Source organism: Pseudomonas graminis (assembly GCF_900111735.1).
Taxonomy (GTDB): domain Bacteria; phylum Pseudomonadota; class Gammaproteobacteria; order Pseudomonadales; family Pseudomonadaceae; genus Aquipseudomonas; species Aquipseudomonas graminis.
Genome location: NZ_FOHW01000003.1, coordinates 1 through 115,343 on the forward strand (window position 1 = coordinate 1; position 115,343 = coordinate 115,343).

At 62.1% G+C, this 115,343-nt stretch carries 93 protein-coding genes and 4 pseudogenes; 33 read left to right on the top strand and 64 right to left on the bottom strand.

All coding sequences use genetic code 11. The features are described from left to right. Nucleotides 1-101 precede the first annotated feature (101 nt). The 3 genes from BMY98_RS03530 to BMY98_RS03540 form a co-directional block, all read right to left on the bottom strand. Complete coding sequence (locus BMY98_RS03530; protein WP_074884794.1) at nucleotides 102-533, bottom strand: RidA family protein; 432 nt, start codon at nucleotides 531-533, stop codon at nucleotides 102-104. Nucleotides 534-629: 96 nt separating this feature from the next. After that, nucleotides 630-1,814, bottom strand: coding sequence for a DUF2252 domain-containing protein (locus tag BMY98_RS03535; RefSeq protein ID WP_074884797.1), 1,185 nt, complete (start codon nucleotides 1,812-1,814; stop codon nucleotides 630-632). 122 nt (nucleotides 1,815-1,936) lie between these two features. Continuing rightward, nucleotides 1,937-2,854, bottom strand: coding sequence for a LysR substrate-binding domain-containing protein (locus BMY98_RS03540; protein WP_074884800.1), 918 nt, complete (start codon nucleotides 2,852-2,854; stop codon nucleotides 1,937-1,939). Nucleotides 2,855-3,075: 221 nt separating this feature from the next. Here BMY98_RS03540 and BMY98_RS03545 point away from each other — a divergent pair, with 221 nt between their 5' ends. The 5 genes from BMY98_RS03545 (at nucleotide 3,076) to BMY98_RS03565 (ending at nucleotide 8,082) form a co-directional block, all read left to right on the top strand. Beyond that, a complete protein-coding gene (locus BMY98_RS03545) occupies nucleotides 3,076-3,825 on the top strand; it encodes an SDR family NAD(P)-dependent oxidoreductase (RefSeq protein ID WP_074884802.1) in 750 nt (249 codons plus the stop codon). Between the two features lie 88 nt (nucleotides 3,826-3,913). Beyond that, nucleotides 3,914-5,212, top strand: coding sequence for an MFS transporter (locus BMY98_RS03550; RefSeq protein WP_175514138.1), 1,299 nt, complete (start codon nucleotides 3,914-3,916; stop codon nucleotides 5,210-5,212). Between the two features lie 17 nt (nucleotides 5,213-5,229). Beyond that, nucleotides 5,230-6,078 carry a transketolase gene (locus tag BMY98_RS03555; protein ID WP_074884808.1) on the top strand — a complete coding sequence of 283 codons (849 nt, stop codon included), beginning with the start codon at nucleotides 5,230-5,232 and terminating at the stop codon, nucleotides 6,076-6,078. Further along, entirely contained in the window at nucleotides 6,075-7,082 is a 1,008-nt protein-coding gene (locus BMY98_RS03560) for a transketolase family protein (RefSeq protein WP_074884811.1), read from the top strand. Before BMY98_RS03555 ends, BMY98_RS03560 begins: the two co-directional genes overlap by 4 nt. A gap of 55 nt (nucleotides 7,083-7,137) precedes the next feature. Beyond that, complete coding sequence (locus BMY98_RS03565) at nucleotides 7,138-8,082, top strand: alpha/beta hydrolase (RefSeq protein ID WP_074884813.1); 945 nt, start codon at nucleotides 7,138-7,140, stop codon at nucleotides 8,080-8,082. Nucleotides 8,083-8,103: 21 nt separating this feature from the next. Here BMY98_RS03565 and BMY98_RS03570 read toward each other — a convergent pair whose 3' ends face one another. Beyond that, entirely contained in the window at nucleotides 8,104-10,935 is a 2,832-nt protein-coding gene (locus BMY98_RS03570; RefSeq protein WP_074885322.1) for a sensor domain-containing phosphodiesterase, read from the bottom strand. Between the two features lie 376 nt (nucleotides 10,936-11,311). On the opposite strand from BMY98_RS03570, the gene BMY98_RS03575 reads away from it, so the two are divergent. The 4 genes from BMY98_RS03575 to BMY98_RS03590 all read left to right on the top strand — a co-directional run bounded on the left by BMY98_RS03575 (nucleotide 11,312) and on the right by BMY98_RS03590 (nucleotide 16,654). Further along, nucleotides 11,312-12,376, top strand: a complete 1,065-nt coding sequence (locus tag BMY98_RS03575) for an NAD(P)-dependent alcohol dehydrogenase (protein WP_074884816.1) — start codon at nucleotides 11,312-11,314, stop codon at nucleotides 12,374-12,376. Between the two features lie 377 nt (nucleotides 12,377-12,753). After that, nucleotides 12,754-13,425, top strand: a complete 672-nt coding sequence (locus tag BMY98_RS03580; protein WP_083398707.1) for a (2Fe-2S)-binding protein — start codon at nucleotides 12,754-12,756, stop codon at nucleotides 13,423-13,425. Next, nucleotides 13,425-14,408 carry an FAD binding domain-containing protein gene (locus BMY98_RS03585; RefSeq protein ID WP_074884819.1) on the top strand — a complete coding sequence of 328 codons (984 nt, stop codon included), beginning with the start codon at nucleotides 13,425-13,427 and terminating at the stop codon, nucleotides 14,406-14,408. The genes BMY98_RS03580 and BMY98_RS03585 overlap by 1 nt, the downstream gene beginning before the upstream one ends. 14 nt (nucleotides 14,409-14,422) lie before the next feature. Then, complete coding sequence (locus BMY98_RS03590) at nucleotides 14,423-16,654, top strand: xanthine dehydrogenase family protein molybdopterin-binding subunit (RefSeq protein ID WP_074884822.1); 2,232 nt, start codon at nucleotides 14,423-14,425, stop codon at nucleotides 16,652-16,654. A gap of 290 nt (nucleotides 16,655-16,944) precedes the next feature. On the opposite strand, the gene xylB is transcribed toward BMY98_RS03590, so the two are convergent. The 7 genes from xylB to BMY98_RS27245 all read right to left on the bottom strand — a co-directional run bounded on the left by xylB (nucleotide 16,945) and on the right by BMY98_RS27245 (nucleotide 24,176). Continuing rightward, complete coding sequence (xylB, locus tag BMY98_RS03595; protein WP_074884825.1) at nucleotides 16,945-18,429, bottom strand: xylulokinase; 1,485 nt, start codon at nucleotides 18,427-18,429, stop codon at nucleotides 16,945-16,947. Between the two features lie 72 nt (nucleotides 18,430-18,501). Next, the gene (locus BMY98_RS03600; protein WP_074884827.1) at nucleotides 18,502-19,500 is read right to left on the bottom strand and encodes a LacI family DNA-binding transcriptional regulator; all 999 of its coding nucleotides are present in this window, start codon (nucleotides 19,498-19,500) and stop codon (nucleotides 18,502-18,504) included. Between the two features lie 26 nt (nucleotides 19,501-19,526). Further along, nucleotides 19,527-20,468 carry an ABC transporter substrate-binding protein gene (locus BMY98_RS03605; protein ID WP_074884830.1) on the bottom strand — a complete coding sequence of 314 codons (942 nt, stop codon included), beginning with the start codon at nucleotides 20,466-20,468 and terminating at the stop codon, nucleotides 19,527-19,529. Between the two features lie 64 nt (nucleotides 20,469-20,532). Beyond that, on the bottom strand, nucleotides 20,533-21,525 hold the full coding sequence (locus tag BMY98_RS03610) for an ABC transporter permease subunit (RefSeq protein WP_074884833.1): 993 nt from the start codon (nucleotides 21,523-21,525) through the stop codon (nucleotides 20,533-20,535). 159 nt (nucleotides 21,526-21,684) lie between these two features. Then, the gene (locus BMY98_RS03615) at nucleotides 21,685-23,214 is read right to left on the bottom strand and encodes a sugar ABC transporter ATP-binding protein (protein WP_074885328.1); all 1,530 of its coding nucleotides are present in this window, start codon (nucleotides 23,212-23,214) and stop codon (nucleotides 21,685-21,687) included. Between the two features lie 370 nt (nucleotides 23,215-23,584). After that, nucleotides 23,585-23,905, bottom strand: a complete 321-nt coding sequence (locus BMY98_RS03620) for a helix-turn-helix domain-containing protein (protein ID WP_074884836.1) — start codon at nucleotides 23,903-23,905, stop codon at nucleotides 23,585-23,587. Beyond that, nucleotides 23,889-24,176, bottom strand: coding sequence for a hypothetical protein (locus tag BMY98_RS27245; RefSeq protein WP_175514139.1), 288 nt, complete (start codon nucleotides 24,174-24,176; stop codon nucleotides 23,889-23,891). Before BMY98_RS27245 ends, BMY98_RS03620 begins: the two co-directional genes overlap by 17 nt. 38 nt (nucleotides 24,177-24,214) lie before the next feature. On the opposite strand from BMY98_RS27245, the gene BMY98_RS03625 reads away from it, so the two are divergent. Continuing rightward, nucleotides 24,215-25,084 carry an isocitrate lyase/PEP mutase family protein gene (locus BMY98_RS03625; RefSeq protein ID WP_074884839.1) on the top strand — a complete coding sequence of 290 codons (870 nt, stop codon included), beginning with the start codon at nucleotides 24,215-24,217 and terminating at the stop codon, nucleotides 25,082-25,084. 165 nt (nucleotides 25,085-25,249) lie between these two features. On the opposite strand, the gene BMY98_RS03630 is transcribed toward BMY98_RS03625, so the two are convergent. After that, the gene (locus BMY98_RS03630; RefSeq protein ID WP_139214430.1) at nucleotides 25,250-25,705 is read right to left on the bottom strand and encodes a (R)-mandelonitrile lyase; all 456 of its coding nucleotides are present in this window, start codon (nucleotides 25,703-25,705) and stop codon (nucleotides 25,250-25,252) included. 94 nt (nucleotides 25,706-25,799) lie between these two features. Between BMY98_RS03630 and BMY98_RS03635 the strand changes: the two genes are divergently transcribed. Continuing rightward, the gene (locus tag BMY98_RS03635; RefSeq protein WP_074884844.1) at nucleotides 25,800-26,699 is read left to right on the top strand and encodes a LysR family transcriptional regulator; all 900 of its coding nucleotides are present in this window, start codon (nucleotides 25,800-25,802) and stop codon (nucleotides 26,697-26,699) included. Between the two features lie 24 nt (nucleotides 26,700-26,723). Here BMY98_RS03635 and BMY98_RS03640 read toward each other — a convergent pair whose 3' ends face one another. Continuing rightward, nucleotides 26,724-29,093, bottom strand: coding sequence for a DNA polymerase II (locus BMY98_RS03640; RefSeq protein WP_074884847.1), 2,370 nt, complete (start codon nucleotides 29,091-29,093; stop codon nucleotides 26,724-26,726). A gap of 233 nt (nucleotides 29,094-29,326) precedes the next feature. On the opposite strand from BMY98_RS03640, the gene BMY98_RS03645 reads away from it, so the two are divergent. The 3 genes from BMY98_RS03645 (at nucleotide 29,327) to BMY98_RS03655 (ending at nucleotide 32,412) form a co-directional block, all read left to right on the top strand. Then, nucleotides 29,327-30,022, top strand: coding sequence for a hypothetical protein (locus tag BMY98_RS03645; RefSeq protein WP_074884849.1), 696 nt, complete (start codon nucleotides 29,327-29,329; stop codon nucleotides 30,020-30,022). Continuing rightward, the gene (locus BMY98_RS03650; protein WP_074884852.1) at nucleotides 30,019-30,939 is read left to right on the top strand and encodes a hypothetical protein; all 921 of its coding nucleotides are present in this window, start codon (nucleotides 30,019-30,021) and stop codon (nucleotides 30,937-30,939) included. Before BMY98_RS03645 ends, BMY98_RS03650 begins: the two co-directional genes overlap by 4 nt. Before the next feature lie 222 nt (nucleotides 30,940-31,161). Continuing rightward, entirely contained in the window at nucleotides 31,162-32,412 is a 1,251-nt protein-coding gene (locus BMY98_RS03655; RefSeq protein ID WP_074884854.1) for a M20/M25/M40 family metallo-hydrolase, read from the top strand. Nucleotides 32,413-32,979: 567 nt separating this feature from the next. Here the strand turns inward: BMY98_RS03655 and BMY98_RS03660 are convergent. Further along, nucleotides 32,980-34,152, bottom strand: coding sequence for an aspartate aminotransferase family protein (locus tag BMY98_RS03660; RefSeq protein ID WP_074884857.1), 1,173 nt, complete (start codon nucleotides 34,150-34,152; stop codon nucleotides 32,980-32,982). Nucleotides 34,153-34,251: 99 nt separating this feature from the next. Here BMY98_RS03660 and BMY98_RS03665 point away from each other — a divergent pair, with 99 nt between their 5' ends. Both BMY98_RS03665 and BMY98_RS03670 read left to right on the top strand, forming a co-directional pair. After that, nucleotides 34,252-35,154, top strand: coding sequence for a LysR family transcriptional regulator (locus BMY98_RS03665; RefSeq protein ID WP_074884859.1), 903 nt, complete (start codon nucleotides 34,252-34,254; stop codon nucleotides 35,152-35,154). Nucleotides 35,155-35,368: 214 nt separating this feature from the next. Continuing rightward, a complete protein-coding gene (locus tag BMY98_RS03670) occupies nucleotides 35,369-36,307 on the top strand; it encodes a PI-PLC domain-containing protein (RefSeq protein ID WP_074884862.1) in 939 nt (312 codons plus the stop codon). Here BMY98_RS03670 and BMY98_RS03675 read toward each other — a convergent pair whose 3' ends face one another. From BMY98_RS03675 to BMY98_RS03685, 3 genes are all read right to left on the bottom strand, one after another. Then, the gene (locus BMY98_RS03675; RefSeq protein WP_074884864.1) at nucleotides 36,308-36,625 is read right to left on the bottom strand and encodes a hypothetical protein; all 318 of its coding nucleotides are present in this window, start codon (nucleotides 36,623-36,625) and stop codon (nucleotides 36,308-36,310) included. It abuts the gene before it with no gap. A gap of 255 nt (nucleotides 36,626-36,880) precedes the next feature. Continuing rightward, a complete protein-coding gene (locus tag BMY98_RS03680; RefSeq protein WP_074884866.1) occupies nucleotides 36,881-37,318 on the bottom strand; it encodes a DoxX family protein in 438 nt (145 codons plus the stop codon). 101 nt (nucleotides 37,319-37,419) lie between these two features. Further along, nucleotides 37,420-38,823: an MltF family protein gene (locus BMY98_RS03685; RefSeq protein WP_074884869.1), complete on the bottom strand. Its 1,404-nt coding sequence runs from the start codon at nucleotides 38,821-38,823 to the stop codon at nucleotides 37,420-37,422. Nucleotides 38,824-39,020: 197 nt separating this feature from the next. Between BMY98_RS03685 and BMY98_RS03690 the strand changes: the two genes are divergently transcribed. Next, complete coding sequence (locus tag BMY98_RS03690) at nucleotides 39,021-39,845, top strand: TatD family hydrolase (RefSeq protein WP_074884871.1); 825 nt, start codon at nucleotides 39,021-39,023, stop codon at nucleotides 39,843-39,845. A gap of 258 nt (nucleotides 39,846-40,103) precedes the next feature. Then, nucleotides 40,104-40,325, top strand: a complete 222-nt coding sequence (locus BMY98_RS03695; protein WP_074884874.1) for a hypothetical protein — start codon at nucleotides 40,104-40,106, stop codon at nucleotides 40,323-40,325. 75 nt (nucleotides 40,326-40,400) lie between these two features. Here BMY98_RS03695 and BMY98_RS03700 read toward each other — a convergent pair whose 3' ends face one another. From BMY98_RS03700 to BMY98_RS03725, 6 genes are all read right to left on the bottom strand, one after another. After that, nucleotides 40,401-41,195 carry an acyl-CoA thioesterase gene (locus BMY98_RS03700; protein WP_074884877.1) on the bottom strand — a complete coding sequence of 265 codons (795 nt, stop codon included), beginning with the start codon at nucleotides 41,193-41,195 and terminating at the stop codon, nucleotides 40,401-40,403. Between the two features lie 137 nt (nucleotides 41,196-41,332). Beyond that, nucleotides 41,333-42,112 carry a CHAD domain-containing protein gene (locus BMY98_RS03705; protein WP_074884879.1) on the bottom strand — a complete coding sequence of 260 codons (780 nt, stop codon included), beginning with the start codon at nucleotides 42,110-42,112 and terminating at the stop codon, nucleotides 41,333-41,335. 36 nt (nucleotides 42,113-42,148) lie between these two features. Beyond that, complete coding sequence (locus tag BMY98_RS03710) at nucleotides 42,149-44,149, bottom strand: transglutaminase TgpA family protein (RefSeq protein WP_074884882.1); 2,001 nt, start codon at nucleotides 44,147-44,149, stop codon at nucleotides 42,149-42,151. Between the two features lie 13 nt (nucleotides 44,150-44,162). Then, nucleotides 44,163-45,146, bottom strand: coding sequence for a DUF58 domain-containing protein (locus BMY98_RS03715; protein ID WP_175514140.1), 984 nt, complete (start codon nucleotides 45,144-45,146; stop codon nucleotides 44,163-44,165). Next, nucleotides 45,116-46,033 (bottom strand): AAA family ATPase, encoded by a 918-nt coding sequence (locus BMY98_RS03720; protein ID WP_074884888.1) that lies wholly within the window; start codon nucleotides 46,031-46,033, stop codon nucleotides 45,116-45,118. Before BMY98_RS03720 ends, BMY98_RS03715 begins: the two co-directional genes overlap by 31 nt. Nucleotides 46,034-46,296: 263 nt before the next feature. Beyond that, entirely contained in the window at nucleotides 46,297-46,575 is a 279-nt protein-coding gene (locus BMY98_RS03725; RefSeq protein WP_037009450.1) for a hypothetical protein, read from the bottom strand. Nucleotides 46,576-46,747: 172 nt separating this feature from the next. Between BMY98_RS03725 and BMY98_RS03730 the strand changes: the two genes are divergently transcribed. After that, a complete protein-coding gene (locus BMY98_RS03730) occupies nucleotides 46,748-47,809 on the top strand; it encodes a patatin-like phospholipase family protein (protein ID WP_074884891.1) in 1,062 nt (353 codons plus the stop codon). A gap of 458 nt (nucleotides 47,810-48,267) precedes the next feature. Here the strand turns inward: BMY98_RS03730 and BMY98_RS03735 are convergent, their stop codons facing one another. The 7 genes from BMY98_RS03735 to BMY98_RS27250 form a co-directional block, all read right to left on the bottom strand. Next, on the bottom strand, nucleotides 48,268-48,957 hold the full coding sequence (locus tag BMY98_RS03735) for a response regulator (protein WP_074884893.1): 690 nt from the start codon (nucleotides 48,955-48,957) through the stop codon (nucleotides 48,268-48,270). 63 nt (nucleotides 48,958-49,020) lie between these two features. Further along, a complete protein-coding gene (locus BMY98_RS03740; protein ID WP_074884896.1) occupies nucleotides 49,021-51,678 on the bottom strand; it encodes a sensor histidine kinase in 2,658 nt (885 codons plus the stop codon). A gap of 356 nt (nucleotides 51,679-52,034) precedes the next feature. Continuing rightward, nucleotides 52,035-52,601: a potassium-transporting ATPase subunit KdpC gene (kdpC, locus tag BMY98_RS03745; protein WP_074885334.1), complete on the bottom strand. Its 567-nt coding sequence runs from the start codon at nucleotides 52,599-52,601 to the stop codon at nucleotides 52,035-52,037. A 65-nt stretch (nucleotides 52,602-52,666) separates the two neighbouring features. After that, a complete protein-coding gene (kdpB, locus tag BMY98_RS03750; protein WP_074884899.1) occupies nucleotides 52,667-54,763 on the bottom strand; it encodes a potassium-transporting ATPase subunit KdpB in 2,097 nt (698 codons plus the stop codon). A 10-nt stretch (nucleotides 54,764-54,773) separates the two neighbouring features. Next, nucleotides 54,774-56,468 carry a potassium-transporting ATPase subunit KdpA gene (gene kdpA, locus BMY98_RS03755; protein WP_074884902.1) on the bottom strand — a complete coding sequence of 565 codons (1,695 nt, stop codon included), beginning with the start codon at nucleotides 56,466-56,468 and terminating at the stop codon, nucleotides 54,774-54,776. Nucleotides 56,469-56,473: 5 nt separating this feature from the next. After that, nucleotides 56,474-56,569 (bottom strand): K(+)-transporting ATPase subunit F, encoded by a 96-nt coding sequence (kdpF, locus tag BMY98_RS03760; protein ID WP_037009437.1) that lies wholly within the window; start codon nucleotides 56,567-56,569, stop codon nucleotides 56,474-56,476. 816 nt (nucleotides 56,570-57,385) lie between these two features. Further along, nucleotides 57,386-57,541, bottom strand: a complete 156-nt coding sequence (locus BMY98_RS27250) for a hypothetical protein (protein WP_158273357.1) — start codon at nucleotides 57,539-57,541, stop codon at nucleotides 57,386-57,388. A 120-nt stretch (nucleotides 57,542-57,661) separates the two neighbouring features. Between BMY98_RS27250 and BMY98_RS03765 the strand changes: the two genes are divergently transcribed. From BMY98_RS03765 to xopAW, 3 genes are all read left to right on the top strand, one after another. Beyond that, entirely contained in the window at nucleotides 57,662-58,414 is a 753-nt protein-coding gene (locus BMY98_RS03765) for a response regulator (RefSeq protein WP_074884905.1), read from the top strand. Further along, nucleotides 58,411-59,490 (top strand): sensor histidine kinase, encoded by a 1,080-nt coding sequence (locus BMY98_RS03770; RefSeq protein WP_074884908.1) that lies wholly within the window; start codon nucleotides 58,411-58,413, stop codon nucleotides 59,488-59,490. Before BMY98_RS03765 ends, BMY98_RS03770 begins: the two co-directional genes overlap by 4 nt. 289 nt (nucleotides 59,491-59,779) lie before the next feature. Continuing rightward, nucleotides 59,780-60,574 (top strand): XopAW family type III secretion system calcium-binding effector, encoded by a 795-nt coding sequence (gene xopAW / locus BMY98_RS03775; RefSeq protein WP_074884910.1) that lies wholly within the window; start codon nucleotides 59,780-59,782, stop codon nucleotides 60,572-60,574. Between the two features lie 69 nt (nucleotides 60,575-60,643). Here xopAW and BMY98_RS03780 read toward each other — a convergent pair whose 3' ends face one another. From BMY98_RS03780 to BMY98_RS03825, 9 genes and pseudogenes are all read right to left on the bottom strand, one after another. Then, a complete protein-coding gene (locus BMY98_RS03780) occupies nucleotides 60,644-61,696 on the bottom strand; it encodes an AI-2E family transporter (protein WP_074884913.1) in 1,053 nt (350 codons plus the stop codon). A 3-nt stretch (nucleotides 61,697-61,699) separates the two neighbouring features. After that, nucleotides 61,700-62,620, bottom strand: coding sequence for a cation diffusion facilitator family transporter (locus BMY98_RS03785; RefSeq protein ID WP_074884916.1), 921 nt, complete (start codon nucleotides 62,618-62,620; stop codon nucleotides 61,700-61,702). A 75-nt stretch (nucleotides 62,621-62,695) separates the two neighbouring features. Continuing rightward, complete coding sequence (locus BMY98_RS03790; RefSeq protein ID WP_175514141.1) at nucleotides 62,696-63,526, bottom strand: DUF4892 domain-containing protein; 831 nt, start codon at nucleotides 63,524-63,526, stop codon at nucleotides 62,696-62,698. A gap of 186 nt (nucleotides 63,527-63,712) precedes the next feature. Then, nucleotides 63,713-64,567: an alpha/beta hydrolase gene (locus BMY98_RS03795; protein WP_074884924.1), complete on the bottom strand. Its 855-nt coding sequence runs from the start codon at nucleotides 64,565-64,567 to the stop codon at nucleotides 63,713-63,715. Between the two features lie 89 nt (nucleotides 64,568-64,656). Beyond that, a pseudogene (locus tag BMY98_RS03800) lies at nucleotides 64,657-65,433 on the bottom strand (alpha/beta fold hydrolase); the annotation flags it as partial. A 495-nt stretch (nucleotides 65,434-65,928) separates the two neighbouring features. Continuing rightward, nucleotides 65,929-66,372 (bottom strand): hotdog fold thioesterase, encoded by a 444-nt coding sequence (locus BMY98_RS03810; protein ID WP_074884934.1) that lies wholly within the window; start codon nucleotides 66,370-66,372, stop codon nucleotides 65,929-65,931. 89 nt (nucleotides 66,373-66,461) lie between these two features. After that, a complete protein-coding gene (gene sixA, locus BMY98_RS03815; RefSeq protein WP_074884936.1) occupies nucleotides 66,462-66,920 on the bottom strand; it encodes a phosphohistidine phosphatase SixA in 459 nt (152 codons plus the stop codon). A 215-nt stretch (nucleotides 66,921-67,135) separates the two neighbouring features. After that, nucleotides 67,136-67,456 (bottom strand): annotated as a pseudogene (locus tag BMY98_RS27550) (DUF4389 domain-containing protein); the annotation flags it as partial. A gap of 19 nt (nucleotides 67,457-67,475) precedes the next feature. Continuing rightward, nucleotides 67,476-68,501 carry an NAD(P)H-dependent glycerol-3-phosphate dehydrogenase gene (locus tag BMY98_RS03825; RefSeq protein WP_074884939.1) on the bottom strand — a complete coding sequence of 342 codons (1,026 nt, stop codon included), beginning with the start codon at nucleotides 68,499-68,501 and terminating at the stop codon, nucleotides 67,476-67,478. A gap of 312 nt (nucleotides 68,502-68,813) precedes the next feature. Between BMY98_RS03825 and BMY98_RS03830 the strand changes: the two are divergent. From BMY98_RS03830 to fabB, 4 genes and pseudogenes are all read left to right on the top strand, one after another. After that, nucleotides 68,814-70,284: pseudogene (locus BMY98_RS03830) on the top strand (ATP-binding protein); the annotation flags it as partial. 86 nt (nucleotides 70,285-70,370) lie between these two features. After that, nucleotides 70,371-70,751 (top strand): annotated as a pseudogene (locus BMY98_RS27995) (response regulator); the annotation flags it as partial. Between the two features lie 210 nt (nucleotides 70,752-70,961). Continuing rightward, nucleotides 70,962-71,477, top strand: coding sequence for a 3-hydroxyacyl-[acyl-carrier-protein] dehydratase FabA (gene fabA / locus BMY98_RS03835; RefSeq protein ID WP_074884946.1), 516 nt, complete (start codon nucleotides 70,962-70,964; stop codon nucleotides 71,475-71,477). Between the two features lie 10 nt (nucleotides 71,478-71,487). After that, on the top strand, nucleotides 71,488-72,708 hold the full coding sequence (fabB, locus tag BMY98_RS03840) for a beta-ketoacyl-ACP synthase I (protein WP_074884949.1): 1,221 nt from the start codon (nucleotides 71,488-71,490) through the stop codon (nucleotides 72,706-72,708). A 163-nt stretch (nucleotides 72,709-72,871) separates the two neighbouring features. Here fabB and BMY98_RS03845 read toward each other — a convergent pair whose 3' ends face one another. Next, nucleotides 72,872-74,497, bottom strand: coding sequence for a methyl-accepting chemotaxis protein (locus tag BMY98_RS03845; RefSeq protein ID WP_074884952.1), 1,626 nt, complete (start codon nucleotides 74,495-74,497; stop codon nucleotides 72,872-72,874). A gap of 190 nt (nucleotides 74,498-74,687) precedes the next feature. Here BMY98_RS03845 and BMY98_RS03850 point away from each other — a divergent pair, with 190 nt between their 5' ends. After that, nucleotides 74,688-75,551, top strand: a complete 864-nt coding sequence (locus BMY98_RS03850; protein ID WP_074884955.1) for a pirin family protein — start codon at nucleotides 74,688-74,690, stop codon at nucleotides 75,549-75,551. Nucleotides 75,552-75,661: 110 nt separating this feature from the next. On the opposite strand, the gene BMY98_RS03855 is transcribed toward BMY98_RS03850, so the two are convergent. After that, entirely contained in the window at nucleotides 75,662-76,387 is a 726-nt protein-coding gene (locus BMY98_RS03855) for a dienelactone hydrolase family protein (RefSeq protein ID WP_074884960.1), read from the bottom strand. Between the two features lie 78 nt (nucleotides 76,388-76,465). Continuing rightward, the gene (htpG, locus tag BMY98_RS03860) at nucleotides 76,466-78,370 is read right to left on the bottom strand and encodes a molecular chaperone HtpG (protein WP_074885340.1); all 1,905 of its coding nucleotides are present in this window, start codon (nucleotides 78,368-78,370) and stop codon (nucleotides 76,466-76,468) included. Between the two features lie 329 nt (nucleotides 78,371-78,699). Between htpG and BMY98_RS03865 the strand changes: the two genes are divergently transcribed. Beyond that, nucleotides 78,700-78,951: a hypothetical protein gene (locus tag BMY98_RS03865; protein ID WP_065986299.1), complete on the top strand. Its 252-nt coding sequence runs from the start codon at nucleotides 78,700-78,702 to the stop codon at nucleotides 78,949-78,951. A gap of 101 nt (nucleotides 78,952-79,052) precedes the next feature. Here the strand turns inward: BMY98_RS03865 and brnQ are convergent, their stop codons facing one another. The 10 genes from brnQ to sdhC all read right to left on the bottom strand — a co-directional run bounded on the left by brnQ (nucleotide 79,053) and on the right by sdhC (nucleotide 92,164). Then, entirely contained in the window at nucleotides 79,053-80,366 is a 1,314-nt protein-coding gene (gene brnQ / locus BMY98_RS03870; RefSeq protein ID WP_074884963.1) for a branched-chain amino acid transport system II carrier protein, read from the bottom strand. A 314-nt stretch (nucleotides 80,367-80,680) separates the two neighbouring features. After that, on the bottom strand, nucleotides 80,681-81,568 hold the full coding sequence (gene sucD / locus BMY98_RS03875; RefSeq protein ID WP_037009399.1) for a succinate--CoA ligase subunit alpha: 888 nt from the start codon (nucleotides 81,566-81,568) through the stop codon (nucleotides 80,681-80,683). Further along, complete coding sequence (gene sucC, locus BMY98_RS03880; RefSeq protein WP_004882574.1) at nucleotides 81,568-82,734, bottom strand: ADP-forming succinate--CoA ligase subunit beta; 1,167 nt, start codon at nucleotides 82,732-82,734, stop codon at nucleotides 81,568-81,570. Before sucC ends, sucD begins: the two co-directional genes overlap by 1 nt. A gap of 198 nt (nucleotides 82,735-82,932) precedes the next feature. Next, nucleotides 82,933-84,369 carry a dihydrolipoyl dehydrogenase gene (gene lpdA / locus BMY98_RS03885; RefSeq protein ID WP_065986297.1) on the bottom strand — a complete coding sequence of 479 codons (1,437 nt, stop codon included), beginning with the start codon at nucleotides 84,367-84,369 and terminating at the stop codon, nucleotides 82,933-82,935. Between the two features lie 172 nt (nucleotides 84,370-84,541). Next, a complete protein-coding gene (gene odhB / locus BMY98_RS03890) occupies nucleotides 84,542-85,792 on the bottom strand; it encodes a 2-oxoglutarate dehydrogenase complex dihydrolipoyllysine-residue succinyltransferase (protein WP_074884966.1) in 1,251 nt (416 codons plus the stop codon). A gap of 42 nt (nucleotides 85,793-85,834) precedes the next feature. Further along, nucleotides 85,835-88,666: a 2-oxoglutarate dehydrogenase E1 component gene (locus BMY98_RS03895; RefSeq protein WP_074884969.1), complete on the bottom strand. Its 2,832-nt coding sequence runs from the start codon at nucleotides 88,664-88,666 to the stop codon at nucleotides 85,835-85,837. A gap of 269 nt (nucleotides 88,667-88,935) precedes the next feature. Next, a complete protein-coding gene (locus tag BMY98_RS03900; protein WP_074884973.1) occupies nucleotides 88,936-89,640 on the bottom strand; it encodes a succinate dehydrogenase iron-sulfur subunit in 705 nt (234 codons plus the stop codon). An 11-nt stretch (nucleotides 89,641-89,651) separates the two neighbouring features. Further along, nucleotides 89,652-91,424, bottom strand: a complete 1,773-nt coding sequence (gene sdhA, locus BMY98_RS03905; protein ID WP_074884975.1) for a succinate dehydrogenase flavoprotein subunit — start codon at nucleotides 91,422-91,424, stop codon at nucleotides 89,652-89,654. A gap of 3 nt (nucleotides 91,425-91,427) precedes the next feature. Then, nucleotides 91,428-91,796: a succinate dehydrogenase, hydrophobic membrane anchor protein gene (gene sdhD / locus BMY98_RS03910; protein ID WP_074884978.1), complete on the bottom strand. Its 369-nt coding sequence runs from the start codon at nucleotides 91,794-91,796 to the stop codon at nucleotides 91,428-91,430. Further along, the gene (gene sdhC, locus BMY98_RS03915; protein WP_074884980.1) at nucleotides 91,790-92,164 is read right to left on the bottom strand and encodes a succinate dehydrogenase, cytochrome b556 subunit; all 375 of its coding nucleotides are present in this window, start codon (nucleotides 92,162-92,164) and stop codon (nucleotides 91,790-91,792) included. The genes sdhD and sdhC overlap by 7 nt, the downstream gene beginning before the upstream one ends. 362 nt (nucleotides 92,165-92,526) lie before the next feature. On the opposite strand from sdhC, the gene gltA reads away from it, so the two are divergent. Beyond that, nucleotides 92,527-93,816, top strand: coding sequence for a citrate synthase (gltA, locus tag BMY98_RS03920; protein ID WP_037009384.1), 1,290 nt, complete (start codon nucleotides 92,527-92,529; stop codon nucleotides 93,814-93,816). Between the two features lie 83 nt (nucleotides 93,817-93,899). Here the strand turns inward: gltA and BMY98_RS03925 are convergent, their stop codons facing one another. The 9 genes from BMY98_RS03925 to BMY98_RS03965 form a co-directional block, all read right to left on the bottom strand. Then, nucleotides 93,900-94,508: an START domain-containing protein gene (locus tag BMY98_RS03925; RefSeq protein WP_074884983.1), complete on the bottom strand. Its 609-nt coding sequence runs from the start codon at nucleotides 94,506-94,508 to the stop codon at nucleotides 93,900-93,902. A gap of 45 nt (nucleotides 94,509-94,553) precedes the next feature. Then, entirely contained in the window at nucleotides 94,554-94,811 is a 258-nt protein-coding gene (locus BMY98_RS03930; RefSeq protein WP_074884986.1) for a YkgJ family cysteine cluster protein, read from the bottom strand. A 95-nt stretch (nucleotides 94,812-94,906) separates the two neighbouring features. Then, entirely contained in the window at nucleotides 94,907-95,620 is a 714-nt protein-coding gene (locus tag BMY98_RS03935; RefSeq protein ID WP_074884989.1) for a hypothetical protein, read from the bottom strand. A gap of 114 nt (nucleotides 95,621-95,734) precedes the next feature. After that, the gene (locus BMY98_RS03940) at nucleotides 95,735-97,174 is read right to left on the bottom strand and encodes an aminotransferase-like domain-containing protein (protein WP_074884992.1); all 1,440 of its coding nucleotides are present in this window, start codon (nucleotides 97,172-97,174) and stop codon (nucleotides 95,735-95,737) included. A 315-nt stretch (nucleotides 97,175-97,489) separates the two neighbouring features. Next, nucleotides 97,490-98,305 (bottom strand): OmpA family protein, encoded by an 816-nt coding sequence (locus BMY98_RS03945; RefSeq protein WP_074884996.1) that lies wholly within the window; start codon nucleotides 98,303-98,305, stop codon nucleotides 97,490-97,492. Then, nucleotides 98,302-98,655 (bottom strand): DUF4398 domain-containing protein, encoded by a 354-nt coding sequence (locus BMY98_RS03950; protein WP_074885343.1) that lies wholly within the window; start codon nucleotides 98,653-98,655, stop codon nucleotides 98,302-98,304. The genes BMY98_RS03945 and BMY98_RS03950 overlap by 4 nt, the downstream gene beginning before the upstream one ends. 21 nt (nucleotides 98,656-98,676) lie before the next feature. Then, the gene (locus BMY98_RS03955; protein ID WP_425438843.1) at nucleotides 98,677-99,498 is read right to left on the bottom strand and encodes a substrate-binding periplasmic protein; all 822 of its coding nucleotides are present in this window, start codon (nucleotides 99,496-99,498) and stop codon (nucleotides 98,677-98,679) included. 136 nt (nucleotides 99,499-99,634) lie between these two features. Next, entirely contained in the window at nucleotides 99,635-100,564 is a 930-nt protein-coding gene (locus BMY98_RS03960) for an electron transfer flavoprotein subunit alpha/FixB family protein (RefSeq protein ID WP_074885002.1), read from the bottom strand. Next, the gene (locus BMY98_RS03965; RefSeq protein WP_074885005.1) at nucleotides 100,564-101,313 is read right to left on the bottom strand and encodes an electron transfer flavoprotein subunit beta/FixA family protein; all 750 of its coding nucleotides are present in this window, start codon (nucleotides 101,311-101,313) and stop codon (nucleotides 100,564-100,566) included. Before BMY98_RS03965 ends, BMY98_RS03960 begins: the two co-directional genes overlap by 1 nt. Nucleotides 101,314-101,896: 583 nt before the next feature. Between BMY98_RS03965 and BMY98_RS03970 the strand changes: the two genes are divergently transcribed. Beyond that, a complete protein-coding gene (locus tag BMY98_RS03970; protein WP_074885007.1) occupies nucleotides 101,897-103,561 on the top strand; it encodes an electron transfer flavoprotein-ubiquinone oxidoreductase in 1,665 nt (554 codons plus the stop codon). A 243-nt stretch (nucleotides 103,562-103,804) separates the two neighbouring features. Here BMY98_RS03970 and BMY98_RS03975 read toward each other — a convergent pair whose 3' ends face one another. Continuing rightward, complete coding sequence (locus BMY98_RS03975; RefSeq protein ID WP_074885010.1) at nucleotides 103,805-104,710, bottom strand: AraC family transcriptional regulator; 906 nt, start codon at nucleotides 104,708-104,710, stop codon at nucleotides 103,805-103,807. Nucleotides 104,711-104,888: 178 nt separating this feature from the next. Between BMY98_RS03975 and BMY98_RS03980 the strand changes: the two genes are divergently transcribed. Further along, on the top strand, nucleotides 104,889-105,941 hold the full coding sequence (locus tag BMY98_RS03980) for an NAD(P)-dependent alcohol dehydrogenase (RefSeq protein ID WP_074885013.1): 1,053 nt from the start codon (nucleotides 104,889-104,891) through the stop codon (nucleotides 105,939-105,941). A gap of 36 nt (nucleotides 105,942-105,977) precedes the next feature. On the opposite strand, the gene BMY98_RS03985 is transcribed toward BMY98_RS03980, so the two are convergent. Beyond that, the gene (locus BMY98_RS03985) at nucleotides 105,978-106,781 is read right to left on the bottom strand and encodes an IclR family transcriptional regulator (protein ID WP_074885014.1); all 804 of its coding nucleotides are present in this window, start codon (nucleotides 106,779-106,781) and stop codon (nucleotides 105,978-105,980) included. A 728-nt stretch (nucleotides 106,782-107,509) separates the two neighbouring features. Here BMY98_RS03985 and eprS point away from each other — a divergent pair. Continuing rightward, the gene (gene eprS, locus BMY98_RS03990; protein WP_074885017.1) at nucleotides 107,510-110,512 is read left to right on the top strand and encodes an autotransporter serine peptidase EprS; all 3,003 of its coding nucleotides are present in this window, start codon (nucleotides 107,510-107,512) and stop codon (nucleotides 110,510-110,512) included. A 151-nt stretch (nucleotides 110,513-110,663) separates the two neighbouring features. Continuing rightward, nucleotides 110,664-113,774, top strand: a complete 3,111-nt coding sequence (locus tag BMY98_RS03995) for an autotransporter domain-containing protein (protein ID WP_074885019.1) — start codon at nucleotides 110,664-110,666, stop codon at nucleotides 113,772-113,774. A gap of 266 nt (nucleotides 113,775-114,040) precedes the next feature. Here BMY98_RS03995 and BMY98_RS04000 read toward each other — a convergent pair whose 3' ends face one another. Next, nucleotides 114,041-115,285, bottom strand: coding sequence for an MFS transporter (locus BMY98_RS04000; RefSeq protein WP_425438844.1), 1,245 nt, complete (start codon nucleotides 115,283-115,285; stop codon nucleotides 114,041-114,043). Nucleotides 115,286-115,343: the final 58 nt, after the last annotated feature.

Genomic DNA, 115,343 nt, shown 5'->3' on the forward strand with positions numbered 1-115,343 from the left:
GGGACCGGCTTTAGCCGGGAAGGCGTCGGCAGTCACACTGCAGAGTTTATGGTGTTCACACTGGCCTCTTCCCGGCTGAAGCCGGTCCCACTGAAAACCAATCAGTCTCTGGGCATGAGTGCTGCCACCGCTTCGATCTCGATCAGCATCCCGTCCAGCGCCAGGCGTGGGACGGGGATGAGTGTGCATACCGGCTTCATAGTGCATCCCCATGCGAGATCCGCCTGCTCGACCCATAGACGCAACCGTTCTTCCGAGTGATCAACCATCAGCAGCGTCAGTTTGAAGATATGGTGAAGGTCGGCCCCGCGGGATTGCAGCGCGGTGCGCAGGTTGGCGATCGCCTGGGATGCCTGGTCGGCAAAGACCGGGGAAAGCTGGCCTTGGGCATCCTCCCCGCCCTGCCCGGCGACAAACAGCCACTCGGCGCCCGGGGCAACGGCGGCGAGGTGGGAATAGGCGTTGGTGGCGGGATCGTACAAGCCCTCGGGGTTGTACAAGGTGAACGGAGCAGCAGCGGGGGTTTGCGTCATGACGGCGATCCTGAACGTGAGAGCGCCCAGCCTCGAACCTCCACCTAAGTAGAGGTCAAGCAGGCGCCGACGTTTGAATCAATTCTGGAGCGCGTATCAATTCTCCAGCGCATACCGGCGGCAATGCTCCAGATAGCCCTGCTCGTGGCTGCCGACCAAATGCACGACGTTGCTCCACAGCCACGACGGCGCATCCAGGGTCTGCGAGCGGTTGAGTTGCAGTTCGCGCATCCACGACGAGCGCGTGGCCAGGTCCATCTGCCGGGCGTGGGCCAGGCCGACGACGCGAGCCAGGTAGCCGGCGGCTTTCATGGCTTCGCGCTCGCTCAACTGATCGAGCTCAAGCTTCATGTCCTGGGGCAGCAGCTCGCGGACGAAGAAGCCGTGATCCAGCATCCGCGTCGCGATCATCCGGTTGCCCAGGCCTGGCGACAGATGCCGGGCCCCTTCCACCACGCGCTTGCCGTTGTCCCGGGGCATGCCCGCCCGCGGGGTGCGCGGCGCGGCGGCAGCGACGGCTTCCTTGATGTCGAGCAGGCAATATTCCTGATCTTCATCGTCGCCCACGCTTAACAGAACCGCATAGCGCAGCAGGCCCAGGGAACTGCACCCTTTCACCCAGTAGGCGCAATCGAGCATCTCGACGCGGTCATCCCTGGATCGGCCTTTCAGCGACGTCACCAGCGCATGAATCTCTGGCGTCGAGCACAGCTCTTTCAGGCCGTGACGCTCATCGCGGGACAACGACCAGAAATGCTTGCCCAGCGGAATGGTCGGCCGCGTGTCCTCGATACGCTCATGGGCCAGGTGCTTCCAGGTCCTTTGAACGGCACTGCGCATCCCCGCTTTCACCTGCGCCGGGCGCGCAGGCTCTTGATCGTCGCCGTCTTCGAACGCCAGCTCGTAGCCCTGCATCATCTCTTCGAGCATTCTCGCGGTGGCGACGCCGGGCAGATCAGAGCCCCGGGCAGCGGTGGCCAGGGACAGCGCCAGACGCACCAGGTCGTGGGCCGGGTTACCGATCACGGTCTGATCCAGATCGCGGATGTGAATGTCGATGCGCCCTTTCGAATCGCCGGTGGGACCGAGATTACCGGCGTGACAGTCGCCACAGATCCATACCGGCGGACCGCTGGGCAGACGCCGGCCCGATTGACTGTGCAGCCATTCGTAAAACTGCACCGTGCTGCCGCGCACATAGGCGTGGGCAGAACGGGCCATTTTCAGGTTGCGTAATTCATTGAGCGGCTTGAGGCGTGCGGAGGGTCGAGGCGTCTTCATGAACAATTCTTTGCAGGGAGATGTAGCGTTGACTCGCCCCGAAGAGAAATGTTGCGGAATGTTTCACGATTTGGGATGACGAGTTGTGATGTCAGAAATGATCCACCTCCGCCGACTTCCCCTTAGAACACAAACCCATGCCCCAACTCGCCCTCCATCCATTCGAGAAAGCGCCGCACCCGGGGAAATCCGGAGTGCGCTTTCGGGAATACCAGATGATGAGCCGCGACCGGGGCTGACAGCGCTTCGGGCGCGACCTCGACCAGCGCTCCGCTTGCCAGGTATTTCTGCGCCAGCAACGTGCTTTCGAGTGCAAAACCCAGGCCGTGGCTGGCGGCCTCGAGCGTCATGTACGAGCGGTCAAAACTCAACGCGTAAGGCTTTTCCGGGCGCGCCAGACCATGCTGGGCAAACCAGGCAGGCCAGCGCAGCAGCGTGGCTTCCGAGAGAATCAAATCCCGGTCCAGCAAGTCGGAGGCCTGAGCGACCGCACGCTGGGCGACGAGCTTGGGTGAAGCCAGTACGGCGAAGGTTTCGTTGCGCACCGTCCGCACTTCGAAGCTCGGCCAGTTGGGCTCGCCGTGGCGAATGTCGACGTCGATTTTGTCGCGACTGAAATGCAGCGACTCATAGGAACACGAAAGATTGATCTGAATGTCGGGGTGGCTCAGGCGGAAGGCCTCCAGTCGCGGCATCAACCAGAGCAGCCCGAAGCTGGGCGAGGAATGCAGCCGCAGGCAGTCGAGGCTGACGTCGCTGCCCGCCCGCTCCGTGGCGATGGCCAGGCTGTGCAGCAACCCGGAAATATCCTTCAGGTACTGCTCGCCCACCGGCGTCAGCGTGACCCCGCGCGCCGCACGCACAAACAGCTGGCGGCCAATCATCGCTTCCAGCCTGGCGAGTTGATGGCTGACTGCCGAGGGCGTCAGGTCCAGCACTTCCGCCGCCCGGGCGACGTTGCCAAAGCGCGCGGTCTGCTCGAAGGCCTGAATGGCTTTCAGCGGTGGCACGCTGGCAGGTGCTTCGTCGATACGCCTCATGGGCCGGCTCCGGGTGAGTTCTTGTTATGTCGGTAACCGCCATTCAATCACCCCGAACGAGGCGTGACGAGTGCTGAATTTTTTTCAGCATCCAATGACTTTTGCGTCATTGCTCGACCCTTGCACGGAGCACAAGCTGATCCGGCCAGAGACTTCGGACAGCGAAAAGGTTCGCTTCCCGCTGATCCAGCCCATAACAATAATCACACGAGATCACGCCCATGCTCCTTCAAGGCAAAATCGCAATCATCACCGGCGCCGCCTCCGCTCGCGGTATCGGTCGCGCCACCGCTGCCACCTTCGCTCAACAGGGCGCCCGCGTGGTCATCTTCGACCTCGACGAATCCGCCGCCCGCGACGCCGCCGCTTCCCTGGGCGAAGGTCACCTGGGCCTCGCCGCCAACGTCGCCGACGAAGCGCAGGTCAAACAAGCCGTCGCGCGGGTCATCGAACACTTCGGCCGCATCGACGTGTTGATCAACAACGCCGGCATCACCCAGCCCCTCAAGACCCTCGACATTCGCCCCGGCGACTACGACAAAGTGCTCGACGTCAGCCTGCGCGGCACCTTGCAGATGTCCCAGGCGGTGATTCCGCTGATGCGCGAGCAAAAGGCCGGGAGCATCGTCTGCATGTCGTCAGTGTCGGCGCAACGTGGCGGCGGCATTTTCGGCGGGCCACACTACAGCGCAGCAAAAGCCGGCGTACTGGGCCTGGCCAAAGCGATGGCGCGGGAGCTGGGGCCGGACAACGTGCGCGTGAACTCCATCGCGCCGGGCCTGATTCACACCGACATCACCGGCGGCCTGATGCAGGACGAGCGCCGCCACGCGATCATCGACGGCATTCCTCTGGGTCGCCTGGGCGCGGCACAGGATGTCGCCAACGCCGCGTTGTTTCTGGCCAGCGACCTGTCGTCCTACCTGACCGGCATCACCCTGGACGTGAACGGCGGCATGCTCATTCATTGATGCCTTCTGCGCCGGCCGAGGCCGCCGGCGCTGTTCTGAATCGACGTTTCAGCCGCAGCTGACCATAAAAACAAGAGATCAGACCATCATGACTACCCTCTCTATGGATGCGGTCGTTTCCGTCCGCACCAATGCCTACCGCAAAACCGCGTGGCGGCTGATGCCGTTTCTGATGCTGTGCTACCTGTGCGCCTACCTGGACCGGGTGAATGTCGGCTTCGCCAAGCTGCAGATGATGAACGACCTGGCCCTGAGCGAAGCGGTGTACGGGCTCGGCGCCGGCATGTTCTTCCTCGGCTATTTCCTCTGCGAAGTGCCGAGCAACCTGATCCTGCACCGGGTCGGCGCTCGCCGCTGGATCGCCCGCATCATGATTTCCTGGGGCATCATCTCCGCCCTCTTCGCTTTCGTTGAAACCGCCTGGCAGTTCTATGGCCTGCGCTTTCTGCTGGGCATCGCCGAAGCCGGTCTCGCACCGGGCCTGCTGCTCTATCTGACCTACTGGTTTCCGTCTTACCGCCGGGCGCGAATGACTGTGCTGTGGTTCATCGCCATTCCGCTGTCGGGAATGATCGGCGGGCCGCTGTCCGGGCTGATCATGACCCAGTTCGCCGGCGTGCACGGCTGGGCCGGCTGGCAGTGGATGTTTGTCATCGAAGCCATTCCCACCCTGATCGTCGGGCTGCTGGTGCTGAGTTACCTCAAGGACGGCGTGCACCAGGCCACCTGGCTCAACGACGAGGAAAAGGATCTGGTCAACAAGGAGCTTGCCGAGGACAACAGCCAGAAAGTCACCCACGCGTCAGTCGGGGAGTTCATTCGTGATCGGCGCCTGTGGCTGCTGGCGTGCATCTATTTCTGCGTGGTCATGGGTCAGTACGCAATCACCTTCTGGCTGCCGACGCTGATCCGCAACGCCGGCGTCGCCGACCCACTGCACATCGGCCTGTTGACCAGCCTGCCGTACATGTGCGCCATCGCGGCCATGCTGTTGATGGGCCGCAGTGGCGACAAGCACCGCGAGCGGCGCTGGCACCTGGTGGCCCCGATGATCGCCGGCGCCATTGGCCTTTCGCTGGCGGCGTTGCTGGGGGGCAATCTGCTGCTGTCGGTGCTCAGCCTGTGCCTCGCCGCCTCCGGTGTGCTCTCGGCATCGTCACTGTTCTGGATGCTCCCGACCACGCTGCTGGGCGGGGTTTCCGCCGCCGCAGGGATCGCCGGCATCAACAGCTTCGCCAACCTCGCCGGCTTCTGCTCGCCGTACCTGATCGGCTGGATCACCACCGCAACTGGCTCAAGCGCCATCGGCATGTACCTGATCACCGGCGTGTTGTGCATCGGCGCCCTGCTGGTGCTGCGCATCCCCGCCGCGTCCGTCAATCGCTAATAAAAGGAGCCACTCACATGAACATCAGTCCATCGGGTCACGCCGCTTTGTCGCTGGCCCAGCGCGCCTTCAATATTCGTCGCCACGCCCTGCGCATGGGGCAGGTTCAGGGCCAGGGGTATGTCGGTCAGGCGCTGGGCGCGGCCGATCTGCTCGCGGTGTCCTATTTCCATGCCTTGCGCTATCAGCCGCAAGACCCCGAATGGGAAGATCGCGACCGTTTTTACCTGTCCATCGGTCACTACGCCATCGCGCTTTACGCTGCGTTGATCGAAGCCGAGGTCATTCCGCTCGATGAGCTGGAAACCTACGGCTCCGATGACAGCCGCCTGCCCATGTCGGGTATGGCCGCTTACACACCGGGCATGGAAATCACCGGCGGCTCGCTGGGACACGGACTGGGCATTGCCGTCGGCGCGTGCCTGGGCCTCAAGCGCAAGCACTCCGCCTCGTTCGTTTACAACCTGCTCTCGGACGGCGAGTTGAACGAAGGCTCGACCTGGGAAGCGGCGATGTCGGCCTCCCACTGGAAGCTGGACAACCTCATCGCGATCATCGACGTGAACAACCAGCAGGCCGACGGCCATTCCAGCGAAGTGCTGGCGTTCGAACCCATCGTTGACCGCTGGCAGGCTTTCGGCTGGTTCACCCAGCGTGTCGACGGCAATGACATCGACGCGCTGGTCAGCGCCTTTGACGCCGCGCGCAACCACACCGGGGCGCAACCTAGGGTGATCATCTGCGACACCAAAATGGGTAAAGGCGTGGACTTTCTGGAGACCCGCGAGAAAACCCACTTCATTCGCGTCGATGAGAACGAGTGGGATCTGGCACTGGAAAATTTGCAAATCGGGAGAACGGCATGAGCGCACTGACCCACAACGAGCCCGGCAAGAAACGTCTAACGACGTCGGCGATGATTGCTTCGATTGCGTCCGAAGGCCAGGCCACACGCCCGGCGCCATTCGGCCACGCGCTGGCGGCCCTCGCCGAGCAACGCGCGGACATCGTCGGGCTCTCCGCCGACCTGTCGAAATACACCGATCTGCACATTTTCGCCAAGGCCCACCCGGAGCGCTTCTACCAGATGGGCATGGCCGAGCAGTTGCTGATGAGCGCAGCGGCCGGCATGGCCCGAGAAGGCTTCGTCCCCTTCGCCACCACCTACGCGGTGTTCGCGTCCCGTCGGGCCTATGACTTTATCTGCATGGCCATCGCCGAAGAAAACCTCAACGTCAAGATCGTCTGCGGATTGCCCGGCCTGACCACTGGATATGGCCCGAGCCATCAGGCGACCGACGATCTGGCGATCTTCCGCGCCATGCCCAACCTGATGATCGTCGACCCTTGCGACGCGCTGGAAATCGAACAGGCAGTGCCAGCCATCGCCGCCCATCAAGGTCCGGTGTACATGCGCCTGTTGCGCGGTAATGTCCCGCTGGTGCTCGACGAATACGGCTACACCTTCGAGATCGGCAAGGCCAAGACCCTGCGCACCGGCAACGATGTGCTGATCATCTCCACGGGGCTGATGACCATGCGCGCGCTGGAAGCGGCGAAGGCACTGCAAGCCGACGGCGTCGATGTGGCAGTGCTGCACGTGCCGACCATCAAGCCGCTGGACGAGCAGACCCTTCTCGCCGAAGCGCGCAAACCCGGACGGTTGGTGGTGACGGCGGAAAACCATTCCATCATCGGCGGGCTGGGTGAAGCGGTGGCGACGGTGCTCTTGCGCAACGGCGTGACGCCGACGTTCCGGCAGATCGCCCTGCCCGACGCCTTCCTCGACGCCGGCGCCCTGCCGACACTGCATGATCGCTACGGGATTTCCACCCCGGCGGTGTGCGCGCGTATCAAGGCGTGGTTGTAAGCGCAGAACATCGGGGGGCTCTTCGAGTCCCCCCTCTTCGCCCAGGAGATTATTCGTGGACCCCGACCAACTGCTGGATCCCGAGTACCCCTTCTTTCGCGACGAAGTGTCCAGCGAATGGACGCTGAGCCATCTCGCCGACATTCGCACACGTATCCACGCCACCTTCAAACCCGCCGGACTTGCGCGCGGTGAACAGCACTGGGTCAGTCAGCCCGCAGCCGCCCACACACTACGGCTGTGCCTCTACCGACCTGGGAAAAGCGCTGATGCCCACGACCTCCCCGCGATTCTCTACGTGCATGGCGGCGGGTACGTGCTGGGTTGCCCGGAAATGGCCGACGACTACCTGGCGGATCTGGCGATTGAGTTGGGCGCCGTGATCGTCGCCGTCGATTATCGGCTCGCGCCGGAGCATCCGTTTCCCGCGCCGCTGGAGGACTGCTATCGCGGACTTGAATGGCTTCACCGAGAGCATGCTGCGCTGAGCGTCGATCCTGGCCGCATCGCAATCATGGGGCACAGCGCGGGCGGCGGACTTGCTGCGGCGTTGACACTGCTTGCCCCGGACCGTGGCGAGATTTCCGTCGCCGGCTCGGTGCTCATTTATCCCATGCTCGACCCTCGCACCGGCACCGCCGATGCACCCGTGCAAAACCCCGGCACCGGTACGTTCAGCTGGTCACGGGAGGCCAACCAATTCTGCTGGCAGTGCTACCGCGGCGAGTACCTCTGCAACGATGAGCAGGCGGCGCTGTTTTCTCCCGCGCTGGCCACTGACCTCAGCCACCTGCCGCCGAGCTTCATCGCTGTCGGTGCGTTGGATCTGTTCGTGGATGAAGACATGGCCTACGCGGGCCATCTCTCTCGCAGCGGCGTGCCCGTCGAGCTGCACGTTTATCCCGGCGTGCCGCACATGTTCGATCTGCACCCGGGCGGCGTGACAGAGCAGTGCAAGACGGATGTCGTCCGCGCGCTGAGGAAAATGCTGGGGCTATGATCCGTCCTGCGGGGCAGCTTTCTAAAGCAACGCGCTCAAATCCAGCCTGTCCTGGGGCACCGGCATCGAGAAGTAATAACCCTGGGCCTGACCCGCGCCCATTTCCCGCAGCAGATCCAGGGTCGCGGCGTCTTCAACGCCCTCCGCCACCACCGTCAGCCCCAGGGATTCGGCCATGCGCACAATGGCGCGAACGATGGCCCGGCTGCGGGTGCTGGTGGTCAGTTCCAGGGTGAACGACTTGTCGATTTTCAAGCCGCTGAAGTGGTACTGATGCACGTAACTGAGGGACGAGAACCCGGCACCGAAATCATCGAGGACCACCGACACGCCGTTGTCCGCCAGATGCTTCATGGCCTGACGCGCCAGCTCCGGCTCGGCCACCAGCGCGCCTTCGGTGAGTTCCAGACAGATACGAGACGGCGCCACGCCATGCTGACTGAGCAAACCGAGGACTTCGCTGGAAAACTCCGGGCGGGTGATGCTGTAGCTGGAGCAGTTGACGTGCACCGTCGGCCAGTGCGCGTGATCGGGATGGGCGAGGATCACCACCACCTGCTGAAGCATGTAGAGGTCCAGCCGGCCGATCAGGCGCAAGCCCTCCAGCGCCGGCAGAAACTGCCCCGGCGCGATGATCCGGCCATCGGCCTGACGCCAGCGAATCAGGGCTTCGAGGGCCAGAATCCGGCCGCTGGCGACATCGATGATCGGCTGAAAATACGGCACCAGTTCGTCGGTGCACTTGAGGGCATTGCGCAGCGCGGTCTCCTGCTCCATCTGGTCGGACACCTCGCGGCGCACCTCCTGGTTGAACACCGCGTAGCTGTCGCGCCCGGCGTTCTTGACCCGGTACATGGCCGTGTCGGCGTCGCGGAGCAAATCCGCCGGCTCGCTGTGAAACTGCAGATCGGCACCGACCACGCCGATGCTGCACGACGAAAACACTGCGTGGCCGTCGATGTAGAACGGCACGTCGAAGGCCAGCAGAATGCGCTCGGCGATCGCCACGGTGACGTCCGGCGGCGCGGCATAGGCCAGCACGGCGAATTCATCGCCGCCCAATCGCGCCAGCAAGTCGCCGTCGCGCATGCAGTGGCGCAGCCGATCGGCCGCCTGGATCAGCAACAGATCACCCGAATGATGGCCGAGGCTGTCGTTGACCATTTTGAAGCGGTCGAGGTCGATGAACATCACCGCCAGCTCCTCGCCCTTCTCGCAGAATTTCTCCCACGCGTTTCTCAGGCGCTGCTGCAACTGGCTGCGGTTAGGCAGGCCGGTCAGCGCGTCGTGGGCGTTTTCGTGTTGCAGCTTGGCATTGGCATAGTCCAGCTCCCGGGTGCGGTCCTGAACCCGGGCTTCCAGACGCAGATTGGCGGTATGGATGGCCTCGGCGGCGCTGCGCCGGGACAGTGCCGTGTCAATGTGGCGTGACACGAAGGTCAGCAGCTCCTGATCGCGCAACGAGTAGCTGACATGGGAGGTGTAGCTCTGCACCGCCAGCACGCCACGCACCACGTCGCCGTCGAACAGCGGAATGCCCAGCCACGAACTGGACCGGTTGACCTCGTTCTGCAGGGTGATCTCGCCGATGCTTTCCAGCCAGCGCGCCTCGGCGCCGTCGATCAGGCACGGCCGGCGCTGGCGGATGACGTATTCGGTAAAGCCGCGCTCGCCACGGCGCGGATCGGGTCGCCGGGTCAGGCGTTCATCCACATAGTAGGGAAACGTCACCTCGCCGGTGGCGTCGTCGAACAGCGCGATATAGAAGTTAAGGGCAAACAGCAGTTCGCCAACGATGCCGTGCAGGCTTTTGAACAGATCGGTCATGTCGCCGGGCTGGCTCGACAACTCGGTGATCTGGAACAGGGCGCTCTGCAAGTGCTCGGCGCGTTCGCGGTCAGCGACCTCGTTGCGCAGGGCGTCGTTGAGGCGGGACAGCTCAAGGGTGCGGCGGGCGACGGTTTCTTCCAGTTGGGCGCGATGCAGGATGCGGTCCAGGGCCATCGCCACGTGGCGAGCCACTACCAGAAACAGCTCTTGATCCTCGACGCTGTAGACCCGGGCGACGTCATACACCTGCATCGCCAGCATGCCGAACACGTCGTCGGAGGCGTTTTTCAGCGGCGCACCCATCCAGAATTCCGGGCGATGGCCCACGCAGTGGAAGCGATCCAGCGCCCTCGCCCGCTCGATGGCGGCAGCATCGACGAACAACGCCTGCTCGGTGGTCAGCACATAACCGGTCATGGACAGCCGCTCGGGATCGAGAAACTCGTAGGTTTCCGCTTCGAGGGCGTCGACGTCAGTGATGTCGATGTAATAGGGGTAAGTGATCTTGCCGCTGTGGCTTTCGTACAGCGCCAGGTAGAAGTTTTCCGCGTCGATCAGGGTCGAGAGCTGCTTGTGCACGCCCTGTAAAAACGCCGAGCGGTCACGGGTGGAGCTGGCCAGGTAGGTGATTTCATAGAGCACCCGCTGGGTCGCCTGTGCCCGTGCCAGCGCATCGGTCTGCAGGCGCAGGCCGAGGCGTCCGGCCAGCTCGGCGAAAAACGGATCGTCGCACTGCACGTCCGGCATCAGCAGCCAGCCCAGGGCGGACTCGCCATGACCGGTCACCCAGCGCTGCAAATGGTGTTTGCGGCAATAGCCGTCGAACTCCTCACGGGGTATCAAGGTCGGCCAGTCCGTGGCGGAACAGCCCTGGCCCAGCAGATACATTTGCTGGCCGGCGCGGTAAGCGGCCCAACTCAATGCCGGCGCGGCCTGACGGGCAGCGCGCAGCAAGGCGTCCAGCGAACTCTCCCCGCTGAATCCACCCACGGCCAGAGCGCCCTCTTCGACGGGTACAGGCATCCGCTCGTCGGCAATCGGCGTGTACCCGGCCAGGGTCGATAGTGGGGAATTCATGGGCGCTCCATTGCCAGCGTCGGACTGCGCTATCTTCATTGGGTGTGACAGAAGGTTGCAAGCGCCATATTCGCATTTGCGGTCTATTCACGACGAAAAAACCGTATTCCACGACATTTGTTGGAATTACCCGCCGCACGGCCCTATAGCGGCCTGCAAATTGAAAGATTGAACCCGGCACTCTGTCTACACAGTCCGCTTCGCACAGCTCGTCAAACAGCCGGCGGGAACGGTTTCATGTTTCGGCATTGACCTTTGAACGTCCTCGCCTGTCACTGATTGCTGTTACCCGTCTTTTTGCCCCACTGGAGATGATCACCCAATGATCAAGACTTACAGCTACGCCGCGCAAAAACCCACTGACAAACTGGCCCCGTTGCAGATCGAGCGCCGTGAGCCGGGCGCCGATGACGTGCAGATCGACATCCTGTTCTGCGGCGTCTGCCACTCGGACCTGCACACCGCGCGCAACGAATGGAACAACACCCTGTATCCGTCGGTGCCGGGCCACGAAATCGTCGGCAAGGTCACCGCAGTCGGCGCCAACGTCACCCACTTCAAGGTCGGCGACCTCGCTGGCGTCGGCTGCATGGTCGACAGCTGCCAGCACTGCGCGTCCTGCGCAGAAGGTGAAGAACAGTATTGCGAGAACGGCTTCACCGGCACTTACAACGGTCCGGTGTTTGGCGGCGAGAACACCTTTGGTGGCTACTCCGACAAGATCGTGGTGAAAGAAAAGTTCGTCTTGAAGATTTCCCACAGCGACAACCTCGCCGCCGTCGCGCCGTTGCTGTGCGCCGGGATCACCACCTACTCGCCGCTGCACCACTGGAAGGTCGGCCCGGGCAAGAAGGTCGGCGTTGTCGGGCTGGGCGGTCTCGGCCACATGGCGGTGAAGATCGCCCACGCCATGGGCGCCCACGTGGTGCTGTTCACCACCTCGCCGAACAAGCGTGAAGACGGCCTGCGCCTGGGCGCCGATGAAGTCATCGTGTCGAAAAACGCCGATGAAATGGCGACCCAGACCAATCAGCTCGACTTCATCCTCAACACCGTGGCGGCGCCGCACAACCTTGATCCGTTCCTGAACCTGCTCAAGCGCGACGGTACCATGACCCTGGTGGGCGCGCCGGATCAGCCGCACCCTTCGCCAGGCGTGTTCAACCTGATCTTCAAACGCCGCAGCATCGCCGGCTCGCTCATCGGCGGCATTCAGGAAACCCAGGAAATGCTGGATTTCTGCGCCAGGCACGGCATCGTCTCAGACATCGAGATGATCCACATGAAGGACATCAACGAAGCCTACGAGCGCATGATCAAGGGTGACGTGAAGTACCGCTTTGTCATCGACATGGCGACCCTCAAAGAAGAAGCATCAGCCGCCTGATGGCTGGGTTCCCGGGTGCGGTTTCCCCGCCCCGGGCACTCGTAACATTCTGTGTGTTTTCCGCCTGAGAAATATTGGCAACCATCCCCCGGTGCCTCGGTCACAACCCTTGAGCCATGGCCAGCACTGCCTGCTTTTACTGATCCCGACAAGACGCCAGCCCTCGCCGCTGACACAAGCGCCATGGATTAGAGAAAACGACTCACAAGTGCATGCCCGGATTCAACGCAATGCAGTGCCTGTCCATTGGTTATCGTTGAAGACTGCCGTCGCTTTGAGAATCGCCATCGCTCCAGCCGCTCCACCTGCCGTCCCTGCCCGTGCGTCCGCCCACCGTCGGCCGCCAGGTTGACCCAACGCTGACGAGGAACCCGTTCATGACCGATCAGCCTGATCGCCCCAACAAACAAGAAGTGTCTTGTGACCTCAAGGCCTTCACCGTCCCCTCCCGCCGTAACTTTCTGAAATCCATCGGCGTGTCCAGCCTCGCTGCCGCGACGGCGCCGATCTGGACACAGGCGCTGGAAGCCCAGGCCGCTGTCGCCGATGACCTCGACCCACCGGCGGCCGACGAACGACGCATGACCCTGAAGGTCAACGGCCAGGCCCACACCCTGAACCTGCCGGCCAACGCCGCACTGCTGGATGTGCTGCGCGATCGCCTGCAGCTGACCGGCACCAAGAAAGGCTGCGACCACGGCCAGTGCGGCGCCTGCACGGTTCACGTGAATGGCGTGGCGATCAATTCGTGCCTGTCCCTCGCAGCCATGCACGAAGGCGACGACATCACCACCATCGAAGGCCTGGCGCAGAACGGCAAGTTGCACCCGGTGCAGGAAGCCTTCTGGGAACACGACGCCTACCAGTGCGGCTATTGCACCTCCGGGCAGATCATGAGCGCGGCGGCGTTGTTGAAAGACAAGAACATCGGCACCGACGATCACAGCGTGCGCGAAGCCATGAGCGGCAACATCTGCCGCTGCGGCGCGTACAAGAACATCCTCGCGGCGATCCAGTCGGCGCGCATCAAAGTCCAGGAGGTGAGCTGATGAGAGCCTTTGATTACGTGCGCGCCAACAGCGTCGAACAGGCCGTGACGACCCACGCAAAAAGCCCGACCACATTCTTCCTCGCCGGCGGCACGACGTTGCTCGACCTGGTCAAGCTCGACATCATGCCGGCCGATCAGGTGATCGACGTCAATCACCTCTCCCTCAAGCAGATCGAAGTGCAGAACGACGGCAGCGTGCGCATCGGTGCGCTGGTCAGCAATACCGAACTGGCCCATCACCCGCACATCGTCGAGCACTATGCCGTGCTGTCCCAGGCGTTGCTGTCCGGCGCCACCACTCAGTTGCGCAACAAGGCCACGACAGCCGGCAATGTGATGCAGCGGGTACGCTGCAACTATTTCCGCGACGGCTATTCGCCCTGCAACAAGCGCGAACCGGGCTCGGGTTGCGCCGCTATCGACGGGCATAATCGCAGCGTGCACGCGGTGCTCGGCACCAGCGACCAGTGCATCGCCAGCCACCCTTCGGACATGTGCGTGGCGATGGTCGCCATTGGTGCGACCGTCGAGGTGCAGGGCCCGAAGGGCAAGCGCAGCGTTGATTTCGCCGACTTCCACCTGCTGCCCGGTGCGACCCCGTGGAAAGAACACGCGCTGCTGGACGATGAGTTGATCACCCACGTGGTGCTGGCCGCGCCGCTGGCCGGCAATAAGTCCGCTTACCTGAAACTGCGCGATCGCGCCTCTTACCAGTTCGCCCTGGCGTCCAGCGCGGTGATCGTCGTCATGGACGGCAACACCGTGCGCGAAGCCCGAGTGGCCTTGGGCGGCGTCGGCACCAAACCCTGGCGTTCAGTCGATGCCGAACAGGCGTTGAAGGGCCAGACCCTGAACCCGCAGACCCTCGAAAAAGTCGCCGCCATCGCCCTCAAGGGCGCCAAAGCCTATCGCCACAACGCCTACAAGATCGCCTTGGGGCAGCAGGCCATCGTGCGCAATCTCGGCACCTTGAACGCCTGACCGGAGGATTCACCATGACTGATGCAATGATTGGCTCGGCACCCCGCCGCATCGATGGCCAGCGTAAGGTCACCGGCAGCGCGATGTACGCGTCCGACCATCACCTGAAAAAAATGGCCTACGGCTACGGCGTGTTCAGCACCGTCGCCAGCGGCAAGATCACCGGCCTGGAACTGGACGCCGCGCGCAAATCGCCGGGCGTGCTGGAGATTCTGCACCACGGCAACTTCCCGGCGCTCTATCACAACTCGACGCTGCCGATGTCCTTCGCGCAGATCCTCAAGGCAGCCAAGTCCGATGAAAGCCGCCTGCCGTTCGAAGACGACACCGTGTATTACGCCGGTCAGTTCGTCGCCCTGGTGGTGGCCGATACCTTCGAGCACGCCCGGGCTGCGGCTTACAAGATCAAAGTGAGCTACAGCAAGACCGACGCCGTCGCCAACCTCGAACAAGGCCTGAAAGCCGGCGCCTTGCAGGACGGTAGCCCGAACCATACCCGGGGTGATGCCGCCGCTGCATTCGACGCTGCTGCCCACAGCATCGACGCCACCTACTCGACCCCCGTCGAAACCCACAACCCGATGGAAATGCACGCCACCGTCGCCAGTTGGGAGGACGGGCGCCTGATCGTGTACGAGGCGACCCAGGGCGTGGTTGCCCACCGCAATTCCCTGGCGAAAATCTTTGGCATGATCCCGGAGAAGGTCGAGGTCCGTGCGCCGTTCATTGGCTCCGGCTTCGGCAGTAAGCTATGGATCTGGCCCCACTCAGTGGCCGCCTGCGCCGCAGCCAAGGTGCTCAAGCGCCCGGTTCAATTGGTGGTGCCACGCCAGCAGATGTTCACCACCACCGGCCACCGCCCGGAAACCCGTCAGCGCATGCGCCTGGCAACTGACGACAAGGGCAAGTTGCTGTCGGTGCGCCACGAGTCGATCAACACCACTTCGTTTACCGACCCGTACAAGGAAAACTGCGGCACCTCAACCAAGAGCCTCTACAGCTGCGCGAACGTGCTGGTCACCCACAAGATCATTGAGGTTAACCGCGGGACGCCGACGTCCATGCGCGCGCCGGGTGCAGCGCCGGGGTTGTTCGCTTTGGAATCGGCCATGGACGAGATGGCCGATAAAGTGGGCATGGACCCGCTTGAGTTCCGCAAGCTCAACGTCTCCGAACGCGACGAGAGCCAGAACCTGCCGTGGTCGAGCAATCATCTGCAGGAATGCATCGACAAGGCCGCCGAGCGCTTTGGCTGGAGCAAACGCAATCCGACGCCGGGTTCGATGAAGGACGGCACCGAGATCATCGGCTACGGCATGGCTGCCTGTAACTGGGACGCCTATCGCACTCCCGCCGAGGCGCAAGTCGCACTGCGCGCCGATGGCACGGCGTGGGCCATTTGCGGGGTGCAGGACATCGGCACCGGCACGTACACCATCGTGGCTCAAGTGGTCAGCAGCATCACCGGCATCCCGCTGGACAAGATCGACGTCGAGCTGGGCAATTCATCGTTCCCGCCGGCGCCGGTGTCGGGCGGCTCATGGGCGACCGCGAGCGTGCTGCCGGCCATCGCCGAAGCCACTCGCCAGGCCGTGGAACAGTTGAAAGCGTTCTCGACCGCGCCCAAGGGCGTGTTTGCCGGGATCAAGGCCGATCAGGTGAGCTTCGAGCAGGGTCAGTTGAAAAGCGGCGACAAGACCTTTGCCATCGCCGACGTGCTCAAGGCGCAGAAGCAGGCCAGCGCTTTCGGTGAAGCCAAGACCGGCATGAACGACACCAGCAAGCATTCGTTCCGCTCGTTCGGCGTGCATTTCGTCGAAGTGCGTTGGGACCCGGGCATCTCGCGGCTGCGGGTTTCGCGGGTGGTCAGTGCGATTGACGTGGGCAAGGTGATCAACCAGAAAACCGCCCTCAATCAGGTCGAAGGCGCGATCGTCATGGGCGTCGGCATGGCGCTGTTTGAAGCGACGGACTTCGACGAGCGCAACGGCATGCCGGTGAACAACAACTACGCCGAATACGTGGTGCCGGTGCACGCCGACCAGCCGGAGATCGACGTGATCCTGCTGGACTACCCGGACCTGGAGCTAAACGAGTTCGGCGCTCGGGGGATTGGCGAAATCGGGATTACCGGGCTGGCGGCAGCGGTGGCTAACGCGGTTTCCCACGCCACCGGCAAACGCATTCGGGATTTGCCGATTACGCTGGATAAGCTGATGGAGTTGCCGCCGACGATGAAGGTCTGAGCCGGACACTCCAGCGCCCTGACCGTCCTCTTCCCGGCTCAAGCCGGTCCCACTGAAGCACCGCATGCCGTCAGTGGGACCGGCTGTAGACCGGCTTATTTTGATTGATCGTTCCCACGCTCCGCGTGGGAATGCCGCACTGGACGCTCCGCGTCCCAAAGCTGACGCGGAGCGTCATGGTATGAATTCCCACGCGGAGCGTGGGAACGATCATTACTCACTGCATGCAGTCAGTGGGACCGGCTTTAGCCGGGAGGCCTTTGATTTGATGATCATCGATCATCATGTTGTCAGGCACGCAATCCCTGCGCGGCGCTCAGCAGGCCTTTGAATTTCCCATAACGCGCGCTCAAAGCTTCCTGCACCACCGGCATCGGCTGATACCGGGCCTTCACCGCCATCCCCCGCTTCAGCCACTCAGCTCCCTCCCCGATCGACACAAACCCCAGCTTCGCCGCACCAATGCACGCGCTGAGTTCGCTGCCCTGCAAGGTGTACACCTCGCGATCAAGGATGTTGGCCAGCAACTGCGCCCAGTATTCGCTTCGTGCCCCGCCGCCCACCAGGGCGCAGGCGTTGACCGTGGCCCCGGCGGACAACGTGGCGTTCATCGCGTCCAGCAGCCCGAACCCGACGCCTTCAAGCACCGCATAACCCAGCATCGCGGGCGTGCTGTCATGGGCCAGGTTCATGAATCCGCCGCGCAACAGCGGGTCGTTGTGAGGCGTGCGCTCGCCCGCGAGGTACGGCAGAAACAGCGGACTGGAAACAGCCACAGGCTTATCCACCGGCAATTGCGCGTGAACCAGATCCAGCAACGCCTGCTCATCAGGCTGACCCAACAAGCGGGTGACCCAGCGCAGGCAGCTCGCCCCGGCCAGCATCGCGCCCATGGTGTACCAGCGCTGAGGCAACGCGTGGCAAAAGCTGTGCACGGCGCTGGCCGGGTTGCCCGCAGGATGATCCGTGATCGCAACAATCGCCGCGCTGGTGCCAAGGGTGACGAACGCATCACCGGCGTTGATCGCGCCGATGCCCACCGCGGAAACCGGGTTGTCGCCACCGCCTGCGGCCACGGGCAGACCCAGCGGCAAGCCCAACGCATGCGCTGCCTCGGCACTCAGCCCGGCCGACGGTTGATCGGCCTCCAGCAACCGGGGCATCTGCTCGGTGGTCAGCCCTGTGGCGTGGAGCATCGGCGCGTACCATTCGCGCTTCGCCACATTCAGCCACAACGTGCCGGCGGCGTCGGACATGTCACTCACCTGCTCGCCGGTCAGCAGCAAACGCAGGTAATCCTTCGGCGACAACACGCTGGTGATGCGCGCGAACACCTGCGGTTCGTGCTGCTGCATCCACAGAAGCTTCGGCGCGGTGAGCCCGGCCATCGCCAGGCTGCCAGTGATGTCGGCGTAATCCGGGAAGTCTTCGTTCAACTGCGACGCCTGAAGCACAGCGCGGGAGTCGTCCCAGAGAATCGCCGGATACAGCACCTGCTCCGCCGCATCCAACATGACTGCACCGTGCATCTGCCCCGACAAACCGATGCAGCCGACCCGCGCCCATGCCTGAGGATCGTTCGTCCGCAACTGCCCGAGCGCAGACAGGCAGGCCTGCCACCAATCGGCCGGGTTCTGCTCCGACCAGCCCGACTGCCGGCGGCTGACTTCCACGCGCGCACCGGCCTGGGCCAGCACCACGCCTTCGCCATCCAGGAGAATGGCCTTGAGCTCGGATGTGCCGAGGTCAATGCCCAGGGAAACAAGGTGATTCATGAAAATTCGGTTCCTGAAAGTTCGGTGCTTGAGCGTTCGGTGGCTGAAAATCCGGTGACTGGCAGCGGACGCTCAAGGGCACCCGCACGAGTTGCGAATCCGTAAGGTCGGCGCCAGTCGCTCCGACAGTCGTTTGCCCTCGGGATCATCGATGCGCTGTAACAGCAACTGCACCGCCCGCGCGCCCAGGGCCTGCACCGGCTGAGCAATCACGCTCAAGCGCGGCAGGAAAAAATCCGCCCAGTCGAAATCATCAAACCCCACCAGCGCCAGTTGCTCAGGCACGTCGATGTTGGCCTCACGCAAGGCGTGCATGGCGCCGATGGTCATCAGGTTATTCGCCGCCAGAATCGCCGTGGGCGGCGTATTCAGGCGCAACAGCGCGGACGTGGCGACCCGTGCGGATTCGCTGTTCGACTCGCCGTCGATCAGCAACTGCGGATCCCACGGCAGATCAGCCTCGACGAGCGCCTGTCGGTAGCCCTCGATCCTCTCTTCCGTCGTGCTCAGGCCGCGATGCCCGGCGATCATGCCGATGCGCCGATGACCGTGACCGATCAGATGAGCGACCAGCTCGCAAGTGGCCTGGCGATTCTCGACGCCGACCTGATCGAAACCCTCGACCGCCATTCTGTCCACCAGCACGCTGGGAATCGCGTTGCTGCGCAGGTAGGCCAACGCGGCCTGCTCCGGGTCGCTGGACGGCGCGAGCAGAATGCCGTCCACACGTCGGTGGTGCAGCGCCTGAACCACGCGCAGTTCCTGGGCGGGATCGTCGTGGGTGTCGACGAACAACATCATGATGCCGTGGCGCGCGCATTCGGTTTCAATGGAGTGTACGGTCTCGCTGAAATAGTGATTGGACAGCGCCGAGATCGCCACGCCAATGGTATTGGTGCGCGAACGGGCCAGCGAGCGCGCCAGGGTGTTGGGGATGTAGCCCAAGTCCTGAACCGCCCGCTGCACCGCTTCCACCGTCTTGTCGCTGACCTTGCGCGTGCCGTTGAGCACGTGGGAAACGGTTGACGTCGACACCCGCGCCCGCTTCGCCACGTCTTCCATCTTGATCACTGCGCCGACTCCTTCAGGCCTGCGTCTCAGTGCTTGCTGGACCAGCCGCTGTAGGAACCGATGTTGTCGCGGGTGATCAGTTTCGGCGTCAGCTGGGTGACCGCTTCAGCCGGCTTCTTGTCGTTGAGCAGGTCATTGCCGATGACCACCGCCTGCTGCGCCATGGCCCACGGGTCCTGGCTGGCCGAGGCCTGAATCAAGGTGTCGGCCTTGAGGGCCTGCTCGATGTCCGGCGCTCCGTCCACCGACGTGATGACGATGCCGCTGCGTTTCAGCTGCTTGGCCGCCAGGTCACTGCCGATGGCCTGAGGGTCGTTGATCGCGAACAGGCCGTCGATTTTCGGGAAGCGGGTCAGGTAACCCTGCATTGCATTCAGGCCACCTTCGCGGGAGCCTTTGGCGTCCTGATCCTCAGAGAGAATCTTGATGTCCGGCGCCGCGGCGAACGCCGACTTGCAGCCCGCCACACGGTCGGTCACGGCCGTCACCTGCGGGCCGTTCTGGATGATCACATTGCCCTTGCCCGACAGCTTGTCGACGATGAACTGACAGGCCAGCTTGCCCGCTTCGACGTTGTCGGTCTGCACGGTGGCATCGACGCCGGCTGCGCTGACGTCCACGGCCACGACCTTGATGCCGGCGGCCTGAGCCTTCTTGACCGCCGAGGCAATGGCCTTCGGGTCCACCGCGTTGATCAGGATCAGGTCGACGCCGGAGGCAATGAAGTTGTCGATCTGCGAGAACTGCTTGCTCAGGTCGTAATCGGCGGAGACAGAGGTCACTTTGACATTGGGGTTGAGCTCCAGGGCCTTGGCCTTGGCGCCGTCGGCCAGGGTGACGAAATACGGGTTGCCCAGGGAACCCAGGGTGATGCCGACGGATTTCAGCTCGCGGGCCTCAACGCCCTGGGACAGCAACGCGGCCAGGCACAGGGACACGACAGCGGGGAATTTGCGTTTGAAGTTCATGGGTTCTCTCTTGTGATTATTGTTGGATTCTTCGTTGAAACGCATGCAGCCATACAGCGTTGGATCAGGTCCGCGCACCGGATTGGCGATAACGATCCAGCGCCACCGCACCGATGATCACGATGCCTTTGATGATGTATTGCCAGATATCGGAAACGCCCAGCAGCACCAGGCCGTTGGTCAACACCGCGATGATCAGCGCGCCGATCAGGGTGCCGCCGATGGTGCCGACGCCGCCGGTGAAACTGGTGCCGCCGAGGATCACCGCCGCGATGGCGTCCAGCTCGTAGGACTGGCCCAGTTGCAGGCCGTTGGCGGCGAACAGGCGCGAGGCGCTCATGACGGCGCCGAGCCCGGCCAGTGCGCCGGAGACCGCGTAGACGAACAGCAACACCTTCCACACCTTGATCCCGGACAGGCGCGCCGCTTCGGGATTGCCGCCCACCGAGTAGATCTGCACGCCCATCACCGTGCGGCGCAGGATGAACCAGGACACCGCGATGACCGCCACGGCGATGATCACCAGCCACGGCACGCCGAGCACCGAATCGTTGCCGATAAAGGCGAACGGCAGGTCAGGGTTGAACACGGTTTTGTCATCGGCGAGCAGACGCGCCAGGCCGCGCATCGCCGTCAGCGCACCGAGGGTGACGATGAACGGCGGCAGGCGCATGAAGGCAATCAGGCCGCCGTTGACCAGCCCCAGCAACAGGCCGAATCCGACGCCGGCGGCGATGCCGAGCATGCCGAACTGCGGTGACATCGAGGCTTGCAGGGCGACCACCGCAGAAGCCGCGAGAATCGCGCCCACGGACAGGTCGATGCCCGCCGTCAGAATCACGAAGGTCATGCCGGCCGCCAACACCACGTTGACCGAGGCCTGCTGGGTGATGATCGACAGGTTCTGCCAGCTCATGAAGGTGTCGGTCATCAGCGAAAAGCCGATCAGCAACAGAATCAGCACCGGCAGCATGCCAACGGTGCGCATCAGTTCCCGCACGCGTTCACGTTTGCTGATGGCGGCAACGGATGGCGAGTTTTCCAGGGGCAGACTCATGGCCTGGTTTCCTTTTTATTGTTATCGGAAGATTGCGATTCCTGCAGGAGCGCGGTTGCCCGCGATTGCGGCCTGTCATCCACGTATTCATCGCCTGACACACCGCGATCGCGAGCAAGCTCACTCCTACACTGTTCGTGTCGTTCTTGAGAGGTGGGTCTAGACATGGGCCACCTGTGCACTCCCCGTTGCCAGATCGATGATCCGTTCCTGGGAAATCTCGTGCCCGGAGTGACCACCCACTTCGGCCACCAACTCACCTTCGCGCATGATCAGCACGCGATCGCAGGTGCCGATGATTTCCGGCAGCTCGCTGGAGATCACCACAATGCCGACGCCGGCCTTGGCCAGTTCATTGATGATCCGGTAGATCTCGGACTTGGAGCCGATGTCGACGCCGCGAGTGGGCTCGTCGAGAATCAACACATGGGGCTTGACCTCCAGCAGCCGCGCCAGCAGCACCTTTTGCTGATTGCCGCCGGACAGCGCGCCGACGTTGACCTTGCCCGACGCCACGCGAATCGACAGCGAACGAATCGCCTCGATCGCCCGTTTCGCGCCACGGCCGCGATCCAGCACTCCGCCGGTGTGGGCGTCGGGCACGCAGGCGCAGACGTTGATGTTGTCGCGCACGCTCATGTCCAGAAACAGGCCCTGGGCCTTGCGATCTTCGGTCAGGTAAACCACCCCCGCTCGGATGGCGTCGGTGGGATTGCGCAGATCAGTGATCGCCTTCCCGGCCACTTCGAGGGTGCCGGAGGTGCGTGGGTCGGCAGCGAAAATCAGTCGCGCCAGTTCCGTGCGCCCTGCCCCGACCAGCCCGGCGATGCCCAGCACTTCGCCCGCATGGAGATCGAAGCTGCAAGGCTTGACGCGCTTGCCATCGGCCATGTCGCGCACGCGCATCACCACCGCGCCGGGGTCGTAGGCGGCATGTTCTTTTTTGTAGAAACCGGACAGGTCGCGGCCGACCATCATCTTCACCAGCGCCTCGGCCGACAGCGCGTCGCGCTCCAGCATGCCGACGTACTCGCCGTCGCGCAGCACCGACACTCGGTCCGACAACTCGTAGATTTCGGCCATGCGATGGCTGATGTAGATGATCGCCAGGCCCTGATCACGCAGCTGTTTGATCAGCGCAAACAGGCGATCGGTCTCCCGGGACGACAGCGGCGTGGTCGGCTCGTCCATCACCAGGATTTTCGCATTGGCGTGCAGCGCCCGGGCAATCTCCACCAGTTGCCGCTCGGCAATGGACAGCACGCTGACCTTGGTGGAGGGTTTGAAATCGGCGCCCAGTCGCACCAGCACGTCAACGCAACCGGCTTCCATCGCCTTGCGGTCGATGCTCCAGCCACGGCGCAATTCGCGGCCCAGATAAATATTCTCGGCGACGCTGAGGTTCGGGCAGAGGCTCAGTTCCTGATAGATCACCGCAATGCCGCGCGCTTTGGCAGACAAGGGGTCGAATGCGCTCAGAGCCTTGCCGTCGATTCGGATCTCGCCACCGGCATCGGCCTGATAGGCACCGGACAGAATCTTCATCAGCGTCGACTTGCCCGCGCCGTTCTCGCCCATCAGGGCATGAACCTCACCGGCGTACACCTTCAGGGCGACATTTTTCAGCACGCGCAGGCCATTGAAGGTCTTGGAAATGGCAGTCATTTCCAGCACGGGCTGAGGAGACAGAGAGAGGACGGCACTCATGGCCGGACGGCCGATGAGTCAGAGGGGGCAAACGCGGACAGCACACGCGGCAATCGAGCAGACGAGCTGATCATGTGAATCTCCGAGGTTTCTTGTTTTTATGCCTGGGCCACCTCTTTGCGGGTGGCACTCGGGAATTGCTTTGAAATATTTCGGAACAGCTGGATCCTAGAACAGCTGAATCGATTCACGCAAGCGCTTGCTTCTTTTTTTACGGTTTGGGTTATGCGGCGCGAGGTTTGGCGTCTTCCCGGCTGAAGCCGGTCCTACTGCGAGGGGTGTTTCAGTGGGACTGGCTTCAGCCGGCAAGAAATCGTGATGATCACCCTTGGTTTGGTGATCATCAGCCCGCTCAGGCGAGAACCTCCAGGCCGTGCTTCTGAACGATGCTCAGCAGCTTCAACCCCATGCCACCGGGACGCTTGGACCCGGCTTCCCACTGTTTGATCGTGGAGGTACTGGTGTTCAGATAGCGGGCAAATACGGGCTGACTGACATGACTTTGCTCGCGAATGGCTTTGATCTGTGCCGGGTCTATGTCAGCCGGGACCTCGGCGATGCAGTGCTGATCAAACTCGCGCATCGTTGCTTTATCGATGGCACCTATATCCAGCAGAGCACTGGCGGACTCGTGCACAGAGGCCAACGCTTCGCTCTCAATTCTTTTCTTCATGACAGATCTCCGTGAAATCCTGTCGATCCAGCAGCATTTGTAATGCCTGCAATCCTAACACTGAGTGGTATACGAGGTCGTCAGTAGGACCGGCTTCAGCCGGGAAGAGGCCGGTGAAGTCACCCTTAATTCTGCGGTGTGCTGCTGCCGCCTTCCCTGCTGAAGCGGTCCTGCCAAGTGCCGCGGAGGTCAGCCCTGCGCCGCCACAAACCCACATCAATGCACATCGCTCGTCGAGGTGAGACGTTTCAGCCTGAATTTGCGGTAGCATTGCTGGCATTTCGATGACGGCCTGAATCAGGAAGCCTTATGTCCAGAATTTCCCACTCCGCTTTGCGTCGCAAATTCCGTGAGCAGCTGGCTTCGCAGCACTGCGTCGAGACGGCTTCAGTGTTCGATCCCATGTCTGCGCGCATTGCGGCCGATCTGGGCTTCGAGGTCGGTATCCTGGGCGGGTCGGTGGCGTCGCTGCAGGTGCTGGCAGCACCGGATTTTGCGTTGATTACCCTGAGCGAGTTCGTCGAGCAGGCCACCCGGATCGGCCGTGTCGCGCAACTGCCGTTCATTGCCGACGCCGACCATGGCTACGGCAACGCCCTGAACGTCATGCGCACCGTGGAAGAACTGGAGCGCGCCGGTGTGGCGGCGCTGACCATCGAAGACACTTTGCTGCCCGCGCAATTCGGGCGCAAATCCACGGACCTGGTCTCCATCGAAGAAGGCATCGGCAAGGTCAAGGCGGCACTTGAAGCCCGGGTCGACCCGGAACTGACGATCGTCGCCCGGACCAATGCCGGCGTGCTGCCGGTCCAGGACATCATTGAACGCACCCAGGCCTACGAAAAGGCCGGCGCCGACGGCATCTGCATCGTCGGCATCAAGGACTTCGAGCACCTGGAGCAGATTTCGGAAAAGCTCAGCGTCCCGCTGATGCTGGTGACCTACGGCAACCCGGAACTCAATGACCGCCAGCGCCTGGCCGATCTGGGGGTGCGGGTGGTGGTCGCCGGTCACGCGGCGTACTTCGCCGCGATCAAGGCCACCTACGACAGCCTCCGCGCCCAACGTCAGGTCACCCACAGCACCTCGAACCACAGCGCCACCGAACTGACCCACACCTACACGTTCCCGGAAAATTACGTGGCCTGGGCCAAGGATTTCATGGACGTGAAGGAGTAAGGCCTTGGCGTGACGCCTGAATGCGTCACGCGTTCTGCAGAGTGACATCGGTGGAGTACGCAGGTCAGTCCTCAGACCGCGGCCCCTGTAGGAGCGCGCTTGCCCGCGAATGCAATGGTTCAGTACCGAAGGGGCCACTGACACAACCCGTCCGACACCAGCCCCTTAGTCTTTTTTCACCGGTCCGGCCAGGTAGGTCTGCTCGGTCACCGGCTCAAGCCAGTCCACCGGTTTGCCGTCCAGCGCTTCGTTGACCGCGACGTGTTGCATGGCGGTGGTGTCGGTCGCGCCGTGCCAGTGACGACGGCCGCAGTTGCACCAGATCAGATCGCCCGGGCGGATTTCGGTTTTCGGCCCGCCTTCGCACTGGGTCCAGCCGACGCCGTCGGTGACCAGCAAAATCTGCCCCAGCGGGTGGGTATGCCAGTTGGTGCGCGCGCCGGGCTGGAAATTCACGATGGCCAGACCGACCCGCGCCGGTGCCGGCGCGTTGAAAATCCGGTCGATGCGCACGTCGCCGGTGAACCAGTCTGCCGGGCCCTTGATGGCCTTGGCCGAGCCGGCGCGGTGGATTTGCATGTCTTCATCAGAGGTATCAGTGGCGCTCACAGTGGCATTCATAAGGATCTCCAGAAAGTGTGCAGCCAGCGTAACAAGCGCGAATTAGCGGCAGTATCCGTAGAATGCTTCGATCAGAATGAAGGAGCGCTTCGCAATGGCGGATTACAAACTCGATGATCTGGCCGTGTTCGTTGCAGTGGGCCGCGAGGGCAATTTCACCCGCGCCGCCGCCGCGCTGGGCATCTCACCCTCCGCCGTCGGCCAGACCATGCGCCTGCTTGAGGAGCGTCTCGGCGTTCGCCTGCTCACCCGCACCACCCGCAGCGTGACCCGCACCGAGGCCGGCGAGCAGTTATTCAAGGGACTGGCGCCGCTGCTGGACGGCATCGAGGAACAGATCAACGCCGCCATCGAGCACAGCGCGCGGCCTTCCGGCACGGTCCGCATCACCGCCGACGAATTCGCCGCACGTTACGTGCTTTGGCCCCGCCTCAAACCCTTGCTCGACCTATACCCTGACATGACCATCGAGCTGGTCACCGACTACGGCCTGACCGACATCGTTGCCCAGCGCATCGATGCCGGCGTGCGCCTGGGTGACACCCTCGCGGCGGACATGATCGCTGCGCCGATCGCCCCGCCGTTGCGGCTGATGACCGTGGCGTCCCCCGATTACCTCGCGAGACACGCCACACCGCACGTGCCGGAAGACCTGCCCCGCCATCGCTGCATCAACCTGCGCCTGCCGACCCACGGCGCGCTGTATCAATGGGAGTACGCCAAAGACGGCCGTGATATCCGCGTGCGCGTCGACGGCCCGTTGATCATGAACAGCGTGTTTCAGATTCTGCAGGTTTGCCTGGACGGCATCGGTCTGGCGCAGCTTCCCGAGGGCCTGGTGGCCGGGCATATCGAGCAGGGCGAACTCGTGGAGGTACTCGCGGACTGGTGCGAGCCGTTCGTGGGCTACCACCTTTACTACCCCAGCCGGCGCCAGCACACGGCGGCGTTTCGCGTGGTGCTGGAGGCGCTGCGGATCAATCCGCTGGCGTGAGAAGACGGGTCAGAAAAAAAGGGTTCAGAAGTCGAAGCTGAACTGATCCTGAGAACTCAGATCGATCGTCCGCGAGATCACGAACGGCAGGATCGCGTCGGCAATCGGCTGCAGCTGTTTGCTGATGTAGTGGTCGTAGTCGATGGCCGCCGTCCGCACTTCCAGCGGCTCGGGTCCGGCCACGGTGATCACGTAGCTGATCCAGCCGCCATTCTGGTACTGCAACGGCCGACCCTGCTGGCGGTTGTACTCATCGGCCAGCCGCGCAGCGCGCACATGGGGCGGCACGTTGCGTTCGTAATCGTCGAGGGCCCGGCGCAGGCGCTTGCGATAGATCAGCTGCCCGTCGAGCTCCCCGGCCAGGGTTCGGCCCACGTACTCGCGAATGTATTCCTGAAAGGGCTGACGCTGGAAAATCCGCAAATAGAGTTCCTGCTGAAAGGTCCGGGCCAGCGGTGACCAGTCGGTGCGCACCACCTCCAGCCCCTTGTAAACCATTTCGTCTTCGCCGTTGGCGCGCGTCACCAAGCCTGCGTAGCGCTTTTTGCTGCCCTCCTCCGCGCCGCGAATGGTCGGCATGAGGAAGCGCTTGAAGTGGGTTTCGAATTGCAGCTCAAGCGCACTCTCCAGCCCATATTCCTCCTTCACATGAGCACGCCACCAATCGTTGACCTGCCGGACCAGCGCGCTGCCGATCTGTGCCGCGTCTTCCTGCTCGTGGGCTTTTTTCAGCCAGACAAAGGTCGAGTCGGTATCGCCGTAAATCACTTCATAGCCCTGTGCTTCGATCAGCATCCGCGTCTGGTGCATGATCGCGTGCCCGCGCAGGGTGATCGACGATGCCAGCCGCGTGTCGAAGAACCGGCAGCCGCTGGAACCCAGCACGCCGTAGAAGGCGTTCATGATGATTTTCAGGGCCTGGGACAGTGGCGCATTACGCTCGCGCTTGGCCACTTCGCGCCCTTCGGCCACCCGCGAGACGATGGCCGGCAGACAGTGCCGGGTCCGGGAAAAACGCGCGCCGCGGAAGCCTTCCACCGACTCACTGTCGTCGGGATGCTTGAGACCTTCGATCAAGCCCACGGGGTCAATCAGGAACGTGCGGATGATCGACGGATACAGGCTTTTGTAATCAAGGACCAACACCGATTCGTACAGCCCGGGCCGTGAGTCCATGACGAAACCGCCGGGGCTGGCTTCCGGCATGCGCTCGCCCAGGTTCGGCGCGACGAAGCCCTGGCGGTGCATCAGCGGGATGTACAAATGCTCGAACGCGGCCACCGAGCCGCCGCTTCGATCCACCGGCAGGCCGGTCACCGTCGCGCGTTCGAGGAGGAAGGTCAGCAGCTCGGTCTTGGCAAAAATCTGCGTAACCAGTTCGCAATCCTTGAGGTTGTACCGCGCCAGCGCCGGCTTGTCCTCGGCGAACATGCGGTTGATCTCGTCCATGCGCTGGTACGGATTGTCGATGGCCTTGCCTTCGCCGAGCAGCGTTTGCGACACGTTTTCCAGACTGAACGAGGGAAAGCTCCAGGTCGCCGAACGCAGCGCCTCGATGCCATCGATGATCAGCCGCCCGGCCGCCGCCGCGAAAAAGTGATTGTTGCGCGCGCCGTGTTCGCGCCAGGTCATCACCTCGCCGCCGCGACCCAGGCGCAGCGGCACATTCAAGCGCCGCGAGTGCTCGTGCAGCACGCGCAAATCGAACTGCACCACGTTCCAGCCGATGATCCCGTCCGGGTCATGGCGGGCCATCCATTCGTTGAGTTTCTCCAGCAGCGCGACGCGGGTGTCGCAGTATTCGAGCTTGAAATTCACCTGGGCGTCATCGCCGTTGGCCGGGCCGAGCATGTACACCTGACGCTCGCCGCAGCCGTGCAGGCCGATGCAATATAGCTCGCCGCGCTCCGTGGTTTCGATGTCCAGGGACACCAGTTTCAGGGTTGGTCGGTAACCGGGATCAGGCCTGAGTTGCGCGTCCAGCAACAGGCCACTGGCGTCCGGCCGTCCGCCGAACTGCACCGGCGCGGTAATGAAGCGCTCCATCAGGTAACGCTCGGGCGGGCGGATATCGGCTTCGTAGACATCGACGCTGGCTTTGCGCAGATCGCTTTCCAGGTTCATCAGATGTCGATGTTGCCGCGTGTAAAGCCCAAGCACCGGACGGTGGCGGAAATCACACAGTTCCAGCGGCTTGAGCTCGACATGGCGCTCGTTGCGCAACACGGCTTCGGCGCGTTCGCGGTGCTGCGCCGGGATAAACGCGACAGAGGTTTGGTACGGCAGGCGCACCTGACGCGGCCCCTCATCGGTGGCCAGCCAGAATTCAACCTCGGTGCCGGCGTCCGTATCACGCCAATGCCGGGTCAGGACGAAGCCCTGCTGTAAATCCACCGCTGCAACCTCGTCGCTTTTTATCCGGGTCCGGATTCTACTTATTTCAGACGTGGATTCTACGGTGAATGCCACGGGAAAGCGCGGCGCGGTGCGCTGACACTGCAAAGCGTGATTAGTGCCTCCAATGCGTAAATATCTTGACGTCAATAAACGGTTTTGTGGCATCATGCCAGCACGACATGCCGGTCATGTCTGGACACACATCAGTCACCATCAAAGGGATTTGACCCATGCTTTTACGCACTGCCCGCCATTGTCTCGCCCTCGTTTTGCTGTTCGCCACACTCTCCGGCTGCTCCAGCTTCGTTCAGAAGCCCATCGACCTCGACGCCCAATTCTGGAATGACAAGAGTCCGGTCATTGGCGTTGCCCTGAGCCCGCTGCCGCCGCCGCAACTGGCACTGATCGGCAACCAAGGTCTGCTGGAGCTGGCGATCAATAAAGGGATCAACAGCAAATTGAGCGATCAGGTCAGCGCATGGGAGTTGCACGACCTGGAGACCCTGCCTGACGAGGTGGTCGCCAGCCTCAAAGCCAAGGGCCTTAACGCCAAGCGCATTCCTGACCTGATCGACCTGACGAAATTCAAGGAAACGGAAAAGCGCGAAGGCTACCTGGCGCGCAACATCAGCGAACTGCAGAGCCGTTACGGCGTTGATCGCGTGCTGCTGATCTCCTACACCACAACCGGTGCGTTCCGCAGCTACTACAGTGTGGTGCCTACCAGCGTCCCGACGCCACAAGTGGGCGGCATCGGCATGCTGGTGGACCCTAAAGACAGCCGCCTGGTCTGGTACAAGCCTTTCGCGGTCGTCCAGCCTGCCCAGGGTGAATGGGACCAGCCGGGTTACAGCAATCTTTCCAACGCTTTCTATCAGGCCGTCGACGGTAGCCGTCAGCAAGTGCTGTCAGCGTTCAACAAATGAGCCCGAAGTACCTCCTGGCCGCGCTCGGCTTGAGCCTGGCGCTGGCCGGCTGCGCTCAGTCTTCAGCACCTTCGCGCAGCTTTAATGACCCGCTGGCGCTGCGCTATATCAACGATCACGGCGTCTTGGTTGATGTGCAAGTGCCGGCCAAAGATCTGGTCACGGCGTCAATGATCATCGACGCCAAGACTGCTCTGACGGCTCAGCAGACCAGCCAGAACGTTGTCAACGCGGCTCGCGGCACCGGCCTCGCCGGACTGCTGGTCGTCAGCGCGCTGAGTACCCAGATGGGCAGCGCCACACTGGAGCGCAATGCACGCGACGAGGCCCGCAAAGACGCTCAGCCCATGGCCGCGCTGATCGGCGGTCAGCCTCTGGACACCCGCTTGCAGGCTAGGTACCGCCAGGCCAGCATCAATGCCGGACTGCGGCCCGCGCCGAATGCGATTGCAGGTCGTTTGCTCATCCGCCCCAACATCATCCTGGAAGCGGATCGGGCCAGCTTTCGGCTGTTTAATGAGATCGAATTGCAGGACATCGCCGGCTCTGCGCTGTACCACGCTCGCATCGAGGTCATCAGTCAGTCCTTCCGACGCTGCGGAGTGGGATGTGTGGACGACGGAGAGCTTGACCTTAACAAGGTCATGGAGGTGCTGGATGGATGCATTGACGAGTCGATGAAGGTGCTCGCCCAGGATATCCAGACTCAAGGTGTGGCGGGAAAGGAGCAGACCCTGCGCTACGTGCTCAACGGCCAGCGCCATGTCGAGCGCGGCCAACTGCTGTCTTCCACTGACGGCTACACCCGCTATCGAAGCCTGGACGGCGCAGTGCGTTCAGCGCCCGTCCAACTGGAAGGCACCCACAACGTCCCTCTCCTCCAACAAATCGCTGGCGCGCCCGCTGTGCAGCCATGATCTGCGCACGTTAGGGAAGATCCGATCCCTGCTCCGGATTCCACGGCACATGCCATCGGAAGGCGCAGCGGCGGCAAGAATGCGCTGCGTCAGGGAACGGATTTTGGCGATCCGGGCGGTGCGAAAGGATCGAGGAACTGATGGCCCGACGCCCTATCCTGCGGGAACGATGTGGGTCCTCTGGACATCACAACAACTCGACCATCATCTGAGGGATCCAGCATGCACGTTCGACGCACCGCTCTGACTGCTTCCATCCTCGCCGCGCTGTTCAGCGGCGGCTTTTTTGCTAGCGGCGCCTATGCCGCCGATGTCTCCCCCGAGCCATTGTTGAAAAAGGCCGAGGCCGAGCAGAAACCCTACCTGGCCACCGTGAAACAACTGGTCGACATCGACACCGGGACAGGTCAGGCACCCGGCCTGAAAATGGTCAGCGCGGTGCTGGTCGAACGCCTCAAGGCTCTGGGCGCAACGGTGGAAACCACGCCAGCGACGCCGTCAGCGGGCGATAACATCGTCGGCACCCTGAAGGGCACGGGCAGCAAATCCTTTCTGCTGATGATCCATTACGACACCGTGTTCGGTCCGGGCACCGCCGCCAAGCGACCGTTCCGCGTCGACGGCGAGCATGCGTATGGCCCCGGTGTCGCCGATGCCAAAGGTGGAGTGGCCATGGTGCTGCATACCCTGAAGCTGCTGGAAGACGAGAAATTCAAGGACTTCGGCACGATCACCGTGTTGTTTAATCCCGACGAAGAAACGGGCTCCGCCGGCTCGAAAAAACTGATCGCCGAACTGGCCCGCAAGCACGACTACGTGTTCTCGTTCGAGCCACCGGACAAGGACGCCGTGACGGTCGCCACCAACGGCATCAACGGCGTGTTCGTCGATGTTAAAGGCAAGTCCTCCCACGCCGGTTCTGCGCCGGAAGCCGGGCGCAACGCCGCCATGGAACTGGCCCACCAACTGGTGCAGCTCAAGGACCTGGGTGACGCGGCCAAGGGCACAACGGTGAACTGGACGCTGATCAAAGGCGGCGAGAAACGCAACATCATCCCCTCCAGCGCCGCGGCCGAAGGCGACATGCGCTACTCCGACCTGAGCGAATCCGACCGCGTGCTGGCCGACGGACAGCGCATCGTCCAGGGCAAAATGATCGACGGCACCGACGTCACCTTCCGCCTCGACAAAGGCCGCCCCCCACTGGCCAAAAACCCAGCGACCGACGACCTCGCGAAAACGGCGCAAGCGATCTACGCCAAAACCGGCCGCACCCTCGAACCCATCGCCATGCGCTTCGGCACCGACGCCGGCTACGCCTACGTCCCAAACAGCCAGAAACCCGCCGTCCTTGAAACAATGGGCGTCGTCGGCGCCGGCCTCCACGCCGACGACGAATACATCGACCTCACCAGCATCGCCCCGAGGCTCTACCTGACCGCGGCGATGATCATGGAATTGTCCGGGAAATAGAGCGGGGCTGACGCTCCTCAGGGCTTACTGAAAAGCCAGTTCCGGTGGGACGCGGAGCGTCAGAGGCGGCATTACCACGCGGAGCGTGGGAACGATCAGGCATAGGACCGCAAGATTGATGGTGCCTGGACTGGCCTCTTCCCGGCTAAAGCCGGTCCCACAAACAGCAGCGCGTGCAGCCTGTGGGATTGGCTCGGACTGTAGGACCGGCTTCAGCCGGGAAGCTTTTGATCTTGATCTGCTTTTGATCTTGATCTGCTTTTGACCTTGATCTGCTTTTGATCTTCATACGCAAAAAGCCCAGTCACCGCCAATCGCGACTTGGGTGCAGGCTGAACGCAGACGACGCGGAGTGGGCCGAGCGGCATGGATGCCGCGAGAGCGCCGTCAGGACATGGATGTCCGTTCGGCGCGGGCCCACGGAGCGTCGTCGGAGTGAGGGTATCCCGACGGAGGAGGGACCTAACCAGGAGCAAGCACCCTTGGTTACTTGGGGTGCTTTTCCAAGTAACTCGCCGAAGGCGAAACAGTCTGCCCCCAGGCAGACGCTCTTGATCTTAAAAAACCTCAACCGCGAAGCGCGCCTACAACACCTGCCACAATCCGGTCCACTTCTTCCCCATCAATCACCAACGGCGGCAACAGCCGAATCGTCTGCCCCCGCGTCACATTGATCAACACCCCATACTCCTGCGCTGCCACCAGACACACATCCCGAATCGGCCGCCTCAACTCAACCCCGATCATCAACCCCATCCCCCGCACCTGCGCCACATCAGCGTGCCCCGCCAGCCCGGCGTGCAACCCCGCCAGCAGCCGCTCACCCTGCACCGCCGCATTACGCAACAGTCCCTCCCCCTCAACGATATCCAACACCGTACAACCCACCCGACACGCCAACGGATTACCGCCAAACGTACTGCCATGACTGCCCGGCGTGAACAACCGCGCCACCGCCGCCGTCGCCAGACACGCACCGATGGGAATGCCATTGCCCAACGCCTTCGCCAGCGTCATCACATCCGGCACGATCCCCTCATGCTCAAACGCAAACCAGCGCCCGGTCCGGCCAATGCCGGTCTGGATCTCGTCGAGCATCATCAGCCAGCCGTTTTGAGTGCAATGGACGCGAAGGGCCTTCAGATAACCCGGCGGCGGCAACGCCACACCACCCTCCCCCTGAACCGGCTCGACCAGCACCGCGACAATCCGCTCGCCATACACCTTCGTCGCACCCTCAACAGCGGCCATGTCGCCAAACGCCACCTTCACGAACTCACCCGACATCGGCTGATAACCCAGCCGTGCGGCGCCGTTATCACTGGCCGACAATGTGCCCAGGGTGCGGCCGTGAAAGGCGTTATCCATCACCAGCACCAGCGGATGCTCGATGCCCTTGGCCCAGCCATACAAACGCGCCAGCTTTAGCGCTGTTTCGTTGGCCTCGGCGCCGGAATTGTTGAAAAACACCTGTTCCAGACCTGACAGTTGCGTCAACCGTTGCGCCAATTTCTGCTGCCAGTCGATGCGGTAATGGTTGGACGTGTGCAAGAGCAACCCGGCCTGATCGCTGATCGCCGCGACAATCTGCGGGTGGCTGTGGCCGACGTTGGTCACGGCGACACCCGCGACGGCGTCCAGGTACTGACGGCCACTGTCATCCCACAGCCGCGCGCCTTCGCCACGAATGAAGCTCAAGGGCATCGGTTTGTAAGTGTTCATCAGGCAGGCGGCGGTCATGTCGGTGGCTCCATCACGGGTAAGTGGAGCCAGTATCGTTAGCCCGTTCTGATGTATAAAGATCGCCATCCTTCGATGACTTTAAAGCAGGGCTTGATAATGGACGTGTTTCTGGCAATGACGGTGTTCGTCAAAGTGGTGGAAGGCGGCAGCATGACCGCAGCCGCGCGCCAGTGCGAAATGTCGACGACCATGGTCGGCAATCACCTGAAAGCCCTGGAGCAACGCCTCGGCGTCAGCCTGTTGCAGCGCACCACGCGTCGGCAGAATCTGACCGAGTTCGGCCTGGAATACTACCGGCGTTGCGTCGAAGTACTCGGGCTGGTCAACGACTCCGAACGCATGGCCGAACAGGCCCAGACCGAGCCCAGCGGCATGCTGCGTGTCACCGCGCCGCCGGCCTTCGGCGCCGAACGCCTGGCGCCGCTGCTCAGCGATTTCGTCCAGCGTTACCCGGAGATCAAAGTGGAGGTGGTACTCAGCAACCAGACGATGGACCTGATCGAGCACGGTTTCGACGCCGCCATTCGCCTCGGCACCCCGGAGTCATCGGCCTTGATCGCCCGGCCGCTGCAGGACTACACCCTGACTATCTGCGCGGCGCCCTCATACCTGAAACGCCGGGGCACGCCGAAGACCGCCGATGACCTGCGTGACCACGACTGCCTCGCGTTCGCCTATCCGGCAGGCGACGACTGGCGTGCCGCCGAAAAACTGTGGCGCCTGACCGGGCCCGACGGGGTGATGGAAGTGCCGGTGTCGGGCTCGATGATCGTCAACAGCACGCCGGCGCTGCGCCAGGCCGTCCTGGCCGGAATGGGCGTGTCGATGCTGCCTGACGTGCTGATCAGCGAGGACATCGCCGGCGGAAAGCTCGTGCCGCTGCTGCAGGATTACCAACCGCCCAGCCGCACGCTGTGGCTGATGTACCCTCAGGACCGCTATCGCCTGCCCAAGGTGCGGCAGTTTGTCGAACATGCGTTGCGCGCCTGGGGCAAATGAGCCGTCACGTCCAGCCCGCCGCCTACCCGAGCAGCCCCGGCGTCGTTTAACGCCTCGGTTCGGACCCCGCGCTTACATCACGACACAGTCATGAGCCTTTGGTGCGGTTGACGCCGGCGAGGCCAGGGCCAGACTTCAGAAAAGGACTTTCGAGCGACTCATCGCTCAGGCCGCTCCGCTCCCGGAGCTCCATGACACGTCAAGGAATGACACTATGCCCCTCAACTCATCCGCTGCATCCCGCCCGCCCCATCTCGACTGGATGGCGCAGATCCCCGAACTCGCGCGGTTGCGCATCGACCAACTGATCCTCCCCGGCGCCCACAATGCCGGCAGCGACAAGCTCTCCCCCAACGCCGGTATTCCGCAAGAGAAAGCCCAGGACGTCGCGCCCCTGGAACAACTGCGCCAAGGGGTGCGCGCGCTGGATTTGCGCGTGGCGTTTTATTCAAAGTACGAAAAGGGTGACCCGCGGCGATTCCAGCTGTTCCACCTGACCTCGTCGGGGCGCACGGTCGCCGGGGACATTCTGGCGTGCGTCGACGCGTTCTATCAGGAGCTTGAGCAAAATGGCTCCCCAGCCCGGGAACTGGTCATCCTGGACTTTCACCAGTTCAAGGATTTCACCGAGGTCACGCACCGGGAATTTCAGAGCCTGCTGACGAAAAGCCTCGGCCCAAGAGCCGTGCCTCGGTCTTTGCACAAGCTGACCCTGGAAGGCATCTGGCGGGATCATCCGGGCAAGAATCTCGTGCTCTCCTACAACCGTGCTTCGGTTGACGAGCTGTTGTGGCCCGGGGTCAAGCAACGCTGGCCGGGGGAGACCCTGTTCAACACCAACACCCTGAAGGCGTTCGTCAATGAAGTTGCGGTGGAAAACAAACCGGAGTTCAGCCTGACCGCCATCCAGTGCGCGAAATACTCACTGCCGCTGCACGCGCCCAGTGACTTGAGCCTGAAGATCGATCAGTGGTTTGCGTCGACGGATGAAAACAGCTTCATCCAGAATTTCTACCTCATCAACACCGACTGGACCCTGCGCAGTTCGCTGATCGCTCATTGCCGTCACGCGAACGCTGTGCGTGCGGGTTTCCACCTGCGCCATCCCGATCTGCCGCTGCAACCCAGGCGGCGAACCGCCCGCAACGGGTGATCAGCAACGGGTAATCAGACCCTGTCGGGCGACGCGGATCAGTTGGTGAATCACCGCCTCCGCGCGCTCGGCCGTGGGCGCCTGAATCACCGCCAGATCAAACTGGTCATTGCTGAAGCGCTCAAGGGCGTCGTTGGTTTCGATGAACTGAATGAGAAAGGCGTGCGGGCCGCCCTGGCGACGCGGCCAGCCGTCGAGATAACGCAGGAGCGTCGGCTGGTGGGCACCGCCCAGAAGGATTTGCGGATTACGACGATTGAACTGGCTGGCGATGGGGGCCAGACGGACGAGGGGACGCGGGTGGGAATGACGGCTCATAGTGTCGTTTTCTCTGCCTCATTGATCCGCTGGGCAGCGGTGAGAGGCAACACCGAACCAGCGCTTTAGCGGAATTTCGATGACGAATGACCGTCACCAGGCGCCCCGCAAGTAGCTGTTTAAATCGGCGCATGAACGGCATCCTAGAGAAGCGGCGTGGGCATTGTCAATCGGCGGATCCTGTCGTTTGTTTGTCGCACCGAACGCAAAAAAATCCCGGCGTCCTCAGAGGCCGGGATTTTTTGACCGGATAAATCAGCGGCGTGCGATCAATCGGTCCACGGACAAGCGACCGGCGCCCTCGAACAGCACCGCCACCGCACCGGCGATCAATGCCAGGCCGAACTCATAACCGTTGTTGGCCATGAACAAGCCGTTGTGGATGTGCACCGAGAGAATCGCTACCACCAGCATCACGATCACCACCAGGGCTGCAGGTCGTGCCAGCAGACCAAGGAACAGCGCCAGGCCGCCGAAGAATTCCGCGCTGCCCGACATCAGCGCCATCAGGTAACCAGGGTTCAGGCCCAGGCTCGCCATGTACTGGCCGGTGCCTTCCAGGCCGTAGCCGCCGAACATGCCGAACAGCTTCTGGCTGCCGTGGGCCATGAGGATGATGCCAATGAGAATCCGCAGGCCGGTGATGCCGAAACCGGCGTGGGTGTTGAAGATCGATTTGAGTTGAGCATTCATGGCGGGCATTCCGTTTCAGTTGAGAATGGCGCCATCTTAATCGTTTCTATGGATATGAAAATCGCAAAAAACGCGCCATACATATCGAATCAATAGATCTATCAGCGAGTCGCAGGACGCTCCAGTGAACTGCGTGCCTGATCGAACGCCAGGTAGTACTTGTTGACGCTGTTGACGTAGCTCACGACGTTCTTGCCGCCCTGGTCCATGGCGACGCGCTCCACCTGAAAAAACCACTGGTTCGGGTTGAGCCCCTGGCGCTTGGCTTCCGCGCGCATGGCCTGCACGCGCTCCGGGCCGAGGTTATAGGCCGCCAGGGTGAAGGCCATGCGCTCGCGCTCGTTGATTTTCGGGCTGGCGAAAAACTTGCGCCGCAGCAGCGCCATGTATTTGCTTGCCGCCTGCACGTTACCGTCGAGGTCGTGAATGTTGTCGACGCCGACGCGCTGGGCAGCCGACGGCGTGATCTGCAGCAGGCCTGTGGCGCCACTGCCGCCCTTGGCGACCGGGTTGAGCGCCGACTCCTTGAAGGCCACGGCGGCGAGGTCGAGCCAGTCCATCTTCTGTTTGTCGGCATGCAGTTGCAGCGTGGGGCGAAGTTTTTCCAGGCGTTGACGGTCTTCGCGGGCGAGCGGATTGTGGATCTGGTAGCGGTCCTTGTAGGCGGCCTGGAAGACGGCATCCTGGTTGCGCGGTGGTTCGTAGGTTTGCAGGAAACGGTCAACGGCGCCGCGCAATACCACGGCGTCCTTGCGCACGAACCAGTTCATGTCACCCGGATCGCTCAAGGCAGCAGCGCGGTCGATGCGCAGTTTCGGCATCACCCTGGCCCAGCGTTCGGCGATGGGTTGCTCGACCACGGTCAGGTGATACACCCCGGCCTGAACCATTTCCAGGACGTCCTCCACCGCCAGGCTCGGATCAACCCATTCGATCTTCACCGGTGGCAGCTTGCGCAGCGCCAGCTTCTGGTTGAGCTGGAGGACGGCTTCATCGGCGGCGCTGCCGCTGGTCAGCATCAGTGTGCGGCCGGAGAGCTGTTCGGGATGCCGGAGCCCGCGCTCACCCTTGACGCCCACCACCACCAGCGGCACCTGGGCGACTACCGGTTCAGACGCGTCGACGTAATGCGCGGCGCTGGCGTCGAGCAGTTCGCCCGGCGCAACCATGTCGCCCTCGCCCCGCTGCAGCGCGGCCAGGAGTTGATCCTTGGCTTTGGGAATGAGTTTGAGGGAGATTTTCTGGCCGTCCCGGGCGTGGCTGTTGAGATAGGTTTCGAACGCCTCCAGGCGACGGCACTCGACGCCCACCGGCTCGCCCTGTACTTCGGCGGAGCTGTTGCGGCTCTGATTGACCAGCACCCGCAGGACTTTGCCGCTGCGAATCGCCGGCAGGTCGCGCACCTGATTCTTCTTTATCACCACGGGGGGGCCGGCGGGGCGCGGGGACGCGTGGCCGGGCACGGCCATGACACACATCAGGGAAAACAGGGACGCGCGGATCATTGACGCTCCGACGAAAGGCCGAAAAAGACGGGCTTGAAGTCTGCGTCGCGCACATGACCTGCTCGCAGCGGACAGCGCGGCGTGCGTCAACAAAGCGGGATCACAGGGTTCGGGTATTCCAAGCAGTTGAGCCTGCTTGTTTTTTATCGCTTCAATCGCTCTGTTATTCTTCTCGGCCTCTGGCCTGAGGTAGCACCATGCAACTAATAGACATTGGCGTCAACTTGACCAACCCCAGCTTCGCCGCCCGCGAAGGCGAGGTGGTGGAGCGCGCATACGCCGCCGGCGTCGGCCAGTTGATCCTCACGGGCACCGACGTCGAGGGCAGCGAACAGGCCCTTGCTTTGTCCCGCCAGCTTGATGACAGCGCCGAGCGGTTGTTCAGCACCGCCGGCATTCATCCGCATTCGGCAAGCGCCTGGACGGGCGAAACGGAAAGCCAGCTGAGGGCACTGCTGCGTGAAAAGACGGTCTGCGCCGTGGGTGAATGCGGGCTGGATTTCAATCGCGACTTCTCCCCTCGCCCGCAGCAGGAAAAGGTCCTGGAAGCGCATCTGGCCCTGGCCGTGGAGCTGCAACTGCCGGTGTTTCTCCATGAGCGCGATGCCGACGAGCGACTGCTCGCCATTTTGCGGGACTACCGCGATCAGCTCCCGGCGGCAGTGGTGCATTGCTTCACCGGGGAAAAACGCGCGCTGTTCCACTATCTGGACCTGGACCTGCACATCGGCATCACCGGCTGGATCTGCGACGAACGCCGGGGCACACACCTGCACCCTTTGGTCCGCGAGATCCCGCGTGGCCGTTTGATGCTGGAAAGCGACGCGCCGTATCTGCTGCCCCGCACCTTGCGGCCCAAACCGAAGAACGGCCGCAACGAACCGGCCTACTTGCCCGAGGTCCTGCGAGAAGTGGCGCTGCATCGAGGGGAGAGCCCGGCGGATGTCGCGGCCCACACCACCGAGTGCGCGCGCGCGTTCTTTTCATTGCCGTTGGTTGCGGCGTTCGCTCAACAGTCGTAAAACCGCCGCCTGGCATAGATTTCCCGGCCGCACGGATACCAACTGTAGGAGCGCGCTTGCCCGCGAACGCGGTGGGTCAGCTGACATATTCGTGACTGTCCCACCGCATTCGCGGGCAAGCGCGCTCCTACAAGACCGTTGGGCCATCTGTCTTCTATCAGGCTGATAGCAATCCTCGATTCGCCGAAGTGAATCTCCGGGCCTATTCTCACCTCAATCGAAAACACTTCTTGTTAACGTTTCACCGAGGTAAGCGTCATGCCCAAGTTCATCACGGATCTTCACATCGGCGAATTCTTCCACCCATCGCGCAAGCAAGGCCTGCCGTCAAATGTCGTGATGTCGTCCCTGGCGTTCCCGCTGGCCATCGTCTCCGGCCTGTTGCTTCTGGACGGCGCATTCAACGGCAGCCTGACCTCCGCCGCCATCGGCGTGCTGGGTCTGGTCGCTGCCCAGGCCATCAAAGCCCGAGGCCAATAAGGCCTCAGGCTTTTGGCAGGTTCATGACTGCATCACGTGAGCACGTGTCAGTGAACTCGCAGCATGCGCATCTAATCAGCCAAAGACCGTCACTGTCTGGCGACTTATCGCTACCAGCTCCCCTTTCGGCGTCCACAACGCCGCCGCAGTATGACCGTAGCCATCGCGGGCATGCTCGATCACCGCTCGGTACTGGGTCCAGTCATGGGTCGTCAGCGCGGGCAACGGCTGCACAAATTCAATCGTCCAGGTCAATGAGCTCCCCGGTGCCGGCTTGTTCAGATGCGGCAGCACCGCAGGCGGCCAAGTGTCGACCAGTGCCAGCAGATGCGCTTCGGTCAAGGGTTCTTCTTCCACGTCACGCAAGCGCGCATAGCCGCCAATCGCACCGGATGGCGTGTTGGAAAACGGCAGTCCGCCCAACGCCCAGCGCAGATCGATGAAGCGCAGATATTCCGGCATGACACCCGAGACAAACGGGAACGGCTGAATCTCGTCCACCGGCTTGAAGACTGGCGCAGGCTCGGCCTGCACGGAAATCATCGACTCACGGGGCGCGCCGAAGCTGCCCTGAATCAGCGTCACGACCTCACCGTTCTGTATTGCCCGCCCCAAGACCTGGCTGACGGCCTTACCCTCGCGCAGGATCTCCACTTCAAACGAAATCGGCGTGTCGATGGCCGGCGGGGCCACAAAACAGATCGCCAGCGAGCGAACCGGCCGCTCAGTCGACACCTTCGCGCGCATCGCTTCATACATCAGCGCGGCCATCAGCCCGCCGAAGCAGGCACGCCCCTGGGCCCACGATGCAGGGATGCTGATGGATTGAGGGCGGGTGCGGACGGCGTCGAGCAGCTCGGAGAATTTCATGGGCATTCCAGAGTGGCAGGCAGGATGTGCGAATGGTAGCGAGGCAGCTGCCGCAGGACAGGGTTTATAAGCGCCAATCCTGCGGACCAAGCTGTTTAAAAGCGACGGAGCTCGACGCCCCTGAGGACTGAACCGCCCTAGCGCGGAGAATGTTTGCCGAAGCAGGCCTTGTACAAGCGCTCCAGGACCTGGTCCGACTTCTGCTCCGCGCGATGAATGCCCAATTCCCACCCGGCCACACAAGGCGCCAGATCCGCTTGATGCCGCGCCTGTTCCAGCCATTGCAGGTGATCGTGCCAATCGCCAAGGGCGCCTTGGGCCGCTTTCAACCGGCGTTGCATGTTCTTCGGCTGATGACTGAGTTCCGGGTAGGCCTCGCCTGCGTAACGCACGCGCTTGATCAACAGGCGCAGGCGATGGCGGTCGTGGGCAGGGTCGCCCATGGCTTCTCGCAATTGCTTCCACTGCTTGTCCAGACGCTTTTCAATGCGCTGCTCCAGCTTGTCGAGCAGGCCGTGACGCTCCTGGGTGCGCAACAGGGCCGGCAATTGATCCAGCACGCCGAACAGCCGATTGAGCTCCGCAGAGCTGGCCACTTTCGGGCACGCGGTCTTGAGGTATTGATCGCGCTTGGCTGCCGCCTGGGGCAGACCCTGTTCATCGAGAAACGCCGCCAGCACCTGCATGTCGCGCAACGGCGTGGTCAGCGCACCGACCTCCTTCGCCGCCCCTTCCACCTGATCCAGCCCCGGCAGACCGCGCAATGGCCGCAAGACACTGCGCAGGCGGCGGACGTTGGTGCGCAGATCGTGCAGCGCCTCGCTGTCGGTGGAGGCTTCCAGCCGCGCGTGGCAGGCAAGCAGTTTGATGTTGAGGCCGATAATCTCGGCGACCAGGTGATCGACCATCGCTGACATGAAGCACTCCTTGGTTGAAGATGAATGTCTGATGATTTACGGCCGCTTGCCCCTCACGGCGGACAAGCGCCACGGCAGGCTGCGGCGCAGGGACTTCAGGCGCTGGCGAAGTGCACCGGCGGAGCCGTCTGCCCCGGCATAGCGCTGGGCTTCGAACTCGCCGACAAAATCCCTGATCGCCCCGGCGTGCGCCGGCAGTTGCTCGGCAGCACGTTGCGCGAAGGCCTGAGCGCCTTCACCCGGCTGACGTTTAAGACCTTGCCGGGCGAGCAGGCGTTCGAAATGGTTGAACAGGCGCAGCTGCGAATCGCTTTCACGGCGCCACGGCTTGAACAGCCACAGCGCCAGCAGCCCCAGAATAACTGCCGCGCCACCGGCAAACACCGGCGCCTGAAAGCCGGAAAACCAGCGGCCCAGCACCTTCAGTTGCTGCTGACCCTGATAGCCCAGCACCCACCGCTGCCAGCCGTAATTGAGGTTGTCCCAGCCCATGCGGATCGAATTGACCCAGGCCAAGTGCCGATAGCGCAGGGCTGACATCGGCGAATCGCCGAGAAATTCCTCGTCCGCCGCCAGCGCCTGTTCAAGTCCCTGCTCGACCCGCGCGGGCGCCACCGCGGCGGTGGGATCGACGCTGCGCCAGCCCACGTTCGGCTGCCAATACTCGACCCAGGCATGGGCATCGAACTGGCGCACCGTCAGGTAGTTGCCGTCCGGGTTGAGCTCGCCGCCCTGATAACCGGCCACCACCCGCGCCGGCACGCCCGCCGATCGGAGTGCAAACGCCATGGCCCCGGCGTAGTGGGCGCAGAAACCGGCACGGCTGCCGAACAGAAAGTCATCGATGCTGTTGGCGCCCAGCGAAGGCGGCTTGAGGGTGTAGCGGAACGGCTGCGAGGTGAAGTACGACAGCAGCGCATCCACCAGGGCGTCGGTGCCGAGATGGCGCCGATGCAGATCCGCTGCCCATTCTCGCACCTGGGGATTGCCTTTGGCTGGCAACTGCAGCGCCTGCAACCGGGCGCCGTCGCTGAGCACGGTCTCGCGCACGGCGTCAGGCCAGGATTCGGCGTTGTAGAGCATCGATTGCTCAATCGGGCGCCGCCGTTGCCACCGGAAATCGCTCATCTGGCGCACCCCGGCCAGATCGGTCTGGCCTACGTCGAGGGTCATCAGCCAGGGCTTGCCGGTCGGCTCCAGCACCACGCTGTAGCCAACACGCTCGCCTTCCCGGCGCCACAGCGGCGCGTCCGGCACTTGCGCCCGCGACGACTGCGACCAGCGCCTGCCGTCGAACTGCTCCAGGGTCAGCGCGCGCCAGTACAGCTGAGTGCGCGGCGGCAGCGGGCCGTCAAAACTCGCGCGAAAGACCAGTTCGGCGGACTTGCTCAGCTCGGCGATGTCCCCCGGCGCCATACTGTCGGAAAGCCCGGTCAGCGCCTTATTGCTCGGTTGTGGCAACGACCACAGCGGCTCAAGCCGCGGAAAGAACAGAAAGAGCAGCAGCATCAGCGGCACGGCCTGCAACAGCAGTTTGGCCGACAGTCGCAACGTGGCCGCCGGCTTGCTGGAGATGCCGGACTGTTGCAGGCCGATCAGCGCGGCCAGCAGCGTGGTGATGGGCAGCAGAGTGAACAGCCCCCAGAGCAGCGAGTCTTCGAACAGATAGCCGACCGCGATGCAGAAGAAGCCGAGAAAGATCAGCACCAGCGCATCGCGTCGGTTCTGCATTTCCAGCATCTTCAGAATGAACGCGGCGATCAGCAGCGCCGCCCCCGCATCCAGACCAATCAAACTGCCCCGCGCCAGATAAATGCCCCCGGCGGTACCCACCAGCAGTCCCGATTTGATCCAGGTGCCGGGCATCCTCACGCGCATGCGGAAGATCTGAATCCGCCAGAACGAACAGACCAGCCACAGCACGATCAACGCCACCGGCACGTGCAAGGCGAACGGCACGATCACCAGCGCCTGGGCGATCAGCAACCAATTGAGACTGACCCGGGGGATCGGTTTGGCGAGGCTTGAAGAGGTCATCGCGCGTCGCCTTTCATGCACGCACCCCGTACAGCGCCAACTGGCGCAAACAGTCTTCGCGGTGGGCGTCGCCACTGTCCACCGCCGAAAGGAAACCGGGCAGCTTCAGGGCGAACGGCTGCTGACGCTGGGACAATTCCAGCACCCAGTAACACAAGCGCGACAGCCGCTCTTCGATATCCCCGCCCAGGGCCATGAAGTCCAGACACAGATCATGGCCGCTGAGGTCGCTGAACTCTTTGACCATCAACCCCTGCCCTCGCGACCAGGCTTTCCAGTGCATGCGCTTCATCGAATCGCCTGGCTGCCACAGGCGCAGGCCCTGATAATCATCGACGCCCGGCCCCGTCGTTGCATGGCCGTCGTCCTCGGCATGGGGTTGCACGCCTTGCAGCAGCGGCATCGTGCCGGCCACTGGCTGCGGGTAAATCAGCACGGTCTGTTCCAGGTCCAGCCAGCTCCAGGCGCGAAAGATGCCCAGCGGAAACACGCTCTCCACGCGCAACCGCGGGGCGCGCATCCAGCCGCGTTTGAGCGCTGGCAGGGTCAGGCCGACCTCCACCAGACGCTCGGCCTCGACGTCGGTCTGCTCCAGTTGTTCGCTGTCCCAACCCAAGGCAATCGCCTGATGCCCATGGCCGGTGCTTTCCAGGCGCAGGCGCAGTTGCACCGGTTCGCCAACGAACACCGAACGCGCGTGGCCGCCGCTGAGCACCAGCCCGCTGATGTTGCGGTAGGTGTGCAGAATGGCGAGGACACCTACCGAGAGCATCAGGAATGTCAGGCCGTAAGCGAGGCTGTTCTGGTAGTTGATCGACACCAGCAGCAGCAAAAACAGAATGAGCGCGTACGTGCCGCCGACCCGGGTCGGCAGGATGAAGATTCGGCGGTGATCCAGCTCGACTCGCGACGCCGGGGGAATGCGGCGTCCCACCCAGCGCTGCCAGACCGGTTCGAAGCGTTCGATCACAGCACCGGCACCTCCCGCATTAGCCACTGGACCAGCGCGCCGCCACCATGCCCGGTCGGGTCGGTGCGCTCGCGCAGGCGGTGGCCGATGACGGCGGGCAGAATCGCCTGCACGTCTTCGGGAATCACGTAATCCCGTCCGGCAAGCAACGCCCAGGCCCGCGCGGCCGACAGGATCGCCAGGCTCGCGCGGGGTGACAGGCCGTAAGCAAATTGCGGTTGGCTGCGTGTGGCATCGACCAGCCGCAGCACGTAATCAACCAGAGCGTCGCTGGCCCGTACCTGCCGCGCCTGCTGCTGAAGGGTTGCGAGTTCTGAATGGTCCAGCAACGGCTCGATACGCGGCAGCAGATCGCGACGGGATTCCCCCAGCAGCAGGGCCTTCTCCGCCGACCGCGCCGGGTAGCCCAGAGACAGGCGCATGAGAAAGCGGTCCAGTTGCGATTCCGGCAAAGCAAAGGTGCCGCCCTGGCTGAACGGGTTCTGGGTGGCGATGACGAAAAACGGATCGGGCAGCAAACGGGTGGCGCCCTCGATGGTGACCTGGCCTTCTTCCATGGCTTCGAGCAGCGCGCTCTGGCTCTTGGGCGTGGCGCGGTTGATTTCGTCGGCCAGCACCAGCTCGGCGAAGATCGGCCCGGGATGGAAAGTGAATTGCCCGGTGTCGCGATCAAAAACGGACGTGCCAAGGATGTCGCCCGGCAGCAGATCGGAGGTGAATTGAATGCGCTGAAAGCTCAGGCCGAGCACCCGCGCCAGGGTGTGGCTGAGGGTGGTTTTGCCCATACCGGGCAAATCTTCGATCAACAGGTGACCGCCGCCCAGCAGGCAGGTCAGCGCCAGGCGAACCTGGGGTTCCTTGCCCAGCACCACTTCGTTGATCGCGTTGAGACACGCATCCAGTTTTCTGCCCATTGGAAGGCCTCCCCAGGCGACAGTTTATGGCTAATAGGACTGCAGAGGATGCCAGACGTGCAGCCACTGTAAGGTCAGCGTAGGCGTTTTCGCTAGAGCGGGAGGGAGGGATTCATCAGGGTGGAGCGAAACAGGACTGTAGGAGTGAGCTTGCTCGCGATCCGCGTTATCTCAGCCAGCTCGATGGCGACTGACAGCATGCTTCGCGAGCAAGCTCACTCCTACAGGGAGACCGCTTAATGGCTGCGGGCCTTGGAACGATCTCAGCGACCCGCGCGGGACTCACGGATATAGAAACGGGCTTTCTCGGCTTTCTCGGAGCAACCCTCAAACGCTTCGAACTGCTGCTGGGTCTTGGCGCCGGTCAGCAGCGACAGGGCCTTGGAATAGCTGACCGTGCCGGCGAAACCTTCGGCCTTGGCCAGATCGAGCTCGTGCCAGGCTCCGTCAAGATTGGTGGCGCAGCTGTCGCGGTAGGCCGTTTTGCCGGCGCAACCGGTGAGAACCAACGCCAACAGGGGCAGGCAGATCCAGGCTTTCATGGGTGTTACCTCAACTAAGGAAATCGACGATGCGGATTTGACGGTGCGGCGATGCAAAAGTGCCACGCCGGGGCGATGCACGATACCTGTTTCCCGCTGTTGGCGTTACGCTGGTGTGTGATGAATCGGCCGCCTCGCGCGCCGCCCGAATGCTGACTACGGTAAACCGCACATGAATAAACGCATCGCGCTGGTCCTGGGCTCCGGGGGCGCCAGGGGTTACGCGCATATCGGCGTCATCGAAGAGCTCGAACATCGCGGCTACGACATCGCCTGCATCGCCGGCTGTTCCATGGGCGCGGTGATCGGCGGGATCTACGCGGCGGGCAAGCTGCCCGAGTACAAGGCGTGGATCGAAAGCCTGGATTACCTGGACGTGTTGCGGCTGGTGGACGTGAGTTTCCGGCTGGGGGCGATTCGCGGCGAGAAGGTGTTCGGCAAGATTCGTGAAATCGTCGGCGAGATCAACATCGAGGACCTGCCGATACCCTACACCGCGGTGGCCACGGACCTCACCAATCAGCAGGAAATCTGGTTTCAGGAAGGCAATCTGCATTCGGCGATGCGCGCTTCGGCGGCGATCCCCAGCCTGTTCACCCCGGTGGTTCAGGGCAATCGCACCCTGGTCGATGGCGGGTTGCTGAACCCGTTGCCGATTGTGCCGGTGGTGTCCAGCCATTGCGATTTGATTGTCGCGGTCAATCTCAATTCCACCACCCAGAAGCATTACACGTTGCCCGTGATCGAGCGCCCGCCGGCGGTGAAGAAGCGGTTCGACGGGCTGATGAATTCCATCGGCTCGCACCTGCCGTTCCGCCGCAAGCTGGACCTGACCGGCGAAGACGGGTTGCGCCTGGCGCAGGAAAGTCTCAAGCCCAGCGCCGCCGTGCTGACGGGCAATCCGTGGTTGATGGCTGACATCGAATCCGCCGATCCCCAGGGCCAGCAACCCGCCGCCGCGCCCACCCAGCCCGGCGCCCCAAGATCGGCCAGCGGCTCAAGGATCATCGACAACGTCGGCCCGGCGTCGCTGCTGGACCTGATCAACCAGAGCTTCGAGGTGATGCAGACCTCACTGGCGCAATACAAGATCGCCGGCTACCCGCCCGACATCCTGATCAACGTGCCCAAACGCGTATGCCGGTTCTTCGAATTCTACAAAGCCCCGGAGCTGATCGCGCTCGGGCGGCAGATCGCCAGGGAAACGCTGGATCGGTATGAGCAGGAGCATTAAGGGCATGCCAACACGGTCGTCCGGCGTTTCAGCCAGACCCACTGGATGCATGCGATCGATTAGTGGGACCGGCTTCAGCCGGGAAGAGGCCCGCATGAACGCCATCAATCATGCGGTGTGACCATCGACGCCTTCCCGGCTAAAGCCGGTCCCACAAGTTGGCGTTTCAGCCAGACCCACTGGATGCATGCGATCGATTAGTGGGACCGGCTTCAGCCGGGAAGAGGCCCGCATGAACGCCATCAATCATGCGGTGTGACCATCGACGCCTTCCCGGCTAAAGCCGGTCCCACAAGTTGGCGTTCCAGCCAGACCCACTGGATGCATGCGATCGATTAGTGGGACCGGCTTCAGCCGGGAAGAGGCACGCATGAACGCCATCAATCATGCGGTGTGACCATCGACGCCTTCCCGGCTAAAGCCGGGCCCACGGAGGCTGTCCCGCGGAGTCTGATCCTTCACGCATTCACCAACCGATACCCGACCCCCGCTTCCGTCACGATGTACTGCGGCGCGGCGGGGTCGTCGCCGAGTTTCTGGCGCAGGTGGCCCACCACGATGCGCAGGTAATGGGTGTCTTCGACGTGGGTCGGGCCCCAGATGTCCTTGAGCAATTGCTGCTGGGTGATGACCCGCCCGGGATGCCGCGCCAGTTGCGCCAGCACCGCGTATTCCTTGCGGGTCAGGCCGACTTCGGTATCGCCCAGGGACACCCGGCGGTAGGCCAGATCGATGTTCAGCGGGCCAATGACCACCGCCGACTCTACCTGACCGCTCTCCGGCGCCTGGCGCAGCAGTGAACGAATCCGCGCCAGAAACTCCTGGATGCCAAACGGCTTGGTCACGTAATCATTCGCACCGGCGTCCAGGGCGCGAACCTTCTCGCCCTCGCTGGCACGCACCGACAGCACCAGTACCGGCACTGTCGACCACTCGCGAAACTGACTGAGCACGTCCTGCCCGTCCATGTCCGGCAGGCCCAGGTCGAGCACCAACAGGTCGGGTTTGTTGAGCGCGGCCTGAGTCAAGCCATCGCTGCCAGTTCCTGCTTCCAGCACTTTGTAGCCTTGTGACGCGAGGCTGATGCGCAGGAACTTGCGGATCTGCGGCTCGTCATCGATCACCAGAATGGTCGCCGTCTGGCTCATGGGTGTCCTGTCATTAGAAAAAAGGGCAGTTGCAAACGCACGTCAGCGTAGCGCAAAACGGTTTCAGACCGCCTGGTCCATTTCCGCCTCGGGTTGCGCCTGGAGCGGCAGATGCAGACTGATGCAGGTGCCGCGACCGTCGATGCCATCACCCACGCTGATCCGCCCGCCATGGGCGCCGACCATGCCCTGACAGATCGCCAGACCCAGCCCAGTGCCCTGCCCGCCTCGGTCACCCCGCGCGGCGGTGTAGAACATGTCGAAAATCTTAGCCCGTTCACCCTCGGGTATCCCCGGCCCCTCATCGCTGACGGCGAAGACGATCTCCTCGTTCTGCGCACTGACCGCCATCTGCAGACGGCCATTGACCGGCGAGAAGCGCGCGGCGTTTTCAATCACGTTGATCAACGCCTGCTCGATCAGCGCGGCGTGGACATACAGCAGCGGCAGCTCCGCCGGCAGTTGAGTCATGACTTGCAGCGGCGCGAGCACGGCGCGAAGGCGATTGAGCGCGCTGCCGACGATGTCACCCGGCGAGACCCAGTCCCGCGCCAGCTTCAGCGCGCCGTGGCCGAGGCGCGTCATGTCCAGCAGGTTCTGAATGTAGCGGTCCAGACGCTCGGCCTCGTCGCGTGTGCCTTCGAGCAACTCGCGACGGTCTTCCAGCGGAATCGCCTCGCCCAGCGCCAGCAGGCTGTCGATGCTGCCGCGCATGGCAGTCAGCGGCGTGCGCAGGTCGTGGGACACCGAGGCCAGCAAGGCGCTGCGCAGTTGTTCGGTCTCGCCATGCAAACGCGCGGCTTCCAAGTCCTCGGCCAGCCGCGCCCGCGCCAGGGCCTGGCCCAGTGGCTGACTCAGCGCCGTGAGCAAACGTCGACGCTGAGGCGTGAAGGTCTGGCCCTGTTTCGCACGAATCCCCAGCAACGCCAGCGGCGCGTCGTCGACCCACAACGGCAGCCACCACCAACTCCCCGACGGCAGCGTGCCGGTGCCCTTGCCCGCCGGTTGCCCGTGCTGCCAGGCCCAGTCCGCCGCCGCGCGCTCGAATTCGGAAAACTCCAGCGACCCGCCCACTTCGACCTTCCAGCCCTGTTCGCGATCATTGTCCAGCACGCACAGCTGCAACTCGCTCCAGCCGGCCAGGTGATGATCGGCGGCGCTCAGCACCGCCTGCCGATCGGTGGCGGCGGTCAGGCGGCGGGACAGGTCAAGGAGTTCGCTGGTTTCCTCCTGTGTGTCCCGCAGGGCCTGCAACTGGCGACGCTGGCGAGCGGCAAGATTGCCGGTCAGCGCCGCCATCAACAGAAAGAACAGCAACGTCAGCACGTCTTCTTCGCGCTGGATGCTCAGGGAAAAATTCGGGGGAATGAACAGAAAGTCATAGGCCAGAAACGACAGCACCGAACAGACCATCGCCGGGCCGACGCTACTGCGCACGGCCACCAGCAGCACGGCGGCGAGAAAGACGAGGGAGATATTCGGCAGCGCCAGCCAGCTGGATACCGCCCAGGCCAGAGCACTGGCGCCGACCGTGGCGAACAGCGCCAATGCGTAGTCGAACCAGACCAGATTGTGTGGCGTAGTGGATTGCGGCTGATCGGGGCGCGACTCGCTGTCGAGGACGTTGATTTCGAGGCCGTGGGCATTGCGCAGCAGACGCGACGCCAGGCCGCCGCCCAACACCCGACGGCGCATCGAAGGACGCGACTGGCCGACCAGCACCAGACTCGCGCGACGTTCGGTCGCGTGCTGAATCAACGTCTTCGCCACTTCCGGCGCGCGCAGCACCACCACTTCCCCACCGAGGCGTTCGGCGAGCTGCTGGGCGTTCTGCAAACGGCCGCGCGCCAGTTCATCGAAAAAGCGCCCGTTGTCGACGTGCACCAGGCTCCACGGCAGATGCCGACGCTGCGCGACCCGGCTGGCGTGGCGCACCAGACGCTCGGCCTGGGCATCACCGTCGATGCCGACCAGCAGACGACCGCGCACTGCGGGCGCCGACTGACCCAACTGCCGATAGCCCAGCGCCAGATCGTTGTCCACTTGGGCGGCGGCGGTCTGCATCGCCATTTCCCGCAGCGCGGTGAGGTTGGTCTGGGTGAAGAACGCATCAATGGCCGCGCGCGCCTGCTCGGGCACGTAGACCTTGCCGTCGCGCAGACGCTCCAGCAGCTCCCGGGGCGGCAGGTCGATCAGCACCAGTTCGTAGGCTTCCTGCAACACCCAGTCCGGCAGGGTTTCGCGCACTTGCACGCCGGTGATGCCGCGCACCTGATCGTTGAGGCTTTCAAGGTGTTGAACGTTGACCGTGGTGTAAACGTCAATCCCCGCCGAGAGCAGTTCCTGGATGTCCTGCCAGCGCTTGGCGTGTCGGCTGCCCGGCGCGTTGCTGTGGGCGAGTTCATCGACCAGCACCAGTTTGGGTTTCGCCGCGAGCAGACCGTCCAGGTCCATCTCTTCAAGCATGACGCCGCGGTATTCGGAGCGAAGCATGGGTTGCTGGGGCAATCCGCCCAGCAGCGCCTCGGTCTCGGCCCGGCCGTGGGTTTCGACGACCCCGGCCAGCAGCGAAACGCCCTGGCGCATCTGCGTGTGCGCGGCCTGGAGCATGGCGTAGGTTTTGCCCACGCCGGGCGCTGCGCCGAGAAACACCTTCAGCCGGCCGCGATCGTCCCGGGCAAGGTTGACCAGCAAAGCGTCGGCGCGGGTGGTTGAGTTCACGAAGGTTGTCCTGATCCATTGGATGACGGGTGATCGTTGGTTGTCGCCCACTCAGATGGGCATCACAGATCTCTATCCTGGCCGAGGCCAATTGGAGGAGCGCGCTTGCCCGCGAATGGGCCGGTACATCCGACGTTTCTCTATCGTCCGTGCCTATGTCTTCGCGGGCAAGCGCGCTCCTACAGGTCCGGTGTGCGCCACAGATGTCTGCCCCGGCCGAGATCCAAGTGTAGGAGCGCGCTTGCCCGCGAAGGGGGCGGTACATCCGACATCCCTCTATCGTCCGTGCCAACGTCTTCGCGGGCAAGCGCGCTCCCACAACTCCGGTGTGCGCCACAGAAGTCTGTCCAGCGGACTCAGTTCACGGCTTTGCCAGACGGTAACCGATTCAGACCCAGATTCAAGTCCAGCACGTTCACCACCGGCGGGCCGATCAGCGAGGTCTGGGTGTTGTCCGCCACCAGTTTCTGTACCGATTCGCGCGGCAGGTTACGCGCCGCTGCGATGCGGGACACCTGATATTCCGCCGCAGCCGGCGTCAGGTGCGGATCGAGGCCGCTGCCGGAGGTGGTCAGCAGGTTCAGCGGCACGGGGCCCTGGCTGTCGACTTTTTCCTTGGCGGCATCCTCGGCCACTCGCGTCGCCAGCGCCGGATTGCTCGGTGCCAGGTTGCTCGCGCCGCTGGCGACGGTGGCATAGGCGCCGGCAGACGGACGCGGATGAAACCATTCTTCGCCGGTGAAATTCTGGGCGATCAGCTCCGAGCCGATCACCTTCTCGTGGTCGTCGTAGACCAGGCTGCCATTGGCCTGATCCGGGAACGCCACCTGGGCGACGCCGGTCACCACCAGCGGGTAAGCCACGCCGGTGATCAGGGTCATCAAAACGATCAGGCTCACGGCCGGACGCAATACGCTGGACATCATTCAATCCTCATTTCGAAGTGAGCGCCGCGCGGGATCAGTCACCACGCGGCGCGATCAACGGGTTAAACCAGGTGCAGAGCCGTCAGCAGCAGGTCGATCGCCTTGATGCCCACGAACGGCACGACCAGCCCGCCGAGGCCATAAACCAACAGGTTGCGGCGCAGCAAATGCGCAGCGCTCGCGGCCTGTACCCGGACACCGCGCAGTGCCAGCGGGATCAGCACGACAATGATCAGCGCGTTGAAGACGATGGCCGACAGGATCGCGCTCTGCGGGCTGGCCAGGTGCATGATGTTGAGCACGCCCAGTTGCGGATAAATCGCCGCAAACAGCGCCGGCAGGATGGCGAAGTACTTGGCCACGTCATTGGCGATGGAAAAGGTCGTCAAGGCGCCGCGGGTCACCAGCAATTCCTTGCCGATCTGCACCACGTCCAGCAGCTTGGTCGGGTCGCTGTCGAGATCGACCATGTTGGCCGCTTCCCGTGCCGCCTGGGTGCCATCGTTCATCGCCATGCCGACGTCGGCCTGGGCCAGCGCCGGGGCGTCATTGGCACCGTCGCCACACATCGCCACCAGACGCCCGTCGTTCTGCTCCTGACGAATACGCTCCAGCTTCTTCTCGGGGGTGGCTTCGGCCAGCACGTCATCGACGCCGGCTTCTGCCGCGATCGCTGCCGCCGTCAGCGGGTTGTCGCCGGTGACCATGACCGTGCGAATGCCCAGCTTGCGCAGTTCTTCAAAACGCTCGCGAATGCCTGGTTTGACGACGTCCTTGAGGTGAATCGCGCCCAGCAGTTTGCCATCGCCGCAGACCAGCAACGGGGTGCCGCCGGTCTTGGCGATCTTGTCGATTTCCCGCGCCAGTACCGGCGGCAGTTCACTGCGGTCACGGCCGAGGAATTTCAGCAGCGAGTCGACGGCGCCCTTGCGATACACACGACCCTCGAAATCGACGCCGGACAAACGGGTTTCCGCCGTGAACGGCACCGGCGTCAACTGGCTCGGCGCAGGTTCGGTCATCGGGTGCAGCCCGCGCAGGTATTCGACGATGGACTTGCCTTCGGCGGTGTCATCCGCGAGCGAAGCCAGCAGCGTGCCTTCGCTCAGCTCTTTCGGCGTCACGCCCGGCGCGGCGTACACCGCCGCACAACGACGGTTACCGAAGGTGATGGTGCCGGTCTTGTCCAGCAGCAGCACGTGCACGTCACCTGCCGCTTCCACAGCACGGCCGGATTTGGCGATCACGTTGAGGCGCACCAGGCGGTCCATGCCGGCAATACCGATGGCCGAAAGCAGGCCGCCGATGGTGGTCGGAATCAGGGTGACCAGCAGCGCCACGAGGAACACCAGCGGCAGGTTACCCCCAGCGAAATGCGCGAACGGCTGCAGGGTCACGACCACCAGCAGGAAGATCAGGGTCAGGCCGATCAGCAGAATGTCGAGGGCCACTTCGTTGGGGGTCTTCTGGCGTTTGGCACCTTCGACCAGCGCAATCATGCGGTCCAGGGTCGACTCGCCCGGGTTCGCGCTGATGCGCACCAGCAGCCAGTCGGAGACCAGTCGGGTATTGCCGGTCACGGCCGAGCGGTCGCCGCCGGACTCGCGAATCACCGGCGCAGACTCACCGGTAATCGCCGCTTCGTTGACCGCCGCGATGCCTTCGATCACCTCGCCGTCGCCGGGGATCATCTCACCGGCTTCGACGCGCACCACATCACCCTTGCGCAGGGTCGCAGCATTGACCATTTCGTAGCTGCCGTTGGCGTTCTGCTTCCGCGCCTTCAGGCCTTCGCTGCCCGCTTTCAGGCTGTCGGCGCGGGCCTTGCCGCGGCCTTCGGCCAACGCTTCGGCGAAGTTGGCGAACAACACGGTGAACCACAGCCAGATCGCGATCTGCACCGCGACCGACGTCGGGACTGCCGGATCAGGGATCAGGCACAGCACGGTGGTCAGAATCGCGGTCAGTTCGACCACCAGCATCACCGGCGCACGGTGCAGCTGGCGCGGGTCGAGCTTGACGAACGCCTGCACCAGCGCCGGGCGCCAGAGGGCGGCAAGGCCGGTTTTGGCTGATACGGGCTGCGCGTCGCGGCTTGCGGCCTTGCTGGCCTGACTTTTACTGTCCGGGCTCTTTGTTACGGGGGCTTGCATGTTCATGGTGTGGTCCTCAGAAGCCCAGGCTCAAATGTTCGGCGATCGGTCCCAGTGCCAGGGTCGGCAGGAACGTCAGGCCACCCACGAGCAAGATGGTCACGGTCAACAGGGTCACAAACAGCGGGCCGTGGGTCGGGAAGCTGTTCTGGCCCAGCGGCGAGCTTTTCTTCGCCGCCAGACTGCCGGCCAGCGCCAGCACCGGCAGGATGTAGCCGAAGCGGCCGATGAACATCGACAGGCCCAACATCAGGTTGTGGAAGGTGGTGTTGCCGCTGAAACCGCCGAAGGCCGAACCGTTGTTGGCGGTCGCCGAGGTGTAGGCATAAAGCAACTGACTGAAACCGTGGGCGCCGGGGTTGCTCACCGCCCCCGCCGGGCCGGGCAACGACGCCGCCAGCGCACCGAACACCAGTACCCCGACCGGCATCACGATCAACGTCGCCACCAGCAACTTCACCTCACGAGCCTGCAGCTTCTTGCCGAGGTATTCCGGGGTGCGGCCGATCATCAGCCCGGCGAGGAATACCGCGATCAACACGTTCAGCAACATGCCGTAGAGGCCTGCGCCGACGCCGCCGAAGATCACTTCACCGACCATCATGTTGGCCAGGGCGATCATCCCGGTGAGCGGGTTGAGGCTGTCATGCATGCCGTTGACCGAACCGTTGGACGCCGCCGTGGTGGTCGCCGCCCAGAGCACGGTGGCCGTGGTCCCAAAGCGGGTCTCCTTGCCTTCCATCGGCGCGGTCTGCTCAACCGAGGCAACATTCAGCGCAGGATTGGGCTGGTACTCGGCCCACATCGCCGTCGCGCCGCCAATCAGGAACAGCGCCAGCATGCAGGCGATGATCGCGCGGCTCTGGCGCATGTCCTTCACGTAATGGCCGAAGGTGAACACCAGCGCCACCGGAATCAGGATGATCGACACCAGCTCGAACAGATTGCTCCAGATGGTCGGGTTCTCGAACGGATGCGCCGAGTTGACGCCGAAGAAGCCACCACCGTTGGTGCCCAGTTGCTTGATCGCAATCTGGCTGGCGGCCGGGCCGAGCGGAAGGGCCTGGTCGGTACCTTGCAGGGTGACGGCGTCCACGTAATGGGCGAAGGTTTGCGGCACGCCCTGCCAGACCAGCATCAGTGCCAGTACCAGACACAGCGGCAGCAGGCCGTAAAGGGTCGCGCGGGTCATGTCCGCCCAGAAGTTGCCCAGGTGCTGTGTCGAGCGACGGCTGATACCGCGGCAGAACGCGACCAGCACGGCGATGCCGGTGGCGGCGCTGACGAAGTTTTGCACGGTCAGGCCGGCCATCTGGCTGAGGTAGCTCAGGGACGCTTCGCCGCTGTAGCTCTGCCAGTTGGTGTTGGTGACGAAGCTCATGGTGGTGTTGAACGCCAGCGACCACTCCATGCCCGGCAGGCCCTGTGGGTTGAGGGGCAGCGAGCCTTGCAGGAGCAGGATGGCGAACAGCACGACGAACCCGGCCAGGTTGAAGGCCAGCAGGGCAATTGTGTAGGTTTTCCAGTTTTGTTCGATCGAGGGGTCGACGCCGGACAGGCGATAGCAGATGCGTTCGACCGGGCCCATGACCGGGGTCAGAAAGGTGCGCTTGCCTTCCATGACGTTGTAGTAGAACCGTCCCAGCAGCGGCGCGGGCAACAGCACCAAGGAGAAAAACGCCAGTATCAGCAGGTAGTCGTAACCGTGCATGGCCGTTACTCCTCGACCCGGCCGGCGCGCAGGAGCGCGACCAGCAAGTAAACGAATAACCCTGCTGCGAGCAGCAGTGACACCCCATCCAGAACGCTCATGAAAAACTCTCCGTCATACGGCGACTGCCGTGTGGGGCAATTGTGTTCAGTGGGGGTGTAAAGGAACGAGAGCGACGGAGGGTGGAGGGCATAAAGAAAGCGTAAAGAGTGGTTGTTTTCGGGGCTCTGGGGGCTTTACGCGGCGTTTATATCCATTATCTGTGTGTGCAGTTATTAGGGTTCCGCCCTTACGGCGGGTCACTTTTGGCAAAAGCGCCCCAAAAGTAACCAAAAACGCTTTGCTCCTGGTTTGGCCCGACTTCGTCGGGTTCCCTCACTCCGACGACGCTCCGTGGGCCCGCGCCGAACGGACATCCATGTCCTGACGGCGCTCTCGCCGCATCCATGCGGCTCGACCCACTGCGCGTCGTCTACGATCGGCCTGCACCCAAGTCGCGTTTTGCGGTGTTTGGACTTTATGTGTATGGAGATCAAAAGCCAAAAGCCAAAAGCCGAAAGCCGAAAGCCGAAAGCCAAAGCAGATCAAAAGCTTCCCGGCTAAAGCCAGTCCTACAAAGACATCGCATGCTTACAGTGGGATTGGCGGTGACCTCGACTGTAGGACCGGCTTCAGCCGGGAAGCTGTTGATTCGCTTTAGATCTTGATCTTGATCTTCATACGCAAGACGTCCAGACGACACCAATCGCGACTTGGGTGCAGGCTGAGCGCAGGTCTTGCGGAGTGGGCCGAGCCGCATGGATGCGGCGAGAGCGCCGTCAGGACATGGATGTCCGTTCGGCGCGGGCCCACGGAGCAAGACCGGAGTGAAGGAACCCTGACGAAGGAAGGGCCCAACCAGGAGCAAGCACCCTTGGTTACTTGGGGATGGTGCGACTTTCGACTTTTCCAAGTAACTCGCCGAAGGCGAAACGGTCTGCCCCCAGGCAGACGCTCTTGATCTTAAGGATCTTGATCTTGATCTTGATCTCGGCGTACTCAGCCACACCGCAGATGTACCTGACTTGATACATTCAAGACAACCCACCGACACCTGCCCCCCTCACCCTTCCGCCCCGCTCGCCAGCGAAGTAGCATGGCAGCGTCGACTCCTATCCGCGGCCCAATCGGCGGCACCACACGGCGGCAGCACCATGCAGACAACACCCGACAGCCCCACCGCCACCGCGCCAAGCGAAGAGCGCCGCTGGAACACCCGCGCCCTCATCGTCGACGACGACATCCCCATCCGCGAACTGCTCTGCGACTACCTCGCCCGCTTCAACATCCACAGCACCGGCGTCACCGACGGCAACGCCATGCGCCTGGCCCTGACCGAAAACACCTACGACGTCGTCGTCCTCGACCTCATGCTCCCCGGCGAAGACGGCCTCTCCCTCTGCCGCTGGCTGCGCAGCACCTCCGACATCCCCATCCTCATGCTCACCGCCCGCTGCGAACCCACCGACCGCATCATCGGCCTGGAACTCGGCGCCGACGACTACATGGCCAAACCCTTCGAGCCTCGCGAACTCGTTGCACGCATCCAGACCATCCTGCGCCGCGTGCGCGACGACCGTACCGAAGAACGCACCACCCTGCGCTTCGACAACTGGCGCCTGAACAGCGTCCTGCGCCAACTCACCGCGCCGGACGGCCTCGTCGTGCCCTTGTCCAACGCCGAGTTCCGCCTGCTGCGGGTCTTCCTCGAACGGCCGCGTCGCGTGCTCAACCGCGAACAACTGCTCGACGCCGCCCGCGGCCGCTCCATCGAAGCCTTTGATCGCAGCATCGACCTGCTCGTCTCGCGCCTGCGCCAGAAGCTCGGCGATGACCCGAAATCCCCGCAACTGATCAAAACCGTGCGCGGCGAAGGCTACATGTTCGACGCCCGGGAGATTGGTTGATCCGCTCGGCCGACACCCTGTTTGCCCGGCTGTTTGGCGGGGCGCTGCTGGCGATCGTCCTCGCCCACCTCCTCGCGTTTGTCTGGTTCCACTACTACGGCCCGCGAATGCCGCCTCCGCCCGGTTGCGATCGACCGATGGCCGGCCAGATGCAAGCGCCGTCCGACCGCGACCCTGCCGCCGAGGCAGGCCAGAACGACAGGCGTCGGCCGCCGTGCCGCCCGCCGCTGCTGGGCATTCCGCTGGTGCCCTTGCTGTTCCAGCTGATCAGCCTGGTGCTGGCTGCCTGGTTCGGCGCCAAGGCCCTGAGCCGGCCGATCCGCCGATTGAGCGACGCGGCCGAGCGCCTCAGCGAAAACCTCGACAGCCCCCCGCTGGCGACTAATGGTCCTCGCGAGGCACGTCAGGCGGCGCAGGCGTTCAACCTGATGCAGGAACGCATTCGCGAACAAGTGAGACAGCGCGGGCGCATGCTCGCCGCCGTGTCCCATGACCTGCGCACGCCCCTCGCGCGCCTGAAACTGCGGGTCGAGCAGATCGACGAACCGCGGCTGCACGGGCAGATGAGCCAGGACCTCAACGACATGATTGGCATGCTCGACGCGACCCTGACCTACCTCAACGAACAGCGCACCAGCGAAGCCCTGCAGTACTTCGACGTGCAGGCGCTGATCGAATCCCTGGCCGAAAACGCCCAAGACAATGGCGACGACATTCAGGCGAGCGGCACCTGCCGGCCACTGAATTCCCAGCCCATGGCCCTGCGTTCGTGCTTGAACAACCTCATCGACAACGCCCTGCGTTACGCCGGGCATGCGCGGGTGGAGATTGAGGACGCCAGTGATCGCCTGCGGGTCAGCGTCATCGATCACGGCCCGGGCATTCCCGAAGACCTGCGGGAAGTGGTGTTCGAGCCCTTCTACCGCGTCGAAAGCTCGCGCAATCGCAACTCGGGCGGCGTCGGCATCGGCATGACCATCGCCCGGGAAGCCGCGCGCCGAATGGGCGGCGACCTGCGCCTCGAACAAACCCCCGGCGGCGGTTTGACCGCCGTGCTGGATCTGCCGCGAATCTGATCCGGCGGCGTCAGCAGCGACGGGGCCGGGTGCGTTCGGTGGTACTGGCGATGGAGCCCATTGTGGGACCGGCTTCAGCCGGGAATTCGTCAGGCGTCACACCGCAGATATGACGGTGTTCGGATTGACCTCCTCCCGGCTGAAGCCGGTCCCACGGAGCGAAGTTTCACGCAAGCGCTCAGGTAACTCCGCCGGTACAAATCCAACACACCCACGACACGCCTTGCCTTGACGCTGCATAAGCCGGAGCACCGCCCCGGCATTATCCATCTGATGGGGAGTCAGTCCGATGATCACAGGCGTCAGCGGCAATAGCAGTTATTCCAGTTACACCAGTGCCAGCACGAGCAGCACCAGCACCGCCAACAGCAAGAAGTTCGCCGATGAGTTATTGAAGAAACTCGATGCCAACGGCGACGGCAGTGTCGACAAGGACGAGTTGAGCTCGGCGCTGTCATCGGATTCCAAAGACGGCGTTACCGTCAGCCTGAGCAAGGCATTCGGCGATCTCGACGGCAATGACGACGACAGCCTCGACGCCGATGAACTGGCTGCCTTGACGCCTCCGCCGCCACCACCCATGCAGATGGACGGCAGCTCTGCGGCGGATGACGCGCAAAACCTGCTGAGTGCGCTGGACAGCGACGGTGACGGCACGGTCAGCAGCGATGAACTCACCACTGCGCTGAGCAGTTCAGGCAGCAGCGCCGACAGCAGTAAAGTGTTCGATGCCCTGGACACCAACAAGGACGGCACCGTCAGCATTGACGAATTGACCGCGAGCCTGCAGGCCCAACAACCGCCGCCTCCGCCCCCTGCCGAAGACGCCAGTGACCTGTTCAGCAGCCTGGACAGCGACAGTGACGGCAGCATCACCGCGGCCGAACTGACCAGCGCGTTACAGGGCACGACGAATTCGGCAAGCGCCTCGTCCAGCAGCCAGACCGCCTCTACGCAAACAGCCACTTCGCAAACCACCACCCAGGCCACTGAAGCCCTGAAGCGCATGGTCGCGGCCCTAAGTGATCGCTACAACCTCAACGGCAGCGCCACGTCCGGCAAGTACGTGAGCACGTCGGCCTGACGAAAAAAAACCGCCGCCGAGCTCAGCCCGGCGGCGGTTTTTTATGCGCGTGTTTTTTAAGGGTGTGAGCTACTTGACCGGCTGCCGCGCGCGACTGTCGCCCGCCCAGTCCAGCAGCAAGCTGTAGGCCACCGCCAGCAAGGTCGGGCCGATGAACAGACCGATGAAGCCGAACGCCAGCAACCCGCCAAACACTCCGAGCAAGACAATTACCAACGGTAGATTGCCGCCGCGGCTGATCAGGTACGGCTTGAGCACGTTATCGACGCCACTGACGATGAACGTGCCCCAAAGGCCGAGAAAAATCGCCATGCCGTAATCGCCTCGCCAGGCCAGCCACGCCGTGGCCGGTATCCAGATCAGCGGTGGGCCCATGGGCACGAGGCTCAGCAGGAAAGTGCCGATGCCCAGTACCAGCGCGCCCGGCACACCGGCAATCAGGAATCCGATCAGTGCCAGCACCGCTTGCGCCGCTGCCGTACCGATCACACCGTTGACCACCCGTTGCACCGTGCCGGCCACCAGATCGAGGTAATACTGCGCGCGATCGCCAATCAGCCGTTCCAGCAGACTCAGCACGAACGCTGCCACTCGCGGCCCGTCGCGGTAGAAAAAGAACACGAAGACGATGCTCAGGGTCAGCTCAAGAATGCCGCCGCCGATTTGCGCACTGCGCGCCAGCAGCCAGTTGCCGACCTGCCCCAGATAAGGCCGGACGCTGACCAGCAGCGCCGCGCCCTGTTGGTCGATGGTGTTCCAGTAACCCACCAGTCGCTCGCCCACCAGCGGAATACCCGCCAGCCAGGTGGGTGGATCCGGCAGACCGTCCACTTGCACGTCCTTGACGAACGCCGTTGCATCGCGCACGTGATCCGCGAGATTGAAGCCCAGCCAGACCAGCGGTGCGAGCACCAGCACCATCCAGCCCAGTGTCAGAATCGCCGCCGCGAGGGATTCACGCCCCTTGAGCGCGCGGGTCAGCAGACGCATCAGCGGCCAGCTGGCGAACGCCAGTACCGCACCCCAGAACAGCGCCGACCAGAACGGCACCATCACCCACAGACAGGCGCCGAATAGCGCGAGCAGGAGAATCTGCACCAACAGGCGATCGTTATTGAACATCGGTCATTCAGCCCATTCTTTATTGACGGTAAAGGCGATTGTCAGCCAACGATCAGGGCCGGTACCTCCGACCTCTTCGCCTATCTCATCCCGGATCAGATCCCAAGCCTCCAGGGAGCGTGGCGGCAAGCCCGGGGGAACGATAAAGTAAATCTCGATCTGTCTACCGCGCCCCACACGGGCCACATAGGCACGGTAGGAAAGAAAGCCATGTCGCTGGACAGCATCGCTAGCAACGTCATCGACTCTTTTCTTCATTTCTGTCGGGGTCACCAGCAGAACATCTGCGAGAGCGTCACGAATCGTCGGCAGAGGTAGAGGTAAAACGATGACACAAACAAGCGCTAACACCGCTGGATCTATATAAGGCGATAACCATTCCAGCTCTGTGCCCCTGATAACCCAGCCGGTCAGGAACGCGAGTAACAAAGCGCCGGTCATTGCGGCGGAGATCGTCCAGGCTTTTACGTCCAGGGCAATGAAGCTTGAATGGAGTCGTTTGTTTGCTCGTCGGCCATAGATGATCATGCCAACCGCGCTCACAAGGGCCACTAAAGCGAAAACGAGCGCGAGATCGAAGTCCAGATGTCGCCCGCCCCCCATCAGGCTTCCAACGGCCATGATCAAACCATAGCCAGCGGTGCCCACCAATAGAGTCCCGGACAAACCAAGCACAATGGGCTCAAGGTGCCAGAACCCCATTGTGAAGTTCCTGGTCAGGCGGGCTCGACCGACATCGTTGTGAGAGAAGGCAATCAGCTTGGCAACGACCAGAGCGAAGCTCGTCATGATTGCGTCGATAAGGGTGTATACACCGTCAAAAATAATCGACGCAGATCCGGTCAGCAGACCGAAAACCACCCCAAAAATAGCCAGAGCAAACGTCACAATAATGGAAAGGCGAAGCACGCTTGGTTCTGTCATCTGACTCACGGGTACGATTGAAGGGCGGCATTGTATACACACGGTGAAGTCAGACCAAGCTTGGCTCTGCGGCCGTCAGCGAATGAGCTCGAGGGTCAGGCCGGGATTTTTGCGGTCGCCTGCTTCCAGGCGTGCGGCGCGCACGCCTTTGGCCACTAGCGCCTGTCGCCAGGCCTCGCGCTGATCCCCGGAAAGGGTGACGCGCAAGGTGCTGTCCAGATTCAAGCCACGGGACAGCAAGGTGATCCAGGGTTCCTGCGGCTCTGCGGTCAGCATCGGCAGCTCGAGCTCGCCGGTGCTTTTCAGCTCGCGCAACAGGGTCGCCGAAGTCGGCAGCAAATCCCCGAGCGGGGTGCTCGATTGAAATTGCTCGACGTGAAGGAACGCCCGGCGGTTACCGCGGGTGATGCCGTACAACGCTACGAGCGTGTTGTCCGCCGGGGCGGCCAGGCGCAGCAGCAGATAGGACTGGCCGTTGTCGGCGCCATACAACTTGGCGTTGCCGAACACCTCGTTGGCCCACAGGCTGCTTTCGCCGCAATCGCGCGCCTGGCACCAGAAGAGCAACTGCGCGCCCTGCTGCTGCAACGCTTCGCGGGCAGCGGTGAACGCCTCGTCGGCGCTGTGCTCGACCGGCAATTGATAAGTGATGGCAGTGACATCGCCACGCCCTGACACCTGCCCGTCGAAGCGCAACTGGCCGCTGATCTTGCGGATCGAACCCAGCGGGTAGATACGCTCCAGCTCGACGGCAGGCCGATAATCGACGATTTCCGCGTCTTCAAGTCGCGGCAGATTGGGCAAATCCTGACTGCCGGGAACGTCGGCTGCATGGGCGATGGCGCTGAACCCGGTGAGCAGCAGCGTGAGCCCGAGCGTGCGGGTTAAGGTGTGGGCAAACGTCATGGATGCACTCATGGCAGGTCAATCGGCGAGGCAGCCATTGAAGCGGCAGGCAGGGCAATCGGCAGGCAAAACAAAGCCGCGACAACGCGCGGCAAGCATGAAAATAAAACGGTGCGGCGTGGGCAGTGGTCCATCGTGCAGTCTCCTGTTTCAACTGCCCCAGCCTCGGCAGTTGCAGGTCGCAAGTCAAGGAACGGCGAAGAAGCGATTGAAACAGTCTGCAACAGAGCGCGCACCCGCCTCATCGTTAAGGTGCAGATGGTGGCCGCCCGGCAAGGACGTCACCGTAAAAGGAACGCTGGCGAGCAGCTCCCGGTTCTGCGCCAGCATTCCCTCCTCGGCGACGATCAACTGCGCCGGACAGCGCACCGCGGTGACAAAAGACAGCGCCTGAGCTCGTGTCAGACGAATCGCCGAGGGCAAGGTCAGTCGGCTGTCGCTGCGCCAGGTGTAACCACCCGGCACCGGCATCAAGCCACGCTGAGCCAACAGTTCAGCCGCCTCACGACTGACCGCCACCATGCCTTTCATCCGCGCCTCCACTGCACGGTCCATGTCCGGGTAGACCGGCTTGCGCTTGCTCTGCCGGGTCAATTGCGCCTGCAGCGCTGCGCCCATGCGCTCTACGACAGACTCTGGCTCGCCCACCGGTGGCACCAACCCGTCGATCAAGGCCAGACGGCTCACCCGCTGGGGGACGGCCGCCGCAACGATCACCGAAATGATCGCCCCCAGCGAGTGACCCAGCAGGGAGAAGCGCTCCCAGCCCATCTGCTCCGCCACCTGCAATACATCGTGGGCGTAGTCCGGCAAGCCATACGCCGAACCCGGCGGACGGTGGTCGGAGTGACCATGCCCGGCCATGTCCAGCGCCAGTATCCGCAGCCCTTCAAGCTTGGGCGCCAGCCGCGCGAAGCTGTTGGCGTTGTCCAGCCAGCCATGCAGGGCGATCACCGGAATGCCGTCCTGGGGACCAAACAGATGAGCCGCCAGCTCGATATGGGGCAGGCTCAGGCGGATCTCTTCCACCGAGCAAGTCATGCGCGGGCTCGGTGCAGCGCAGCGTCAGCGTTTGCCGTTGCAGTTGCAGTTGCAGTTGCAGTTGCAGTTGCGGCGTCAGCGCCGGCCGTCCAGCGGGAAAACAGCGTTGTGAGCATGCGGGCGGTGTCCTCGGGATGTTCGAGCGGGAACATATGCCCGCCGGGCACGGAAAGATACACGCCCTCGCGCATGCTTTTGACCGACAGCGCATGGTGCCGACGCACAACATCGCTGCTTTCACCGCGCACCATCGCCAACGGCACCCGCAACTGACGGGCAAGGCCGGGGCTGGTGTGGGGCACGCTACGGTAGATGCTGATTTCGGTGGCGGGATCGAAGCGCAAGCGCAACCCGTCGCCATCGGCCTGCAACCCGTGGCGCAGATACGCCTCGAAACACTCGGGATCGAAACGCCGGAACAGTGACTTACCGGCAAAGTACTCCCGCGCGGCCTCGACGCTGCTGAACACCTCCCGGCGCCCGAGCGTCCGGCCTGCGGGCGTAATGCGATCGATGAAACCGAAGCGCTTGGCCGCCCGAATCATCCACTGATCGAAACGCGTCAGCACCGGCGAATCGAGCATGACAACGCCCCGGTACAACTCCGGATGGCGCAGCGCCGCATGGTAATGCAGCACGCCACCCAGCGAATGTCCGACACCCCACACCGGTTGCGGCTGCTCGCGCAAATGGTGGATCAACTCATCCACCAGCTCCGGCCAGTTGTCCGTCACCGGAAATTGCGGGTCATGGGCATGCTGCTCCAGATGCCGAACCTCAAACTCTGGCCCTAGCGCGGCGAACAACTTGCCGTACGTGCCCGACGGGAAACCATTGGCGTGAGCGAAAAACAAAAGTTGAGACATGCCGACACACCCAGAGCAACCCGAACAAGCGGCGATTGTGCGCACCACGCGCGAACAGCGGCAATGACCGGAACTGCCATCGATGAGGCCACTCCGGTCATGGGCGTGTTTATCTGGGTGGGTGGCAGCGCCACGGCAGAGACGCGAAGCGTCTGAGGCGGCATTCCCACGCGGAGCGTGGGAACGATCAGATGTTAGAGCTCAAGAAATACAGGCGCCTGGACTGGCCTCTTCCCGGCTAAAGCCGGTCCCACTAACAGCGGCGCGTGCAGTCAGTGGGACCGACGATGACCCTGTGGGACCGGCTTCAGCCGGGAAGCTTTTGATCTGCTTTAAAGCGCCGTTGATCTTCCTGCGCAAAAAGTCCAGACACCGCCAATCGCGACTTGGGTGCAGGCTGAACGCAGGTCTCGCGCAGTGGGCCGAGCCGCAGGAATGCGGCGAGAGCTGCCCCCAGGCAGACGCTCTTGATCTTGGACCAAAGCACCTCATACATCAGCGAGAAGGAGGCTGCTCCCCATGGGGCACTACCGCCACCGTCAACCGGGAAATACAACAGGCCTTGCCATCCTCCGTCGTCAGACGAATATCCCAGACATGGGTCGTACGACCGATATGCACCGGGTGCGCCACCGCCGTCACCCGCCCGCTGCGCACCCCGCGCAAATGGTTCGCGTTGACCTCGATCCCCACACAAAAAAACCGATCCGTATCGATCACCAGATAACTGGCCGTAGACCCCACCGTCTCCGCCAGCACCACCGACGCCCCGCCGTGCAACAAGCCGTAGGGCTGGTGGGTGCGCTCATCCACCGCCATGCTCGCCGTCAAAGACCGATCGTCGACGGCTTCAAACCGGATATCCAGCACCTCACCGATGGTGTTCTTCTGCTTCGCATTAAGCGCGTCGAGGTCCGGAGGGCTACGCCATACACTCATGGTTCTTCCTTGTTATTTTCAGGGTTTGGAGCACTTGTTTCATTCAACGACGGGGAGCGCAGCAAACCGCTCCCCGCTCCTTGTTTCATTCATTCAGCGTGCCAAACATCCACCAGTTCCATCGCGCCAGCAAGGGGCAAATCCGCCTCAAGCTGAGCAAGACTGGCGGTGTGCATCGGTTGCGCCTGCTGCACAGAGCCCTGCACCGCCAGGCCGATCAACGAGCCCACCAAAGGTTGATGACTGACCAGCAACACATTCTCTTCGCTGTACGCATCCAGCAGCTCCAGCACCTTGTGCGGATTGCTCTCAGGCGTCAGCCACGGCACGGTCACGATGGCCTCTGCAAACCCAAGCGCCTGTCGGACCAGCTCGGCGGTCTGCCGGGCACGCACATACGGGCTGGCGATGATCCGCTGCACGGGTTGCCCCATCAAGTGGGCCGCAATGCGCAAGACCTCTTCGCGGCCATTGGCAGTCAGCTCTCGCTCGGCGTCCGTACGGGCCTGAGGTTTGGCCTCGCCGTGGCGCAGAATCCAGACCTTCACAGTTTTGGCCCCTCACCGGGCGTGGACGGCGGCGTAACCGGCGCCGATGGCGATGGCGATGTGTCGACAGCGGCGTTCGACGTGTCGGGAACCGCCGGCGAAGTTTCGGCACCCGGTTGCGGCGTGTCGGAAACCGTTGGCGTTGCAGCAGGAACCGGCTGCGGAGTCGCAGGCGCCGGTTGCGGCGTGGCTGGAGCGGGTTGCGGAGCAGAAGGCGCCGGTTGCGGCTTGACCGCCACAACGTGCGGCGCCTCGCCCTCAGGCGCACGCGGCGTTGGCCAATCGGCGAACGGCCATGGCTTCTGATCGGTGTGGAAGGTGCCGAAACGGCCGATCTGCGCCAGGTACTGGCTCAGGCTGTCGCCGAACGACATCACGCTGAGGCTCGGCGCGCCGTTGAAAAGCCGGTAGACGAGCTGCACGAGGACAGCCACCGCCAGCACCACTTCCGCCACCTGCCAGACCAGCACAAACAGCACCATCCACAGGATGCGCAGAAGGATCGATTCGTGTTGCTTGAGTTTTGATTCGTTCAAGAGCTTCTCCGTGTGGTGATCAGTTGAAATCACTGGTTGAAATGAAATCGACGTCGGTCTTGGGTTCGGCGCGCATCAGCAACTCGATGACCTGCTCCAGCGTGCGGCCCTCGAACAGAATGGCGTGAAGCCCGGCCACCAGGGGCATGTAAACCTGCAGCTCCTGCGCCTTGGCCTTGAGCACCTTGAGCGTGTTGACGCCCTCCGCGACCTCACCCAGTCGGGTCACCGCTTCCTCCAGGCTCAGGCCCTGCCCCAGGGCAAAGCCGACCTGGTAATTGCGGCTCTTCGGCGAAGAACAGGTAACGATCAGATCGCCGACCCCGGCCAGGCCCAGGAAGGTCATCGGATTGGCACCCTGACTGACCGCAAACCGAGTCATTTCCGCCAGCGCGCGAGTGATCAGCATGCTCTTGGTGTTCTCGCCCATGTTCAGCGCCACCGCCATGCCGGCAATGATGGCGTAGACGTTTTTCAGTGCGCCGCCCAGCTCGACGCCAAAACGGTCGGCACTGGCGTATACGCGGAAGGTGCGGCCATGCAGTGCGGCCTGAACCTGCTGGCAGAGATCCTCGTCTTCGCTGGCGACCACCGTGGCGGTCAGGGCGTGTTCGGCGATTTCGCGGGCCAGATTGGGGCCGGACAGCACGCCGATTCGCGCAGCGGGCGCGATGTCCTGAAGGATCTCGCTCATGAGTTTGAAGGTGTCGGCCTCGATGCCCTTGGTCAGGCTGACCAGCATCTTCCCGGCGAGCAGGTCGACGTGCGGGGTCAGTACACCACGCAGCGCGCTGGACGGCAGTGCGACGAAGACCAGTTGGCTGTCTTGCAATGTGGCGTGCAGGTCGGTGACCGGCTCGACGCCTTCGAGCACCTTGATGCCCTTGAGGTAGCGCGGGTTCTCGCGGTTGATGCGGATCGCCTCCGCCTGCTCCGGATCGCGCATCCACTGCGTCACCCGATGACCGTTGCCGGCCAACAGATTGGCCACTGCGGTCCCGAAGCTGCCGCCGCCAAGGACCGCTATTGGTTGCTGCTGGGTCATAAAACAATCCATTCAGGGCCATCACATCTGGCGATGGGGCATTATACGGAGCGTCAGGCTCGGGGCCAGCGGCAAAAGGTGCCCCCACGAACTTACAGCCGATCCCCCACTCTTGCCGAGGAAATTGCCCACGGCTCGGTTAAGATGCGCCCTCGAGATGAAAATTCCTCAGCGGCGCCGATGAGCTATCGTCAGGTCGCTCCCGAAGAGATCCGTCACATGACACCAAGCGTCTACCTCACGTGCCCCGTCAGGATTCCCCATGCCTGAACATCGGCAAACCCTCCTGGCCCAGACAGCCGGAACCGCCTCGTGACGGCTCAGCGCGGCTGGAACATCAGCACCCGCACGCAGATCCTCAGCCTCGGCCCGGCGTTGCTGCTGACCTTGTTGCTGATCAGCTTCTTTACCGTGGTGCGGATTCAGGACCTGCGACAGGAACTCAATCACACCGGGCAACTTATCGCCAACCAACTGGCCCCCGCGTCGGAATACGGCGTCATCGTCGGCAACAACGCCGTTCTTGAAAACCTGATGAACGCCACGATGAACACGCCCCATGTGCGTTTCCTCGAAGTGCGCAACAGTGCCGGCAAAGTACTGGTTCATGTCGAACCCGCCGAGGAGCAAGGGCATTCGCGGCAAATGGAAGTGTTCCAGGCACCCATCCGCCTGCAGTCGGCCAAGTCCCCACAGCTGACCGAAAATGCCGACCAGGCGGTTTCCGATGGCGACATCAGCGTGCCGGTCGAAGGTTATCTGGGCCGGGTGCTGGTGGGTATGTCCAGTGACGCCTTCAATCAGCGCGAGCAGGAGATACTGCTCAAAGCCGGCGTGTTGGCGATGTTTGCCCTTCTGTTTACTTACATGCTGGCAAGACGTCTGTCGCTGAGCCTGTCCCAGCCGATCAGCGCCATGAGCGCGGCAGTGAAGGCCATTCAGCAGGGCGATTACTCGGTCCCGCTGCCCGTTGCAGATGATGCCGAACTGGGCGATCTGGCGCGACACATCAACAACCTGGCCCTGGGCCTGGAAAAGGCCAGCCGCGAGCAGAAGCAGGCGATGGACGAACTCATCCGCACCCGCGAAGAGGCCGAGCGCGCCAACAACGCCAAGTCCGAATTCCTGGCCATGATGAGCCACGAGTTGCGCACGCCGATGAATGGCGTGCTGGGCATGCTGCAGTTGATGGAAACCACCAAGATGACCGACGAGCAGGCCGAATATGCCGCGCTGGCCATGGAATCCACCGAGCACCTGCTGCGCGTCATCAACGACATTCTCGATTTCTCCCGCTTCGAGCGCGATGCGCTGGAACTGGAGAGCATTCCATTCAACCTCGCCGACCTGATCAGCACCTCGGTTCAGGCGTTTGCCCATAACGCACAGCAGCGCGGGCTGGCACTGGAACTGGACCTGCCGCCCTCAATGGAGGCGTTGCAGGTCAAGGGCGACCCGACGCGCATCCGGCAGATTCTGGTCAACCTGATCGGCAACGCGCTGAAATTCACCGAATTTGGCAGCGTGCGGGTCGAGGCGGGCTTTACCCTCGCCGACCCGCACCACATCCGGTTTACCTGCGCGGTGCGCGACAGCGGCATCGGGATCTCTCCGGACCTGCTGGAATCGATGTTCGACGCGTTTCAGCAAGCGGACAACTCCATCTCCCGGCGCTATGGCGGCACCGGCCTGGGCCTGCCCATCGCGCGCAATCTGGCCGAGCGCATGGGCGGGTCGCTGCGGGCGCAAAGCAGCGAAGGACTTGGTTCCGTTTTCCAGTTGCAAATCCCGCTTCAGCGGGTTCAACAGGCGGTGATCAAGCCCGAGTCCGGCGCGGTGGGTGAATTACCCCAGAGCCGTGACGCCTGCGTGTTGCTGGTCGAGGACAACCCGGTGAACCGCACGGTGGTCGAAGCGATGCTGCGCAGCCTGGGTTTGCAGGTGAGTGTGGCGGCAGATGGCCTTGAAGCGGTGAACATGGCCGGCCGGGAAAGCTTCGCGGTGATCCTGATGGACTGCCGACTGCCGGTCATGGACGGCTATGAAGCGACGCGCCAGATCCGATTGCTGCCGGGGCTGGCGACGGTGCCCATTATTGCCCTCACCGCCAACGCCCAGCATGGCGACCGGGAAATTTGTCTGCAGGCCGGAATGAACGATTACCTGGCGAAGCCGTTCAAACGTACTGATTTACAGCAGGTTTTGCAGCGCTGGCTGACCATTAAGGCATCTGCGACTGGCGGTAAATGATAAATTGCGGCAGTCTTGTGTGCCGATTCGACCCACGCCAACGCGCGGACGAAAAATTTCAGTGCACAGGTGTACATTCATTTCACCCGTGCTGTGACTTTCACTACAACGCAATAGTCTATGAGTAGGCTGCCAGCAGAGGGATGACCCGCTGGCCAGACTGGGTAAGTAACGCCACACCCTGCCGCACAGGATTATCGAGGAGTTCGCATGACCAAACAAAACGCCTTTACCCGGGAAGATCTGCTGCGCTGCAGTCGCGGCGAGCTGTTCGGCCCAGGTAACGCGCAATTGCCCGCCCCCAACATGCTGATGGTTGATCGCATCACCCATATCAGCGAAGAAGGCGGCAAGTTCGGCAAAGGTGAATTGGTCGCCGAACTCGATATCAACCCGGACCTGTGGTTCTTCGCCTGTCACTTCGAAGGTGACCCGGTGATGCCAGGCTGCCTGGGCCTCGATGCCATGTGGCAACTGGTCGGCTTCTTCCTGGGCTGGCAAGGCCTGCCGGGCCGCGGCCGGGCACTGGGCTCGGGCGAAGTGAAATTCTTTGGTCAGGTCCTGCCGACTGCCAAGAAGGTCACCTACAACATTCACATCAAGCGCGTCCTCAAAGGCAAGCTGAACCTGGCGATCGCCGACGGTTCGGTCAGCGTGGACGGCCGTGAAATCTATACCGCTGAAGGCCTGCGTGTCGGCGTCTTCACTTCCACTGAAAATTTCTAAGGGTATTCGCATGCGCCGCGTCGTTATCACTGGTCTGGGCATTGTTTCCTGCTTGGGCAATGACAAAGACACCGTCTCCGCCAACCTGCGTGCAAGTCGCCCTGGCATCCGTTTCAATCCGGAATACGCCGAAATGGGTCTGCGCAGCCAGGTATCGGGCTCCATCGACCTCAACCTTGAAGAGCTGATCGATCGCAAGATCTTCCGCTTTGTGGGTCACGCTGCTGCGTACGCCTACCTTGCGATGAAAGATGCTGTGACCGATTCCGGTCTGACCGAAGAGCAGGTGTCCAACCCGCGCACCGGTCTGATCGCCGGCTCCGGCGGTGCATCGACGCTGAACCAGATGGAAGCGCTGGATATTCTGCGCGAGAAAGGCGTTAAGCGCGTCGGTCCCTACCGCGTGACCCGCACCATGAGCAGCACGGTGTCGGCGTGTCTGGCGACGCCATTCAAGATCAAGGGCCTGAACTACTCCATCGCCTCTGCCTGCGCCACCAGTGCTCACTGCATCGGTACCGCCATGGAACAGATTCAGATGGGCAAGCAGGACATCGTGTTTGCCGGCGGTGGCGAAGAGGAGCACTGGAGCCAGTCGTTCCTGTTCGACGCCATGGGCGCGCTGTCCAGCAAACGCAACGACACCCCGGAACAGGCTTCCCGTGCCTATGATGCTGACCGTGACGGTTTCGTCATCGCCGGTGGCGGCGGCATGGTCGTGGTCGAGGAGCTGGAACACGCTCTGGCCCGTGGCGCAAAGATCTACGCGGAGCTGGTTGGTTACGGCGCGACGTCCGACGGTTACGACATGGTCGCTCCGAGCGGCGAAGGCGCCATCCGCTGCATGCAGCAGGCGCTGTCTACCGTTGATGGCACCATCGACTACCTGAACACCCACGGTACTTCTACTCCAGTCGGCGACGTCAAGGAAATGGAAGGTGTCCGTGAAGTGTTCGGCGACAAGGCCCCTGCGATCAGCTCTACCAAGAGCCTGTCGGGTCACTCCCTGGGCGCCGCCGGTGTTCACGAAGCGATTTACTGCATGCTGATGATGGAAGGCAACTTCATGGCCGGTTCGGCCAACATCGACGAGCTGGACCCAGCCGTCGCAGACATGCCGATCCTGACCAAGACCCGCGAAAACACCGAGCTGAATCTGGTGATGAGCAACAGCTTCGGCTTCGGTGGCACCAACGCCACCCTGGTGATGAAGCGCTGGACTGGCAAGTAATCGAGTCAGTTACAGACAAAGGGCGCCCCTCGGGGCGCCTTTTTTATGGCCAGGTGAAATGCATTGATAGTGCCCAAACCGGCCGCTTCCCGGCTGAAGCCGGTCCCACGACAGCACCGCATGCTTTCTGTGGGACCGGCTTTAGCCGGGAAGGCGTCGGATCTCACACCGAGAACGCTGCAACCATTCCGTTCAGGTCGGTCGCCAGCCGCGACAGCTCGTGGCTGGCCGCGCTGGTCTGATTGGCGCCTGCCGAGCTTTGCAGCGAGATGTCGCGGATGTTGGTGAGGTTGCGGTCCACTTCCCGCGCAACCTGCGCCTGTTCCTCCGACGCGCTGGCGATGACCATGTTGCGTTCGGTAATCAGCGTAATGGCCGCGGCGATGTCGTCCAGCGCCACGCCGGCGGACTGCGCCAGCTCCAGGGTCGTCTGCGCTCGACTGTTGCTGCCCTGCATGGCGGCCACGGCCTGATCGGTGCCCTGACGGATGTCGCCCACCAGCTGTTCGATTTCCTGGGTTGACGACTGAGTCCGATGCGCCAAGGCACGCACCTCATCCGCCACCACCGCAAAGCCGCGCCCTGCCTCCCCTGCCCGTGCTGCTTCGATGGCTGCGTTCAACGCCAGCAGATTGGTCTGCTCGGCAACCGAGCGAATCACGTCCAGTACCTTGCTGATGCCATATACCTTCTGCGCCAGGGTCTGCACCTGCTCGCCGGCGTCGGTCACGTCTTCGGCCAGATGGGCAATGGACGCTACGGTCTGCCGGACCTGCTGACGACCATGCTGGGCAATCCGGTCAGATTCCTCGGACGCCTCCGACGTGGCCACCGCGTTGCGCGCCACTTCCTCGACCGCCGCGGTCATCTCGTTGACTGCCGTCGCCGCCTGATCGATCTCCAGGCTCTGCTGATGCAGGCCGCGCGTCGCGTCTTCGGTGACAGTACTGAGCTCTTCCGAGGCCGACGCCAGTTGGTTCGAGGAATCGGCAATGCGCATGATCGTGTTGCGCAAATTCTGTTGCATGGTCTTGAGCGCCTCCAGCAACCGGGCCGGTTCATCGCGTCCCTCCACGACAATCTCGCGGGTGAGATCCCCCGCCGCCACCACCTGAGCAATGCCCAACGCCTGGGCGATCGGTCTGACGATGCTGCGGGTCAATCCCCACGCCAGCAGCAACGTGACCAACGCCGTCAGCAGCATCATGCCCATGACCCAAGCGAACGCACTGGAGAACACCGCCCGTGCCAGATGGCTCGCCTGGACGGCACCGTCCTTGTTCAACACCGTCAACTCATTCAGGGCGACGGTCATCGCGTCGGCAAACTGGTTCATTTCACCGTTGACCAGTTGCATCGCATCCTCCACCTGATTGGCAGCGGACAGCTCCATGACGCGGCTCTGGCGCTGGAAATAGGCCTGTTGCGAGGCTGCAAACGTGTCGTACAACTCCCGCTCGCGGGGCGAGCTGATCAGTGCAACGTAGCTTTGCTGCTTGGCCTGCAGCCCCGTCTTGAGCTGGTCGAGCTTGGCGGTGTTGTCACGCAGGGCATCCGGGCTGCGGTTGAGCATCAGACGCAGCGTCAGGGTACGAACCCGCATCAGGTCCTGCCCCATACTGCCGAGCTCCATCACGCTGGGCAGCCACTTGTTTTCGACTTGGTCGGACTCCTCGCGCATGCTCGACATCTGCAACAATGCGAAGATCCCCAGACCGAACACCAGCAAAGCGAGCACGCCGAAACCGAGTGCGGCCCGGGGTGCGATATTCATATTTCTCACGGTCATAGCTGGTCCCTTCCCAAGACACTGCTCTGAAAAGAACAGTTGCCTGGGATGTCGGCTTACAGATGACGCTCTGTAGGACAATTCCCAACGCACTTCGTAAGAATTCATTACAGAGGTCCTGGCGCAGCCGTCACAGTCAACTGTGCGAGTCATCTATATCCTGTGTGCCATGTCCAGAGAGAGCGCCATCATGCTGACCATCATTCCCCGCGCCGAAGACGTCGAAGGCCAACCGATCCTGCGTCCCCTCCCCGCTGCGAAGTGCCGGAGCGTGGGGCCCTTCGTGTTTTTCGATCACATGCTGGAAACCACGTATGCGCCCGGCACCGGCATGGACATCCGCCAGCACCCGCACATCGGCCTGTCGACGCTGACCTACCTCTTCGAAGGCGAGATCCGACACAAGGACAGCCTCGGCAGCGATCAGCACGTCAGACCGGGCGAAGTCAGCTGGATGACCGCCGGCAGCGCCATCGCCCACATTGAGCGCACACCCGCAGCCCTTTACGCCAGCGGCTCTCGCCTGCATGGCCTGCAAGTCTGGCTGGCGTCGCCCAAATGCCATGAGCAAGGCGAAGGTCATTACAGCCATCACCCCGCCGACACACTGCCGGTCAGCGACGCCATGGGCATTCGGATCCGCTTGATCGCAGGCGAAGGTTTTTGCCTGAAGTCGCCGGTGCCGGTGCTGTCACCCACGCTCTACGCCGAACTGAACCTGCAGACGGCGACGACGCTGTGTGTGCCCGCCGAGCACGAACAGCGGGCGCTGTACGTCATCGAAGGCGACCTGCTACTGGACGGCGAGCCGGTGCAGCCCCGCAGCCTGGTGGTACTGGATTCAGGCAGCGAGCCGACGCTATGCGCGCAGAGCGAATGCCACGCGGTACTCATCGGCGGCGCGCCCCTTGACGGGCCGAGACGGATGAACTGGAATTTCGTGGCCAGCGATGCGGCGCTGATTGACCAGGCCAGAGCGAAGTGGGTGGCCGGAGACTGGCCTACAGTGCCGGGAGAAGTGGAGCGAATTGAATTGCCGGTGCCGCGAAGATAGTCGCACGCTCACACACCCTGTATGAGCCGGCTTGCTGGCGAAACCTTTCAGGCAAGGTAACTGCTGACAGTGGAAATCCAAACGAGTCAGCAGTCACCTGCTTCAGATGATCAGCCGGCGAACACTTCGTCCAGCAGGTTGTGCATCGAGGTAAACGCACGCTTGGAAACGGTCGGGTTGTACATCTGCACGCCCGGGTTGTTGGCGTGCGGGTCTGTGAAGGAATGGAACGCGCCGCCGTAGCTCAGCAGTTGCCAGTCGACATTGGCAGCATTCATCTCGGCTTCGAACGCCGGCAGTTGCTCCTTCGGCACCAGAGGGTCGGACGCGCCGTGCATCACCAGCACTTTGCCCTTGATGTTGTTGGCGTCAGCCGGATTCGGCGTGTCGAGCGTGCCATGGAAGGACACCGCAGCTTTCAACGGCGCACCGGTGCGCGCCAATTCCAGTGCGCAGCAACCGCCGAAACAGAAGCCAAACGCCGCCAACCGGGACGTGTCAACGGCGGTAATGGTCTGCGCAGTCAATTGATCCAGCGCGGCCTTCATGCGTTTGTTCAACAGCACACGATCGTTCTTCAACGGCATCATGGCAGCCGCGGCTTCATCGCCATTGGTCGGGCGTACGTGCTGGCCATACAGATCCGCCAGCAACACCACATAGCCCTTGGCCGCGACGTCTTTGGCAATCTGCTCGGCGTCTTCGCTGACACCCATCCAGTTAGGCGCCATCACCAGACCCGGTGCGGCCTGACTGCCCTCGCTGAAGGCCAGACGACTCTCGTAGCTCACGCCGTCGATGTCGTACACGACGGACTGCACGGTCACATTGCTCATAGCGAACTCCTGCTGATAAGGATGGAGGGAGATTAAATGACAAAACCCGCCGGAGCGGGTTCTGCCGTGACGCGGATGTTAAACCGAGAGCTCGACCAACAACTTGTTCAAACGGCGCACGTACGCAGCCGGATCTTTCAAGCTGTCGCCGGCCGCCAGCGCAGCCTGGTCGAACAGAATGTGCGACAGATCGCCGAAGCGGTCTTCACTCTGCTCGTTGTCCAGCTTGTCGATCAGCGGGTGCGACGGGTTGAATTCGAAGATCGGCTTGGAGTCCGGCACCTTCTGACCACTCGCTTCGAGGATCTGGCGCATTTGCATGCCAAGGTCCTGCTCGCCAATCGCCAGAATCGCCGGCGAATCGGTCAGGCGGTGGGAAACCCGCACTTCACTGACGGCATCACCCAGCGCGGTTTTAAGGCGCTCGATCAGGCCTTCCTTGTCCTTGGCGACTTCTTCCTGGGCTTTCTTGTCCTCTTCGGAGTCAAGCTTGCCAAGGTCCAGGTCGCCGCGTGCCACGTCGACAAAACCCTTGCCGTCGAAGTCGCTGAGGTAGCTCATCAGCCACTCGTCGATGCGGTCGGTCAGCAGCAGCACTTCGATGCCTTTCTTGCGGAAGACTTCGAGGTGCGGGCTGTTCTTGACCTGCGCGTAGCTTTCGCCGGTGAGGAAGTAGATCTTGTCCTGACCTTCCTTGGCGCGCGACAGGTAGTCGGCCAGCGAAACGCTCTGCTCGCCGCTGTCGTCGGAAGTCGATGCAAAACGCAGCAGGCCGGCGATTTTCTCTTTGTTGGCGAAGTCTTCGGCCGGGCCTTCTTTCAGCACCTGACCAAAGTTTTTCCAGAAGCCTTTGTATTCTTCCGGCTGGTTTTTCGCCAGCTTCTCCAGCATGTCCAGCACACGCTTGGTCAGCGCGGACTTCATCGAATCGATGATCGGGTCTTTCTGCAGGATTTCGCGGGACACGTTCAGCGACAGGTCGTTGGAATCGACCACGCCCTTGATGAAGCGCAGGTACAGCGGCAGGAACGACTCAGCCTGGTCCATGACGAACACGCGCTGCACGTACAGCTTCAGGCCGCGCGGTGCTTCGCGCTGGTACAGGTCGAACGGCGCGCGGGCTGGCACATACAGCAACGAACTGTATTCCAGCTTGCCTTCAACCTTGTTGTGGCTCCAGCTCAGCGGGTTCTCGAAATCGTGAGCGATGTGCTTGTAGAACTCCTGGTATTCCTCGTCCTTGACCTCGGTACGTGGACGGGTCCACAGCGCGCTGGCACGGTTGACCGTTTCCCACTCTTCAACAGGCTCAGCGTCGCCTTCGACCGGCGCCTGTTCTTTCGGCAACTGGATCGGCAGTGCGATATGGTCGGAGTACTTCTTGATGATGTTGCGCAGACGGTAGCCGTCAGCGAACTCGTCTTCTGCGCTCTTGAGGTGCAGCACGATGCGCGTACCGCGATCGGCTTTCTCGATAGTGGCGACTTCGAACTCGCCCTCGCCTTTCGACGACCAGTGCACACCTTCGCTGGCGGCCAGGCCGGCGCGGCGGGTGAACACTTCAACCTGGTCGGCCACGATGAAGGCGGAGTAGAAACCGACACCGAACTGACCGATCAGGTGGGAATCTTTCTTCTGATCACCGGACAGGTTCTTCATGAAGTCGGCGGTGCCGGACTTGGCGATGGTGCCCAGATGAGTGATGACATCTTCGCGGCTCATGCCGATGCCGTTGTCTTCCAGGGTGACGGTCTTGGCGTCCTTGTCGAAGCTGACACGGATCTTCAGCTCGGCGCCGCCTTCCAGCAGCTCAGGCTTGGACAGTGCCTCGAAACGCAGCTTGTCCACCGCGTCGGACGCGTTGGAGATCAGCTCGCGAAGGAAAATTTCCTTGTTCGAGTACAGCGAATGGATCATGAGGTGTAGCAGCTGCTTCACCTCGGTCTGGAAGCCCAGGGTTTCTTTTTGAGTTTCCACACTCATGGTCATCAAACTCCAATCAGTCCACACAAATAGGGGCAGCTGCACGGAACGCCGAGGGCGACTCCGAGCAACGGGTTGTCATCAAGGTGGGGGCTGGGGAGACGATTTCAAGGGACAGGCATGCTGTCGGTGAAGAATCTTCACCCTCGGAAAATCGTGAGGCCGCCGATCCATTGACTGACGACGGCAGATAAACCGACGCACCGACTCTGCCCGGCCGAGTGATTACACCGCTGAGACGCTTATGTATTTATCCCGCCGGAACATGGAACTAACTTTATGACCCAGCGCTCGAAGGCACGTTGATGACCAATAAGGAGAAACACCCCATGCGTAAATCTTTAGCTATTGCCCTGATGCTTTCTGCCACTCTGGGCCTCGCCGCCTGTGACAAAAAATCCGAAGATAAACAGCAAGATGCAAACAAGGCTGCCGAGCAGTCGCAAGAATCGATGCAAAAAGCGCAAGACAAAGTGAACGACGCTGCCAAAGAAAGTCAGGAAGCCGCTCAAAAGAACGCTGAAGCCGCTCAAGAGCGCGCTAAAGAAGCGAACCAGGCAGCACCTGCAACTAAGCAGTAAGTTTTCAGAGTTTCAAAAAACAAAGCCCGCATTTAGCGGGCTTTGTTTTGTCTGCCGGAAATGGTCGGCGCATTGATATCAAACCGCGCCGACCTACACCGTCAGGCCAGCGCTTCGCTGCGCTTGCCCAGCATGCGATCCACCACTAACGCGACGAACAGCGTGATCAACGACGGGATCAGCCAGGCCAGGCCTTGCTCGCTCAATGGCAGATGAGCCAGCGCATCCGGCAGGTACACACCCAGCGCAGACCCCTTCACCGCATCCACCGCACCGATCAGGAACGCGACCAGCATGACCGGTGCGACGATCCGCCCTTGCTCGTGCCAGAAATCCTTGCAGAAGCTCAACGCCACCAGCGCAATGCACGGCGGGTAGATGGCGGTCAGCACCGGAATCGAGAACTGGATCAGCTTGGTCAGGCCCAGGTTGGACACCAGCAGGGAAAATACTGCCAGCAGAATCACCAGCGCCTTGTAGGACAGCGGCAGCACACGGCTGAAGTATTCAGCGCAGGCGCAGGTCAGACCGACCGCCGTCACCAGACAGGCCAGCGAGATCAGCACGGCAAGGAAGCTGCTGCCCAGGGTGCCGAAGGTGTACTGTACGTAGGCATGCAACACGGCGGCGCCATTGGTTGCACCGGCAGCGATGGCGTGGCTGTCGGAGCCCAGGCGGAACAGGCTGATGTAGACCAGCGCCAGACCGACACCGGCGATCAGGCCGGCGATGATGGCGTAGCGGGTGATCAACCGAGGCGACTCGACACCGCGCGAGCGAATCGCGTTGACGATGACGATGCCGAAGACCAGCGCGCCCAGGGTGTCCATGGTCAGGTAGCCGTTGATGAATCCCTGGGAGAACGGCGCGGCGACGTAGGCAGGTTCCGCGATACCCACCTCTCCCGCTGGCAGAACAAACGCGGCGATGCCGAGGATGGCCAGGGCGATGATCTTCAGCGGCGCGAGGAAACGGCCCACGGTGTCGAGCAATCGACCCGGATAAAGGGAGATCCAGAACACCAGCACGAAATAAACCAGGCTGTAGAGAAACAGCGCCAGCGGGCTTTCACCCGTCAGCGGCGCCAGGCCGACTTCGAACGACACTGTCGCTGTGCGGGGTGTGGCGAACAGCGGCCCTACGGACAGGTAGCAGACGGCGGCGAGAATAGTCCCGGCGACCTTGCCGATCGGGCTGCTCAACGCGTCCATCGCGCCGCCGACCTTGGCCAGGGCGATGACAGTCACCACCGGAAGGCCGACTGCCGTGACCAGAAAGCCCAGGGCGGCCATCCATACGTTGGGGCCGGCCTGAAGACCTACGATCGGGGGGAAGATGATATTGCCAGCGCCCACGAACAGCGCAAACGTCATGAAACCCAGTGCCAGAATGTCCTGGCCTTTCAACACTTTCATTAAGGAAACCACACTGCTGAATCGGAATTAAGAAGAGGATTTCCCTGAGGGTGGGGGAAATGCTGCCCGCCCTTTTAAGACAGACCCTGAGCGCGCCGCCGCTCCTTGTGGGAGCCGACTGCACAAAACGGCGGCTAGCCTACCCTATTTGGCGCACCGATACAGGGCGGTGCGACCGCTGAGTGCACGTTCATGTCGCATATCAGAAATGTCTTACAGGATCAGGGCCTTCACGCCGGCGCAAATCGAAACGCCAGAAACACAAAAGCCACCCGAAGGTGGCTTTTGTTGATCAGGCAGTGAGACGAGGGCGATTAAGCCTTCTTCACTTCCCAACCGGTCAGCTCAGCCAGGGCTTTGCCGATGTCTGCCAGCGAACGCACGGTTTTCACGCCTGCGTCCTGCAGTGCAGCGAATTTCTCGTCTGCAGTGCCTTTGCCGCCAGAGATGATCGCGCCCGCATGGCCCATGCGCTTGCCCGGAGGAGCAGTCACACCCGCGATGTAGGAAACGACAGGCTTGGTCACGTGTGCCTTGATGTAGGCAGCCGCTTCTTCTTCAGCCGAACCGCCGATCTCACCGATCATGACGATCGCTTCGGTCTTCGGGTCTTCCTGGAACAGCTTCAGGATGTCGATGAAGTTCGAACCCGGGATCGGGTCACCACCGATGCCGACGCAGGTCGACTGGCCGAAACCGGCGTCAGTGGTCTGCTTCACAGCTTCGTAAGTCAGGGTGCCTGAACGCGACACGATACCGACTTTGCCTGGCAAGTGAATGTGACCTGGCATGATGCCGATCTTGCACTCGCCCGGGGTGATGACGCCTGGGCAGTTAGGGCCGATCAGGACCACACCCAGTTCGTCGCACTTGACCTTGGCTTCGAGCATGTCGATGGTCGGGATGCCTTCGGTGATGCAGACGATCAGCTTGATGCCGCCGAACGCTGCTTCAAGGATGGAATCCTTGCAGAACGGAGCCGGAACGTAGATGACCGAAGCGGTTGCGCCGGTTTTCTCTACTGCTTCGGACACAGTGTTGAACACTGGCAGGTTAAGGTGCGTGGTGCCGCCCTTGCCTGGAGTCACGCCGCCAACCATTTTGGTGCCGTAGGCAATGGCTTGCTCGGAGTGGAAGGTACCCTGGGAGCCGGTGAAGCCTTGGCAGATAACTTTGGTGTCTTTATTGATCAGGACGCTCATTATTTGCCCTCCGCAGCTTTGACGACTTGTTGAGCAGCGTCGGTCAGGCTGGTAGCTGCGATGATGTTCAAGCCGCTTTCTGCCAGTACTTTAGCGCCCAGCTCAGCGTTGTTGCCTTCAAGGCGAACAACCACCGGGATTTTCACGCCGACTTCTTTCACGGCGCCAATGATGCCTTCGGCAATCATGTCGCAACGAACGATGCCGCCGAAGATGTTGACCAGTACTGCAGCGACGTTGGTGTCGGACAGGATGATCTTGAACGCTTCGGTAACGCGTTCCTTGGTTGCGCCGCCGCCTACGTCGAGGAAGTTGGCTGGCTTGCCGCCGTGCAGGTTGACGATGTCCATGGTGCCCATGGCCAGACCGGCACCGTTGACCATGCAGCCGATGTTGCCTTCCAGTGCCACGTAGTTCAGTTCGAACTTGGCAGCGTGGGCTTCACGTGGGTCATCTTGCGATGGGTCGTGGAAAGCCTTCAGCTTTGGCTGACGGTACATGGCGTTGGCGTCGATGTTGATCTTGGCGTCGAGGCAGTGCAGATCGCCGTCAGCCTTGATGACCAGCGGGTTCACTTCCAGCAGCGCCAGGTCGTGGTCCTGGAACAGCTTGGCCAGACCGGTGAAGATCTTGGCGAACTGAGTGACCTGCTTGCCTTCCAGACCCAGCTGGAATGCCAGATCGCGACCCTGGAATGGCTGAGCGCCAACCAGTGGATCGATGGTCGCTTTGAGAATCTTCTCAGGCGTGTCGTGAGCGATTTTCTCGATGTCCACGCCACCTTCGGTGGAAGCCATGAACACGATACGACGGCTCGAACGATCGACTACAGCGCCCAGGTACAGCTCTTTGGCGATGTCAGTGCACGATTCAACCAGGATCTTGGTGACTGGCTGACCGTTGGCATCAGTCTGGTAAGTAACCAGACGCTTGCCCAGCCACTGTTGAGCGAACGCAGCGGCGTCTTCCTTGCTGCGAACCAGCTTGACGCCGCCGGCTTTACCGCGACCGCCTGCGTGAACCTGGGCTTTGACGACCCACTCGGTTCCGCCGATCTTGTCGCATGCTTCTGCTGCTGCTTCCGGGGTGTCTACTGCATAGCCCTTGGATACTGGCAGGCCGTATTCAGCGAACAGCTGCTTACCCTGATACTCGTGAAGATTCATGCTTATTACCGTCTTCGTTAGGTACTGCGCATTCGGTGCTGCTCGTCAAAGCGTGCCGCACCACCTGTGACCGCTTCTCCCGGAGAACGCAGATCAGGCATCAGCCTGCCCTGCGCTGCCGGGAGTTCGAGTCCAACGGACCTTCCGCGGTAAGCCCTGCGAGCAGGGCCTACGACGGGCGGACCGTCGTGGTTATCTTTAGCGTTTTTTCTTGTTCTGGATGTGGATGGCGCCGCCATTCACAGCCAGTGCCGCTTCGTGCAGCGCTTCGGACAGCGTCGGGTGGGAGAAGACCATCATGCCGATGTCTTCGGCACTGGTGCCGAACTCCATACCGATCGCGCCCTGCTGTACCAGCTCTGCAGCGCCAGGACCAATGACGTGTACACCCAGTACACGGTCGGTCTTGGCATCAGCGATGACCTTGACGAAACCGCCGGTGTCATTCGCTGCCATTGCACGGCCGCTGGCCGCGAACGGAAACTGACCGACGTTGACTTCAACGCCTTCAGCCTTGAGCGTCTGCTCGGTCTTGCCGACCCAGGCGATTTCCGGGTGGGTGTAGATGACCGACGGGATCAGGTCGTAGTTCATCTGGGTCTTGTGACCCTTGATGCGCTCGACAACCATGATGCCTTCTTCGGACGCTTTGTGCGCCAGCATCAGACCACGAACCACGTCACCGATCGCGTACACGCCAGGAACGCTGGTCTCGCACTGCTCGTTGACGAAGATGAAACCGCGCTCGTCGATGTCGACGCCGCTATCGGCAGCCAGCAGCTCGGTGGTCACCGGGCGACGGCCAACGGCCACGATCACGCGGTCGAACGTGATGTTCTGCTCGCCGTCCTTGTCGGTGTAGGTGACGACCACTTCGTCGCCATTGACCTTGGAACCGGTCACGCGAGCGCCCAGCTTGATGTCCAGACCCTGCTTGTTGAAGGTCTTCTGCGCTTCTTTGGCAACGGCTTCGTCAGCGGCAGGCAGGAATTTCTCCAGCGCTTCCAGGACCGTCACTTTGGCACCCAGACGAGCCCAGACCGAACCCAGTTCCAGACCGATAACACCGGCGCCGATGACGCACAGGCGCTCAGGCACAGCCGGGAATTCCAGGGCGCCGGTCGAATCGACGATGGTGACCTGATTGACCGGAGCCGGCGGAATGTCGATCGGACGCGAACCGGATGCCAGAATGATGTTCTCGGCTTCGATCACTTCGGTGGTGCCGTCAGGCTTGGTCAGCTCGACTTTCTTGCCGGCCAGCAGTTTGCCGTGGCCTTGCAGGGAAGTGACGCCGTTGGCCTTGAACAGGCTGGCAACGCCGCCGGTCAGGCCTTTGACGATCTGTGCCTTGCGACCAATCATGGCAGCAATGTCCATTTTCAGATCGCTGAGGGAGATACCGTGAACGCCGAACTGGTTCTTGGCTTCGTAGAATTTCCAGGAGCTGTCCAGCAGCGCCTTGGAAGGGATGCAGCCCACGTTCAGACAGGTACCGCCGAGGGCCAGCTTGCCCTCTTTATCCTGGTACTTCTCGATGCAGGCAGTCGTGAGACCGAGTTGCGCGGCCTTGATAGCGGCTACGTAGCCGCCAGGGCCAGCGCCAATCACTACCACGTCGAATTTCTGGGACATAGAAAAGAGTTCCTCTTTAGCTGCGAGCTTTAAGCCACAAGCTGCAAGCTGATCCGTGATGCTTTACAGACGAGTTGCAGCCTGTTCATTAGGATGTTGCGACGACCCAAGCGTTGGCGCCAGGCTGCTGTAACTTGCAGCTTGGCGCTTGCGGCTTGCAGCTGTCCTTGAATCAGATGTCCAGCAACAGACGCGCCGGGTCTTCCAGCAGGTTCTTGATGGTCACCAGGAACGTCACGGCTTCTTTACCGTCGATCAGGCGGTGATCGTAGGACAGCGCCAGATACATCATCGGACGGATGACGACCTGACCGTTGATCGCCATGGGACGCTGCAGAATGTTGTGCATGCCCAGGATAGCCGCTTGCGGCGGGTTGACGATCGGGGTCGACATCATCGAACCGAAAGTACCACCGTTGGTGATGGTGAAGGTACCGCCAGTCATCTCGTCGATGGAGAGCTTACCGTCACGGGCTTTCTTGCCGAAGGTGGCGATGCCGCCTTCGATTTCAGCCAGGCTCATCTGCTCGGCGTTGCGCAGCACCGGAACCACCAGACCGCGATCGCTGGACACGGCAACGCCGACGTCGGCATAACCGTGATAAACGATGTCGGTGCCGTCGATCGACGCGTTGACCGCCGGGTAGCGTTTAAGCGCTTCGGTCGCGGCCTTGACGAAGAACGACATGAAGCCCAGGCGTACGCCGTTGTGGGACTTCTCGAACAGGTCCTTGTACTTCGAACGCAGAGCCATGACTTCGGTCATGTCGACTTCGTTGAAGGTGGTCAGCATCGCCATGTTCGATTGAGCTTCAACCAGACGCTCTGCCACCTTGGCGCGCAGACGGGTCATCGGAACACGCTTCTCGGTGCGGTCGCCAGCGGCAGCAACAGGAGCAGCGGCTGCAGCAGCAGGCTTGGCGGCAGGTGCAGCGGCCGGAGCGGACTTCTTCGCTTCGATGGCAGCAACAACGTCTTCCTTGGTCACGCGACCGTCTTTGCCTGTGCCTTTGACGCTGGACAGGTTGATGCCGTTTTCTTCGGCCAGCTTGCGGGCAGCCGGAGCGCCGATGGCGTCTTCGTCACCGGAAGCAGCGGCAGGTGCAGCGCCAGCCTGGGCCGGCGCAGCAGCCGGAGCCGATGCAGCAGCGGCTGGAGCGGCAGCAGATGGAGCGGCAGCAGCGCCGCCCTCTTCAATCGAGCCCAGCAGCTGGTTCGACAGGACGGTAGCGCCCTCTTCGGCAACGATTGCGCCCAGCACGCCGTCAGCTTCGGCCAATACTTCCAGCACGACCTTGTCGGTTTCGATATCGACGATCAGGTCGTCACGCTTGACGGCGTCGCCCGGTTTTTTGTGCCAGGTGGCAACGGTGCCGTCGGCAACGGATTCCGGGAAAGAGGGGGCTTTGATCTCAATAGCCATTATCTGTAATTCCTTTAATTCGGTTTCTAGTGCGCGATGGCGTTAAACGGAGAACGCGTCTTTCAGCAGTTTTTCCTGCTGTTCGGCGTGCATCGAAGCGTATCCACAAGCGGGAGCAGCTGAAGCATCACGGCCGGCGTACTCGAGAACGAGGTTGCGGTTGTGATTGCCGATGCTGCGGCGCAGGTGGTGCTGACTGCTGTACCAGGCGCCCTGGTTCATCGGCTCTTCCTGACACCAGACCACATTGGTCAGGTTGGTGTAAGACGCGATAGCGTCCATCAGGTCGTCTTCCGGGAACGGGTAGAGCTGCTCGAGACGCACGATGGCGATGTCTTCGCGGCCTTCGGCACGGCGTTTTTCCAGCAGGTCGTAGTAGACCTTGCCGCTGCACAGCACCAGACGCGTCACTTTCGCGGCATCGAGGGTGTCGATTTCCGGGATGACAGTCTGGAACGATCCATGGGCCAGATCTTCCAGGGTCGACACGGCCAGCTTATGGCGCAGCAACGACTTCGGCGTCAACACGATCAGCGGCTTGCGCAGCGGACGGATCACCTGACGGCGCAGCAGATGGTAGATCTGGGCCGGGGTGGTCGGTACGCAGACCTGAATATTGTGCTCGGCGCACAATTGCAGGTAACGCTCAAGACGTGCCGATGAGTGCTCCGGGCCCTGCCCTTCGTAGCCATGGGGCAGCAGCATGGTCAGACCGCACAGACGGCCCCACTTGTGCTCGCCGCTGGTGATGAACTGGTCGATCACGACCTGTGCACCGTTGGCAAAGTCACCGAACTGGGCTTCCCAGATCACCAGCGCATTCGGCTGAGTGGTCGAGTAACCGTATTCGAACGCCAGCACAGCTTCTTCCGACAGGAACGAGTCGTACAGGTCAAAACGAGGCTGACCGGCGTACAGGTTCTGCAGAGGCACGTAGGTGGCGCCGTCTTTCTGGTTGTGCAGCACCGCGTGGCGGTGCGAGAACGTACCGCGACCGACATCCTGCCCGGTGATGCGCACCTGATGGCCTTCGAACGCCAGCGTGGCGTAGGCCATGGTTTCGGCGTAGCCCCAGTTGATCGGAAGCCCACCGACTTGCATCTTCTGGCGGTCTTCGTAGATTTTCTGGACCTGACGCTGAACCACGAAACCTTCCGGCACTTCCATCAGCTTGGCTGACAGTTCCTGCAGGGTCTTGAGGTCGAAACTGGTGTCGTGACGTGCGGTCCACGCGTGACCCAGATACGGACGCCAATCCACGAACAATTCCTTGTTCGGCTCTTTGACCAGGCTTTTAACAACGTGCATGCCGTTGTCCAGCGCGTTGCGGTACTCGTCGACCTTGGCCTGAGCGGCTTCGGCGTTGAGGATGCCGGCGGTGGCCAGTGCATCGGCGTACAGCTCACGGGTGGTACGCTGTTTGGCGATCTGCTGGTACATCAGCGGCTGGGTGCCACTTGGCTCGTCGGCTTCGTTGTGGCCGCGACGGCGGTAGCAGACCAGATCGATGACCACGTCACGCTTGAACTGCATGCGGTAGTCGATCGCCAACTGGGTCACGAACAACACGGCTTCCGGATCATCGCCATTCACATGGAGGATCGGTGCCTGAATCATCTTCGCAACGTCGGTCGCATACTCGGTGGAACGCGAGTCTTCCTGCTTGCTGATGGTGAAGCCGACCTGGTTGTTGATCACGATGTGGATCGTGCCGCCCGTTTTGAAGCCACGGGTCTGCGACATCTGGAAGGTTTCCAGCACAACGCCCTGACCGGCGAACGCCGCGTCACCGTGAATCGAGATCGGCAGCACTTTCTCGCCAGTGACGTCGTTACGACGGTCCTGACGGGCACGCACCGAACCTTCGACCACAGGGGAAACGATTTCCAGGTGGGACGGGTTGAACGCCATCGCCAGGTGAACTTCGCCGCCGGTGGTCATCACGTTGGACGAGAAGCCCTGGTGATACTTGACGTCACCGGAGCCCAGCTCGACCTTCTTCTTGCCTTCGAACTCGTCGAACAGGTCGCGCGGGTTCTTGCCGAAGGTGTTGACCAGCACGTTGAGACGGCCACGGTGGGCCATGCCGATGACAACTTCCTTGGTACCGTAGGACCCGGAGCGCTGAATCAGCTCGTCGAGCATCGGGATCAGGCTTTCGCCGCCTTCCAGACCGAAACGCTTGGTGCCCGGGTATTTGGTGCCCAGGTACTTTTCCAGACCCTCGCCCGCGGTCACACGCTCGAGCAGATGGCTCTTGATGTCGGCGGAATAGGCTGGACGACCACGCACGCTTTCGAGACGCTGCATGAACCAGTTGCGCTGGTTGGAATCGACGATGTGCGTGAACTCGGCGCCGATGGTGCGGCAATATGTCTGCTGCAACGCTTCGACGATTTCGCGTAGGCTCGCTTCTTCCTTGCCGATGAACAGGTCGCCGGCACGGAATGTGGTGTCGAGGTCAGCGTTGGTCAAACCGTAATGGTTGATCGACAGGTCAGCTGGCGCAGTACGCTTCCACAGACCCAGAGGATCGAGTTGCGCACCCTGATGGCCGCGCATACGGAATGCCTGGATAAGTCGCAGCACTTCAACTTGCTTCTTTTCATGCTCGCTGCTCACGCTGCCGGCAGAGACCGGTTGGGCGCGGCGCTGGTTTTTCCCCAGCAACACAAAATGATCGCGAACCGTAGAGTGCGATACATCGGTGGCAGTGCTGCCGTCAGCCGGCAACGTCTGAAAATAGGTGCGCCACTCTTCTGGCACAGCGTTAGGGTCGTGCAGGTAGAGCTCATAGAGCTCTTCCACATAGGCAGCGTTACCACCGGAAAGGTGGGCGCTGTTCCACATGCGCTGCATCACGCTTTCTTGCATGCTTGGTCACCCTCGATTAGGGGACACCATCGGCGTCGATGCCAGCGCAAACTTGAAAAGTCCATGTGCAGCGACTTCAAGTCACTAGGGATCACGCAGATAGTCCGGGTACCAGCCCGGATGCCCCTGCTGGTTTCATTTCTTCAAAATAAGAGCTGAAGCCATAAGACAACTGCTCAGGTTAAAACTACGGCGCCGGTTGAAGCCTGCGCCGCAGCGTCTACGGGTGCTGCATTAGCGGGTGCTGCGGTGTTACAGGTGCGGCAAACTCAGACACCGCTCTTGAGCAGCATGTTGCGCACGTGACCAATGGCCTTGGTTGGGTTCAGGCCTTTCGGGCAAACGTTGACGCAGTTCATGATGCCGCGGCAGCGGAACACACTGAACGGATCGTCCATCGACGCCAGACGCTCTTGCGTTCTGGTGTCGCGGCTGTCCGCCAGGAAACGGTAGGCTTGCAGGATCGCCGCAGGACCCAGGAACTTGTCCGGGTTCCACCAGAAGGACGGGCAGGACGTCGAGCAGCAAGCGCACAGAATGCACTCGTACAGGCCGTCGAGTTTTTCCCGCTCTTCCGGAGACTGCAGGCGCTCGATGGACGGAGCCGGCGTATCGTTCTGCAGGAATGGCTTCACCTTCTCGTACTGCTTGTAGAAGATGCTCATGTCGACGGCGAGGTCACGGATGACCGGCAGGCCAGGCAGTGGGCGAACCACCAGCTTGTTGCCCTTGATCACAGCCGACAGCGGCGTAATGCAGGCCAGACCATTCTTGCCGTTGATGTTCATGCCGTCGGAACCGCACACGCCTTCGCGGCACGAACGACGGTACGAGAAGCCTTCGTCCTGCTCTTTGACCAGAGCCAGGACGTCCAGCACCATCAGGTCTTTGCCACCGGTGTCGACCTGGAAATCCTGCATGAACGGCGCGGCGTCCTGATCAGGGTTGTAGCGATAAACACTGACTTGCAACATGGCGGTCACCCTTAATAAGTCCGAATCTTAGGTTCAAAAGTCGGAACAGTTTTCGGCGAGAAGTTCACGGCACGCTTGGCTACGCTCTTGTCACCCGGGAAATAAAGGGTGTGGCACAGCCAGTTCTCGTCGTCGCGATCTTCGAAGTCTTCACGGGCGTGGGCGCCACGGGACTCCTTGCGATGCTCTGCGGCGATCGCCGTTGCTTCAGCGACTTCCAGCAGGTTCTGCAGCTCCAGCGCTTCGATCCGGGCAGTGTTGAACGCCTGGCTCTTGTCGTTGATCTTGACATTGGAAATACGCGTGCGCAGGTCAGCCAGCTGGGCAATACCCTTCTGCATGTATTCGCCGGTACGGAACACACCGAAGTAGTTCTGCATGCAGCTCTGCAGCTCTTTGCGCAGGGTAGCGACGTCTTCGCCCTCGGTACGCGAGTTCAGGCCATTGAGGCGAGCGAGCGCGACGTCGATGTCGGTCTCGGAAGCGCGACGGTAGTCGACGCCTTCGTTGAGCGCCTGCTCCAGGTGCAGACCGGCGGCCCGACCGAACACCACCAGATCGAGCAGCGAGTTGCCGCCCAGACGGTTGGCACCGTGAACCGATACACACGCCACTTCACCGACCGCGAACAGGCCCGGGATGATGGTGTCGACGCCGGCGGCGTCCTGGGTGATTGCCTGACCATGAATATTGGTGGCAACGCCGCCCATCATGTAGTGGCAGGTCGGTACGACAGGGATTGGCGCAACGGCCGGATCGACGTGTGCGAAGGTCTTGGACAGCTCCATGATCCCTGGCAGACGGCTGTGCAGCACTTCTTCACCGAGGTGATCGAGCTTGAGCATCACGTGGTCGCCGTCGGGACCGCAACCGTTGCCGGCAATGATCTCTTTAACCATCGAACGAGCCACTACGTCACGACCGGCGAGGTCCTTGGCGTTTGGTGCATAGCGTTCCATGAAACGCTCGCCGTGCTTGTTGATCAGGTAACCGCCTTCACCACGGCAGCCTTCGGTGACCAGTACACCTGCGCCGGCGATGCCGGTCGGGTGGAACTGCCACATTTCGATATCCTGAACCGGGACACCGGCACGCAACGCCATGCCGATGCCGTCGCCGGTGTTGATCAGGGCATTGGTGGTGGAGGAATAGATGCGGCCGGCACCGCCGGTGGCCAGTACAGTCGCGTCGGCGCGAATGTAGGAGGTTTCACCGGTTTCGATGCAGATGGCGATGATGCCGACGAACACGCCGTCCTGGTTCTTGACCAGATCAACTGCGTAGTACTCGTTGAGGAATACGGTGCCGGCTTTCAGGTTGGCCTGATACAGCGTGTGCAGCAGCGCGTGACCGGTACGGTCGGCAGCAGCACAGGTACGTGCAGCCTGACCGCCCTTGCCGAAGTCTTTCGACTGGCCGCCGAACGGACGCTGATAGATGCGGCCCTGCTCGGTACGGGAGAACGGCAAGCCCATGTGCTCGAGTTCGAACACGGCTTCCGGGCCCACGGAACACATGTATTCGATAGCGTCCTGGTCACCGATATAGTCGGAGCCCTTGACGGTGTCGTACATGTGCCAGCGCCAGTCATCGTTCGGATCGGCCGAAGCGATTGCGCAGGTGATGCCACCCTGGGCGGAAACGGTGTGGGAGCGAGTCGGGAATACCTTGGTGACGACAGCGGTCTTGTGGCCGCCCTGAGCCAGTTGCAATGCGGCACGCATGCCCGCACCGCCGCCGCCAATGATAATGGCGTCGAATGAAAGCGTATTAATGTTAGCCATGGATCAGATACCCCAAAGAATCTGCACACCCCAGACGAAGTAAGCGAACATCGCAATGCCGCACACCGCCTGGAACAGGAAACGCACCACTGTCGCGGACTTGCCCAGCGCCATCGGCGTCAGGTAGTCGGTCGCGATGGTCCACATGCCGACCCAGGTGTGAGCCGCCAGGGCCACAAGGGCCAACAGACTGAAGATGCGCATTGCGTTATGGGAGAACAGCGCGTGCCACGTGGCGTATTCGAGGCCAGGGTGCGCGACCAGGTACCCGATCAGGAAAATGAAATAAGCCGCGAGTACGACGGCGGAGACGCGTTGCGCCATCCAGTCATACAGGCCCGAACGAGAAAGGTTGGTGACGTTGGTTACCATATCCACACTCCTGCCAGAACGATCACCACCAGAGACACGGCAATCACGATTTTAGAGCCCAGCTTGCCGCCTTCCAGCGTCTCGCCAATGCCCGAGTCCATGATGAGATGACGGACGCCCGCCACCAGGTGATACAGCAGTGCGGACAGAAGAGCCCAGATCACGAACTTGGCCAGCGGACTGGTCAGTCCCGCTTTCACCGACGCGAAGCCTTCCTCGGAGTCGAGCGACAGGTCCAATGCATAAAGCATGATGGCAATGCCGACGAAGAGGATGACACCGGAAATACGGTGAAGGATGGACGTGTAAGCAGTGATTGGGAGTTTGATGGTCCTTAGGTCTAGGTTTACAGGTCGTTGGCTTTTCACGGCTTTTTTTCACACTGAAGAGCCCTAACACTCAGGGCAAGTTGTTGGGAAGTGTACTGGTCAGGTACCCACTACCCAGGAAGTGACCAACCCCGTTGAATCGGGCCTGAAAGCCCCTGGCGGTCGGACGCCGAGTATAGACAGTTAGCCAACTAATGACAACGCGCAGACCCTGTGCCAAGGGTGGATTGCTTTAGCCCGATAATTGGCGTAAATGGCCCGTAATTTCGACGAAAACCATGGGTTAAAGCCTTCTGCCACAAGACTTTTGGCAAATTGACTTTAGAATTTATCTCACTATAGTGATGCGGGCCCTGCGTGGGGGGTCTGTCTGATGATTTGAAGCATAATTAGGAGGCCACATGGCTGATAAAAAAGCGCAGTTGATCATCGAGGGCGCAGCCCCCGTCGAGCTGCCCATTCTGACCGGCACCGTTGGTCCCGATGTTATCGACGTACGCGGCCTGACTGCCACCGGACGCTTCACATTCGACCCAGGCTTCATGTCCACCGCCTCATGCGAATCGAAGATCACCTACATCGACGGTGACAACGGCATTCTCCTGCATCGCGGCTACCCGATCGAACAGTTGGCCGAGCAATCGGACTACCTGGAAACCTGCTACCTGCTGCTCAACGGCGAACTGCCAACCGCCGAGCAAAAAGCCGAATTCGTCGTCACCGTGAAGAATCACACCATGGTGCACGAGCAACTGAAGACCTTCTTCAACGGTTTCCGTCGCGACGCCCACCCGATGGCCGTCATGTGCGGAGTGGTCGGCGCCCTTTCGGCGTTCTACCACGACTCCCTGGACATCAATAATCCGCAGCACCGGGAAATCTCCGCGATCCGTCTGGTCGCCAAGATGCCGACCCTGGCCGCAATGGTTTACAAGTACTCCATGGGTCAACCCATGATGTACCCGCGCAACGACCTCAGCTACGCGGAAAACTTCCTGCACATGATGTTCAACACGCCGTGCGAGATCAAACCGATCAGCCCGACGCTGGCCAAGGCCATGGACCGGATCTTCATCCTTCACGCCGACCACGAACAGAACGCCTCGACGTCCACCGTGCGCATGGCGGGCTCCTCGGGCGCCAACCCGTTTGCCTGTATCGCCGCCGGTATCGCCGCACTCTGGGGCCCTGCCCACGGTGGCGCGAACGAAGCTGTGCTGACCATGCTTGATGAAATCGGCGATGTGTCCAACATCGACACCTACATCGCCAAGGCCAAGGACAAGAACGATCCGTTCAAGCTGATGGGCTTCGGTCACCGGGTTTACAAGAACCGCGACCCGCGCGCCACCGTGATGAAGCAGACCTGCGACGAAGTCCTGCGCGAGCTGGGCATCACCAACGACCCGCAGCTCGAACTGGCCATGCGTCTCGAAGAGATCGCCCTGACCGACCCGTACTTCATCGAACGCTCGCTGTACCCGAACGTCGACTTCTACTCGGGCATCATCCTCAAGGCGATCGGCATCCCGACCAGTATGTTCACCGTGATCTTCGCCCTGGCGCGAACCGTCGGCTGGATTTCCCACTGGAAAGAAATGCTGTCGAGCCCTTACAAGATCGGCCGTCCGCGCCAGCTGTACACCGGCGAAGTGTCACGGGACATCGTTCCGCTGGCCGAGCGCAAGTAACTCGGTAGCACCGACGAAGACACAAAAAAGGCTGCCCTCGGGCAGCCTTTTTTGTGGTTGGCTGTGGCTCGCAAGCGAACCCGTCAGTTCTTCTCGGCACGCTCCTTGAGCGCCTTGAGCGTGTTGAACGGCGCGTCCACCACGAACTTGTTCGCCAGCCAGGACGGAACGCTGCCGCCAGGCTCGGTATGCACCTGGTAGGTGACCTCGGTCAGGTTGTCGCCCTTGGGTACGAATTTCCAGAACCCCTCGACCTGGGCCACCCGCACAAAGCCCTTCTCTTCCGGAATGTACTTTGGATCACCTTCCAGCTCACGGGTCACGCTGCCGTCGGCGCCCTCCACCGTGGTCACTTTCAGCACCGAATCCCTGGGCGTCACCGGCCACGGCGTATTGAACTGGGAGTAGGTCCAGGTCTTGTCGCCCTCGTGCTTGAGGATCTTCTGCAGCTTGCACTCGTGAATCCAGGCACAAGCGCTGACCACGTCTTCCTGCAAGGCGCGGAGCTTGCCGATGCCCGCCTTGATGGTGGTCACACCCTGATAGGCCTTGTACTGGGAACCTGGAAATTCGCTGAGTGAGACCTTGATCCCCTCCTCGTTCTTCGCGACTTTCCACTCCTCAGCCTGTGCTGAAGCTGCCACCCATACAGTCAGCCCCAATCCGAAAGCAATGCGGTACAGCGAACTCATACGTTGTTCCTTATTGTTGAAGTTCAGTCGTGCCAAGGCCGCGATTCACGCGACCGATGTCATCTTTTCCCACCAGCCAATCAGACGGATCGCCTCCTCGGGATCGTTGCCACACACCTCAGGCTCAGCCGCGAACTGGCCGCACACCGCCGGCCTCCCCGGCTGCCCGAAAATACCGCAGAGCATGTCCAGCGAGAGGTGCAGGCAGCGCACCCCTGCGGGCTTGCCGTCGGGCATGCCGGGAATCGGTGAGGTAATGGACGGCGCTATGCAGCACGCGCCGCAGCCTGGACGGCATTCCATGAAGAGAACCTGTGTGTCATTGAGAACGATGGCCGGATCTTACGCGCTAAAACACACGTTTGAAAATCGGACGTTTTTGCACTGCCCGGCCAACATTACTGTTTGAATTTGAAATCCAAGGCAGCGCCTTCCACTTCCTTGCGCGCCTCATTGCGCAATTGCAAATCCATTTCATTGCTCAGCAAACGGCCATGCATCTGGAAATCAGGGTCGGCGTTCGCGTCGGGAAACATTTTCGGCAGGAGCGGCTTGGCACCGGAGGACTGGGCCTTGGTCTTCGACGCGGAGGTTATGACGTTAGCTGGCGGGGTCAGTTGCTTGACCATCTCGGGCGGCAGGCTCAGGTCAAGGGGCACCTTGTTCAGGCGCGTTTCCTTGACCACTTGAGACGCTGACTTGCTCTTGCTGGCAACGGGCGCCCGCCGAGCGACTTCGGCATTATCCGCTTTAACCTTGGCGGATTTGGCATTGGTGCCCGAGGGCTTGGCGTCAGCCGCTGTAACGTCAGTGACCTTTCTCGGCGCTACAACCGAAGCCTTGCCCGACGCGACAACGGGCACGGTCGTGATATTCGGCGCGAGGGAATGGACCGCTGGCGCGTCCGCAACAGACTTCTCCGCTGACGCAGGCGCATACTCAGCTGCTGACTCAGGTCCGGCGACGGGCTTGGCTGACGTGGCAGCCTCTGCCTCGGAACGCGCGGCAGGCGCCGAAGCGGTGGCTTTCGCCGGCGGAGCGGGCGCTTTCTCGGCATCACAGCCGCTCAGCAACACCAACAACATCACACTTATACAACGCAGTGATTTCATAGTCTGAACGGCAGTAAGTAAGACAGGGGCCATATGCTGGCCCTTTGCGCGGCGGCTGACAAGTTGCCCTGTCCGCCTCCCCCGATAGTATGGAAAGCGGGTAACTCTACGAGTTCACCAGGATTGCCCGGCATCCTGGCATAACTGCTTGGCCAGCATGCCCACCGTCATCAACGCCCTTTCCGCTTCACGGTTCCAGGGCAGCCCGCAATTCAGGCGAATGCAGTGATTGAACTGCTCCGTGTTACTGAAAATCAGGCCCGGCGCAATGCTGATGCCCTGCTCCAGGGCGCGCACGTGCAACTCCTGAGTGTTCACCCGTCCCGGCAAACTGATCCATAGAATGAATCCGCCCGCAGGCCGGCTGATCTGGGTGCCTTCGGGGAACATCTGCTGCACCGCCAGCTGAAACGCGCTTAGATTCTTGCGGTGCTCCTGACGGATAAAGCGTAAGTGCCTGTCATATCCGCCATTTTCAAGGTAGGACGCTACCGCCATCTGCGTCACGCTGCACGCCGAGTGGGTCGTGAAGGTTTGCAGGCGCTGGATTTCCGCCTGGTACTTGCCGGCGATCATCCAGCCAATCCGCACCCCCGGCGACAGGGTCTTGGAGAAGCTGGAGCAGTAGATGACATGGCCCAACCGGTCGAAGGCCTTCAACGCCTTGGTCTTGTTCTGGTCGTACATCAACTCGCCGTAGATGTCGTCTTCGACGATTTGAATATCAAAGTCCGAGGCCAGGCGCAGCAGGTGTTTCTGCCGCTCTTCCGGCATGGTGCTGCCCAAAGGATTGCTCAGCCGCGACGTCATCACCAGCGCCTTGATCGACCACTGGTTGGCCGCCAGTTGCAGCGCTTCCAGGCTGATCCCGGTATTGGGATCGCTGGGGATCTCAATCACTTTCAGGCCAAGCAGATCAGCCAGTTGCAGCAGGCCGTAATAGGTCGGGGATTCTGCAGCGATCAGGTCGCCCGGACTGGTCAGCACCCGCAGCGACATCTGCAGCGCATCGACGCAGCCATGGGTGATCACCACCTCCGAGGGGTCGATCACCACGCCAGCGTCACGCATGCGAATGGCCACCTGACGACGCAGCGGCTCGAAGCCTGGGCTGAACATGTAGTTGAACGCGCGAGGGCTCTGAAAGCGGGTGACCTTGGCCAGTTGCTGATGCAACGCGCGCAGGGGCAGGTAATCGATATGCGGCACCGCAGCGCCGAACGCGAACACCCCTTCCCGTCGGGCTTCGACCAGCACCTGTTGAATGATGCTGGCGCGGGTGACCAGGCCGGGGCGCTCCACCCGGGCGATATCGGGGGTCGCCGCCGTGAGGGCCGGAGTTTGATGCACGTAGTACCCGGACTGCGGCCGCGCGCGGATCAAACCCTGGTCTTCAAGGTTGGCGTAGGCCTGCAGGACGGTGGCATGACTGACGTTGAGCTGGGAGCTCATCTTGCGCACGGAGGGCACACGCTCGCCTGGCTGATACACGCCCCGGCGAATGTCTTCGGCCAGCTGTTGGGCGATGCGTTGGTACAGCAACAGACTGGTCATTTCGCGTCCCTCGATCCCGTGCTTTGATCATGCATGCGGCGATCAGAGAAGCAGGATCACCGGAACAGTTCGGAAGTGTACGGTGACAGTTCCTGTTCCGGCTAGAGGGCGCGGTGTTTGAATAGCGAGATTGATAGCCTTGCTAGGTGTCGTAAGAGCCGGCTTGCCGGCGAATGCGGTAGATCACACCCCCTCTACGGCGCCTGATCGAATGCGTTCGCCAGCAAGCCGGCTCAGACTCCGAAGCCGGGATACCCTGCAAAGCCGACAAAAAACACCACACGTTGAAAAGCCGGGCCAGCACCGTCAACCCTCTCAACGCGGCGCGCTGAGATGGCCCTTGTCGTCCGAGAAGACGATTTCGACACGGCGGTTCTGCGCACGTCCGCTTTCCGAGGTGTTCACGTCGACGGGGTACTGATCGCCGTAACCTTCGACCTGAATGCGGTCTTCCTCGATGCCCAGATCAGACAGCACGTCAGCGACGGACTGGGCCCGGTCTTTCGACAGCGTGAGGTTTTCCTGAGCGTCGCCGGTGCTGTCGGTGTAGCCCTCGATGCGCACCACGCGCTTGGGATTGAATTGCAGGAACTGCACGACCTTCAGCACCGTGCGGTTGGCCGAGCTTTTCAGTTCGGCACGACCGGTATCGAAGAGCATGTCGCCCAAGGTCATCACCAGCCCGCGCTCGTTCTGCTGCGTCGACAGGCTGATCACCTGATCTTCGGCCCACTTGCCCTGTTGCTGCGCGCCGGCCAGCTTGGCCTCACGCAAGGCCAGTTGCAGACGCTGGCGTTCCAGCTCCAGTCGCGCCAGCTTTTCCTGATTCAGCAGGAGCTTGCTGTGCTCGCGGGCGATCGCGCTGTAGCGGCTGCTCAGGTACGCGTAATGACTAACGTCGTCAGCGCTGCCGATATAGCTCGACAGGCGCTCGGCCCGGCCCAGCAACTCGCCGGCGCGGATCACATCCTTCGGCGCGCTGCGCAAGACGTTGGTGTCTTCCTTGACCTTCTGGTAATCGGCAATGGCGCCCTGCAACGCCTGGTCGCTGTTCTGGTGGCCGGCGCAGCCAGCAAGACTGGCACTGGCCAGCAACAGACCGACACTGAGGCTTCGCGCAACGGTATTCATTGGCCAGCCCCCAATTGCTTGCGTAGACGCTCAAGGCGCGTGTTGACCTGAGCCACCTGGGCTTCGCTCTTCTGCGTCAGCACTCGGGCCTCCGCCAGACGCGCGTCCAGTTCGGCCTGCTCCGCCTGCATGCGTGCGTCCTTGTAGGACTTGTCCGCCATGTCGGCGCGGGCCTGGGTCAGCTTTGTCTGCGCTGTCACCAGGTCCGGCTCTTCATCCGTAGCGCCGACCGCCGTGGCTTGGGCGACAGCCTGTTCGGTGAGTTTGAGTTGTTCGGTGGGCGCCGGGTCGTTGGCACAGCCGACGAGAGCGGCAAGCACGACAGCGGCAAATACAGGCTGGATTTTCAAAAGAAAGCTCAAAACACATTCCTACTGATGAAGGGCGCTACCGGACTGCTGCAACTGGATTTTCCACAGGTCCAGATTGCGCGTGACGGCTTCACTGGAGCGACCGGAAGCCGCCAATTCTGTCATTTTTTTCGCCAGCTGTCCGCGCAGCCATGGATCGTTGCAGGCGGAGTTGAACGACAGCGCCAGATAAAAGCCCGGGCGATCGAGGGGCATGGGCTGGGTTTGCAGGTCTTTGGCGATGTTCAGCGCCTGGGTCACAGCCATCCCGGCATAGCGACCGGCAAGGACGTAATCGACCTGCCCCGCCGCCAGTTTCTGAAAGGCCTGGGGAAGACTGGCCTGCTTCTCCAGCGTCAGGTGCGCCCTGATCGCCTCATCGAATCCCGCGGTTACCCGGGTTTTTTCGGACATGGCACCGGCACGGCCCTGCAGATCGGCCAACGAATTGAACGGCTGCTCATGGCCGTTGCGGGTCCAGACCATGATTTCGTTCTGGGCAATGGGCGGATGGATGAAATCCAGGGATTCCAGCTCGGCGCTGTTGAGCGGCGTGTCCGCCAGCATGTCCATGCGCCCGCTGCGCACTTCTTCAAGCGCCTGACTGCGCTTGCCGCCATACAGCAGCTCGACCTTGACGCCGATCTGCTGCGCGACCTCCTTGAGCAGGTCGGCATTGGCGCCCATCAGGTGTTTAGGGTCTTGGGGATCCCGCCACAGGTAAGGCGGCGCGTCCGGGCTGCCGGTGACGATAAGCCGGTCACACTTGCCCGCAGACCAGCCCAGCGACGGCAGCAACAGCAACCCGCCCAACAGTGAAGCCAGCGTCCGCTTTGGCGACAACATGAAAACGTCCTTTTTTGCCCATAAAAAAACCCGTCAGCTCCGACTGCCTGAGCGCTGGCTCATCGAGTGAACGATGATCAGCGCTTGCGACAGCCCGAGCGAACGGGTTCTCTTTATAAGTCAGGGAAGTGGATTAAACCAGCTTCTCCAACTCGGGGATCGCTTCGAACAGATCCGCCACAAGGCCGTAATCGGCCACCTGGAAGATCGGTGCTTCTTCGTCCTTGTTGATCGCGACGATCACTTTGGAGTCTTTCATGCCGGCCAGATGCTGGATCGCGCCGGAGATGCCGACCGCGATGTACAGCTGAGGCGCGACGATCTTGCCGGTCTGGCCGACCTGCATGTCGTTGGGCACGAAGCCTGCGTCGACAGCCGCGCGGGAAGCGCCGACCGCTGCACCCAGCTTGTCAGCCAGGGTGTACAGGTGTTTGAAGTTGTCGCCGTTCTGCATGCCGCGGCCACCGGAGACGACGATCTTGGCAGCGGTCAGCTCGGGACGGTCGGACTTGGCCAGCTCTTCGCTGACGAAGGACGACTTGCCGGCGTCGTGGGCTGCGCTGACGGCTTCAATGGAAGCAGAACCGCCTTCGGCCGCCACTGCGTCAAAGCCAGTCGCACGCACGGTGATGACTTTCACCGCTGCCGACGACTGAACGGTCGAAATAGCGTTACCGGCATAGATCGGGCGCTTGAAGGTGTCAGCGCTTTCGACCGAGATGATCTCGGAGATCTGATCGACGTCCAGGTGCGCCGCAACGCGCGGCAGGATGTTCTTGCCGTTGGAGGTTGCAGCGGCCAGCACGTGGCTGTAGGCCGAAGCCAGCTCGACGACCAGCGGTGCGACATTTTCCGGCAGCTGGTGTTCGTAGGCTGCATGGTCGGCCACGAGGACCTTGGACACGCCTGCGATTTTTGCAGCTGCTTCGCCAACGGCAGCAACGTTCTGACCCGCGACCAGGACGTGGATGTCACCACCGATTTTTGCGGCAGCAGCAACGGTATTCAGGGTGGCGGGAGCGATTGCGCCGTTTTCGTGCTCAGCGATAACCAGGGTCGTCATCAGATCACCTTCGCTTCGTTTTTCAGTTTATCAACCAGTTCGGCAACCGACTTGACCTTGATGCCTGCGCTGCGGGCAGCCGGCGCTTCAACTTTCACGGTTTTGTTGGTGGACGCAGTCGAAACACCCAACGCATCAGGCGTCAGCACTTCGAGAGGCTTCTTCTTGGCTTTCATGATGTTTGGCAGCGACGCGTAGCGCGGCTCGTTCAGACGCAGGTCGGTGGTGACGATGGCCGGCAGCTTGAGGGAAACGGTCTGCGCGCCAGCGTCGATTTCACGGGTGACGTTGACGCTGTCGCCGGACACTTCGACTTTGGAAGCGAAGGTACCCTGGGCATAACCGCTCAGCGCAGCCAGCATCTGGCCGGTCTGGTTGTTGTCGCTGTCGATCGCCTGTTTGCCGAGGATGACCAGCTGCGGCTGCTCTTTATCGACAACGGCCTTGAGCAACTTGGCCACGGCCAAGGAGGTCAATTCGTCAGCGGATTCTACGAGGATGGCGCGATCGGCACCCAGTGCCAACGCGGTGCGCAGTTGCTCCTGAGCGGTGGTCGGACCAATGGAAACGACGACGATCTCGGTCGCCACGCCTTTCTCTTTCAGGCGGACGGCTTCTTCCACAGCGATTTCGCAGAAGGGGTTCATCGACATTTTAACGTTGGCGAGATCGACGCCGGAGTTGTCCGCTTTGACGCGAACCTTGACGTTGTAGTCGACCACTCGTTTGACAGCTACAAGAACCTTCATGGATTCCTCGTTTCTCTCCGGTGAAAAGAAGTCGCCAGGCCTTGCCCGGCGATGGGTACTCGTCAGTGTAAAGAACACCTGTGAAAACAACGTATTCGTGGTTGCTGAATGCTGATGTCAGCAAAAGCGGCCACGCCCCGGCGGCAATCCAAGCCAGACAGTGACCGCCCGTGTAAACTGCAGCGCGCCGCCGGCGTGGTGCTGGTGGTAGTGCTGACGACTGCGTGGGGGCGATGCTCACGTTGCTTTTACCGGTGTTCTGCTACCGACGGTCTCTGCGCTGCTGCAAACAATTGCGGGACTGACGAACGACCCGGAGCAAGCGCAAAACCGCCCGTATCTTGACCGCAACGCCGGGTCGGGTCAATACGACATAAACGCCAGTCACAAGCCGTCTCACCATGATTTATCAGGGTTTCGGCCGATTCAAACAAACGTTTGTATTGGACCTGCGAGGTGGTGTAGATATAATGCGCGCCTTCAAGATGACACCCCGGGGCAACGACCTTCCCGGTGTCGGTTTAAGCATCTATAAAAATACGCCTAAAAAATACGCCGTTGAGCCTTGAGTAGGAGATAGCCTGTGGAACGCGAATTTATGGAGTTCGACGTCGTCATCGTCGGAGCCGGGCCCGCCGGGCTGTCTGCCGCTTGCCGCCTAAAACAGAGAGCCGCTGACGCCGGTCAGGAAATCAGCGTCTGCGTGGTGGAAAAAGGCTCCGAGGTCGGTGCTCACATCCTCTCCGGCGCCGTGTTCGAACCCCGCGCCCTCAACGAGCTGTTCCCCGACTGGAAAGCCCTCGGCGCCCCGCTCAACACGCCGGTCAAAAGTGACGACATCTATGTGCTGACCGGTGCCGACGCCAGCCAGAAAGTCCCGGGCGCATTCGTGCCCAAGACCATGCACAACGAAGGCAATTACATCATCTCGCTGGGTAACCTGTGCCGCTGGATGGCGCAGCAGGCCGAGAACCTCGGCGTCGAAATCTACCCGGGCTTCGCGGCTCAGGAAGCGCTGATCGATGAGAACGGCGTGGTGCGCGGGATTCTCACCGGTGATCTGGGCGTCGACCGTGAGGGCAATCCGAAAGAAGGCCTGTACACCCCCGGCATGGAACTGCGCGGCAAATACACGCTGTTCGCCGAAGGCTGCCGTGGCCACATTGGCAAGCAGCTGATCAACCGCTTCAACCTCGACAGCGAGGCCGACGCTCAGCATTACGGGATCGGCCTGAAGGAAATCTGGGAAGTCGATCCGGCCAAACATCAGCCAGGCCTGGTGGTGCACACCGCCGGCTGGCCGCTGGACATCATGGGCACCGAGAACACCGGCGGCTCGTTCCTTTACCACCTGGAAAACAATCAGGTCGTGGTCGGACTGATCGTCGATCTGTCCTACGCCAACCCGTACCTGTCGCCGTTCGATGAATTCCAGCGCCTGAAGCATCACCCGGTCCTCAAGCAGTACCTGGAAGGCGGCAAGCGCATCAGCTACGGCGCACGGGCCATCTGCAAGGGTGGCCTGAATTCGCTGCCGAAGATGGTCTTCCCCGGCGGCGCACTGATCGGTTGCGACCTGGGCACGCTGAACTTCGCCAAGATCAAGGGCAGCCACACGGCCATGAAGTCCGGCATGCTCGCCGCCGAAGCGGTGGCCGATGCGCTGTTCGCCGGCAACGAGGGTGGCGACGCGCTGAATGGCTATGTCGAGGGTTTCAAGGCCAGCTGGCTGCACGAAGAACTGTTCGCCAGCCGTAACTTCGGGCCCGCTGTCCACAAGTTCGGCGCGATCCTCGGTGGCGCGTTCAACTTCGTCGACCAGAACCTGTTTGGCGGCAAGATCCCCTTCACCCTGCACGACACCAAGCCAGACTACGCGTGCATGAAGCTGGCGGCCGACTCGAAGAAGATCGACTACCCGAAACCCGACGGCAAGCTGAGCTTCGACAAGCTGAGTTCGGTGTTCATCTCCGGCACCAACCACGAAGAAGAGCAGCCGTGCCACTTGAAGCTGAAGGATCCGAGCATCCCGATCAGCGTCAACCTGCCCAAGTACGACGAGCCTGCCCAGCGCTATTGCCCGGCAGGGGTTTACGAGGTGGTGACCCAGGAAGATGGCGCCAAGCGCTTCCAGATCAACGCGCAGAACTGCGTCCATTGTAAAACCTGTGACATCAAGGATCCGTCGCAGAACATTACGTGGGTAGCACCGGAAGGCGCAGGCGGCCCGACCTATCCCAATATGTAAGAGAAGCGGCAAGCTTCAAGCTTCACGCTTTGAGCTGCAAGCTTCCCGGCTAAAGCCGGTCCTACTGACACTGCGCGCGTTCAGTGGGACCGGCTTTAGCCGGGAAGGCGCCAGCGGTCATACCACAAAATTGATGTTGTACACACCGGCCTCTTCCCGGCTGAAGCCGGTCCCACAAAGACACCGCATAACCTTCGTAGGACCGGCTTTAGCCGGGAAGCTTTTGAGGTTCAGCAATCACCCTCACGCTGATATTTTCAGCCGCTCGCCCTCTTCCCCCGGATTGCGCTCGAAGTAGCGTTTGTACTCGCGGCTGAACTGCGACGTGCTCTGATACCCGACCTTGTGCGCCACTTGCGCCACACCCATGCCCTCGCCGATCAGCATTTGTTGTGCCTTGAGCAGCCGCACGCGTTTCAGGTACTGAACCGGCGACAGCAAGGTGCTGCGTTTGAAGTGTTCGTGGAAGGTCGAGGTGCTCATATTGGCGCAGCGAGCCAGATCCTCGACGCTCAAGGCCTGATCGTAATGGTCGCGAAGGTGCTGCAGCGACGCGGCAATGCGCGCGAAGTGGCCTGTCTGCTCGACCAGCGCCCGCAGCACCCCGGCCTGGGGACCGCGCAATGCGGCATACACCACCTCTCTGACCCGAGCCTGCCCCATCACTTGCGCGTCCAGCGGATCGTGCAGACAGCGCAGCAACCGCTCGACGCTTTCGCGCATTGGCGCATCCAGCTCGGCGGACGTCATGGATTCCGGCGTCTGCGCCTTGACCTTGACGTTCGGCGCCTCGCCCATGGCGTGCACCAGCTCGCTGAGCAGCGTGCGATCAATCGACACCGCGACGCCATACATCGGCGCCTCGGCCGTGGCGAAGGTCTCGCACATGAACGGCACCGACAACGCCTGCACCAGATAATGACCGGCACCGTACTCCAGCGTCCGCGGTCCCAGGCGGGCGAGTTTGCTGCCCTGGGCGATGATCACCAGGCTGGGTTCGTAGATCTGCGGGCTGCTGGCGACGTAGTAATCCCACGACATCGCCTGCACGCCCGGGACGAGGGTGTCGACGAAACCCGGGCGCGGTGCCAGTGGCTTGATGAGGGAGACCAACTCAGTGTTGGCATCGGAATGGGAAAGAGGAGACATGGGCAGCCATACGGAGGATTTGACACCGCTATCATCGCAGATCAGCAGCGTGACGCCCTACCCGATCTGTGAAATCCGGAGAATCAGGCATGACAGACGGAGGAATGACCATGGCCGCCGATGCCCTGCCTGAGGACAATGCATCGCCTCAACCGTTATCGTTTTTGCGAGGTTCTTCATGTACACAGCCATCGGTTACGCCGCCCAGTCCGCCACCGCTCCCCTCGCCCCCATGACCTTCAGCCGCCGCAGCCCGCGGCCGGACGACGTGGCCATCGAGATCCTGTACTGCGGCGTCTGCCACTCCGACATCCACCAGGCGCGCAACGAGTGGGGCATCGCCGTGTACCCGCTGATGCCGGGCCACGAGATCGTCGGCAAAGTCACCGAAGTGGGCGCCAACGTCAGCAAGCACAAAGTCGGCGATCTGGTCGGCGTCGGCTGCATGGTCGATTCCTGCCGTCACTGCGAAGCCTGTGCCCAAGACCTCGAGCAGTATTGCCTCGAAGGCCCGACCATGACCTACGCCACGCCGGACCGCGTCGACGGCAGCAACACCATGGGCGGCTACTCCAACAGCATCGTGGTCAGCGAGCACTTCGTCGTGCGTATCCCGGAAAAACTCGACCTGGCCGCCGCAGCGCCAATCCTGTGCGCCGGCATCACCACCTACTCGCCGCTCAAGCATTACGGCGTCAAGGCCGGCGACAAAGTGGGCATCCTGGGCATGGGCGGCCTGGGCCACATGGGTATCAAGTTCGCCAAGGCCATGGGCGCGGAAGTCACCCTGTTCACCCGCTCGGCGAGCAAGGCCGAGGAAGGTCGTCGTCAGGGCGCCGATCACGTCATCGTCTCGACGGATGCCGAGCAGATGAAAGCCGCTGCCGGTCATTTCGACTTCCTGCTGGACACCATTCCGGTGCAGCACGACTTGAACCCCTACCTCGAAACCCTGCGTTTTGACGGCGTGCACATCCTTGTCGGCCTGATCGAACCCGTTGATCCGGCGCTGCATGCGGCCAATCTGGTGATGAAGCGCCGCGTACTGGCGGGCTCACTGATCGGCGGCATCGCCGAGACCCAGGAAGTGCTGGATTTCTGCGCCGAACACGGCATCACCTGCGACATCGAGATGCTGGATATCAAGCACATCAACGAAGCGTACACCCGCATGATTGCGGGCGATGTGAAGTACCGTTTCGTGATTGACATGGCCACGTTGAAGGCCTGATCCACCGGCTCGCCCCGCGCAATGCGGGGCGACGCACTACCCGCCCAACTCCGCCGACAGCCGTGCCGCCGCGTCCTTGATCACCGGCACCAAGTCGGCCATCTTTTCCAGCGGCATGTACGGCACGGTGCTGGCGATGCTGATACCGGCGACAATCTGCTTGCTGGCATCACGCACCGGCGCGGCCACGCAGCGGATCGACGGTTCGTTGTCTTCCAGATCAAACGCATAACCGCCCTTTACGTACTCGTGCATGCGCGCCTGCACCTGCTCCCAGGTTTGCTCTTCATGGGCCGGCCACAGCGGGTTCTTGCCGGTGGTCGGCACGCTGATTTCGTACAACCGTCGCCATTCGCTTTCCAGGCTGTCCAGCAGCAACGCCTTGCCGATGCCAGTGCGCGCCAGCGGCATGCGATGGCCCACCCGCGAACGCATCTCCGGGCCATTGCGACCAGGATTTTTATGCAGGTACAAGACCTCGTCGCCGTCGCGCATCGCCAGGTGCACGGTGTCGCCGGTGAGCGCCGACAGTTCGTCGAGAAAGGGTCTGGCCAGCACCAGGAGCGGCACTTCTTCCTGGGCCTGGAACCCCAGCTCGATCAGTTTGGGCCCCAGCACATAACCCGTCTGCGGCAACACCCGCAGGTAACGCTCCTCCACCAGACAACTGGCGAGCCGGTGGGTGGTGCTGCGGGTGGTGCCGATGAGCCGGGCGATTTCCTTGAGGTCGCGGGCGCCGCTGGCGACCGCCTGAATCACGCCCAGGCCGCGAATCAGCGTTTGCGTGCCGGTGGGTGCAGGGTCTTTGCCAGTGACGGCGGTGTCGGATGCATCGTGCATGGCGCGCCTTATCGAATCAGAAAACCGGCGACATTATCGTCGCCAGGCTTGAAGCCTGTCCACGCGGGCACAGCTTCACCCAGTATCTGGAGGTGCATCGGTCTTGACAGCTCTTTTTTCTCCGTGGCAAACCTGCCCCCAGGGCTGATGACCGCTTTTCAACATAAACGGGTGCCCGGCGAACATAGAGCTGAGGGTTTAACACGTTAGGGACGAAGTATCGCTTGCCGTGGCCGGCACTAATGCAAGTTGCGCGAACATAATCACTGCACCACTGTTTCGGGCACCCGGCCTGACCTTATCAAATACCACGGTTGCGCAATTACGGCTTGCTCGAACGCCCGAAGCTACATGAAGATGGCATCGTGCCATGGCCAACTAATGGCTCAGCTAAAGTTCCCGCTATTTATTACTTGAATACCTCCTTATTACATGTCCCGCGCAGGGCCTATAACTGCGGAGGTCGGCAAGACCACTACGCCAGATCAATTAAAAAACAACTGATTCCTTGAAACGGAACTAAAAGGCCACTATCCCGCATTGCACCTTAGTTGTGCCTGGACCCTTCCAGATGCCTCATCAGGACGCATTATGCCCTGTGACCTGCGTATTCTCTTGCAGCTGGCTTTGTATCAAATTTGAAACAAATTAGTTGCCATCCCCTCCGCAGCGGACTATTTTCTTACGGCGCTCACTAGGGAGCTAATAAATAAAAAAGGTGTGCAGGGATGCGAAGGTTCAAGCCGTCCAATGCTGTCCGTTATTCCGTTAAACCCGTAACCACGACCGCACTTTGTGCGTTGTCTTTTACCTTCGGCTGCTCGGCTTATGCCGACTACGCAGAACAGGGAAAGTTAGGCAACGCAGCCAGTTGGCGCTCGGAAGAATTTCAGAGCGACTGGGGATTGGGCCGTATCCAGGCTGACCAGGCTTATGCTGCCGGTATCACCGGCAACGGCGTAAAAATCGGCGCGATGGACTCAGGTTTCGATCCCTCTCATCCCGAAGCCAGCCCTTCCCGCTACCATGCGGTAACGGCCAACGGCACCTATGTAGATGGTTCGCCTTTTAGCATCACAGGTGCCATCAACCCTAATAACGACACCCACGGCACCCACGTGACCGGGACCATGGGCGCGGCCCGTGATGGTGTTGGCATGCATGGCGTGGCATACAACGCGCAAATCTATGTGGCCAACACCAACCAGAGCGACAGCTTCCTGTTTGGCCCGAGTCCAGACCCGCAGTACTTCAAGGCAGCTTATGGCGCGCTGGCCGATGCCGGTGTGCGGGCGATTAACAACAGTTGGGGTAGCCAGCCGCCGGATGTGACCTACGCGACGTTGAAAGGCGTACAGGCCGCCTATGCCCAGCATTACAACCGGGGCACCTGGCTGGATGAAGCGGCTAACGTGTCGCGCAAGGGCGTGATCAACGTCTTCAGTGCTGGCAATACCGGCTATGCCAACGCCAGTGTGCGTTCTGCGCTGCCGTATTTCGAGCCGGACCTGGAAGGCCACTGGCTGGCGGTGTCTGGCCTCGATAGTGCCAATGCCCAGCGCTACAACCAGTGCGGCATTGCCAAATACTGGTGCATCACCACACCGGGGAGGCTGATCAACAGCACCGTGCCTGGCGGCGGCTATGCGCTCAAGTCCGGTACGTCCATGGCCGCGCCCCATGCCACCGGCGCATTGGCGCTGGTGATGGAGCGCTACCCTTACATGAACAACGAGCAGGCCTTGCAGGTGCTGCTCACCACCGCGACCCAGCTCGATGGTTCGGTCACCTGGGCGCCCAATGGTACTGTGGGCTGGGGTGTAGCCAACCTGGAACGGGCCATGCGCGGCCCAGGCCAGTTGCTGGGCACCTTCGATGCCACCCTGGGCGCCGGCCAAACCGATGTCTGGAGTAACGATATTTCTGATCAGGCGTTGATCCAGCGCCAGGCCGAGGACACTGCTGAACAGGCCGCCTGGCAGCAAACCCTGGTCAGCAGAGGTTGGCAGAGCGGCGTGGCCAGCACCGCCAGCCAACAGGACCAGACCGACTACGCCGTGGGCACCGCCCGTGCTGCGGCAGCGGCTCAGCGCCAGTATCAAGGCAGCCTGATCAAGTCCGGCGCGGGCCGGTTGATCCTTGAAGGGAACAATACCTATCGCGGCGATACTCAGGTCAACGGGGGTGTGCTGTCGGTCAATGGCTCCCTGGCGTCCGCCGTGCAGGTCAATGCGGGTGGCACCTTGGGCGGCAATGGCCAGGTCGGTAACCTCACCGCGTTGAGCGGCGGGCAGGTTGCGCCGGGTAACTCCATCGGCACCTTGCAGGTGAACGGTGACTTAACCTTCGCGCCTGGCTCAACCTACGCGGTAGAGCTTTCGCCCACGGCCAGTGACCGCATTGTGGCCACCGGCAGTGCCACAGTGTCGGGGGCCAACATGACCCTGGCACTGGACCCGACGCCGCTGGCCTTGAATGCCACGCCCGGCCAGACCCTGGTTGGCCGCCAGTACAACGTGTTGCAAGCCGCCAACGGTGTGAATGGGCAGTTCGCGGCGGTCACCTCCAACTACGCTTTCCTCGGCGGCCGGCTGGACTACGCCGCTAACGGCGTTGCGCTGAATATCGAGCGCACGGCGGCATTCGACAGCGTGGCGCAAACCCCTAACCAGGCAGCCGTGGCCTCGGGCGCCGAGCAATTGGGGGCGGGCAACGCGGTGTATGAAAACCTGCTGCTCGCTCAGAGTGGCGCCTCGGCCCGGGAAAGTTTCCAGCAGCTGTCGGGCGAGATCTATCCGGCAGTCGCCACCCAGTTGATCAACGACAGCCGCTATGTGCGTGATGCCGTAGGCGAGCGCCTGGGCGCCAGCGTGTTCGGTGCCGATGCCAATACCGCAGCGCAAGACAATGTGTGGTTCAAGGCCTTGGGCGCGTGGGGCAAAACGGATTCCCGCAGCGATACGGCTGGCTATACCTCGTCCATTGGCGGCTTGCTGGCGGGTGTCGACGGCGACGTAGGTGAAGCCACACGCCTTGGTCTGGTAGGCGGCTACAGCGACAGCTCGGTCAATATGGGCTCGGGTACCCATTCCCGTGCATCGGTAGACAGCTACCATCTGGGCGCCTACCTGGGTCATGAGATCGGCGCCTGGCGCCTGACCTTCGGCGGTGCCTACAGCTGGCACCGGATCGACGGCAGGCGCGATGTACAGGTCGGCGCCGCCAGTGGCCGGGAGAAAACCAAACACGATGCGCAAACCGCACAGGTATTCACCGAAGCGGCGTACCGTATTCAGTTGCAGCCCGCAGTGCTTGAGCCCTTCGCCAACCTGGCCTATGTGCACCTTGGCACGGATAGCTTCACCGAGAAGGGAGATGCCGCAGCGCTTGCATCCGGCAGCGATACCCGTGAAGCCGTGCTCGGCACGCTGGGTGTGCGGGCGCTTAAAACCATCGCAATCAATGATCATCAGAAGCTGGACCTCTTCGGCAGCCTGGGCTGGCAGCACAACCTGAACGACACCGATTCAGAGCAGCACATGGCCTTTGCGGCAGGCGGCAGTAACTTCGGCATCGAAAGCTCGCCCCTGGTGCGTGACGCGGCCCTGGTGGGTGCCCATGCCTGCATGGCGCTGAGCCGTGAGGCCAGCGTCAGCCTGGACTACAACGGCCAACTGGCCAGCCGTGAAAAAAGCCACGGCATTGGCTTGAGCCTTAACTGGCAGTTCTAAACGCAAAGCGGCACGGCGAGCCAGGCCTTCGCCCGCCGCTTTCCTGAAGCTGAATGTTTCAACCTACCCAATGTTGGAAAAAGAACGACGCGGATGCCAAGACGGCATTCGCGCGGGGTTTTGTGTGCGCTAACTAAGGACAGTTGTATTTATGAAAAAGCCATCCACCACTCGACAGCTTGCTGTCAGCTCCATTCGGCACGCTATTCGGCAAGCCCATCGCGCTTCTTGCGGCGCCTTGGCCTGTTACCTGGCCACCCTCGGTGCAGCCCAGGCTGCGCCTTACGTAGAAGCCGGCCAGGCAGGGAATGTCGCCAGTTGGCGCAGCCCGGAGTTCACTGCGCAATGGGGGCTGGGCGCGATCAACGCCGACCAGGCCTACGCGGCCGGTTACACCGGCAAAGGCGTGAAGTTGGGGATTTTCGATCAGCCGGTGTACGCACCGCACCCGGAATTCGCCAGCCCGGATAAAGTGATCAACCTGGTCACCAGTGGCATTCGCGAGTACACCGACCCCTATATTCCGGTGAAGGCCGGCGATGCCTTTCGTTACGATGGCACCCCTACCCCTGACTCCAACGGCCGGCTGGGTAACCATGGCACCCACGTAGGTGGCATCGCGGGCGGCAACCGTGACGGCGGACCCATGCACGGCGTGGCCTTCAACGCCCAGATCATCAGCGCCGACAACGGCGACCCAGGCCCGGAAGACGGCATTGTGCTGGGCAACGACGGCGCGGTTTACCAGGCTGGCTGGAACGCATTGGTCAGCAGTGGCGCGCGCATCATCAACAACAGCTGGGGCATTGGCATTACCGACCGCTTTGACCAGGGCGGTCGCGACCCGGCCTTTCCGCACTTTACCGTTCAGGATGCGCAGCTGCAGTTCAATCAGATCCAACAGATCCTCGGCACTCGCCCAGGGGGCGCTTATCAGGGCGCCATCGATGCTGCGCGCAGCGGCGTGGTGACCATTTTCGCCGCAGGCAACGACTACAACCTGAACAACCCGGACGCCATGGCCGGACTCGGGTATTTCGTGCCAGAGATCGCCCCCAACTGGCTGACGGTTGCTGCCCTGCAGCAAAACCCCAACGCCACGGCCGCTGGCGCCACGCCTTACACCCTGAGCACCTTTTCTTCTCGCTGCGGCTACACGGCCAGCTTCTGCGTGTCGGCGCCAGGTACGCGGATCTACAGCTCGGTGCTTAACGGCACCAGCCTGCAAGACCTGACCGTGGGCTGGGCCAACAAAAACGGTACCTCCATGGCCGCGCCCCATGTGGCGGGCAGCATGGCGGTACTGATGGAGCGCTTCCCCTACATGACCGGCGCACAGGTGGCCGACGTGTTGAAAACCACCGCCACCGACCTCGGCGCGCCTGGCGTGGACGCGCTCTATGGCTGGGGCATGATCAACCTGGGCAAGGCCGTCAACGGCCCGAGCATGTTCGTCACCGAGGCGGATATTCCCGCTGAGTTTCGTATCAGCGGCGCCTATGGCGACAGCCAGTTCGTGGCCAACCTGCCGGGCACAGGCGCGGTGGTCGATGCCGGTAAACCGACCCAGCGCCTCTGCAGCGGGCCACAATGCGGGCGGGACACGTGGAGCAATGACATATCCGGGCATGGCGGCTTGACCAAGACAGGTATCGGTACCCTGGTGCTGACCGGCGCCAATACCTACAGCGGCCCAACCCTGGTCAATGAAGGGCGCCTGGCGATCAATGGGTCGCTGGCCTCGGCGGTGACCGTCAACGACACCGGCATACTGGGCGGTAACGGCCGGGTTGCTTCCCTTGTCGCCAACCGCGGCGGTACGGTAGCGCCGGGCAATTCCGTGGGCACCTTGCAGGTGGCAGGCGACCTTAACCTGGCGCCCGGCGCTGTGTATGCGGTGGAGTTGTCGCCCACTGGCAGCGACCGCATCATCGCCGGCGGACAGGCCACGGTCAGCGGTGCGACCATGGCCCTCTCGCTGGAAAACGGCGCTGGCTTCACCACAGGCGAGGTCAACAGCCTGATCGGCCGGCAGTTCAATGTGCTGCAAGCCGCTGGCGGCGTGCAGGGCCAGTTCGGGTCGGTGCTGGATAACTACGCTTTCCTGGATGGCAACCTGGCCTACAGCAGTACGGGCGTTGCCCTGGCCCTGGCGCGCAACGCGGACAGCTTCGCCAGCGCCGCGCAAACCGCTAATCAGGCCAGCGTAGCGGCTGCCGCCGAGCAATTGGGGGCCGGTAACGCGGTGTACGAAGAGCTGCTGTTGAGCCCTGATGCGGCTACCGCTCGGCGTGCCTACACCCAGCTGTCCGGCGAGGTGCATCCGGCCATCGCCACGCAGTTGATCAACGACAGTCGCCAGCTACGCGATGCCGTAGGTGATCGCCTGCGCGTCGACGGGCTGTACGACCAGCCTGCAGAGGGTGTTGAGGGCAACAACCTGTGGGTGAAAGGGCTGGGCGCCTGGGGCAAAAACGCCGGCAGCAGCGACAGCGCCAGTTCAACCTCATCCCTGGGCGGCCTGCTCGCCGGTGTGGACGGCCTGGTGGCTGAGCACACCCGGTTAGGCGCCATGGTCGGTTACAGCGACACCTCGTTAGGCATGGGCGACGACACCCATTCCAGCGCCTCGGCCGATAGCTACCACCTGGGCGCCTACATTGGCCACGAGGAAGGGCCTTTGCGCCTGACCGCGGGTGCATCCCATAGCTGGCACCGCATCGACGTCAAGCGAGAGCTGCAACTGGGCGCGTCGACCGACCGCCTCAAGGTCAAGCGCGACGCGCAATCGACCCAGGTGTTCACCGAAGCAGCCTATCGCCTGAACCTGCAGCCTTTGGCGCTGGAGCCCTTCGCCAACCTGGCCTATGTGCACTTCGACAGCGACAGCTTTACCGAGAAGGGCGGCGCCACGGCGCTCAAGGGGAAGGACGACACCCGCGACACCATGCTGTCCACGCTGGGCGCGCGCGCCGGTAGCCGGTTCAACCTCACCGATACCCAGAAGCTGGAGGTCTCAGGTACGTTGGGCTGGCAGCATAACCTGAGCGATACCTCGGCCGAGCAGCACCTGGCCTTTGCCAGCGGGGTGAATACCTTTGCCGTGCAAAGCGTGTCCATGGACCGGGACGCCGCCGTCGTGGGTGCCCGCGCCAGCCTTGTCTTGAACCGGGATGCGCGGATCAACCTGGACTACAACGGCCTGCTGGGCGCCCGGGATAAAACCCACGGCGTGGGGCTGTCGCTGAATTGGGATTTCTAACCTCTAGCGCTGCCTGAAAGCCTGCGCCAGCTTGGGTGCTCTCGCCCGATACTAAACCCGTTTGGAGGGGCGATTTTGTCCCTCCAAACGGTTCAGCAGCGATCCGGTGGAGCGCCTGAGCACCTGCTCGAAAGATTGCTCCCTTTGATGCAGACAACCTCCCAAGCCCCGTCTTACCAAGGCATTGGCGGCTGCCATGCCTTCCTCAAGAAACGTTCGTCACCGGGCACGTGATTGACGTCCCTCATTACGCATCGACAGTGTCATCACAGCTCGATGCGTTCCACCTTGCCCACCAGCAGGATGTAGGACAACGCCCCGAGCAATGCCAGAACGGCGATGTAAGTGATCGCCGGCGCAAAGGAATCACCCGACGCCAGGAAGCCAATGACGATCGGCGTGGCGATCGCCGCCAGGTTGCCGATCAGGTTGAACGTGCCGCCGGTCAGCCCCAACAGCCGCGCCGGGGCGAGGGTCGACACCAGCGACCAGGTGATCGACGCCAGGCCGTTGCCAAAAAACGCCAGGGCGAGGAACGCAATCACCAATGAGGTCGAGTCAACGTAGTTGGCGCCGATGATCGAGGTGGAGATCAGCAGACCGGCGATGATCGGCGTCTTGCGCGCGAAGCCTACGGTGTGGCCGCGACGGATCAGCCAGTCGGAGAAGAACCCCGAGCAGAGCACGCCGACGAATGCGGCAAGGAACGGCAGCGAGGCCAGCAGGCCGGACTTGATGAAGTCCATGCCGCGGTATTTGACCAGGTAGGTCGGGAACCAGGTGAGGAAGAACCACAGCGTCGAGTTCAGGCAGAACTGGCCGAGGTAAATGCCCCATAACTTGCGCTTGGTCAGCACGATACCGAGGTCCTGCCAGCTGAAACCGGTTTTGCGTTTGGAGGCATCGGTCTGCATGTCGACCAGGCCACCGCCGTCCTGGATCAGGTCGATCTCGCCCTGGTTGATGCCTTTGAAATCGCGGGGTTCGCGGTAAACCATGTACCAGATCGCCGCCCAGAGCACGCCGACGCCGCCGGTGGCCACGAACACCATGTGCCAGCCGTAGCGGGTCTGCAGCCACGCGAGCACAGGGGTCAGGAAGGCCAGGCCGACGAATTGGCCGGAGGTGTAAAAGCCGACGGCGGTGGCGCGTTCCTTTTCCGGGAACCAGGCGGTGACGACCCGGCTGTTGATCGGATAGGCCGGGGCCTCCAGCGCGCCGACGGCCATGCGCAGGACGAACAGGCCGATGAAGCTGCCAACGAAGCCGAGGAAGATAGTCGCGATGGACCACAACGCCAGCGCCACGGTGTAGAGGATGCGTGGCGGAACGCGATCCACCAGCCAGCCACCGGGCAGCTGCATGGCGGCGTAGGTCCAGCCGAACGCGGAGAAGATCAGGCCGACGTGCACCGGATCGATGCCCAGCTCGCTGGTCAGTGCGGGCGCGGCGATGGACAGGTTGCTGCGGTCGAGGTAGTTGATCACCACGGTGATGAACAGCAGCACCATGATGAAAAAGCGTTTGCGGGTCGGCGTGGCGGTGGTCGCCCGCGCCTGGGGAACAGTC

Bases quoted from the DNA above. Each gene is read 5' to 3' on its own strand.
- BMY98_RS03550 (WP_175514138.1), top strand. From the start codon at position 3,914: ATGACTACCCTCTCTATGGATGCGGTCGTTTCCGTCCGCACCAATGCC.
- sucD (WP_037009399.1), bottom strand. From the start codon at position 81,568: ATGAGCGTCCTGATCAATAAAGACACCAAAGTTATCTGCCAAGGCTTC.
- BMY98_RS03845 (WP_074884952.1), bottom strand. From the start codon at position 74,497: ATGACCGTGAGAAATATGAATATCGCACCCCGGGCCGCACTCGGTTTC.
- BMY98_RS03645 (WP_074884849.1), top strand. From the start codon at position 29,327: ATGCTTTTACGCACTGCCCGCCATTGTCTCGCCCTCGTTTTGCTGTTC.
- BMY98_RS03675 (WP_074884864.1), bottom strand. From the start codon at position 36,625: ATGAGCCGTCATTCCCACCCGCGTCCCCTCGTCCGTCTGGCCCCCATC.
- BMY98_RS03980 (WP_074885013.1), top strand. From the start codon at position 104,889: ATGTACACAGCCATCGGTTACGCCGCCCAGTCCGCCACCGCTCCCCTC.
- BMY98_RS03985 (WP_074885014.1), bottom strand. From the start codon at position 106,781: ATGCACGATGCATCCGACACCGCCGTCACTGGCAAAGACCCTGCACCC.
- BMY98_RS03605 (WP_074884830.1), bottom strand. From the start codon at position 20,468: ATGAACTTCAAACGCAAATTCCCCGCTGTCGTGTCCCTGTGCCTGGCC.
- BMY98_RS03680 (WP_074884866.1), bottom strand. From the start codon at position 37,318: ATGAATGCTCAACTCAAATCGATCTTCAACACCCACGCCGGTTTCGGC.
- BMY98_RS03710 (WP_074884882.1), bottom strand. From the start codon at position 44,149: ATGACCTCTTCAAGCCTCGCCAAACCGATCCCCCGGGTCAGTCTCAAT.
- BMY98_RS03965 (WP_074885005.1), bottom strand. From the start codon at position 101,313: ATGAAGGTTCTTGTAGCTGTCAAACGAGTGGTCGACTACAACGTCAAG.
- sucC (WP_004882574.1), bottom strand. From the start codon at position 82,734: ATGAATCTTCACGAGTATCAGGGTAAGCAGCTGTTCGCTGAATACGGC.
- kdpA (WP_074884902.1), bottom strand. From the start codon at position 56,468: ATGCACGGTTACGACTACCTGCTGATACTGGCGTTTTTCTCCTTGGTG.
- BMY98_RS03650 (WP_074884852.1), top strand. From the start codon at position 30,019: ATGAGCCCGAAGTACCTCCTGGCCGCGCTCGGCTTGAGCCTGGCGCTG.
- BMY98_RS03825 (WP_074884939.1), bottom strand. From the start codon at position 68,501: ATGACCCAGCAGCAACCAATAGCGGTCCTTGGCGGCGGCAGCTTCGGG.
- BMY98_RS03670 (WP_074884862.1), top strand. From the start codon at position 35,369: ATGCCCCTCAACTCATCCGCTGCATCCCGCCCGCCCCATCTCGACTGG.
- BMY98_RS03900 (WP_074884973.1), bottom strand. From the start codon at position 89,640: ATGTTGCAAGTCAGTGTTTATCGCTACAACCCTGATCAGGACGCCGCG.
- BMY98_RS03690 (WP_074884871.1), top strand. From the start codon at position 39,021: ATGCAACTAATAGACATTGGCGTCAACTTGACCAACCCCAGCTTCGCC.
- eprS (WP_074885017.1), top strand. From the start codon at position 107,510: ATGCGAAGGTTCAAGCCGTCCAATGCTGTCCGTTATTCCGTTAAACCC.
- BMY98_RS03850 (WP_074884955.1), top strand. From the start codon at position 74,688: ATGCTGACCATCATTCCCCGCGCCGAAGACGTCGAAGGCCAACCGATC.
- BMY98_RS03535 (WP_074884797.1), bottom strand. From the start codon at position 1,814: ATGAAGACGCCTCGACCCTCCGCACGCCTCAAGCCGCTCAATGAATTA.
- BMY98_RS03695 (WP_074884874.1), top strand. From the start codon at position 40,104: ATGCCCAAGTTCATCACGGATCTTCACATCGGCGAATTCTTCCACCCA.
- BMY98_RS03935 (WP_074884989.1), bottom strand. From the start codon at position 95,620: ATGAAATCACTGCGTTGTATAAGTGTGATGTTGTTGGTGTTGCTGAGC.
- BMY98_RS03570 (WP_074885322.1), bottom strand. From the start codon at position 10,935: ATGCCTGTACCCGTCGAAGAGGGCGCTCTGGCCGTGGGTGGATTCAGC.
- BMY98_RS03630 (WP_139214430.1), bottom strand. From the start codon at position 25,705: ATGAATGCCACTGTGAGCGCCACTGATACCTCTGATGAAGACATGCAA.
- BMY98_RS04000 (WP_425438844.1), bottom strand. From the start codon at position 115,285: ATGGTGCTGCTGTTCATCACCGTGGTGATCAACTACCTCGACCGCAGC.
- BMY98_RS03610 (WP_074884833.1), bottom strand. From the start codon at position 21,525: ATGAGTCTGCCCCTGGAAAACTCGCCATCCGTTGCCGCCATCAGCAAA.
- lpdA (WP_065986297.1), bottom strand. From the start codon at position 84,369: ATGTCCCAGAAATTCGACGTGGTAGTGATTGGCGCTGGCCCTGGCGGC.
- xopAW (WP_074884910.1), top strand. From the start codon at position 59,780: ATGATCACAGGCGTCAGCGGCAATAGCAGTTATTCCAGTTACACCAGT.
- xylB (WP_074884825.1), bottom strand. From the start codon at position 18,429: ATGAATCACCTTGTTTCCCTGGGCATTGACCTCGGCACATCCGAGCTC.
- BMY98_RS03545 (WP_074884802.1), top strand. From the start codon at position 3,076: ATGCTCCTTCAAGGCAAAATCGCAATCATCACCGGCGCCGCCTCCGCT.
- BMY98_RS03665 (WP_074884859.1), top strand. From the start codon at position 34,252: ATGGACGTGTTTCTGGCAATGACGGTGTTCGTCAAAGTGGTGGAAGGC.
- BMY98_RS03785 (WP_074884916.1), bottom strand. From the start codon at position 62,620: ATGACAGAACCAAGCGTGCTTCGCCTTTCCATTATTGTGACGTTTGCT.
- BMY98_RS03705 (WP_074884879.1), bottom strand. From the start codon at position 42,112: ATGTCAGCGATGGTCGATCACCTGGTCGCCGAGATTATCGGCCTCAAC.
- sdhD (WP_074884978.1), bottom strand. From the start codon at position 91,796: ATGGTAACCAACGTCACCAACCTTTCTCGTTCGGGCCTGTATGACTGG.
- BMY98_RS03925 (WP_074884983.1), bottom strand. From the start codon at position 94,508: ATGAGTTCGCTGTACCGCATTGCTTTCGGATTGGGGCTGACTGTATGG.
- BMY98_RS03635 (WP_074884844.1), top strand. From the start codon at position 25,800: ATGGCGGATTACAAACTCGATGATCTGGCCGTGTTCGTTGCAGTGGGC.
- kdpF (WP_037009437.1), bottom strand. From the start codon at position 56,569: ATGAGCGTTCTGGATGGGGTGTCACTGCTGCTCGCAGCAGGGTTATTC.
- BMY98_RS03895 (WP_074884969.1), bottom strand. From the start codon at position 88,666: ATGCAAGAAAGCGTGATGCAGCGCATGTGGAACAGCGCCCACCTTTCC.
- BMY98_RS03620 (WP_074884836.1), bottom strand. From the start codon at position 23,905: ATGAAGAAAAGAATTGAGAGCGAAGCGTTGGCCTCTGTGCACGAGTCC.
- BMY98_RS03945 (WP_074884996.1), bottom strand. From the start codon at position 98,305: ATGAATACCGTTGCGCGAAGCCTCAGTGTCGGTCTGTTGCTGGCCAGT.
- BMY98_RS03530 (WP_074884794.1), bottom strand. From the start codon at position 533: ATGACGCAAACCCCCGCTGCTGCTCCGTTCACCTTGTACAACCCCGAG.
- BMY98_RS03590 (WP_074884822.1), top strand. From the start codon at position 14,423: ATGACTGATGCAATGATTGGCTCGGCACCCCGCCGCATCGATGGCCAG.
- BMY98_RS03560 (WP_074884811.1), top strand. From the start codon at position 6,075: ATGAGCGCACTGACCCACAACGAGCCCGGCAAGAAACGTCTAACGACG.
- fabB (WP_074884949.1), top strand. From the start codon at position 71,488: ATGCGCCGCGTCGTTATCACTGGTCTGGGCATTGTTTCCTGCTTGGGC.
- BMY98_RS03655 (WP_074884854.1), top strand. From the start codon at position 31,162: ATGCACGTTCGACGCACCGCTCTGACTGCTTCCATCCTCGCCGCGCTG.
- BMY98_RS27245 (WP_175514139.1), bottom strand. From the start codon at position 24,176: ATGCTACCGCAAATTCAGGCTGAAACGTCTCACCTCGACGAGCGATGT.
- BMY98_RS03765 (WP_074884905.1), top strand. From the start codon at position 57,662: ATGCAGACAACACCCGACAGCCCCACCGCCACCGCGCCAAGCGAAGAG.
- BMY98_RS03735 (WP_074884893.1), bottom strand. From the start codon at position 48,957: ATGAGCCAGACGGCGACCATTCTGGTGATCGATGACGAGCCGCAGATC.
- BMY98_RS03660 (WP_074884857.1), bottom strand. From the start codon at position 34,152: ATGACCGCCGCCTGCCTGATGAACACTTACAAACCGATGCCCTTGAGC.
- BMY98_RS03855 (WP_074884960.1), bottom strand. From the start codon at position 76,387: ATGAGCAATGTGACCGTGCAGTCCGTCGTGTACGACATCGACGGCGTG.
- BMY98_RS03730 (WP_074884891.1), top strand. From the start codon at position 46,748: ATGAATAAACGCATCGCGCTGGTCCTGGGCTCCGGGGGCGCCAGGGGT.
- BMY98_RS03790 (WP_175514141.1), bottom strand. From the start codon at position 63,526: ATGACGTTTGCCCACACCTTAACCCGCACGCTCGGGCTCACGCTGCTG.
- BMY98_RS03995 (WP_074885019.1), top strand. From the start codon at position 110,664: ATGAAAAAGCCATCCACCACTCGACAGCTTGCTGTCAGCTCCATTCGG.
- gltA (WP_037009384.1), top strand. From the start codon at position 92,527: ATGGCTGATAAAAAAGCGCAGTTGATCATCGAGGGCGCAGCCCCCGTC.
- BMY98_RS03540 (WP_074884800.1), bottom strand. From the start codon at position 2,854: ATGAGGCGTATCGACGAAGCACCTGCCAGCGTGCCACCGCTGAAAGCC.
- BMY98_RS03725 (WP_037009450.1), bottom strand. From the start codon at position 46,575: ATGAAAGCCTGGATCTGCCTGCCCCTGTTGGCGTTGGTTCTCACCGGT.
- BMY98_RS27250 (WP_158273357.1), bottom strand. From the start codon at position 57,541: ATGTATCAAGTCAGGTACATCTGCGGTGTGGCTGAGTACGCCGAGATC.
- BMY98_RS03975 (WP_074885010.1), bottom strand. From the start codon at position 104,710: ATGTCTCCTCTTTCCCATTCCGATGCCAACACTGAGTTGGTCTCCCTC.
- sdhA (WP_074884975.1), bottom strand. From the start codon at position 91,424: ATGGCTAACATTAATACGCTTTCATTCGACGCCATTATCATTGGCGGC.
- brnQ (WP_074884963.1), bottom strand. From the start codon at position 80,366: ATGAAAGTGTTGAAAGGCCAGGACATTCTGGCACTGGGTTTCATGACG.
- BMY98_RS03555 (WP_074884808.1), top strand. From the start codon at position 5,230: ATGAACATCAGTCCATCGGGTCACGCCGCTTTGTCGCTGGCCCAGCGC.
- BMY98_RS03865 (WP_065986299.1), top strand. From the start codon at position 78,700: ATGCGTAAATCTTTAGCTATTGCCCTGATGCTTTCTGCCACTCTGGGC.
- BMY98_RS03810 (WP_074884934.1), bottom strand. From the start codon at position 66,372: ATGAGTGTATGGCGTAGCCCTCCGGACCTCGACGCGCTTAATGCGAAG.
- BMY98_RS03580 (WP_083398707.1), top strand. From the start codon at position 12,754: ATGACCGATCAGCCTGATCGCCCCAACAAACAAGAAGTGTCTTGTGAC.
- kdpB (WP_074884899.1), bottom strand. From the start codon at position 54,763: ATGAACATGCAAGCCCCCGTAACAAAGAGCCCGGACAGTAAAAGTCAG.
- BMY98_RS03625 (WP_074884839.1), top strand. From the start codon at position 24,215: ATGTCCAGAATTTCCCACTCCGCTTTGCGTCGCAAATTCCGTGAGCAG.
- htpG (WP_074885340.1), bottom strand. From the start codon at position 78,370: ATGAGTGTGGAAACTCAAAAAGAAACCCTGGGCTTCCAGACCGAGGTG.
- BMY98_RS03685 (WP_074884869.1), bottom strand. From the start codon at position 38,823: ATGATCCGCGCGTCCCTGTTTTCCCTGATGTGTGTCATGGCCGTGCCC.
- BMY98_RS03700 (WP_074884877.1), bottom strand. From the start codon at position 41,195: ATGAAATTCTCCGAGCTGCTCGACGCCGTCCGCACCCGCCCTCAATCC.
- odhB (WP_074884966.1), bottom strand. From the start codon at position 85,792: ATGGCTATTGAGATCAAAGCCCCCTCTTTCCCGGAATCCGTTGCCGAC.
- fabA (WP_074884946.1), top strand. From the start codon at position 70,962: ATGACCAAACAAAACGCCTTTACCCGGGAAGATCTGCTGCGCTGCAGT.
- BMY98_RS03575 (WP_074884816.1), top strand. From the start codon at position 11,312: ATGATCAAGACTTACAGCTACGCCGCGCAAAAACCCACTGACAAACTG.
- BMY98_RS03795 (WP_074884924.1), bottom strand. From the start codon at position 64,567: ATGACTTGCTCGGTGGAAGAGATCCGCCTGAGCCTGCCCCATATCGAG.
- BMY98_RS03930 (WP_074884986.1), bottom strand. From the start codon at position 94,811: ATGGAATGCCGTCCAGGCTGCGGCGCGTGCTGCATAGCGCCGTCCATT.
- BMY98_RS03720 (WP_074884888.1), bottom strand. From the start codon at position 46,033: ATGGGCAGAAAACTGGATGCGTGTCTCAACGCGATCAACGAAGTGGTG.
- BMY98_RS03780 (WP_074884913.1), bottom strand. From the start codon at position 61,696: ATGTTCAATAACGATCGCCTGTTGGTGCAGATTCTCCTGCTCGCGCTA.
- kdpC (WP_074885334.1), bottom strand. From the start codon at position 52,601: ATGTCCAGCGTATTGCGTCCGGCCGTGAGCCTGATCGTTTTGATGACC.
- BMY98_RS03940 (WP_074884992.1), bottom strand. From the start codon at position 97,174: ATGACCAGTCTGTTGCTGTACCAACGCATCGCCCAACAGCTGGCCGAA.
- BMY98_RS03585 (WP_074884819.1), top strand. From the start codon at position 13,425: ATGAGAGCCTTTGATTACGTGCGCGCCAACAGCGTCGAACAGGCCGTG.
- BMY98_RS03960 (WP_074885002.1), bottom strand. From the start codon at position 100,564: ATGACGACCCTGGTTATCGCTGAGCACGAAAACGGCGCAATCGCTCCC.